The 105,025-nt window shown below is 70.3% G+C and carries 87 protein-coding genes, 4 tRNA genes and 1 pseudogene; 38 read left to right on the plus strand and 54 right to left on the minus strand.

Going from position 1 to position 105,025, the window contains the following annotated elements; all coding sequences use genetic code 11:
- Window positions 1-374: 374 nt before the first annotated feature.
- The 4 genes from AB0E90_RS44055 (at window position 375) to AB0E90_RS44070 (ending at window position 3,730) form a co-directional block, all read left to right on the plus strand.
- Window positions 375-1,163, plus strand: a complete 789-nt coding sequence (locus AB0E90_RS44055; protein ID WP_360418320.1) for a hypothetical protein — start codon at window positions 375-377, stop codon at window positions 1,161-1,163.
- A gap of 613 nt (window positions 1,164-1,776) precedes the next feature.
- Window positions 1,777-2,505 carry a cobalt-precorrin-6A reductase gene (locus tag AB0E90_RS44060; protein WP_360418321.1) on the plus strand — a complete coding sequence of 243 codons (729 nt, stop codon included), beginning with the start codon at window positions 1,777-1,779 and terminating at the stop codon, window positions 2,503-2,505.
- Window positions 2,506-2,540: 35 nt separating this feature from the next.
- Window positions 2,541-3,167: a hypothetical protein gene (locus tag AB0E90_RS44065; RefSeq protein WP_360418322.1), complete on the plus strand. Its 627-nt coding sequence runs from the start codon at window positions 2,541-2,543 to the stop codon at window positions 3,165-3,167.
- The gene (locus AB0E90_RS44070; RefSeq protein WP_360418324.1) at window positions 3,164-3,730 is read left to right on the plus strand and encodes a hypothetical protein; all 567 of its coding nucleotides are present in this window, start codon (window positions 3,164-3,166) and stop codon (window positions 3,728-3,730) included. The genes AB0E90_RS44065 and AB0E90_RS44070 overlap by 4 nt, the downstream gene beginning before the upstream one ends.
- Here AB0E90_RS44070 and AB0E90_RS44075 read toward each other — a convergent pair.
- The 5 genes from AB0E90_RS44075 to AB0E90_RS44095 form a co-directional block, all read right to left on the minus strand.
- Window positions 3,699-4,283, minus strand: a complete 585-nt coding sequence (locus AB0E90_RS44075) for an isochorismatase family protein (protein ID WP_360418325.1) — start codon at window positions 4,281-4,283, stop codon at window positions 3,699-3,701. The two genes, AB0E90_RS44070 and AB0E90_RS44075, sit on opposite strands and share 32 nt — an antisense overlap.
- Window positions 4,284-4,286: 3 nt before the next feature.
- Window positions 4,287-5,651 carry an MFS transporter gene (locus AB0E90_RS44080; protein WP_360418326.1) on the minus strand — a complete coding sequence of 455 codons (1,365 nt, stop codon included), beginning with the start codon at window positions 5,649-5,651 and terminating at the stop codon, window positions 4,287-4,289.
- Complete coding sequence (locus AB0E90_RS44085; RefSeq protein ID WP_360418327.1) at window positions 5,648-6,082, minus strand: MarR family transcriptional regulator; 435 nt, start codon at window positions 6,080-6,082, stop codon at window positions 5,648-5,650. Before AB0E90_RS44085 ends, AB0E90_RS44080 begins: the two co-directional genes overlap by 4 nt.
- Window positions 6,083-6,145: 63 nt before the next feature.
- The gene (locus AB0E90_RS44090) at window positions 6,146-7,528 is read right to left on the minus strand and encodes a glucose-6-phosphate dehydrogenase (NADP(+)) (RefSeq protein ID WP_360418328.1); all 1,383 of its coding nucleotides are present in this window, start codon (window positions 7,526-7,528) and stop codon (window positions 6,146-6,148) included.
- A 30-nt stretch (window positions 7,529-7,558) separates the two neighbouring features.
- Window positions 7,559-8,515, minus strand: coding sequence for a helix-turn-helix domain-containing protein (locus AB0E90_RS44095; RefSeq protein ID WP_360418329.1), 957 nt, complete (start codon window positions 8,513-8,515; stop codon window positions 7,559-7,561).
- A 93-nt stretch (window positions 8,516-8,608) separates the two neighbouring features.
- Between AB0E90_RS44095 and AB0E90_RS44100 the strand changes: the two genes are divergently transcribed.
- Window positions 8,609-8,731, plus strand: coding sequence for a hypothetical protein (locus tag AB0E90_RS44100; RefSeq protein WP_360418413.1), 123 nt, complete (start codon window positions 8,609-8,611; stop codon window positions 8,729-8,731).
- A gap of 39 nt (window positions 8,732-8,770) precedes the next feature.
- Here the strand turns inward: AB0E90_RS44100 and AB0E90_RS44105 are convergent, their stop codons facing one another.
- Both AB0E90_RS44105 and AB0E90_RS44110 read right to left on the minus strand, forming a co-directional pair.
- Complete coding sequence (locus tag AB0E90_RS44105; RefSeq protein WP_360418330.1) at window positions 8,771-10,426, minus strand: alpha/beta hydrolase; 1,656 nt, start codon at window positions 10,424-10,426, stop codon at window positions 8,771-8,773.
- Window positions 10,427-10,511: 85 nt separating this feature from the next.
- Window positions 10,512-11,213, minus strand: a complete 702-nt coding sequence (locus AB0E90_RS44110) for a SemiSWEET transporter (protein ID WP_360418331.1) — start codon at window positions 11,211-11,213, stop codon at window positions 10,512-10,514.
- Between the two features lie 122 nt (window positions 11,214-11,335).
- On the opposite strand from AB0E90_RS44110, the gene AB0E90_RS44115 reads away from it, so the two are divergent.
- Window positions 11,336-12,529, plus strand: coding sequence for a hypothetical protein (locus AB0E90_RS44115; protein WP_360418332.1), 1,194 nt, complete (start codon window positions 11,336-11,338; stop codon window positions 12,527-12,529).
- On the opposite strand, the gene ligD is transcribed toward AB0E90_RS44115, so the two are convergent.
- Genes ligD through AB0E90_RS44130 form a run of 3 tightly spaced genes read right to left on the minus strand, consistent with a single transcriptional unit; the run spans window position 12,509 to window position 17,013 of the window.
- Entirely contained in the window at window positions 12,509-13,450 is a 942-nt protein-coding gene (gene ligD, locus AB0E90_RS44120; protein WP_360418333.1) for a non-homologous end-joining DNA ligase, read from the minus strand. The two genes, AB0E90_RS44115 and ligD, sit on opposite strands and share 21 nt — an antisense overlap.
- Window positions 13,447-15,165 carry an acyl-CoA dehydrogenase gene (locus AB0E90_RS44125; RefSeq protein ID WP_360418334.1) on the minus strand — a complete coding sequence of 573 codons (1,719 nt, stop codon included), beginning with the start codon at window positions 15,163-15,165 and terminating at the stop codon, window positions 13,447-13,449. Before AB0E90_RS44125 ends, ligD begins: the two co-directional genes overlap by 4 nt.
- A 39-nt stretch (window positions 15,166-15,204) precedes the next feature.
- Window positions 15,205-17,013: a sensor domain-containing diguanylate cyclase gene (locus AB0E90_RS44130; RefSeq protein WP_360418335.1), complete on the minus strand. Its 1,809-nt coding sequence runs from the start codon at window positions 17,011-17,013 to the stop codon at window positions 15,205-15,207.
- Window positions 17,014-17,209: 196 nt separating this feature from the next.
- Here AB0E90_RS44130 and AB0E90_RS44135 point away from each other — a divergent pair, with 196 nt between their 5' ends.
- Window positions 17,210-18,919 (plus strand): alpha/beta-hydrolase family protein, encoded by a 1,710-nt coding sequence (locus AB0E90_RS44135; RefSeq protein ID WP_360418336.1) that lies wholly within the window; start codon window positions 17,210-17,212, stop codon window positions 18,917-18,919.
- A 15-nt stretch (window positions 18,920-18,934) separates the two neighbouring features.
- Entirely contained in the window at window positions 18,935-19,972 is a 1,038-nt protein-coding gene (locus AB0E90_RS44140; protein ID WP_360418337.1) for an oxidoreductase, read from the plus strand.
- Window positions 19,973-20,167: 195 nt separating this feature from the next.
- Here the strand turns inward: AB0E90_RS44140 and AB0E90_RS44145 are convergent, their stop codons facing one another.
- From AB0E90_RS44145 to AB0E90_RS44155, 3 genes are read right to left on the minus strand one after another with little or no spacing between them, the layout of a single operon-like run.
- Complete coding sequence (locus tag AB0E90_RS44145) at window positions 20,168-20,938, minus strand: ABC transporter ATP-binding protein (protein WP_360418338.1); 771 nt, start codon at window positions 20,936-20,938, stop codon at window positions 20,168-20,170.
- Window positions 20,939-20,953: 15 nt separating this feature from the next.
- Complete coding sequence (locus AB0E90_RS44150) at window positions 20,954-21,742, minus strand: ABC transporter permease (RefSeq protein WP_360418339.1); 789 nt, start codon at window positions 21,740-21,742, stop codon at window positions 20,954-20,956.
- 60 nt (window positions 21,743-21,802) lie between these two features.
- Window positions 21,803-22,834, minus strand: coding sequence for an ABC transporter substrate-binding protein (locus tag AB0E90_RS44155; RefSeq protein ID WP_360418340.1), 1,032 nt, complete (start codon window positions 22,832-22,834; stop codon window positions 21,803-21,805).
- Between the two features lie 305 nt (window positions 22,835-23,139).
- Between AB0E90_RS44155 and AB0E90_RS44160 the strand changes: the two genes are divergently transcribed.
- Together AB0E90_RS44160 and AB0E90_RS44165 are read left to right on the plus strand one after the other, a co-directional pair.
- A complete protein-coding gene (locus AB0E90_RS44160; RefSeq protein ID WP_360418341.1) occupies window positions 23,140-23,796 on the plus strand; it encodes a GntR family transcriptional regulator in 657 nt (218 codons plus the stop codon).
- Window positions 23,793-24,719: a DUF6282 family protein gene (locus tag AB0E90_RS44165; protein WP_360418342.1), complete on the plus strand. Its 927-nt coding sequence runs from the start codon at window positions 23,793-23,795 to the stop codon at window positions 24,717-24,719. Before AB0E90_RS44160 ends, AB0E90_RS44165 begins: the two co-directional genes overlap by 4 nt.
- Here the strand turns inward: AB0E90_RS44165 and AB0E90_RS44170 are convergent.
- A complete protein-coding gene (locus tag AB0E90_RS44170; RefSeq protein ID WP_360418343.1) occupies window positions 24,709-25,344 on the minus strand; it encodes a response regulator transcription factor in 636 nt (211 codons plus the stop codon). The genes AB0E90_RS44165 and AB0E90_RS44170 overlap by 11 nt on opposite strands.
- Window positions 25,296-26,582 carry a sensor histidine kinase gene (locus AB0E90_RS44175; RefSeq protein WP_360418344.1) on the minus strand — a complete coding sequence of 429 codons (1,287 nt, stop codon included), beginning with the start codon at window positions 26,580-26,582 and terminating at the stop codon, window positions 25,296-25,298. The genes AB0E90_RS44170 and AB0E90_RS44175 overlap by 49 nt, the downstream gene beginning before the upstream one ends.
- 109 nt (window positions 26,583-26,691) lie before the next feature.
- On the opposite strand from AB0E90_RS44175, the gene AB0E90_RS44180 reads away from it, so the two are divergent.
- Window positions 26,692-27,687, plus strand: a complete 996-nt coding sequence (locus tag AB0E90_RS44180) for an acyl-CoA desaturase (RefSeq protein WP_360418345.1) — start codon at window positions 26,692-26,694, stop codon at window positions 27,685-27,687.
- On the opposite strand, the gene AB0E90_RS44185 is transcribed toward AB0E90_RS44180, so the two are convergent.
- Window positions 27,684-29,417 (minus strand): pyruvate dehydrogenase, encoded by a 1,734-nt coding sequence (locus AB0E90_RS44185; RefSeq protein WP_360418346.1) that lies wholly within the window; start codon window positions 29,415-29,417, stop codon window positions 27,684-27,686. The two genes, AB0E90_RS44180 and AB0E90_RS44185, sit on opposite strands and share 4 nt — an antisense overlap.
- 71 nt (window positions 29,418-29,488) lie before the next feature.
- On the opposite strand from AB0E90_RS44185, the gene AB0E90_RS44190 reads away from it, so the two are divergent.
- The 3 genes from AB0E90_RS44190 to AB0E90_RS44200 are packed head-to-tail and all read left to right on the plus strand — an operon-like array spanning window position 29,489 to window position 32,040.
- Complete coding sequence (locus AB0E90_RS44190) at window positions 29,489-30,268, plus strand: SDR family oxidoreductase (protein ID WP_360418347.1); 780 nt, start codon at window positions 29,489-29,491, stop codon at window positions 30,266-30,268.
- Window positions 30,269-30,292: 24 nt separating this feature from the next.
- Window positions 30,293-31,093, plus strand: coding sequence for an MEDS domain-containing protein (locus tag AB0E90_RS44195; protein ID WP_360418348.1), 801 nt, complete (start codon window positions 30,293-30,295; stop codon window positions 31,091-31,093).
- The gene (locus AB0E90_RS44200) at window positions 31,090-32,040 is read left to right on the plus strand and encodes a sensor histidine kinase (RefSeq protein ID WP_360418349.1); all 951 of its coding nucleotides are present in this window, start codon (window positions 31,090-31,092) and stop codon (window positions 32,038-32,040) included. The genes AB0E90_RS44195 and AB0E90_RS44200 overlap by 4 nt, the downstream gene beginning before the upstream one ends.
- A gap of 70 nt (window positions 32,041-32,110) precedes the next feature.
- Here the strand turns inward: AB0E90_RS44200 and AB0E90_RS44205 are convergent, their stop codons facing one another.
- The 3 genes from AB0E90_RS44205 to AB0E90_RS44215 all read right to left on the minus strand — a co-directional run bounded on the left by AB0E90_RS44205 (window position 32,111) and on the right by AB0E90_RS44215 (window position 42,934).
- Window positions 32,111-32,329: a hypothetical protein gene (locus AB0E90_RS44205; RefSeq protein WP_360418350.1), complete on the minus strand. Its 219-nt coding sequence runs from the start codon at window positions 32,327-32,329 to the stop codon at window positions 32,111-32,113.
- 86 nt (window positions 32,330-32,415) lie between these two features.
- A complete protein-coding gene (locus AB0E90_RS44210; RefSeq protein WP_360418351.1) occupies window positions 32,416-33,453 on the minus strand; it encodes a hypothetical protein in 1,038 nt (345 codons plus the stop codon).
- Between the two features lie 61 nt (window positions 33,454-33,514).
- Complete coding sequence (locus AB0E90_RS44215) at window positions 33,515-42,934, minus strand: LamG-like jellyroll fold domain-containing protein (protein WP_360418352.1); 9,420 nt, start codon at window positions 42,932-42,934, stop codon at window positions 33,515-33,517.
- A gap of 178 nt (window positions 42,935-43,112) precedes the next feature.
- Between AB0E90_RS44215 and mycP the strand changes: the two genes are divergently transcribed.
- Together mycP and AB0E90_RS44225 are read left to right on the plus strand one after the other, a co-directional pair.
- The gene (mycP, locus tag AB0E90_RS44220) at window positions 43,113-44,243 is read left to right on the plus strand and encodes a type VII secretion-associated serine protease mycosin (RefSeq protein WP_360418353.1); all 1,131 of its coding nucleotides are present in this window, start codon (window positions 43,113-43,115) and stop codon (window positions 44,241-44,243) included.
- Between the two features lie 79 nt (window positions 44,244-44,322).
- Window positions 44,323-45,321 carry a 2-oxoglutarate and iron-dependent oxygenase domain-containing protein gene (locus tag AB0E90_RS44225; protein WP_360418354.1) on the plus strand — a complete coding sequence of 333 codons (999 nt, stop codon included), beginning with the start codon at window positions 44,323-44,325 and terminating at the stop codon, window positions 45,319-45,321.
- A 4-nt stretch (window positions 45,322-45,325) separates the two neighbouring features.
- Here AB0E90_RS44225 and AB0E90_RS44230 read toward each other — a convergent pair whose 3' ends face one another.
- From AB0E90_RS44230 to AB0E90_RS44275, 10 genes are all read right to left on the minus strand, one after another.
- Entirely contained in the window at window positions 45,326-46,150 is an 825-nt protein-coding gene (locus AB0E90_RS44230) for an alpha/beta hydrolase (RefSeq protein WP_360418355.1), read from the minus strand.
- A gap of 315 nt (window positions 46,151-46,465) precedes the next feature.
- Window positions 46,466-47,119 (minus strand): hypothetical protein, encoded by a 654-nt coding sequence (locus AB0E90_RS44235; protein WP_360418356.1) that lies wholly within the window; start codon window positions 47,117-47,119, stop codon window positions 46,466-46,468.
- Window positions 47,112-48,098 (minus strand): hypothetical protein, encoded by a 987-nt coding sequence (locus AB0E90_RS44240; protein WP_360418357.1) that lies wholly within the window; start codon window positions 48,096-48,098, stop codon window positions 47,112-47,114. Before AB0E90_RS44240 ends, AB0E90_RS44235 begins: the two co-directional genes overlap by 8 nt.
- A 20-nt stretch (window positions 48,099-48,118) precedes the next feature.
- Window positions 48,119-48,192: transfer RNA gene (locus AB0E90_RS44245), tRNA-Arg, on the minus strand.
- A 4-nt stretch (window positions 48,193-48,196) separates the two neighbouring features.
- Window positions 48,197-48,268, minus strand: a tRNA-Met gene (locus tag AB0E90_RS44250).
- A gap of 5 nt (window positions 48,269-48,273) precedes the next feature.
- Window positions 48,274-48,346: transfer RNA gene (locus AB0E90_RS44255), tRNA-Ala, on the minus strand.
- A gap of 121 nt (window positions 48,347-48,467) precedes the next feature.
- Window positions 48,468-48,540: transfer RNA gene (locus tag AB0E90_RS44260), tRNA-Trp, on the minus strand.
- 221 nt (window positions 48,541-48,761) lie between these two features.
- On the minus strand, window positions 48,762-49,571 hold the full coding sequence (locus tag AB0E90_RS44265) for a DUF6745 domain-containing protein (protein WP_360418358.1): 810 nt from the start codon (window positions 49,569-49,571) through the stop codon (window positions 48,762-48,764).
- Between the two features lie 115 nt (window positions 49,572-49,686).
- The gene (locus tag AB0E90_RS44270; protein WP_360418359.1) at window positions 49,687-50,685 is read right to left on the minus strand and encodes a TAXI family TRAP transporter solute-binding subunit; all 999 of its coding nucleotides are present in this window, start codon (window positions 50,683-50,685) and stop codon (window positions 49,687-49,689) included.
- 1 nt (window position 50,686) lies between these two features.
- Window positions 50,687-52,759, minus strand: a complete 2,073-nt coding sequence (locus tag AB0E90_RS44275; protein WP_360418360.1) for a TRAP transporter fused permease subunit — start codon at window positions 52,757-52,759, stop codon at window positions 50,687-50,689.
- 118 nt (window positions 52,760-52,877) lie between these two features.
- Here AB0E90_RS44275 and AB0E90_RS44280 point away from each other — a divergent pair, with 118 nt between their 5' ends.
- From AB0E90_RS44280 to AB0E90_RS44300, 5 genes are all read left to right on the plus strand, one after another.
- On the plus strand, window positions 52,878-53,747 hold the full coding sequence (locus AB0E90_RS44280) for a CDP-alcohol phosphatidyltransferase family protein (protein WP_360418361.1): 870 nt from the start codon (window positions 52,878-52,880) through the stop codon (window positions 53,745-53,747).
- A 49-nt stretch (window positions 53,748-53,796) separates the two neighbouring features.
- A complete protein-coding gene (locus AB0E90_RS44285; RefSeq protein WP_360418362.1) occupies window positions 53,797-54,438 on the plus strand; it encodes a hypothetical protein in 642 nt (213 codons plus the stop codon).
- A 62-nt stretch (window positions 54,439-54,500) separates the two neighbouring features.
- Window positions 54,501-56,168 carry an AMP-binding protein gene (locus AB0E90_RS44290; protein ID WP_360418363.1) on the plus strand — a complete coding sequence of 556 codons (1,668 nt, stop codon included), beginning with the start codon at window positions 54,501-54,503 and terminating at the stop codon, window positions 56,166-56,168.
- 9 nt (window positions 56,169-56,177) lie between these two features.
- On the plus strand, window positions 56,178-57,785 hold the full coding sequence (locus AB0E90_RS44295; RefSeq protein ID WP_360418365.1) for a glycosyltransferase family 39 protein: 1,608 nt from the start codon (window positions 56,178-56,180) through the stop codon (window positions 57,783-57,785).
- A 68-nt stretch (window positions 57,786-57,853) separates the two neighbouring features.
- Window positions 57,854-59,275, plus strand: a complete 1,422-nt coding sequence (locus tag AB0E90_RS44300; protein WP_360418366.1) for a hypothetical protein — start codon at window positions 57,854-57,856, stop codon at window positions 59,273-59,275.
- 179 nt (window positions 59,276-59,454) lie between these two features.
- On the opposite strand, the gene AB0E90_RS44305 is transcribed toward AB0E90_RS44300, so the two are convergent.
- Window positions 59,455-60,528 carry an erythromycin esterase family protein gene (locus AB0E90_RS44305; RefSeq protein WP_360418367.1) on the minus strand — a complete coding sequence of 358 codons (1,074 nt, stop codon included), beginning with the start codon at window positions 60,526-60,528 and terminating at the stop codon, window positions 59,455-59,457.
- 57 nt (window positions 60,529-60,585) lie between these two features.
- Between AB0E90_RS44305 and AB0E90_RS44310 the strand changes: the two genes are divergently transcribed.
- Window positions 60,586-61,296, plus strand: coding sequence for a TioE family transcriptional regulator (locus AB0E90_RS44310; protein WP_360418368.1), 711 nt, complete (start codon window positions 60,586-60,588; stop codon window positions 61,294-61,296).
- Here the strand turns inward: AB0E90_RS44310 and AB0E90_RS44315 are convergent.
- A complete protein-coding gene (locus tag AB0E90_RS44315; RefSeq protein ID WP_360418369.1) occupies window positions 61,246-62,862 on the minus strand; it encodes an AMP-binding protein in 1,617 nt (538 codons plus the stop codon). The two genes, AB0E90_RS44310 and AB0E90_RS44315, sit on opposite strands and share 51 nt — an antisense overlap.
- Window positions 62,863-62,949: 87 nt before the next feature.
- On the opposite strand from AB0E90_RS44315, the gene AB0E90_RS44320 reads away from it, so the two are divergent.
- From AB0E90_RS44320 to AB0E90_RS44330, 3 genes are all read left to right on the plus strand, one after another.
- The gene (locus AB0E90_RS44320) at window positions 62,950-63,783 is read left to right on the plus strand and encodes a LuxR C-terminal-related transcriptional regulator (protein WP_360418370.1); all 834 of its coding nucleotides are present in this window, start codon (window positions 62,950-62,952) and stop codon (window positions 63,781-63,783) included.
- Window positions 63,780-64,787: an alcohol dehydrogenase catalytic domain-containing protein gene (locus tag AB0E90_RS44325; protein ID WP_360418371.1), complete on the plus strand. Its 1,008-nt coding sequence runs from the start codon at window positions 63,780-63,782 to the stop codon at window positions 64,785-64,787. Before AB0E90_RS44320 ends, AB0E90_RS44325 begins: the two co-directional genes overlap by 4 nt.
- 71 nt (window positions 64,788-64,858) lie before the next feature.
- Window positions 64,859-66,493, plus strand: a complete 1,635-nt coding sequence (locus AB0E90_RS44330) for a GMC family oxidoreductase (RefSeq protein ID WP_360418372.1) — start codon at window positions 64,859-64,861, stop codon at window positions 66,491-66,493.
- A gap of 74 nt (window positions 66,494-66,567) precedes the next feature.
- On the opposite strand, the gene AB0E90_RS44335 is transcribed toward AB0E90_RS44330, so the two are convergent.
- Complete coding sequence (locus AB0E90_RS44335; protein ID WP_360418373.1) at window positions 66,568-67,716, minus strand: cellulose binding domain-containing protein; 1,149 nt, start codon at window positions 67,714-67,716, stop codon at window positions 66,568-66,570.
- A gap of 286 nt (window positions 67,717-68,002) precedes the next feature.
- Here AB0E90_RS44335 and AB0E90_RS44340 point away from each other — a divergent pair, with 286 nt between their 5' ends.
- Together AB0E90_RS44340 and AB0E90_RS44345 are read left to right on the plus strand one after the other, a co-directional pair.
- Window positions 68,003-68,347 (plus strand): Lsr2 family protein, encoded by a 345-nt coding sequence (locus AB0E90_RS44340; RefSeq protein WP_360418374.1) that lies wholly within the window; start codon window positions 68,003-68,005, stop codon window positions 68,345-68,347.
- A gap of 72 nt (window positions 68,348-68,419) precedes the next feature.
- On the plus strand, window positions 68,420-69,172 hold the full coding sequence (locus tag AB0E90_RS44345) for an SDR family oxidoreductase (RefSeq protein WP_360418375.1): 753 nt from the start codon (window positions 68,420-68,422) through the stop codon (window positions 69,170-69,172).
- On the opposite strand, the gene AB0E90_RS44350 is transcribed toward AB0E90_RS44345, so the two are convergent.
- On the minus strand, window positions 69,156-69,878 hold the full coding sequence (locus tag AB0E90_RS44350) for an SDR family NAD(P)-dependent oxidoreductase (protein ID WP_360418376.1): 723 nt from the start codon (window positions 69,876-69,878) through the stop codon (window positions 69,156-69,158). The genes AB0E90_RS44345 and AB0E90_RS44350 overlap by 17 nt on opposite strands.
- A gap of 82 nt (window positions 69,879-69,960) precedes the next feature.
- On the opposite strand from AB0E90_RS44350, the gene AB0E90_RS44355 reads away from it, so the two are divergent.
- Together AB0E90_RS44355 and AB0E90_RS44360 are read left to right on the plus strand one after the other, a co-directional pair.
- Window positions 69,961-70,647 (plus strand): helix-turn-helix domain-containing protein, encoded by a 687-nt coding sequence (locus AB0E90_RS44355; RefSeq protein WP_360418377.1) that lies wholly within the window; start codon window positions 69,961-69,963, stop codon window positions 70,645-70,647.
- On the plus strand, window positions 70,644-71,594 hold the full coding sequence (locus AB0E90_RS44360; protein WP_360418410.1) for an FAD-dependent oxidoreductase: 951 nt from the start codon (window positions 70,644-70,646) through the stop codon (window positions 71,592-71,594). Before AB0E90_RS44355 ends, AB0E90_RS44360 begins: the two co-directional genes overlap by 4 nt.
- Window positions 71,595-71,611: 17 nt before the next feature.
- On the opposite strand, the pseudogene AB0E90_RS44365 reads toward AB0E90_RS44360, so the two are convergent.
- The 3 genes and pseudogenes from AB0E90_RS44365 to AB0E90_RS44375 form a co-directional block, all read right to left on the minus strand.
- Window positions 71,612-71,776, minus strand: a pseudogene (locus tag AB0E90_RS44365) (winged helix-turn-helix transcriptional regulator); the annotation flags it as partial.
- A gap of 164 nt (window positions 71,777-71,940) precedes the next feature.
- Window positions 71,941-72,795, minus strand: coding sequence for an HAD family acid phosphatase (locus AB0E90_RS44370; protein WP_360418378.1), 855 nt, complete (start codon window positions 72,793-72,795; stop codon window positions 71,941-71,943).
- Between the two features lie 10 nt (window positions 72,796-72,805).
- On the minus strand, window positions 72,806-75,700 hold the full coding sequence (locus AB0E90_RS44375) for an EAL domain-containing protein (protein ID WP_360418380.1): 2,895 nt from the start codon (window positions 75,698-75,700) through the stop codon (window positions 72,806-72,808).
- A 56-nt stretch (window positions 75,701-75,756) separates the two neighbouring features.
- Between AB0E90_RS44375 and AB0E90_RS44380 the strand changes: the two genes are divergently transcribed.
- Window positions 75,757-76,383 carry a 50S ribosomal protein L11 methyltransferase gene (locus AB0E90_RS44380; protein WP_360418382.1) on the plus strand — a complete coding sequence of 209 codons (627 nt, stop codon included), beginning with the start codon at window positions 75,757-75,759 and terminating at the stop codon, window positions 76,381-76,383.
- Between the two features lie 167 nt (window positions 76,384-76,550).
- Here the strand turns inward: AB0E90_RS44380 and AB0E90_RS44385 are convergent, their stop codons facing one another.
- The 13 genes from AB0E90_RS44385 to AB0E90_RS44445 form a co-directional block, all read right to left on the minus strand.
- Complete coding sequence (locus AB0E90_RS44385; RefSeq protein ID WP_360418383.1) at window positions 76,551-77,282, minus strand: HAD family hydrolase; 732 nt, start codon at window positions 77,280-77,282, stop codon at window positions 76,551-76,553.
- Between the two features lies 1 nt (window position 77,283).
- Window positions 77,284-78,039 (minus strand): ROK family protein, encoded by a 756-nt coding sequence (locus AB0E90_RS44390; RefSeq protein WP_360418384.1) that lies wholly within the window; start codon window positions 78,037-78,039, stop codon window positions 77,284-77,286.
- A gap of 33 nt (window positions 78,040-78,072) precedes the next feature.
- On the minus strand, window positions 78,073-79,362 hold the full coding sequence (locus AB0E90_RS44395; protein WP_360418385.1) for a hemolysin family protein: 1,290 nt from the start codon (window positions 79,360-79,362) through the stop codon (window positions 78,073-78,075).
- A 68-nt stretch (window positions 79,363-79,430) separates the two neighbouring features.
- Entirely contained in the window at window positions 79,431-80,273 is an 843-nt protein-coding gene (locus AB0E90_RS44400; RefSeq protein ID WP_360418411.1) for a DNA-3-methyladenine glycosylase 2 family protein, read from the minus strand.
- Window positions 80,274-80,584: 311 nt separating this feature from the next.
- Window positions 80,585-81,775, minus strand: coding sequence for a Pecanex-like protein 1 (locus AB0E90_RS44405; RefSeq protein ID WP_360418386.1), 1,191 nt, complete (start codon window positions 81,773-81,775; stop codon window positions 80,585-80,587).
- Window positions 81,776-81,822: 47 nt separating this feature from the next.
- Entirely contained in the window at window positions 81,823-82,548 is a 726-nt protein-coding gene (locus AB0E90_RS44410; protein ID WP_360418387.1) for a DUF4142 domain-containing protein, read from the minus strand.
- Window positions 82,549-82,638: 90 nt separating this feature from the next.
- The gene (locus AB0E90_RS44415) at window positions 82,639-83,334 is read right to left on the minus strand and encodes a hypothetical protein (protein WP_360418388.1); all 696 of its coding nucleotides are present in this window, start codon (window positions 83,332-83,334) and stop codon (window positions 82,639-82,641) included.
- A gap of 212 nt (window positions 83,335-83,546) precedes the next feature.
- Window positions 83,547-84,326, minus strand: coding sequence for a zf-HC2 domain-containing protein (locus tag AB0E90_RS44420; RefSeq protein ID WP_360418389.1), 780 nt, complete (start codon window positions 84,324-84,326; stop codon window positions 83,547-83,549).
- Window positions 84,326-85,009: a sigma-70 family RNA polymerase sigma factor gene (locus tag AB0E90_RS44425; protein ID WP_360418390.1), complete on the minus strand. Its 684-nt coding sequence runs from the start codon at window positions 85,007-85,009 to the stop codon at window positions 84,326-84,328. Before AB0E90_RS44425 ends, AB0E90_RS44420 begins: the two co-directional genes overlap by 1 nt.
- Before the next feature lie 461 nt (window positions 85,010-85,470).
- Complete coding sequence (locus AB0E90_RS44430; RefSeq protein WP_360418392.1) at window positions 85,471-86,433, minus strand: hypothetical protein; 963 nt, start codon at window positions 86,431-86,433, stop codon at window positions 85,471-85,473.
- Window positions 86,430-88,919 (minus strand): SMC family ATPase, encoded by a 2,490-nt coding sequence (locus tag AB0E90_RS44435; protein ID WP_360418393.1) that lies wholly within the window; start codon window positions 88,917-88,919, stop codon window positions 86,430-86,432. The genes AB0E90_RS44430 and AB0E90_RS44435 overlap by 4 nt, the downstream gene beginning before the upstream one ends.
- Before the next feature lie 70 nt (window positions 88,920-88,989).
- Window positions 88,990-90,141, minus strand: a complete 1,152-nt coding sequence (locus tag AB0E90_RS44440; protein ID WP_360418394.1) for an exonuclease SbcCD subunit D — start codon at window positions 90,139-90,141, stop codon at window positions 88,990-88,992.
- A 9-nt stretch (window positions 90,142-90,150) separates the two neighbouring features.
- Window positions 90,151-91,896 (minus strand): ATP-binding protein, encoded by a 1,746-nt coding sequence (locus AB0E90_RS44445; RefSeq protein ID WP_360418395.1) that lies wholly within the window; start codon window positions 91,894-91,896, stop codon window positions 90,151-90,153.
- 205 nt (window positions 91,897-92,101) lie between these two features.
- On the opposite strand from AB0E90_RS44445, the gene AB0E90_RS44450 reads away from it, so the two are divergent.
- Both AB0E90_RS44450 and AB0E90_RS44455 read left to right on the plus strand, forming a co-directional pair.
- Window positions 92,102-92,671, plus strand: coding sequence for a sigma-70 family RNA polymerase sigma factor (locus AB0E90_RS44450; RefSeq protein ID WP_360418396.1), 570 nt, complete (start codon window positions 92,102-92,104; stop codon window positions 92,669-92,671).
- Entirely contained in the window at window positions 92,664-93,629 is a 966-nt protein-coding gene (locus AB0E90_RS44455; RefSeq protein WP_360418397.1) for a CU044_5270 family protein, read from the plus strand. The genes AB0E90_RS44450 and AB0E90_RS44455 overlap by 8 nt, the downstream gene beginning before the upstream one ends.
- On the opposite strand, the gene AB0E90_RS44460 is transcribed toward AB0E90_RS44455, so the two are convergent.
- Window positions 93,617-94,324 carry a pyrimidine reductase family protein gene (locus AB0E90_RS44460; protein WP_360418398.1) on the minus strand — a complete coding sequence of 236 codons (708 nt, stop codon included), beginning with the start codon at window positions 94,322-94,324 and terminating at the stop codon, window positions 93,617-93,619. The two genes, AB0E90_RS44455 and AB0E90_RS44460, sit on opposite strands and share 13 nt — an antisense overlap.
- A 228-nt stretch (window positions 94,325-94,552) precedes the next feature.
- Between AB0E90_RS44460 and AB0E90_RS44465 the strand changes: the two genes are divergently transcribed.
- Both AB0E90_RS44465 and AB0E90_RS44470 read left to right on the plus strand, forming a co-directional pair.
- Window positions 94,553-95,284 carry an amino acid-binding protein gene (locus AB0E90_RS44465; protein ID WP_360418399.1) on the plus strand — a complete coding sequence of 244 codons (732 nt, stop codon included), beginning with the start codon at window positions 94,553-94,555 and terminating at the stop codon, window positions 95,282-95,284.
- Window positions 95,285-95,376: 92 nt separating this feature from the next.
- Window positions 95,377-96,420, plus strand: a complete 1,044-nt coding sequence (locus AB0E90_RS44470) for a GNAT family N-acetyltransferase (protein ID WP_360418400.1) — start codon at window positions 95,377-95,379, stop codon at window positions 96,418-96,420.
- An 88-nt stretch (window positions 96,421-96,508) separates the two neighbouring features.
- Here the strand turns inward: AB0E90_RS44470 and AB0E90_RS44475 are convergent, their stop codons facing one another.
- Together AB0E90_RS44475 and bioB are read right to left on the minus strand one after the other, a co-directional pair.
- Entirely contained in the window at window positions 96,509-96,685 is a 177-nt protein-coding gene (locus AB0E90_RS44475) for a hypothetical protein (RefSeq protein ID WP_360418401.1), read from the minus strand.
- Complete coding sequence (gene bioB / locus AB0E90_RS44480) at window positions 96,685-97,680, minus strand: biotin synthase BioB (RefSeq protein WP_360418402.1); 996 nt, start codon at window positions 97,678-97,680, stop codon at window positions 96,685-96,687. Before bioB ends, AB0E90_RS44475 begins: the two co-directional genes overlap by 1 nt.
- An 84-nt stretch (window positions 97,681-97,764) precedes the next feature.
- Here bioB and AB0E90_RS44485 point away from each other — a divergent pair, with 84 nt between their 5' ends.
- From AB0E90_RS44485 to AB0E90_RS44500, 4 genes are all read left to right on the plus strand, one after another.
- A complete protein-coding gene (locus AB0E90_RS44485) occupies window positions 97,765-98,901 on the plus strand; it encodes an 8-amino-7-oxononanoate synthase (RefSeq protein ID WP_360418403.1) in 1,137 nt (378 codons plus the stop codon).
- Between the two features lie 1,022 nt (window positions 98,902-99,923).
- Window positions 99,924-100,643: a dethiobiotin synthase gene (bioD, locus tag AB0E90_RS44490; RefSeq protein ID WP_360418412.1), complete on the plus strand. Its 720-nt coding sequence runs from the start codon at window positions 99,924-99,926 to the stop codon at window positions 100,641-100,643.
- Window positions 100,644-100,645: 2 nt separating this feature from the next.
- Window positions 100,646-101,479, plus strand: coding sequence for a PHP domain-containing protein (locus AB0E90_RS44495; RefSeq protein WP_360418404.1), 834 nt, complete (start codon window positions 100,646-100,648; stop codon window positions 101,477-101,479).
- 114 nt (window positions 101,480-101,593) lie between these two features.
- Window positions 101,594-102,745, plus strand: coding sequence for a PepSY domain-containing protein (locus AB0E90_RS44500; protein ID WP_360418405.1), 1,152 nt, complete (start codon window positions 101,594-101,596; stop codon window positions 102,743-102,745).
- An 83-nt stretch (window positions 102,746-102,828) separates the two neighbouring features.
- Here AB0E90_RS44500 and AB0E90_RS44505 read toward each other — a convergent pair whose 3' ends face one another.
- Both AB0E90_RS44505 and AB0E90_RS44510 read right to left on the minus strand, forming a co-directional pair.
- A complete protein-coding gene (locus AB0E90_RS44505; RefSeq protein ID WP_360418407.1) occupies window positions 102,829-104,181 on the minus strand; it encodes a HAMP domain-containing sensor histidine kinase in 1,353 nt (450 codons plus the stop codon).
- Window positions 104,178-104,840: a response regulator transcription factor gene (locus tag AB0E90_RS44510; protein ID WP_360418408.1), complete on the minus strand. Its 663-nt coding sequence runs from the start codon at window positions 104,838-104,840 to the stop codon at window positions 104,178-104,180. Before AB0E90_RS44510 ends, AB0E90_RS44505 begins: the two co-directional genes overlap by 4 nt.
- Window positions 104,841-105,025 lie beyond the last annotated feature (185 nt).

Genomic DNA, 105,025 nt, shown 5'->3' on the forward strand with positions numbered 1-105,025 from the left:
GGTGACGCGACGCGGCCGGTGACGCGACGCGGCCGGTGACGCGACGCGGCCGGTGACGCGACGCGGCCGGTGACGCGACGCGGCCGGTGACGCGACGCGGCCGGTGACGCGACGCGGCCGGTGACGCGACGCGGCCGGTGACGCGACGCGGCCGGTGACGCGAACGTGACGCGTGTGCAGCGCGCGCTGTGGCGCGACGCCGGCGGCGGCCCGGCGGTCGCGGATCGAACGCCGACTTTGCGCCACAGCGCCGCCTGGCCGTTCGCGGCAGCGGGTGGCTGCCGGTCCGGGGAGCCTCGCCGGCCGCGGCCAGGCCCGGACTGAGCGGCGGCCCAAGGCAGTCGGCGCCATTCGCCAGAAACCGAAGATCCACGGTGGCCACCCAGCTCACCCTGGCGCGCCAACGCGGCCCGACCGGCCCCTTCCGCCCAGTCAGCGACTTGCGCCCGCCCGGCCACCTCCATCTGGCCAGCCACCTGCGCAAGGTCGACCGCCTTCACTCGGCCAACCACCCGCGCAAGGTCGATCGCCTCCACTCGATCGACTGCCTCCGCCCAATCAGTGACTTGCGCCCACCAGACCACCTCCACCTGGCCAACCACCTGCGCGAGGTCGACCTCCTGTGGCCGGCCAACCACCTGCGCATCGCCGGCTGCTTCCGGCCGGTCGACTACCTGCGCCTGAACGGCTGCCTCCGCCCGATCGACTACCTGCGCCTGAACGGCTGCCTGCGCTTGGCCTGCTGCCAACGACAGGTTGGCTGCTTCGGTCAGGCGAGTTGGACGGGCCTGCGCTGCTCTATCAGCCGGGCGGGCGATCGCTGCCTGATCGGCAAGAGTGAGGTGGCCGGGCGGTTGCTCACGAGCCTGCGGCACATCCCGAGCGACCCGGACCTCACCGCCCGGCACGCGCCGCGGTGGCCGCACGACAGTGGCCTCGCCGTCCCAGACCAACGGCGGAACCTCCTCGAAGACATCATGCAGACCCACCGCCCCGCACTCGGCCGAACAACCATGCGACCGGCACAGCTTCCGAGCATGCCGCCGTGCAAGACCCCAATGCCGATGACGCGCGTGCTCACGGCGAAACTCATCCGCAGCCGCCGAATAATTACGAGCCTTCGTTCGGTCACGCATAGCGGCGAGTTCAGAGTTGGTGAATAACTGAAGCTGCCGCTGTCGCATGAATACATTCTCCCGCCCCGCGGAGAGCCGCCGCCAATGATTGATCATGCCAATTCCAAAAATGCATTGCGGGCCAACCCGGGCAGTTGCATGACCAATCAAACAGCTAATAAACCCGGCCAGGTAAGGGCTTTGGTGTCCGCGGAAAGTAAGAAGTTGTGTGGCGTCGACGAGCAGAGGAAGGACGATGTCGACGAATGACCGGGCCTTCCGGATCGACCGCCGAGCGGACGCTTTCGACCGCTCGGCGGAACGCTTCCGACCGCTGGGCAGAACGCTTCGACCGCTGGGCGGAACGCCGCCCGCCGGCGGGCGGAGCCCCTCCGACCGCTGGGCGGAGCCCCTCCGACCGCTGGGCGGAACGCCTCCCGCCGCTGGGAGGAGCGCTTCCCCGTGGGCGAACCGTCTCCCACCGCCTGACGAAACGTCTCCCGCCCAAGGGCAAAGCGCCTCCCACCGCCGGGCGAAGCGCTTCCGACCGCCTAGCGGGCGCGGTGGTCCGGAGCGGGTGCGAGGTGGGGTGCTTCCGGGCCGGCTGCGGGGTGGGGTGGGGTGCTTCGGGGTTTCTCGGTTGGGGCGGGATCATCGTGGCGTGACCGTGCTGATTTTGGGAGGGACCGCTGAGGCCCGGGCCCTTGCTGGGGAGCTCGCCGACCGGCATGCGGTGATCAGTTCGCTTGCTGGGCGGACCTCGCGACCACTGCTGCCCGCCGGTGAGGTGCGGGTCGGGGGGTTCGGTGGGGTGGAGGGGTTGGTTGCGTTTCTTCGGGAGCGGCAGGTCGACGCCCTTGTTGATGCGACTCATCCCTTTGCGGCCCGGATCAGTGCCAACGCGGCGGTCGCGGCGGGGCGGGCCGGGGTTCCGGTGCTTCATCTTCGGCGGGCGGGGTGGGTCGCGGAGAAGGGGGACGTCTGGCATCGCGTACGCGATCTGGGGGATGCTGCCGGCCTTCTTCCCCGGCTTGGGCGGCGGGTTTTTCTGACTACCGGGCGGCAGGAGATCTCGGCGTTCGCCCATAACGACCAGTGGTTTCTGGCTCGGTCGGTGGAGCCGCCGGAGCCGCCGATGCCGGGGCGGCTGGTGGTGATTCTGGAGCGGGGGCCGTTCACGCTCGACGGGGAGCGGCGGCTGCTCGCCGAGCATGCTATCGATGTGCTGGTCAGCAAGGACAGTGGTGGGTCGGCGCACAAGCTGACGGCGGCCCGGGAGCGTGGCATTCCGGTTGTGCTCGTTGATCGGCCGGCGCTGCCGGGCGGCGAGATGGTCGCGACGGTGGAAGAAGCCGTCGATTGGGTCACCCGGAAGCGGGACTCAGCGTAATCGCGCTGTTGCGCGCCGGTGGCACCCTCGGGCTTATGGCGCGCCGTCAGCTTTATGGGGATCTGAACGATGTGCGCGGGCTGGTGGCGGACGGGCTGGTCCGGCTCGAGGAGCTGGCGGCCGGCGCCGAGGAGTTCTGGGTGGTGTCGGCGCTGGTGCGGGTGCGTGGGCTGGACGGGATGCTGGTGGCGGCGGCCGGTGGGCTGTCCGCGTGGAGCCGCACGCTGATCAGTTCGGTGTGCGCGTTTCCGTTGCTCTGGGCGGCGGCGTGGGCGGCCGGGGCGGTCGGGCTCGGCGCTGCGTGGGTGATCGTCCTGACCGTGCTGGTGCTGGGCCTGACCATGCCGGGTCTGTTGTGGTTGACCGGGCGGATCTCCCGGGTGGCTGACCGGCGGCGGATGGGTGCGGCGGTGCGTGGCGGCGAGATCGTCAAGGGGGATCTCGACGAGGTTGCCGAGGTGCTGGTGCGGGCCCGGGTGCGCCTCGTGTCGGCGGCTCTGCGGCAGGTGGGACAGCGGCGGTGGGATGCCGGGAGTCTCACCCGGCTCGCCCGTCAGGACCGCGTGGTCAGCCGCATCACGGACGTGGACCTGCTGCTCTGCCAGGCCATCGATTTCCTGGAGATCCACACGGCGGAGCAGCGGCTGGGGAGAGCAGCGTGAGCGATGACGACATCTTCGCCGGTGACGTGGAGGGCCGGTTGGAGAGGCTCGACCGCCGGGTGCGGGCCGTGGTGCTCGACGCGCAGTGCCGCGACTGGATCGCGGAGCGGCCCGATCGGGTGGGGTTCGCCCGGCTCGGGCAGGTGCACCACGAGCTGCGGTCGGCGATCCGGCGGTACAACGCGATGCGCAAGGCCGAGGACTGGGTCTGGCCGGTCCTGAGCACCGCGACCTGGCTGGTCACGACGATCGTGGTGCTGCTGGTCGCCGACGATCCGGTTGATCCGCTGACCCTGGCGTTCGCGCTGGTGGCAGGTCTGATCGCGGCTCAGGCGGCGATCTCCGCGGCCGGCCGCGTGCGGCGCCGGGTGAGGCCGGCGCCGATCGAGGACCCGGTGCTCTACGCCGACCTGACCCAGCGGATCGAGGCGTGCGCGGCGACGGCGCGGGCCGACTCCGACGAGCCGGGCCGCGCTGCCGCCGAGGATCTCGGGCGGGCGCTGGACTGGGTGTCCGCCACCCGCGACGAGATCATCCGTGGGTCTTCGCCAGCAGCTCGATGATCTCGTCGGTGGTGCCGGTCTCGCCGAGGCGGGGGAAGATCTTCTCGATGGTGTTGCGGTGCGTGTCGACGTCGAGGTCGGTCATCGCGTCGGTCGCGAGGGTCACGTGGTAGTTGTGCTCGTGCGCGGCCCGGGCCGTCGACTCGACGCCGATGCTGGTCGCGATGCCGGTCAGCACGATCTGGGTGACGCCGCGGCGGCGTAGCTGGGTGTCGAGGTCGGTGCCGTGGAACGCGCCCCAGTTGCGCTTGGTGACCACGATGTCGCCGGGGCCGGTGATCGCTTCGGCCAGTTCGTCCCAGCCCTCGGGGCGGGGCCGCGGCGGGCGCGGGCCGCCGTCGATGCGGCCGGTCACCGCATCGGCGCCGTCCGGTGCTGTGCTTACCCGGACCAGAACCACCGGCAGGTCGTGCGCACGGAAGGCGGCGGCCAGCGCGGCGGTGCGGGCGACCACCTCGGCGGCCGGGATCGGCACGGTGGGCGCGGCGACGATGCCGCCCTGCAGGTCGATGACGACCAGTGCGGTCTTGGGGTCGAGGGTGGTGACGGGCATGGATCAGGACCTTTCGGTTGCGGGGGCGCCGATCCGGTTCAGCGACCGGTCGGCGAGGACCACCACGAGCAGGATGGTGGCGACGACGATCAGGAAGATGGCGAGGTCGTGCAGGCCGGCGGTGTCAGCGCCGTGCTTGAAGAAGGTGCCGGTGGCGGCCGAGGAGACCATGGCGCCGAGGTACGCGAACGTGCGCAACAGCCCGGCCGAGGCGCCCATCCGTTCCGGGTCGGCCTGGAAGTAGACCGCGTTCTGGTTGGCCAGGCTGTTCAGGCCCTGCGGCAGGCCGCAGATGATCGAGATGAGCACCGGGATCCAGAGCGCGCTGCCGGAGTTGAGCACCAGCATCAGCGCGCACGCGACGACCTGGCTGATCGCGCCGACCAGCAGCTTGCCGCGGAACTCGGCGCGCCGGCCGGTGAGGGTCGAGACCCCGATGGCGACCAGCGACATCGGCAGCAGGATCAGGCCGGCATGCGAGGCGGACAGGCCACGGCCGGCTTCCAGCCACTGGGTGAAACCATAGAGATAGGCGTACGCCACGGTCTGCGCCAGCAGGGTCCGGACGTACGTGGTGATCAGCGGCGCGTTCCCGCCGAAGACCCGCACGTCGAGGAACGGATCGACGTAGCGGCGTTCGCGCCACACGAAGCCGGCGGCGAGCGCGACGGTGAGCGGCAGCAGCCAGAGGTGCCCGATCGAGGGGCTCATCAGGAACAGCATCAGCACGGTGAGCGTGCCGCCGAAGAGCCCGATGCCCAGGAAGTCGAGTTTCGCCAGGCCGGCCACCGGGACGGAACGGGGCAGGATGAGCGAGCCGAGGACGAGGCAGAGGACGGCCAGCGGAATGTTGACCGCGAACAGCGCCCGCCAGCCGGCCGCGCCGATGAGCAGGCCACCGACGGTCGGGCCGATCACCACGATGGTCTGGGCCGAGACGGAGAGCGTGGTGAGCAGGCCGCCCGGTTTCTCGACGCCGGAGCGGCGGATCAGGTACATCGCGGCCGGGTAGCCCGCGCAGGTGCCGAAGCCGAGCAGGACCCGGGCCACCACCAGCACCCAGAGCGAGGGAGCGAACGTGCCGATCAGGCCGGCGATGCCGACCAGCGCGGCGCCGGCCAGGTAGAGCTTGCGGGCGCCGTAGCGGTCGACGAGCCGGCCGACCACCGGCTGGCCGGTGGCGGTGGCCAGGTAGAGCCCGGCGACCAGCCAGGCGGTCTCGGCCGGCACCGCGTGGAAGGTGACCGCGATCGGGACCAGGGCCACGGCGAGCATCGACGAGTTGACCGGGTTGAGGATCGAGCCGAGCACGAGCGGCGTGATCAGCCGCCGGTCGAAGGTGCGGACCGGGGTCTCCAGGGCGGTCACGAGGCGAGCCGGTCGAGCAGCGCCATCGCCGAGATGATCGTCTGCCGCTCGGCCTCGGTGAAGTCGCGAGCCAGCTCGGCCGCCAGCCACTCCTCGCGCTCGCGCCGGGAGCCCTCGACGATCTGCCGGCCCTCGGCGCTCAGCGAGATCTGCTGGCGGCGGCCGTCGGTCGGATCGGGGGTGCGCTCGATCAGCCCGCGCTCGGCGAGGGCGGCGATCAGCGTGGCCATCGACTGGGGGCGGATGCGCTCGAGCGTGGCCAGCATGCTCGCGGTGGCCGGGCCGTCCTTGGAGAGCCGGCTCAGCACCGACGTCTGCGAGGGGGTCAGGTCACCCAGGTTGGCGACCTCGCGCAGCCGGCGACGCAGACGGCTGTAAACCGTGCGCACGTCGCTGGCCGCGGTGATCGCCGAAGCCGGGATCTCTGTCATGACCCAACCGTAAAACTCGTCAGTCCAGACTGACAAGTTTTAACTGCGCAGTTGAGACTTACGTCATTGGCCGAGCAGCCATCGGTGCGGCGCCGCCAGGGCGCGGGCCTTGGCCGGGCCCCACGAATCGACCGGGTAGGAGATCGGCCGCGGCGGGGAATCAAGCAGCGGCTGGACCGCCTTCCAGGCGGCCGACAGGCCATCCGGGCGGGTGAACAGGGCGCGGTCTCCCACGAGCACGTCGTGGATCAAGCGGGAGTACGGCGGAAGCGGGTCCGCGTCCGGCACCGAGGTCAGCGGGAGCGCGACCGTGACCGGCTCCAGCTCGTCGGCGATGCCCGGCTGCTTGGCGAGCAGGGTCAGGTCGACCTCGCCGTTGCCGGCCAGCGAGAACGACAGCGCGTTCGACTGCGGCGCCAGCTTCCGGAACGGCCCGTCCGGCGTCCGCAGCACCAGGCTCACCCGCTGCTCGCTCGCCGCCATCTTCTTGCCGGTGCGCAGCAGGAACGGCACCCCGCGCCAGCGTGGCGAGTCGATCCAGAGCTTGGCCGCCACGAAAGTGTCGGTGCGCGACCGCGCGGCCACCCCTTTTATGCTCTTATAGCCAGAATATTGGCCGAGGATTGCTTCGGCGGGATCGATCGGCCGGAACTTCGCGATCACCTTTTCCCGCGCGGCCTGCAGATCGGCGGCGTCGAGCCTGGCCGGCGGCTCCATCGCCACCTCGGCCGCCACCTGGAACAGGTGGGTGACCAGCATGTCCAGCGTGGCGCCGGTGGCGTCGTAGAACTCGGCCCGATTTTCCACGCCCAGCGTCTCCGGCACGTCGATCTGCACGCTCTCCACGTGCTCGCGGCTCCAGAGCGCGGCGAACGCGGTGTTCGCGAAGCGCATCGCGTGCAGCTGCTGGGTCGCCTCCTTGCCGAGGAAGTGGTCGATCCGGTAGACCTGCGACTCGTCCAGCACGCTGTGGACCTGCCGGTTGAGCTTGCGGAAGGCCTCCGGCGAGGTGCCGAACGGCTTCTCGTAGACGACCCGGGCGCCCTTGGCCAGCCCGTGCGTGCCGAGCGCCTTGGTCAGCTCCGGAAAGGCCACCGGCGGCACCGCGAAGTAGTGCACCAGCTGGGCGTCGCGGCCGGTCTCCTGCCGGGCCTCGGCGATCACGTCGAGCAGGCTGCCGGGCGAGCTGGTGTCGAAACCGCCGCCGGCGAAGCGCAGCCGCTTGGCGAACTCGTTCCACGGGCCCTTCGCCGGCTTCGGGCCGAACTCCTCGAGCGCCTCCTTGACCCGGCCCCGGAAGTCCTCGTGCGAGACGTCGCCGCGGCCGTTGCCGACCAGGATCCACTTCTCCGGGAGCAGGCCCTCGATGGCCAGGGTGTAGAACGCCGGGAGAACCATCCGCCGGGCCAGGTCACCGGTGGCGCCGAACAGCACGAAAACCGTCATGACCGGCAGCTTTCCCGCCGCCGGGGCGGCTCACACCGGCTGTGACCAGAACGTTCGGCGGTAGGCCTGCGGGGTCGTGCTCAGCCGCTGGGCGAAGTGGTGCCGCAGGGTCGCGGCGCTGCCGAACCCGGCGCGCACCGCGATCACGTCGACGCCGAGGTCGGAGTCTTCGAGCAGGCGGCGGGCGAGCAGCAGGCGCTGGCCGGTGAGCCAGTCGTGCGGGGTCGAGCCGGTCTCGCTGCGGAACTTGCGGGCGAACGTGCGCGGGGCCATGTGCGCCAGGTCGGCCAGGGTGTCGACGGTGTGCGGATGGTCGAGCGTGGCCAGCACGTGCGTGAGCACCGGCTGAAGCGTCTCGCACTCGACCGCCTGCAGCGGCGTCTCGATGAACTGCGCCTGGCCGCCCTCGCGGTGCGGCGGCACCACCATGCGCCGGGCCATCATGGTCGCCACCGTGGCGCCGTGCTCCTGGCGCACCAGGTGCAGGCCGGCGTCGACGCTCGCGGCCGTGCCCGCGCTGGTCAGGACCTTGCCGTCCTGCACGTAGAGCACGCCGGGGTCGATCCGGGCGGCCGGGTGGCGCTCGGCCAGCCGCTGGGTGTGCAGCCAGTGGGTGGTGCAGCGGCGGCCGTCGAGCAGGCCGGCGGCGCCGAGCGCGAACGCGCCGGTGCAGACGCTCATCACCCAGGCGCCGCGCTCGTGCGCTCGCCGCAGGGCGCCGATCACCTCGGCCGACGGTTCGTGGTCGCGGTATCCATACGGCCCGACGGCGACCAGGTCGGCCTCCTCCAGGCGGGACAGGTCGTGCCGGACCGCGACGTCGAAGCCGGCGTGGGTGGTGACCGGGCCACCGTCGACCGAGCAGACCGCGAAGTCGTAACCGGGCAGGCCCTCGGCCGTGCGGTCGTAACCGAAGAGCTCGCAGAGCACGCCGAGCTCGAAGACCGCCACGTCGGGAAGGGCGAGAACGGCCACGTTGCGAAGCATGTGACGGAGCATACGGCCGGTTGGCAGGATTTAGAAGATGTGTGGCATCTCTGCCACTGTCGACCTTGGTCAGTAGAGCGAATGCTCTATCTCATGCCACTCGGAATCGCAGTGTTCTTCCTGCTCATCACCCTCGCCTCGATGTTCGGCCGGACCGCTGACTCGCGTGACAGCGCCGACTGGAAACCCACCAAGGACGGCTTCCGACAACCCTGACCGAAAGGGGCGGCCGCGCGGGCCGCCCCTTTCACTACGTCACTTCAGGATTGAGTACGGGCGCAGCGACACCACCGGCGGCAGGTGCTTGCCGGTGGCCGCCAGGGTCGTCGCCGTGGCGCCGGTGAACGGCTGCGGCGCATCGGTGCAGACCGTGCCCCTGGCCGGCGGGTTGCCGGTCAGCAGGTACGCGTCGATCGCCGCGGTCACGCAGGGCCCGGTGCCGTAACCGGTGTGGCCCCAGTTGTTGCTGGACAGCAGGCGGGAATTGGGCAGCAGGCGGGACGACGCGACCGCGCTGTCGTAGTTCGTCGCCGGGTCCCAGAAGCTGCCGACCACCAGCACCGGCGCGGCGGTGCGGCGGTTGAACGGGCCGAGGTAGGCGTCCTCGTCGCGCACCGTCCACGTGTCGGTGGCGCACTGGCTGGGCAGCCAGCCCCAGTCCCGGCCGAAGTACGGCGCCTGCCGATCGCGGGCCGCGGTGGCGGCCGGCCAGGACCGGGCGTCGGCCGGCTCCCGGGTGTCGGTGCAGATGACCGAACTGGCCGCCTCGAACCCGTTCACGTAGGGATCCGCGACGGCCGCTTCCTGGATGTGACCGGCGAGCGCGGCGGTCGAGCCACCCTGCAACGCCGTCCAGATCGCGGCGAGAATGCCGGTGAGGTCGTCACCGGCGCTCGGACCGTAGAGGATGCCGAGCACGCCGTCGACGAACACCGGGTAGGTCAGCGTGATGGTCTCGCCGTCGATGACGACGTCGAGCGGCTTCTGCTTCAACGACTGGGCGATCTCGTCGAACCGGCGCACCGGATCGCCGGCCGCGAAGGCGCAGAGCTGCTCACCGGCCCGATCGCAGCGCAGCAGCACCTCGCGCAACGCCCGGAACGCCCCCTCGGCCGAATGCATCCGCGCGTCGAGGATCTCGTGGGTGTTGCCAACCCAGGCGCGCGGGTCGATCACGCCGTCCACCACCAGGGCACGGAACCGGTCGGGGAACATGTTGGCGTAGTACTGCCCGAGCGCGGTGCCGTAACTGAAGCCCAGGTAGTTGAGCTTCCGGTCGCCGACGGCGCGACGGATGACGTCCATGTCGCGGGCCACCTCGGCGGTGGACATGGCGCCGGAGATCGGCGCCCCGGTGGTGGAGCACGCCCGGCCGAAGGCCTGTGCGGCCGCGATGTGCGACTTCTCCTCCGCCTTGCCGTACGGGAACGGCAGGGCGAACCGGCTCATCACGGCGGTTTGCTCCTCGACCGAGCCGAAGCAGCGCACGTTGGTGCTGGCACCGATGCCGCGCGGGTCGACGCCGACGATGTCGAAACGCTGCAGGAGCGAGTCGCTCAGGAAGAACGGCGCGTCGAGCGCGAGCGCAGTGCCCGAGCCGCCGGGGCCGCCCGGGTTGACGAACAGGCTGCCGATCTTGTGTTGCTGATCTTTCGCCTTGACCCGCAGCACCGCGATGTCGATCGTCGCGCCCTGCGGCTGGTCGTAGTCGAGCGGCAGCGGCACGGTCGCGCACTCGGCGTACGCGTAGCAGGAGGCCCAGGCCAGTTTCGGGGTCGGCACCCGGTCGACCCGGCGACTCTCGGCCGAGCCGGTGCGGTCGGCGGCGGCAGCCGCGGGAACAGCAGCGACCCCGGCCGGCAGAAGAATGCCGACCAGGGCCGCGGTCAGAAGTCGGTACGCCTTTCGCATGCGGACGACCTTTCGGACGGGACACCGCGGCGTCCGTGCCGCGGGCCCCCGGCATAGTAGAAGGTCTATGCACGCAGAGTGATCATCACACTCCGGCCATCGCCAGGTTGCGAGTCGTGATCGAGTCGCGCCAGCGGCCCCCGCCGAACTCCGGGGCGGTCTTCGGCTCGGCGCGCAGGTAGAGGATCGTGCAGACGATCAGGGCGCTGGTCAGGCCGACCGAGGCGGACGCCCACACCGGCGCCTGGCCGGTGCCCAGGCCGTAGGCGAGCCAGGACGCGCATGCCCCGGCGCCCATCCGCCAGCGCAGCGGCGACAGGCCGGACAGGTCCTGGTGCCGGTCGCGCAGCAGGGCGAGCGGCTGCGGGATCGCCGAGCAGATCGACGTGCAGGCCAGCACCATGCCGAGAACCGGGGCCACCTCGGTACCGCGTACACCCGGAAGAGCCGCCGCCAGACCGCTCAGCGCGACCGCCGCCAGGACCACCCCGGCCGCGCCCGCGCTCAGCCGCAGGGCCCGCGCCGAGCGCAGTGACGGCTGCGTGGCCAGCAGGGCCACCATGATCAGCAGACCCGCCGTGCCGGTGACGGTGTTCGTGATGATCTGGATGCGCTCGCCGCCGAGCAGTCCGTAGGTGATCCAGCCGAGCGGCATCGCCACCCCGAGCGCGGTGGCGGTGGCCGAGAGGCCGCCGGTCCGGCGCTGCACGCAGGACTTGTAGACCTGGGGCCAGGACAGGGACATGGAAAGCGCGGCGCCGAGACAGCCGAGAGCGTGGGTAAGCATGATCCGTTTCCGGTCGGGTTCAGTGGGCCACGTGTCCCATCGCCCGCCGGTTGGATTGACTTACCTAGGTCAGGCCGTTACCACCGTCCTGCAACTTGCACCGGCCATGGCACAGTGGACGGATGCTGACCGACGTGGACCTTCCCGCGCCCGGATTGCTGTGGACCCGATGGGCGACGATTGCCGCCGCGCTTACCGGAATCGGGTACGCGGACGTGTGGTTCGTCGACGACCGTGGCGCACATCACGACGACCACGGCGGCAGTTGGGCCCGGCTCGCGCTGCTCGACGGCGCCCGGGCCGTGCTCTTCGGCTATGACCGCGATCACAGCGGCACCGCCGCCGCCGACCCGCCGATCGACCTGCTCACCGGCGCGCCCGACTGGCTGCCCTGGGCCGACCTGACCACGCCGGCCGAGGCGGACGAGCTCGGCTTCGTGGCCTGGCACGCCGAGGGCCGCTGGTCGCGGGTCCGCTACTCCGACGGGGTCAGCGACGGCCTGGTGCAGACCGTCGGCGCGGTGCTCAGCAACGAGAACACCCTTCGCGAGCTCGGCGACATCATCAGCGAGTGGGGCCGGCACGAGCTCAACACCCCGGCCGAGCGCGACGAGGTGCGCGACGCCTCGGAGAAGCTGCTGTCCGCGGCGGTGCGTGGCGAGGTCGCCACGGGCGCGTTCGAGCGGCTGCTGGGCCGGGTCGAGTCGCTCGACCTGCGGGCGGCGCTGTTCGCGGCCGGCCGGGGCGGCATCACGGCCGGCACCCGGCCGCCACGCATCGAGCCGGGCAAGCGGCCGCCGATGCGCCGGGTGCGGCAGCTCAGCGAGGGCGAGCACGACCGGCTGGTCTGGGCGGCCATGCACGAGGCGGACGAGTTGCGCCGGCCCGCTCCCCCGATCACCGACGAGCTGGACGCGCTGGCCGACTGGATGCGGTCGCGCAACCCCGATCACTGCACGGTTTTCGTCTATGCCGACGCGACCAGCGTCAGTGCGCAGCCGGGCGACGCACCCCCGGCGGAGCGGGCGGACGAAGAGCGCTGGCAGGCGTTCCGCGAGCTGACCGACCTGGTGCGGGCGCTGCGGCGGGCCGAGTCCGATCCACGGTACGGACGGTGGCTGTTCCTGCGGGTCGAGACGACCACGACCGGCGTGCAGGTGGAGCGGCGCTACGACTCGTGGCCGGACTGGTGGGAGGACGACGGCGTGTCCGGCCCGTGGCGCACCAACCTCCAGGAGGAGATGACCGCCCGGCTCTCCAACTGGCGCCCCACCTGGGTACGCCTGCTCGACCCGTCAGTCGCCTATCGGCGCTAGCTCCAGTCCGTCGCGGTCGGCCCACTCCAGCAGCGTGTCCAGGCTGAACGCGGTGTCGTCGATCTTCTCGTGGAGATCGCCGAGGCGGGCGAAGCGGGCCGGGACGGTTTTGATCGTGAAGTCGCGTGGGTCGGCGTCCGGGATCTCGGCCCAGTCGATCGGGGTGGAGACGGTCGCGGCCGGCACCCCGCGCACCGAGTAGGCGCTGGCGATGGTGTGGTCGCGGGCGTTCTGGTTGTAGTCGACGAACAGTTTCGCCGGGTCGCGGTCCTTGCGCCACCAGGTGGTGGTGACGTCGTCGGGTGCGCGGCGCTCGACCTCGTGGGCGAACGCGAGGGCGGCCCGGCGCACCTCGCCGAATTCCCACTCCGGCTTGATCCGCACGTAGATGTGCAGGCCACGCCCGCCGGACGTCTTCGGGTAGCCGACGATGCCGAGGTCGTCGAGCACCTCGTGGGCCACCTCGGCTCCCTGGCGCACCCGGTCGTAGGAGCAGTCCGGCATCGGGTCGAGGTCGATGCGCCATTCGTCCGGCTTCTCGGTGTCGGCCCGCCGCGAGTTCCACGGGTGGAACTCGACGGTCGACATCTGCACCGCCCAGATCACGTCGGCCGGCTTGGTCACGCACAGCTCGTCGGCGTGCCGGTTATAGCGCGGGAACGTCACCCGCACCGTCTCCAGCCAGGGCGGCGCGCCGTTCGGCACGCGTTTCTGGTGCACCTTGTCGCCGGCCAGGCCGGACGGGAAGCGGTGCAGCATGCACGGCCGCTCGCGTAGCGCCCGGACGATCCCGTCGCCGACCGCGAGGTAGTAGTTGACCAGGTCGAGCTTGGTCAGCCCGAGGTCCGGGAAGTAGATCCGGTCGGGGTTGGAGATGCGGACCTCGAAGTCGCCCGCCTGAACGGTGGTCGCGGTGCTCACAGGGCCGCCGGATCCAGGTCGGCCAGCAGGGTGTCCCTCGAGTCGAGCAGATCGAGCAGCGGGCCGGTGCGGGGCAGCTCGTGGGTGACGAAGTAGCGAGCCGCGAGCCGCTTGCCTTCGTAGAATTTGTCGGTTTTGTCAGCGGCGGCCTCGGCCTGGGAGAGCCACATCCAGGCGATCACCAGGTGGCCGACCGCCTCGAGATAGGCGGTCGAGTTGGCCAGCGCCACCGTCGGGTCTCCGCCGGCCCACACCTTGGCCGTGGTCGCGGCGACCCGGTCGGCGACCGCGATCACCGGCTCACCCAGCTCCTTCGAGGCGGAGGCGGTCGCCCGGATGCGGTCCAGCAGCAGCGTCAGCCCGGCGCCGTCGCGCATCAGGACCTTGCGGCCGAGCAGGTCGAGGCCCTGGATGCCGTCGGTGCCCTCGTGGATCGAGTTGAGCCGGTTGTCCCGATAGAACTGCTCGACCGGATATTCGCGGGTGTAGCCGTAGCCGCCGTGCACCTGGATCGCGTGGTCGTTGGCCAGCCGGCACCACTGCGACGGCCACGCCTTGACGATCGGCGTCAGCACGTCGAGGAGTAGGTCGTTCTCGGCCGACGGCTCGTCCAGCAGCTTCGCCGCATAGAGAACCAGGGCAAGACCGCCTTCGACGTACGTCTTGGAAGCGAGCAACAGCCGGCGCACGTCGGGGTGCTCGATGATCGCCACCGGCGGGGCGGCCGGGTCCTTGCCGGCCAGCGGGCGGCCCTGGAGCCGCTCCCGCGCGTAGTCGACGGCGTGCAGGTAACCGGTGTAGCCGAGCGCCACCGCGCTCGCGCCCACCCCGATCCGCGCCTCGTTCATCATGTGGAACATGTAGGCGAGGCCGTGCCCCTCCTGGCCCACCAGGTAACCGGTCGCGTCATCGAAGGACAGCACCGCGTTGGTCGTGCCGCGGTAGCCCATCTTGTGGTTGAGCCCGGCGAGCGAGACGCCGTTGCGCTCGCCGACCGTGCCGTCCGCGGCCACGTGGTGCTTGGGCACGATGAACAGCGACAGGCTCTTCACCCCGGGCGGGGCGCCGGCCACCCGGGCCAGCACCAGGTGCACGATCGTCTCGCTCAGCTCGTGGTCGCCGCCGGAGATCCACATCTTGCTGCCGGTGACCCGGTAGCTGCCGTCGTCCTGCTTCGCCGCACGGGTCGCCACATCGCTCAGCGACGAGCCGGCCTGCGGCTCGGACAGGCACATCGTGCCGGTGAAACGGCCCTCGAGGACCGGCTTCGCGTAGGTCTCGATCTGTTCCGGGGTGCCGTGCGCCAGCAGCAGGCTCGCGTTGCCGATCGACAGCATCGGATAGGACGAGGTCGCCACGTTCGCCGCCTGGAACCACATGAAGCAGGCCCGGGCCACCACGTGCGGCAACTGCAGGCCGCCCACCTCGGCGTCCATGATCGCGGACAGCAGGCCGGAGGAGTTGAACGCCTTCAGCGCCGCCGCGACCTCGGGGATGATCGTCACCCGCTCGCCGTCGAAGGTCGGCTCCTCCAGGTCGTTGCGCCGGTTGTGCGGGGCGAAATCCCGCTCGGCGATCCGGGCGGACACGTCGAGGAACGCGTCGAACGTCTCCCGCGAGTGCTCGGCGAAGCGCTCCCGGGATGTCAGCGCCTCGACGCCGAGCCATTCGTACAGCAGAAAGTCGAGGTCACGCCGAGAGAGGATCCGGGACACCGGGGGCACCGCCTTCCGTGAGACTCCCAGTGTGCCTTCTCACGGCTCGGCGCGGTGCCTCCCGTGGTTGCTGACCACGAAGGCGGGCTCCCGCTGAGCGCGGCTGCCGCCGGACTTCTTGATCGTGTACATGGCGTGGTCGGCGGCGCGCAGGGCCTCGTCCGGGTCGCAGGAGAGCGGGGCCATGTGCACGCCGACGCTCGCGCCGATCCGCACCTCGTTGCCGTCGATCGTGAACGGCGCCTCGATCGCCTGGCGGATCCGGGCGCTGGTCGCCTCGACCGCGGCCGGGTCGAACACGCCCGGCATCAGGACGACGAACTCGTCGCCGCCGACCCGGGAGAGCACGTCGTCCTCCCGTACACAAGCGCTCAGCCGGGTCGCCACCTGGCGCAACAGTTCGTCGCCGGCCTCGTGGCCGTGCGCGTCGTTGACCGGTTTGAAGCCGTCCAGGTCGACGAAGAGCACGGCGACCGCGTCGTAGCGCAGCGAGGCGCCGAGCACGTCCTGCATGCGGCGGCGGTTCGGCAGGCCGGTCAGCGCGTCGTGCTGCGCCTCGAACTCCAGCCGCTCCTGGAACGCCCGGTTCTCCGAGACGTCCCGGGCGTTGATCACCACGCCGGCCAGGGCCGGGTTGTCCATCTGGTTGGAGGCGGTGAACTCGAACCAGCGGTACTCGCCGTCGGCCGGCCGCACCCGGCACTGCAGCCGGAGCACGCCGTTCTTCTCCCCGATCAAGGTCCCGAACTGCTGGACCATGAACGGCCGGTCCTCCGGATGCACGATGTCGAAGACACTGGTGCCGACGAGAAGGCCGGTCTCGAAGCCGAGGATCGCGCCGGCGCTCGGGCTCGAGAAGGCGATCTTGCCGGTCGCGTCGAGCACCGACACCAGGTCGGGAGCGTGCTGGAACAGGGCCTGGAAGCGCTCGTCGGAGCGGCGGCGCTGGAGCATCGTGCGGTAGCCGAGCATCGACACCGCGGCCACGCCGATCAGCAGCATCGCGAGCAGCGTCATGTTCAGGGTCTGGCTCTTGGCGTGCACCGCGCCGTCGAACGACTCCCGGGTCTGCGTCCGGACGTAGGCGTAACCGCCCGGCAGTTGCCCGACCACCATCGCGACCATGGCGGTGCCGCCGCTGGTGTACTCCACGAACGTGCCGCCGGTTGGGGCGCCGGCGAGCGCCGCCTGGATCGCGCCGTCCACCTTCGTGCCGACGTTCGCCGCGGTGTCGGTGGCCGCGATCGTGCCGGCCGGATCCACCACCACGGTGGTGTGGGTGGCGTCCTTCAGCGTCTCCAGGTACTGCTGGAGCGAGGTGGAGGCGACCGGGTTCAGGCCGATGAGCAGCCCCGCCGCGGTCCCGCCGACGGTGATCGGCACCGCCACCGCCTCGAGGTAGGTGCCGTTCACGTTCATGATCGAGGAGAAGCCGGGCTGGCCGGCCGCGAGCGACGCCTTCAGCGGCTTCCAGGCCGCGTCGGCGGCCGACGGCAGGCCGGTGGCGCGGCTCGCGGACAGCACGTTGCCACTCAGGTCGGTGATCAGCGCGCCGTAAGTGAAGGTCGTGCTCTTCGCAACCAGCGTCGCGAGCGCCTGCTTGTCGGCCGCGCTGCCCTTACCCAGGTGCAGCACGTGGTCGGTGAGGAACGAGGCCAGCTCTTTCGCCGACAGCAGTTGAAGCTGACGGGTCAGCAGACCGTTGTTGACCGCGAGCGCCTGCGAGTCGGCCCGGTGCACCGCATCGGCCGCGCGCAGCGCGGACCGGTTCACCAGGATGCCGACCGTGCCGGCCGCAGCCAGCAGGAGCACCGAGATCACGACTCCGATCCAGTTGCGTAGCCGCATGGTGAGCACCTCCTCGCAGCGAGTGATCGGCAGGCAGCCGTCGACCTGAACCCTTTTCGCAACCGAATCCGTGATCTCGCGGCAACGGAACGCCATCTCAACCAGATGCTGCGAAATGTCGGTCGCACGGCTCTTGCCCCCACCGTCGCCGGCCTCGGTGAATGAAGATGGAGGCACGACGGATAGGGGGGCGCCTATGCGCAGGCTGGTGGTGACCGAGCCGCCGGGCACATCCGCGCCGCGGCGAAGCTGGATACCAGCGCCGCGGCGCAGCCCCGAGAACAACGTCGTCCCCCGCCGGATGGTCCGCTGCGGCATGAGCGTCACCGGCTTCGGCCTGTCCGCCCTCTTCTACTGCCTCTCCTTCACCCCGTCACTGCTCCCCCGCCCGTGGTTTCTGCAGGGTGTGGTGGCCGGGCTGACCGGAGCGATCGGCTATGCCGCCGGCACCGCCGTCGGCGCCCTGGTCCGCCTGCGCTGGTGGCCGTCCCGCCGGGCCGAGCGGATCGCCTGGCACCTGCTCTTCGCCCTGCTCCCGCTGCTCATCGTGGTGTTCCTCTGGCTCGGCACCCGGTGGCAGCGCGAGCTGCGCGTGCGCCTGGGCATGCAACCCCAGCAGGAGTACGACGCCCTGCGCACCGTCGGGATCAGCCTGCTCACGTTCGGGGTGCTGCTGCTGATCGCCCGGCTGCTGCGGCTCGCCGCACACGGCGTCGCCCGCCTCCTCGGCCGGCTCGTGCCCGAATACGCCGCCTACTGCGCGGGCTTCCTGGTCGTCACCATGGTCGGTTATGGGGCGTTCGACGGCCTGCTGGTCGGCAACCTCTACACCACCGCCGACCGGTCGGCCGCGCTCACCGACAGCGGCACCGGGCGGGGCGTCGTGCAGCCCGGCACGTCCCTGCGCTCCGGCGGGCCCGGGTCGCTGGTCAGCTGGGACTCGCTCGGCCGGCAGGGGCGCAACTTCGTCGCCAACGCGCCCGGCGTCGCCGACCTCACCGCGTTCGGCGGGCGGACGGCGCGCGAGCCGATCCGGCTCTACGCCGGGCTCGCCTCGGCCGAGGACGTCCGCGACCGAGCCGCGCTGCTGGTGCGCGAGATGGACCGCACCGGCGCGTTCGACCGGGCGGTCGTCGCGGTCTTCACCCCCACCGGCACCGGGTGGGTGGACAACGACGTGACCAGCTCACTCGAATACATGTACGGCGGAGACACCGCGCTCATCTCGATGCAGTATTCGTACCTGCCCAGCTCGATCTCGTTCGCGGTCGACCGGTCCAAGGTGATCGAGGCCGCGGCCGCGCTGATCACCGCCGTGCACGACCGGTGGGCCGCGATGCCGGTCACCGCCCGGCCCAAGCTGCTGATCTTCGGCGAGAGCCTGGGGACGTACGGGACGGAGAAGACGTTCGGCAGCGCGGAGGAGATGGTCGAGGGCGCCGACGGGATCCTGCTCGAGGGGCCGACCTTCGCCAACCCGATCCACCGGCGGCTCACCGACGATCGCGACCCGGGCAGCACGGTGTGGGACCCGGCCTACGCGGCGCTGCCGGTGGCGTTCGCGTCCCGCGCCGACGAGCTCCGCGATCTGGCCGACAATCGGCCCAAGGTCGTCTACATGCAGAACTCGTCCGACCCGGTGGTCTGGTGGAATCCGAGCCTGCTCTGGCACCGGCCCGGCTGGCTGCGCGGCGAACGCGGCCCGGACGTGACGCCCGACATGCACTGGTACCCGGTCGTCACGTTCTGGCAGACGACGGTGGACCTGATCTTCGCCAACAAGGTGCCGATCGGGCACGGCCATGTCTACAAGTCGAGCGCCGTCGACGGCTGGGCCGCGGTGGCCCCGCCGGTCGGCTGGACCGTCGGCGACACCATCCGGCTGCGTGCCCTTCTCGATCATTAGCGGTAGCTTGCGTTCATGACGTTGCAGCGAAAGTTGTCGATGGGGGTTGTCGCGCTGGCGGTGCTCGGTTCGGTCGCCGGCTTCACGCACGAGCAGCCGCGGTGGCAGCTGACCGATACCCAGACCACCGTGCGGTTCCGCGGGCTGGCGCCGGTCAGCGACCGGGTGGCGTGGGTGGCCGGCACCGAGGGCACGATCCTGCGCACGACCGACGGCGGGCGCGCCTGGCAGTCGGTCGGCCCGGCCGACGCGGCCGCCCTGCAGTTCCGCGACATCGAGGCGTTCGACGCACGCAGCGCCGTCGCGCTGACCATCGGAAACGGCCCGGACTCCCGGCTGTACGCCACCGCGGACGGCGGCCGCTCCTGGTCCGAGACGTTCCGCAACGACGACCCGAACGCGTTCTACGACTGCGTGACCTTCCTCGACCGCCGGCACGGACTGGCGCTGTCCGACCCGGTCGACGGCAAGTTCCGCATCCTCGCCACCAGCGACGGCGGCCGGACGTGGGCGGTGCGCTCCCCGGCCGGCATGCCGGCCGCACTGGACGGCGAGTTCGCCTTCGCCGCCAGCGGCACCTGCCTGGTGTCGGCGGCCGGCCAGGCGTGGTTCGCGACCGGCGGCGGCGCCTCGTCCCGCGTCTTCTCGTCGGCCGATGGCGGCCGCACCTGGTCGGTGACCGCGACCCCGATCCCGAGCGGCCCGAGCGCCGGCATCTACAGCCTGGCCTTCCGCGACCGCACCCACGGCCTGGCGGTCGGCGGCGACTACGCGGCCCCGACCGCGGCGCCGTCCGGCGCCGCTTACCTGCGTGGCCACACCTGGACGGTGGCCCGCACGGTCCCCGGCGAATACCGCTCCGGCGCGACCTGGATCGGCCACGGCCCGGCCGCACTGGCGGTAGGCCCCACGGGAAGCGACCTGACGCTGGACAGCGGCAAAACCTGGAAGCGTTTCGACACCGGCAGCTTCGACGCAGTTCTGTGCGCCGCGGACGGCGCCTGCTGGGCCTCCGGCGAACAGGGACGGGTAGCAACGCTCCGCTGGCACTGACCCCCGCGACACGGGCCGATCTTGGCGAGTTGGGGCGGAGCCCGAACACCAAATCTCCAAGATCGAGGCGAGATGGGGGCAACCGCCTCACGCGAAAGGCGCGCTGCGTGCCGTGACCCGGCGCTCGGGTCGCGGCGGCAGCCGCCGGAGGCGGGGTTCGCGCTGCGTGCGGTTGGGGGCCCCGACGCCGTATCCCTAATGGGTTGGTAGGTGGGTGTCGTTCAGCAGGAGGGAATGCAGTTCGGCGGAGACGCTCGCGACCTGGTCGAGGTGGGCGTTGTGGCCGAAAGAGCGGGGGCGCGGGATCGGGATCTCGACCAGGCGGCGCAGTTGGCCGGGCCGGGAGCTCAGGACCGCGACCCGGTCGGCGAGCAGGACCGCTTCCTGGATCGAGTGGGTCACGAAGATGATCGTGGTGCCCAGCTCCATGTGGATGCGCTGGAGTTCGACCGCCAACTCCTCGCGGGTCAGCGCGTCCAGCGCCGAGAACGGCTCGTCCATCAGCATGACCTTGGGGCTCTGGATCAGCGCGCGACAGAGCGAGACCCGCTGCTGCATGCCGCCGGAGAGCTCGTGCGGGAGCCGTTTGCGGAAGGCGGTCAGGCCGGTCATCTCCAGGAGGCGGCCGGCCTGAGCCCGGTAGTCGGCCTTGCGCCAGCCGAAGATCTCCACCGGCAGCAGCAGATTGTCCTCGACCGAGCGCCACGGCAGCAGGGCCGGCTTCTGGAAGACCATCGCCACGTCGCGGCGGGGCTCGCGGACCAGCTCGCCGGCCACCCGAACCTCGCCCCTCGTGGGCTTGAGCAGGCCGGCGACCATGCGCAGCAGGGTCGACTTGCCGCAGCCGGAACGGCCGATCACGGTGAGGAACTCGCCCTCGCCGACGCTCAGGTTGATGTCCCGGATCGCCTCGACCGGGCCGGAGCGACCCTTGAACGTCTGCGATACGCCGTCGATGGTGATCATCTGAGTCCTCATTCGTCAGGAGGAGATGGCCCGGGCCCACGGGATGAGCAGGCGCTCGACCCCGGCTACCAGGTAGAACAGGACGACGCCCATGATCGCGAGCAGGACCAGGGCGGCGAACGCGAGTGGGGTGTCGTTGGAGGCGCCCGAGCCGGCGATCACCGAGCCGAGGCCGTGGTCGGGGTTGACCACCTCGCCGATCACCGCGCCGATGATGGCCAGCGGGGTCGCGACCTTGAGGCCGACGAAGACCTGCGGCAGCGCCCAGGTGAGCCGCACCTTGACGAACGTCTGCCACCACGACGCCTTCAGCGAGCGGGCCAGTTCGAGCAGGTCGGCGGGGGTGGAGGTGAGCCCGGCCATGGTCGAGACGATCACCGGGAAGAAGCTGACCAGCACCACCATGACGATCTTCGGGCTGTCGCCGAAGCCCATCCAGACCAGCAGCAGCGGCGCGAGCGCCACTTTCGGCACCGCGTTGACCGCGGCGAGGACCGGCAGCGCCATCCGTTCGATGATGCGCGACGTGGCCAGGGTGACCGCGATCGCGAGGCCTCCGGCCACGGCGATCACGAAGCCGATCAGCACACGCTGCAGGGTGGTCCAGGTTTCCTGCAGAAGAAATTGCGGCGTACGCATGAACGAGTCGACCACGTCGACGGGCGACGGCACGTAGAACGAGTCGATGTGGAACGCCGCCGTGATCCCCCACCACACCGCGATCGTGATGACGACGCCGAGGATCGGAAGTATCGCGTTGGCCCACACTCGCGATGTCCGCGAGCCGGCCTCGAGGTCCGTCATGTTCGGGGCTCCTGTGTAGAGCGTGCGCGGGGCGGGATCTTACCCGCCCCGCGCAGTGGATCAGCTGGCCGGGATGAAGCTGAAGTCGACGATCTTGTCCGGCGTGAGACCGGCCGGCATCAGGCCGTTGCCCTGCAGGACCGCGATGCTGCGAGCCACCCGCTCCTGGTCGAGGTGGCCGAGCGGCGCGCCGTTCGGCGGCGAGACGTACGGCTTCATCGCGTTGATCTCACCGATGGCAGCCGGCACCGCGGCGGTCGGCTCGGCCTTGTTCAGGATGGCCGCGGCCTCGTCCGGGTGGTCGAGGGTGTACTGCAGGCCCTTCATGGCGGCGTCGGTGAACTTCTTCACCAGGTCCTTGTCGCTGGCGATCGTCTCCTCGCGGGCGATGATCGCGTTGCCGAACAGGTCGGACAGGTACTCGCTGTACGGCAGGACGGTGACCTCCTTCTTGGAGGCGGTCTCCAGGGCCTTCTTGCTGAGCAGGAAGGTCGACAGCGCGTCCACCTTGCGCTGCGCCATCAGGCCGTTGAGCGCGGTGGTCTGGGCGCCCTGGATCGTCACCGTCTTGGCGTCGAAGCCGGCCTGCTTCGCGTACGCCGGGAACAGCAGCTCGCTCACCGAGCCCTTGGCGGTGGCGATGGTCTTGCCGGTCAGGTCGGTCGGCTTGGTGATCTTGGTGTCCGCGGTGGTCATGATGGACACCAGCGTCTGCTGGTGGATCGCGGCGACCGCCCGCCAGTTGGTGAACTTGCCGAGGCCGGCCTGGATCTCGGCACCGGTGAAGTCGAGGGCGGCGAACTGCGCCCCGCCCGACTTGATCAGCGTGAGGTTCTGGACGTTGCCGGCGCCCTTCTGGATGTCGACGTCGATGCCGGCGTCCTTGAAGAAGCCCTTCTCCTTCGCCACCCATACGAAGGAGTCACGGCCCACGGCGCCGAACGCCGTCACGTAGGTGACCTTCTTGAGGTCGCCGCCCGACCCGGAAACGGTGCTGCCACCGCTGTTGCTGTCGTCTTTGGAGCAAGCACTGGCCGTCACGAGCACCGCGGCAAGCAGCGTAGCCGCCACCACGCGAGAGCGTCTGAACATCCTGAAAGCCTCCTGAGAATCCGCCGGTCCGATCGGCGGCGATGACTGTTCGTCTGACCTGCATGGACGGTGCGTCAAGTGACGTTCGTCCGTCCGGGTCGACGTCCGAGCGCGATCGTAGAGCAGGGTTGATCACCTGTCATGGCGCTCTTTTCGGGTAAAACGACCGCCATATACTGGCCACTGCCTTCCGAAATGGACATCGACGCAGGTCACGCGACGGTTGACAGTGATCGGGCCGCTTGTGATGCTGTGCACAAGATTGTTTGCAATTCGATGCCCAGCCCCGAGGGAGATCATCTTCCGTGACGTCGCCTGCCGTCGACGACACCTACGAGCGGCTGCGGTCCCTGATCTTCACCGGCGAACTGATGCCGAACGAACGCCTCGTCGAGACCGATCTGGCCGAGCGATTACAGGTCACCCGGGCGATCGTGCGCGTTGCGCTGGTCCGCCTCGGGCAGGACGGCGTGGTCGTGCTGACCCCGCACCGGGGCGCCCGGGTCCGGGTCGTCACCGACGCCGAGGCGGTGGAGATCCTGCAGACGCGGGCGGTGCTCGAAGCCCTGACCGCGCGGCAGGCCGCCGTGCACGCCACCGCCCGGGAGATCACCGCGATTCGCCGGATCCTGGCCGGGATGGCCGACAAGATCGCCGACGGCGACCTGCTCGGCTACTCGGAAGGGAACGCGTCGCTGCACGCCGCGATCATCTCGGCGGCCCGGCACGAGACCGCGGCCCGGCTGATCGCCGGCCTGCGCGCGCAGATGGTGCGGTTCCAGTTCCGGACGATCCTCGTGCCCGGCCGGTCCGCGCACTCACTGGCCGAGCACACCGCGATCGTGCAGGCCATCGCCGGCCGCGACCCGGACGCCGCCGAGGCGGCGATGCGGCATCACCTGAGTCATGTGGAGGCGGCGTTGTCCCACGTCGCCCGCCGACGTCCTACTGGAGAGTCATGAGCGAGCACCCTGTCCCGTCCGAAGCCGCCCGCGAGATCGTCGCCGGGGGTTACGACACCCACGTGCACATCGCCCCCGATGTGATGGAGCGACGGATCGACGACCTGTCCCTGGCCGCCCGCTTTCTTGAGGTCGGGCTGGCCGGGTTCGTGCTGAAGTCGCACTACGTCACCACCGCGGAGCGGGCGACGGTCGTGCGCACGGCCGTGCCCGGGGTCGACGTGCTCGGCGCGATCACGCTGAACGGTTCGATGGGCGGGATGAACCCCGCGGCCGTGGAGATCGCCGGCCGGCTCGGTGGCCGGATCGTCTGGATGCCCACCGTCGACTCGCGCAACCAGCGCGGCAGCACCGCCGCCGACCTGCCCGGCAGCAAGCCGGCCATGTGGGGCGCGCTCCAGGCCGACCTGCACGCGCAGGGCATCGTGCCGGACGTGGTCGAGGTCATCTCCCCCGACGGCGAGGTCCTCGAGCAGGTGCGCAAGGTGCTGCGGGTGATCGCCCGGCACGACATGGTGCTGGCCACCGGCCACCTTTCGGCTCCGGAGATCCTCGCGGTGGTCAAGGCGGCCAAGCAGGAGGGGGTACGCCGGGTGGTCGTCACCCACCCGGAATTCACCTCACAACGCCTCACCGTGCCGCAGCAGCAGGAGCTGGCGGCCGAGGGGGCGCTGCTGGAGCGGTGCTTCACGACGCCCTACACCGGCAAGGTCTCCTGGGAGGACCTGTTCGCCAACATCCGGGCGGTCGGGCCTTCGCACTCGGTGCTCTCCAGCGACCTCGGGCAGCCGTTCAACCCGCCGGTCGAGGACGGGCTGGCGCTGTTCGCGGATCGCCTGCTGGAAGCCGGCTTCACCGCCGAGGAGATCCGCGAGATGGCCGTGACGAACTCCCGCTTCCTCGCTTTGGAGCCTAAGCATTGAGATAGGCCAGGACCGCCAGCACGCGGCGGTTGTCGTCGTCGGACGGCGGCAGGCCGAGCTTGGTGAAGATGTTGTTGATGTGTTTGCTGACGGCTTTCTCCGTCACGAACAGCCGGGCCGCGATCGCCGCGTTCGAGCGCCCAGCCGCCATCTCGCCGAGCACCTCCCGCTCGCGTGCGGTGAGCACGTCGAGCGGGCGGCTGCGTTCGAGGAGCTGGGCCACGACCTCCGGGTCCATCACCGTGCCGCCGTCCGCGACCTGCCGCACCGCGTCGATGAACTGGGCGACGTCGGAGACCCGGTCCTTCAACAGGTAGCCGACGCCGCCGTTACGGTCGCCGAGCAGCTCACGCGCGTACAGCGGCTCGACGTGCTGCGACAGCACCAGGATCGGCAGGCCGGGCACGGCGGTGCGGGCCGCGATCGCCGCCTGCAGGCCCTCGTCGGTGTAGGTCGGCGGGAGCCGGACGTCGACGACCGCGACGTCCGGCTTGTGGTCGAGCAACGCCGGCAGCAGCGCGGGCCCGTTGTCGACGGTCGCGACGACCTCGAACTTGAACGCCTCCAGCAGGCGGGTCAGCCCGTCCCGGAGGAGAGCGTGGTCCTCGGCGATGACAACGTGCACGGCAGCTCCATGGTCACGATGGTCGGCCCGCCGGGCGGGCTGGACAGCGTCATCGTGCCATCGAACGCGCCGAGCCGGCGGGTGATGCCGGCCAGCCCGGTGCCGCGGCCGGGGTCGGCGCCGCCGTGGCCGTCGTCGCCCACCTCGAGACGCAGGGTGCCGTCGTCGCGGTGCATGCTCACGTAGGCGACGTTGGCCCCGCTGTGCACGGTCGCGTTGGTCAGCGCCTCGGCGACCGCGAAATAGGCCGCCGACTCGACCGGGGTGTCGAGCCGCCCGGTCACGTCGGAATCGACGCTGGTCGGCAGCCGCATCGTGAGCGCGAGCGCCCGGACCGCGCCGTCGAGACCGCGCTCGGCCAGCACCGGCGGGTGGATGCCGCGCACCAGGTGGCGCAGCTCGACCAGGGCGGTGGTGCTGTTTTCCCGGGCCTCGGCGAGCAGCCGGCGAGCGGCTTCCGGGTCGTGGCCGACGAGCTCCTCGGCCAGCCCGATGGTCATGCCCAGCGCGACCAGCCGGGCCTGGGCGCCGTCGTGCAGGTCGCGCTCGATGCGGCGCAGCTCGGCGGCCTGGGCGTCGACCGTGTCGGCCCGGCTGTAGGAGAGGTGGGCGACCCGGGCCCGCAGCCGGGCGTTGCTGGTCGGCGCGAGCAGCAGCCGGGCGAACAGCGCGTCGTAACGCCGCAGATAGGGCGCCACGGCCAGGCCGATCGCCAGGAACAGCGCGCCCTGCGGCAGCGAGAGCATGCCCTGGCTGACCGTCTCGAACGGCCAGATCACGCCGTAGCCAAATGACCCGGTGCCCAGCCAGATCCACAGTGGCAGGAGCGTGATGCCCTCCACCCCGTAGATCGGGATGGCCAGCGACGCGATGCCGAGAACGAGGCCGACGATCGCGCCGGGCAGCAGCCAGGCCAGATCACGCCAGGTGGCCGGGTCGGTGACGATCCACCGGTAGGCGCCCCAGCCGATCGGGCCCGCCGTTGCCGGGCGGGGCCGGTAGGGGCGCTCGATCGGCACGCCGTGCCACGCGGCGATGCGCCGGGTGGCGTCGGCTCGCAGCCGGAGCAGGTTGGTGACCAGGGGCAACTGGACCAGGCCGAGGCCCAGAACCGGGGTCATCACGAGCGCGACGAGGAAGAGGACGAGCAACGCGAGGTTGGCGATCGCGAGGGGGATCGAGAGCACTCCACCGGCCACCGCCCGCAACCCGTCGCGAATCCAGTCTCTCGATTCCATGGTTCCATCCTGGCGGCTCGGCGGCCGAAACTCAGTAGTGCTAGCACTACCAATGAAGTAGCACTGGCACTCCTGACTTCGGGGCGCGCAACGGGTTTGCTTTACCGGCATGACGACCACAACCGAACGGCCGCGCACCGACTTCGCGGAGCTGGCCCGCCGCATCAACGCGGCCGGGCTGCTGGACCGGCGGCCGGCCTATTACGCCGTGCGCCTCGGTGCGGTGGCCACCGCCCTGACCGCCGGCTGGGCGGCATTTTTCCTGATCGGCGCGTCCTGGTGGACCCTGGCCGTGGCCGTGTTCCTGGGGGTGGTGTTCGCCCAGCTCGCGCTGGTGGCTCACGACCTGGCCCACCGGCAGGTGTTCCGCACCAACGCGCCGAGCCGCCGGGCCGGCCTGATCGCCGGCAACCTGGCGATCGGCATGTCCTACGGCTACTGGATGGACAAGCACACCAAGCACCACGCCAACCCGAACCACGACGACCTCGACCCGGATGTCGGGCCGGGCGTGCTGGTGTGGAGCCGGGAGGCCGCGCGCGGCAAAGGGTTCCTCATCCGCTACCAGGCGTACTTCTTCTTTCCGCTGCTCACCCTGCTCGGCATCTCGCTGCGCCGGGACAGCATCAAGGCGCTGCGCACCGGCACGGTGAAGAAGCGCGGCGTCGAGAGCGTGCTGCTGGCGGCTCACCTGCTCCTCTATGTGTCGGCGCTGCTGCTGGTGCTGTCCCCGCTGCAGGCGCTCGCGTTCTTCGCGGTGCACCACGCGGTGTTCGGGGTCTACCTGGGCATGACGTTCGCGCCCAACCACAAGGGCATGCCGCACCCGGACGGCACCGAGGACTTCTTCCGCAAGCAGGTGCTGACCTCGCGCAACGTCCGCGGCGGCTGGCTGGTCGACACGGCGCTGGGCGGCCTCAACTACCAGATCGAGCACCACCTGTTCCCGGCCATGCCGACACCGAACCTGCGCCGGGCACAGCCGATCGTCCAGGGTCACTGCGCGGAGATCGGCGTGCCCTACGAGATCACGTCACTGACCGACTCGTACGCCCAAGCCTTACGGCACCTGCACGACGTGGGCGCCGAGCTGCGGCAGCGCTAGATGTTGCGCAGATTGGCCTTGGCGAGATGCGCCATCTGACCCACCCCGCCGGAGAGGACGGTCCGGCCCATCGCCAGGGCGAAACCGCCGGCCTCCTCCTTGGTGATGTGCGGCGGCAGCTCCAGCGCGTCCGGGTCGGTGACGACGTCGAGCAGGGCCGGCCCGTCGTGGTCCAGCACCCCGCGCAACGCGCTGCGCAGCTCGGTGGGCTTCTCCACGCGCACGGCGTGGAAGCCCATCGCGCGGGCGATCGCCGCGAAGTCGACGCTGTCGTGGTCGGTCTCGAAGGGCGGGTCGCCGGCCACCAGCATCTCCAGGCGCACCATGCCGAGGCTCGAGTTGTTGAAGACGACCACCTTGACCGGCAGCCCGTGGGTGCGGGCGGTGAGCAGCTCGCCGAGCAGCATGGCCAGCCCGCCGTCGCCCGACATCGACACCACCTGCCGGTCGCGGTCGAGCATCTGCGCGCCGAGAGCCTGCGGCAGGGCGTTCGCCATCGTGCCGTGCACCCACGAGCCGAGCAGCCGGCGGCGGCCGTTCGGGCTGATGTAACGCGCGATCCATGAGCAGCACATGCCGGTGTCGGCGGTGAAGATCGCGTCGGCGGCGGCCTCCTCGTCGAGCACCCGGGCGACGTACTCGGGGTGGATCGGCGTCATGTTCTCCACGTCGTGGGTGTAGGCGTCGACCACCCGGTCCAGCTCTTTCGAGTGCTTGTGCAGCATCTTGTCGAGGAAGTCGCGCTTCTTCGGCTCGAGTTTCGGCAGCAGCGCCCGGATCGTCGCGCCGACGTCGCCGGCCACGCCCATCTCGAGGGCGGTGCGCCGGCCCAGGCGGGACGGGTCGATGTCGATCTGCACGGTGTTCTTCTGCGGCAGAAACTGCCGGTAGGGGAAGTCGGTGCCGAGCAGCAGGAGCAGGTCGGCCTCGTGGCACGCCTCGTAACACGAGCCATAACCCAGCAAACCCGACATGCCCACGTCGTACGGGTTGTCGTACTGCAGCGACTCCTTGCCCCGCAGGCTGTGCCCGACCGGCGCGTTGACCCTCTCCGCCAGGGCCAGCACCTCCTCGCGGGCGCCCGCGCATCCGATCCCGCCGAAAATGGCCACGCTGGAAGCCGCGTTGATCCGCTCAGCGAGGGCGTCGATCACGTCGGCCGGCGGCGCGCCGAGCACCCGGCCGGCCATCGGATAGCCGGTCCCGGTCTCGTTGGCGGCGTCCGCCTCCAGCACGTCACCCGGCACGACCAGCACCGCCGCGCCCAGCTTGCCGACCGCGGCCTGGATGCCCACTCGCGCCATCCGCGGCATCTGCTCCGGCGTCGACAGCATCTCGGTCCAGTGGCTGGCCTGCTCGAAGAGCCGCTTCGGGTCGGTCTCCTGGAAGAAACCGGTGCCGATCTCGGTCGAGACGATGTGCGAGGCGATCGCCAGCACCGGCGCGCCGGACCGGTGCGCGTCGAAGACACCCTGGATGAGGTGGGTGTTGCCGGGGCCACAACTGCCGGCGCAGACCGCGAGCTTGCCGGTGAGCTGCGCCTCCGCCGACGCCGCGAAGGCCGCCGCCTCCTCGTTGTGCACGTGCACCCATTCGATCTCGTCGTTGCGGCGGATGGCGTCGCTCAGCGAGTTGAGGCTGTCCCCCACGATCCCGTAGATCCGGCGCACCCCCGACTGCACCAGCACCTCGACCAACTGATCGGCAACTGTCTGCTTTTTCCCGAACACCGCGAGCCTCCCGCCCATCATGTAACCGTTGTCGTCATACCCCCTTTCCCACCCGCGGAACGGAGAAGCTGATGGATCTGCGTCTCACCGGCAAGGTCGCGGTAATCACCGGCGGAAGCGCCGGCATCGGTCAGGCGATCGCCCACGGCCTGGCGGCCGAGGGCGTCAACCTGGCTCTGGTGGCACGCGACGAGGAGCGCTTGCGGTCGCTTGCTTTTCCGGGCGTACGCGTCCTGGCCGTCCCGGCCGATCTGACCGTCCCGGCCGACGCGGCCCGGGTGGCCGCGGCCGTGGAGGAGGAGTTCGGCGGCGCCGACATCCTGATCAACAACGCCGGCACCGGCAGCGAAGAGAAGATCATGACGGCGGCGGACGACCGCTGGCAGTGGTACTGGGACCTGCACGTGATGGCCGCGGTCCGGCTGGCCCGCGCGCTGGTGCCCGGCATGCGCACGCGCGGCGGCGGGGTGATCCTGCAGAACGCGTCGATCTGCGCGACCCAGCCGCTGGGCTACGAGCCGATCTACAACGTGACCAAGGCGGCTCTGGTCATGTTCTCGAAGTGCCTGGCCAACGAGTTGATCGGCGACAACATCCGGGTGAACGCGGTGAACCCCGGCCTGGTGCTGACCGGCGACTGGGTCAAGACCGCGAAGCTGCTCACCGAGGGCACCGAGCAGACCTGGGAGCAGTACCTGGAGAAGATCGCCACGGATAACGCGCCGATCGGCCGGTTCGGCACCCCGGAGGAGATTGCCGACCTGTTCGTCTTCCTCTGCTCGGAGCGCGCGTCCTACACCGTGGGCTCCACCTATTACGTCGACGGCGGCTGGTTGAACGTGACGACCTGATCGGGCGGGGTTTACTGTTGCCACATGACGACCAATCTCGCGCCCGATTTCGGGCACGCATGTTGGTCTTATGACGATTACTCCCCCTTCGACCGATATGCCGGCGAATTCCTGCACGCGGGCCTCGCCGCCGGGGAGCGGGTCTGGTATGTCACCGGCCGCTCCGCCGGCGCGACCGCCGAGTGGCTACGGGGTGTCGGCACGGCCGCGCGGGTCGTCTCCACCACCGACGCCTACGTCGGCACCGACGCGATCGACCCGGCCGAGCAGATGGCAACCTACACCGCGGTGACCGAGCAGGCCCTGGCCGAGGGCTTCACCGGCTTCCGGGTGGCGGCCGACGTCACCGCGATGGTGCGCACCGGCGAGCAGCGCGACGCGTTCGCCCGCTACGAATACTCCATCGGCCGATACATGAAGATCGCGCCGATGAGCGCCGTGTGCGCCTACGACCGGGTCGAGCTGGGCGACGAGGTGGTCGCCGAGCTGGCGTGCCTGCACGAGACGAGCCATGCGGCCGGCGTCACGTTCCAGTTGCACGCCGGCCCGACCCGCGCCTCGGCGGTGCTCTCCGGCGAGCTGGACATGGCAGCAGAAGACCTGTTCACCGCGGCCCTGCACCGCACCGACCTGGAACCGGTCGGCGGCGAGGTGCTCGTCGACGCCGACGATCTGCACTTCATCGACCACCGATCCCTGCAAACCCTGCAGCGGTTCGCCGAGACGAAGCGGATGACCGCCGTCCTGCGCACCCGCCTGGGCGTCGCGGCCCGTATCGCCGCCCTGCTCGACCTGCCCGGCGTCCGCGTGGAGATCACCCGATGAGGAGCGGCGCCGCCGCCGGGCTCCACGGTTACTTCCACGAGGCGCTCTGCTTCGATTCCGACGAAGACCTCCTCGCCAAGGCGGTTCCGTTCCTGACCGGCGGCGTCGCGGCCGGCGAACCCACGGTGGTGGCGCTGGCCGAGCACCACGAAGATGTGATCCGGGCCGCGCTGCCCGACCTCGACGTCACCTACATCTCCGAAGGCGCGGTCTACTCCCGCCCGGCCGCGACCATCCGGTCGTACCGGAAAATGCTGGCCGGCCACGTCGCCGGCGGCGCGGCCCAGATCCGGATCCTCGGCGAGCTGACGCCGGTCACGCTCGGCGTGACCTGGGACTGGTGGGCCCGCTACGAGTCGGCCATCAACCATGCCTACGACGACTTCCCGCTGTGGAGCATGTGCGCCTACGACACCCGCACCACCCCTACCGCTGCGATGGCCGACGTGCTGCGCACCCACCCGCGCACCGCCCAGCCCGGCGACCGGCATGACCCCAGCGACACCTTCGCCGACCCGATCCTGTTCCTGAGCGAGCCCCGGCACCCGGCCCTCGACCCGCTCGAGCACACCGCGCCGCTGGCCGACCTCGTCGATCCGGCCCTGTCCGACGCCCGCCGGGCCGTGCGCGACGCCGACCGCGGCCACCTGCCGCCCGACGAGGTCGACGACTTCATCGTGGCGGTCAGCGAGGCGGTGGCCAACGCCCACAAGCACGGCCGGGGCCCGGTCCGCATGCGGCTCTGGACCGGCCCCGACCGCATCGTCGTGTCGGTCACCGACGCCGGCGCCGGCCCGAAAGACCCGTTCACCGGCCTGATGCCGACCGGCGACGGCGCGAACGGCGGCCTGGGCCTGTGGATCGCCCACCAGTCCTGCAACCACGTGACCCTCGACCGGCACGCCGACGGCTTCACGATCCGCCTGACCGCCGGCACCCCACGCTGACCGAGAAGGAAAGCCGGGCAACGGTTACCGCCCGAAGTCGGAGGCCTGGCCGGCCGGTGACAGTGCTGGATCAGGGTTCGTGCGAGGCAAGCCGTTCCGGTAGCGGCCACAGGACATCGTATGCGGCCTCATAACCAGCAGGGGCCGCACGGGAAATATCGATAAATACGGCGCCATGTGGTGTTTCAACACGCCAATGCTCGAACTGATCTAGTTCCGAGGTGGCATACCGCGCCAAAAGCGTAGCAAGCTGACGGAACTCCTCCGGAGTCATCGAATCGAGTGCCATTTATTCATCCGCCCGCGTCCTCATGGAGGTCCGTCAAAGTGGAACGGTTTGAGTTATGGTCCGTTGCCGCCAATTCGCCGGCAGCGTCAGCGCGAGAGGGCGTTGCCGCGTAGTGCCACACCCTCCTCAGCGTCGGCGAGCACGGAACAAACGGCGGCGTCGTCACCGTCCCATGCGTCGATTATGGTGTTCAGCATGAAGACACAGGACGGATAGACATCCCGGTTAGTGATCCCGTCGAGTGGCAACTTCTCGCCGAAAATGGTGCGTGTCAGATATTCCGCCTTCATCAGGTTGAGCTCCGGCCAATGGTGCGCCTTCGTGGCGCAGGCGAGCGCCATGGTCTCGGCGAGGTCCGGGTCGGGGTAAAGGTAGTACGACCGCACCGCAACCGTGAACGCCAGGCGGGCTACCCGCAGCAGATCGACCTGCGGGACCTCACTCGCCTGCAGCCCGGTCCCGGACTCGCCGCGCAGCAGGTGGCGCAGATAACGGCCAGCCTTCGAGGCCGGTTCGGTGTACCGCCCCTTCTCGGCCGGGAACGGGCGAGGCGGGCGGGCCACCGGGTGGGCCCGCGGCACGAAGTCGTCACTGCTCAGATAGCGCTCAAAGGTTCGCCGCCACCGATCGCCGTCAGGCACCGCAGCCTTGTCAGCATCCGGGGGCTCCGCGACAGCGGCCACCGCAGCCGTCTCCCGCTCGGCCTCTACCAGCAGGACGTCGACTCCCTCGTCATCCAGCGCCAGTTCGTCGGCCAGCCCGAGCAGCGAGGCAAGGGTAATCTCGGCAAGCGCCTCACCCGGCACACCGGTGAGCAGCTCGGTCTCCCCCGTCATTCCGCGCAGGACCGACTCGACGTCCCGAGGCAACAGCCCAGCGGCCGCCGGGCTTCGATCGACCACGCGCTGAGCGAAGGTCGTGATCAACCGACGATCCCACTGCGGACCGAACAGCCGGCGGGCCGCCACCGCACACGCGATGGGAATCACCTGCAACGGCGGTCCACCGGGCAGCTCCTCGCGAGCGATCCGTCTGCGCTCCGGGCCGTCGCTCGTCAGGGCGGCGCGGATCCATCGCGCCTCCACCGAATTCGGGGGCACGGTGCCTCCCTCGCGTGAATCCATCCGCTGCTTTCCCTCCTCGGGTCGCGGTCCACGAAATCTGGAAGCCACGCTATCCGACCGGTCACCTCGTTTTTCGTGCCGCCTTGATCGCGGCCCACAGGATTGTGCCCATCAGGGCATAGGCGCTTCCGGCATCGATGCCGTCCGCCGCATTCGGCACCTGAGTGATACTCGGTACCGCGGGCGGTTTGACGGGGACGGATGCCTGACTTCTGGCCGTCGAGGCATCCTTGATGGAGCTGACGTAGTCGTTCATGTCGCCCATGTCCTCGAGACCGTCACCCAGGGCGTCTCCGATGTCGTCCTGCAGCTTCTTCCTGCGGTCCTCATCGGTCTCGGACGGCACGTTCCACGGCTCGCTGGGATCCACCTCGTCGCGTGGTGGCATGCTGAGCCCTTGCGTTGGTGCACTCGGTTCTCCGGAGTTGCTGCTGCAGTCCCAGGCCGTGGCTTTAGGTCCTTGGCCATCGCGTTTGAGGCCGGCAACGGTGCAGCCGTCCTCCTCCCAATAGACGTGCTGGGAATCGGGGGCTGTGTCGCTGTCCGGGCTTTCCTGCGGCGCCCGGGCCCCCTCGGGCAGATCGGGGTCGGCCTGGCTGGCGTTCTTGGCGCCGCTAGTCGGGTCGGCCGGGCCTCTGGTGCGCTTGGCTGCCTTGTCTCTCGGCTTGGTGGGGGCGTTGGTGGCGGTGCATCTGGTGCTGTCGGACGCCGCGAGAGTGTACGCGCTCGCGGCGACAATAGTGATCAAGCCCGCGGTGACGGCCATACCCGTGCCCCACACCGGTGCCGTGACTACTGCGCCGACCAGCAGGACACCGCCGGCGGCGTAGCCCCACGCCGATGAGGTGAGCCAACTGCTGCCTCCGCTGGAACCGCCGCCCCTGGACGAAGTCGAGTTCTGAAAGCGGTCGCGCTGATTGTCGTAGGCGTCCAAGCGTGAGTTGCCGGCGTAGGGGGAGGAGCCGTAGCCACCGCTCGTGCCTCCACTTCCGCCGCCGGCTTCACTTCCGCCACCGACTCCGCCGCCACCGCCAGGCGCCCCGTTGGGGACGAGGTGGCCCCAATCCCAGACCGGCTTGGTGTATTGAGCCGCTTTGAGTCGAGCGACTTCGCCCAGGTAGGTGGTGCAGGAGTCGTGGCCGGTCGGGTCGGTGTTGCCGAGCGGGTCGTCGTTGCCGTAGGCGTACGGGTTGGCGTTGACGGCCGGGTCGGGCGTGTTCTGCTGGGTGTCGGCGCTGGTGAAGTTGCCGTTTCCGGGGTTGTACCAGCGGGAGGCGGTGCTGACGAAGCCGGTGCCGGCGTCGGTCCAGCCGCCCTGATAGCCGAGGTCGCTGCGGGCGCCGGTCGTGGCGGTGACGGCGCCGTAGGGGTCGTAGCTGGTGGAGCCGGTCAGGCTGCTGCCGCTGGCGGTGAAGGTGCCGGTGACGTCGCCGTGGCGATCGACGTTGAGGAATGCGGCGGCGCCACCGATCGAGGTGGACAGCGGGGTGCCGTCGGCGGTGCGGGTGAAGGTCTGGCTGCCGTCGGAGACGACGTTGTTGCTCTGGTCGTCGTAGCTCAGGACACGGCTGCCGGCGCTGGCGAGGCGGCCGAGGGCGTCGTAGCTGTAGCCGGTCGATCCGTAGGTGAGCTGCTGGTCGAAGGCATCCGAGGCGATATTCGTGGTGGTACCGGCGGTGATCGCCGCGGTGGTGCCCCGGGGTGTGTAGCTGTAGCTGGTGGTCGACGAGCCACTGGTGGCGGTGGTGAGCTGCGAGCGGGCGTTGTAGGTGTACGTGGCGGGCCCGGCCCGGGTCCGGTTGCCGTCCGGATCGTAGGTGTACGGGGTGGTGACCGAGCCGGCGGTCCAGGACGACAACCGGCCGGCGTCGTCGTAGCTGTAGCTGTTGCTGCCGGCCCCGGTGACACCGGTCGTGTTCTTGGACGTGACGTGCCCGGCGAGGTCGTAGCTGTACGCGACCGACGCCTCGGTGGCACCGGACGGATTCTTCAGCACGTCCGAGGTGAGCTGGTGCAGGCTGTCGTAGCTGTAGGCGCGGGTAGCGCCGTCGGTGCCGTAGTTGACGGTGCTGGGCTGGTCGAGTTTGTTGTAGCCGACCGTGACGGTGGCCCCGGTGAGCGGGTCGTTCTGGCTGGTCTGCCGACCGGCGTCGTCGTAGCCGAAACCGGTCGTTCCGGTGGAGTCGGTCTGCGAGGTCATCCGGGACGCGGCGTCGTATCCGAAACTCGAGTTCCAGCCGGACATGCTCGAGGTCAGCAGCAGCCCGCGGTCGTCGTAGGTGTACCGGTCGGTGGTGGCGCCGCTGGTCGCGGTGAGGAGCCGGTCCGCGCCGTCGTAGGTGAAGGAGCGGGCGGCGGTGACGGCGTCGGCCCCGGCGCCGGACTGGGCGGTGAGCCGGCCGGCTTTGTCGTAGCCGGAGGTCACCGTGACGTTGCCCGGCCTCGTGGTCGTGGTGAGGCGTCCGTCGGCGTCGTACCCGAACGAGGTGGTGCGGTCGGCGGCCCCGGTCTGCCCGGCGACCGCCGGTACGACGGTGGATTCAGGCAGGCCGAGGACGTTGTAGGTGTAGGTGGTGACGTTGCCGTTGGGGTCGGTGTAGCGGGTCTTGTTTCTGTCGGCGTTGTAACCGAACCGGGTGGTGATGCTCTGCCCGCCGGTACCGGGCTGCGTCTGGCTGGTGACGCGGTCGAGGGCGTCGTAGACGGTCGTGGTCGTCTTGTTGAGAGGGTCGGTGACGCTTGTCGGGTTTCCGGCCTCGTCATAGGTGTAGCCGGCGGTGCGCAGCGTGGCGCCGGTGCTGTCCTGGTCGGCGAGCCCGGTCAGCCGGCCGGCAAGGTCGTAGGTGGCGACGCGGCCGGTGCCGTCGGCCGCGGTCTGCTTGGTGATCTGCCCGGCGAGGTTGTAGGCGTAGCTCGTCGTGTCGCCGACCGCGTCGGTGCTGCTGATCGCCCGGCCGAGGTGGTCGTACGTTCGGGTGGAGGCGTGTCCGAGCGGGTCGGTCACCTTCGTCACGTTGCCGGCCGGGTCGTACGAGAAGGTCGCGGTGTCGGCCGCGGGAGTGGCGCCACGGACGATCTGCGTTGCCGTGATCGCCAGGCCGAGCGCGTTGTAGGTTGCCTCGGTGCGGGCGCCGGTGGCGTCCGTGACGGACAGGACCTCCCCGTCGGCGTCATAGCCGGTGTGGGTGCTGCGGCCGTCCGGCAGGGTGGTGGCGACCTGGTTGCCGAGCTGGTCGTAGGTATACGTCTGGGCATTGCCGAGCGGGTCGGTGAGGGTCGTCAGCCGGCCCAGCGTGTCGTATGCGTACGCCACTCTCGGGTTGACGGCGGCGGTCGCACCGGGCGGGGTGTAGGCCGGCCATGCCGTCGCGGCCAGCTGGCCGGCGGTGTCGTAGGTGTTGGTCTGGATCGTGCCGGCGGCCGATTTCGTCTCCGCGACTTCGCCGAACGTGTTGATGCCGGTGAGCGCGGTGACGGCGGTCGTGGCCGCGGTGCCGCCGACGTTTTCGATGGAAGCCGGCGGGCTGGTCACGCCGACCTGCCGGCCGGCCTCGTCATAGCGGTACGTGGTGGGGTAACCGCGCGGGTCGGTCGCCGAAGTGACCAGGCCACGCTGGTCGTAGATCATCGTCGTGGTCAGGTTGGCGCTGCCGTTGTTCACTGCCTGGGACGTGAGCCGGCCGGCCGAGTCATAGCCGAACGTCGTGGTCCGCGTGACGCCGCCGCCGGTCTGGACTGCGGAGAGCACGTCATCGTTCGCGTTGAACGTCTCGGCGAGGGCGACATTCGCTCCGCTGGGGTCCTGGACGGTCCTGGTGACCCGGTTCGCGGCGTCGATCGTGTACTGGATCTGCACGGAGCAACCGGTCGCCGCGGTCCAGCCGTCGCACTCGCCGGTCCGATTGCCGGCGACGTCGTAGGTGAAGGTGGTGGCGACCGCGTCGTCGGTGCCGACCGCGTTGGTGACCGACTGCAGGTGGTTGTCGTCGAAGTAGGTGTAGCCGGTGGTGCGGCCCATGGCGTCGGTCACCGACGCGAGCCGGCCCGCCGGGTCGTAGGCGCGGGACTCGAGCACGAGGTCCGCCGGCGTGGTCGGCGCGGTGGGGTCGCCGGTCCAGCCCTTGAGGGTGGTGGTCAGCGGGTCACCGACCGACGAGTACCCGTAGGCGAGGGTCGTGCCGTCGGGCGAGGTGCTACCGGTGCGCCAGCCCATGCCGTTGTAGCTGAAGCTGGTCTTGCGCCCCTGCGGATCGGCAACCGAGGCAATCCGGTTCCCGGCGTTGTATGCATAGGTATTGGTGCGGGTCGTGTCCAGCCCCGACTGTCCTGCTACCGGAGTCTCCTTCTGCACGATGGCGTTGGGGTAGTCCGGGTCGACGGCCCAGTCGAATACCGTCTGGCCGAGGTCGGCGGTGGATCCGGTCAGCAGGTTGCCGTCGACGTCGTACGTGAGGGTGTGGTTGGCCGTGTGCTGGCGGCCGGTCACCGCTTCGGTGGTCGTGGGGTCCTGCTCGCCGGTCAGCCGGCCCTGACCGTCATGGGTGTACCAGGTGCTTTTCCCATCGGGGTAGGCATCCGAGGTGGTCGTGACTTCCCGGATCTGCGCGTACCGGCTGTACCCGTAACGGATGGTCTGGCCGGATGGTTCGGTGACCTTCCCGAGCTCTCCCCCGGACTCGTATTCATACGTCGTCGTCCGGCCGAGCGGGTCTTGAACGGATTGGAGCAGCCCGGCCGGCGCTGAGGAGTTACCTCCCACGCTCTTGGTGGTCGACGTGGTGTAGGTGTACGTCGTCTTGTGGCCGTTCGGGCTCTCGGTGGTCGGTGGCGTCGTGACCGACACGAGCTCACCGGTGGCGTTGTAGGCGTACGTAGTCCGGTACGCGGGATTCGCCGTGCCGACAGCTCCGGCCCGGGCGTCGACCGAGTCGAGCATCTTGCCGTTGTTGGGGTCGGACAGGTCGGCCGAGCGCCAGTAGTAGGAGTAGTAGCTGGACTGGCAGCTGCTGGCGGTCTGGCAGGTGGTTTGCTGGATGGCGTTGCTGTGGCTGTCGAAGATCGCGCTCCGGCTGTGCCCGTCCGGGTCGGTGATGCCGACCCGATTCCCGAGGGTGTCGTAGGTGTAGCGGGTGACCTGGCCCAGCGAGTTGGTGGTCGCGGTCGTCCGCATCCCGTTGCCCGGGTCCATGCTGATCGTCGAGGTGCCGCCGACCGGATCGGTGACGCTCACCGTCGTCGTCGGCATCGGCGACATCGACGAGCCCTTGGCCCGGTACAGGTACGTGGCGGTGCCGGTCGTGTACTGGTCCGGGTTCAGCGCGTAGAGGGCGGCCTCGGCGATCTGGCCGTTGAAGTAGCCCTGCGGGTTGCCCGCCTGCGGCACCGGCCAGGCGCCGCCGATGTAGCCGGCGCCGACGGTGACGGTGGTGGCCCCGATAGCGCTTGCGAGGCCGCTGATGGCTGCTCCGGTGCGGGTGGCCTGACTGATGCCGTCCAGCCACAGGGTCTGGGCGGTGCCGCCGGCGGTCATCAGGACCATGTGCCAGTTGCCGTCGTTGACCGCGGCTGTGGAGACCATCGGCTTGAGCGTGCCGTCCCAGAACTGCCCGCGCAGCTTTCCGTCGTTGCCCACGTAGAGAGCGGGAACGTAGCTTCCGGTCAGCGTCCCGCCGACCGGGCCGGATTGGTACGAGAAGAGCGTGCCGCCGGCGGTCGTGGTGCGGAACCACAGGCCGACGGCGGCGCTGCCGGTGCTGTCGTTGACGCTCCCGGACGGCATGGACAGGTACGACGAGGTGCCGTTGAACGTGCCCGCGCTGTCACCCGAGTCGCCGAAGATGCCGGGTGTGCCGAGCACGACGTCGTTGTAGACGCCGTCGGTAGACCCGTCCGTGGCCGGGTTCTGGCCCAGGAGGTTGCGCGCGATGGCGCCGGAGTCCTCGTTCAGCGGATAACCGTAGGTCGGCCGGGTGCTCAGAACGGCGCCGCGGTAGTAGTCGGTCGAGCCGGTCGTGACCGGGCCGCCGAACTGGTACGTGCCGCCGTCGCCGTTGGCCACCGATGTGACCCGGTCGGCGAGCGCGTCGTAGGTGAGCGCCGCCACGGTCTTGCCCGACGGCAGCTTGCTCGAGACCAGCTCCCGGGCGGCCACCGTCGCCGCGGAGTATTCCTGCTGCACGGCGGGCAGACCGAGCGGCTTGGTGAGGAAGAAGGCGTCCTGGATCTGCCCGGAGAACCAGCCGAGCGCGTTGCCCGACGGAATGTTCGGCCAGCTGCCGGCGATCTCGCCGGCGCCGACGGTCACGTACGGCATGCCGCTCGCCGCGATGGTGCTGCCGGTCAGGGTCGCGGCCTGGGCGCCGTCCACATAGAGGGTCTGGGTGCTGGCCGCGCCGGAGAGCACCACGAAATGCCACTTGCCGTCGTTGACCGCGGCGGCTGACGCCATCGGCTTGAGCGTGCCGTTCCAGAACTGCGCATGGACCTTGCCGTCGGTGCCCACGTAGATCGCCGGCACGTAGCTGGCGCTGGTCGCGGTGCCGGGCGCCACACCCTGATAGCTGAAGAGGGTCCCACCGGCCTGGGTGGTCTTGAACCACATGCCGACCGTCATGTTGCTGCCGGCCACCAGGTTGTTCGGCAGGGCCAGCTTGGCGCTCGTGCCGTTGAAGGCGGCCGACGTCGCCGGCGATCCGGCTACCGCACCGGGCTGGCCGAACGTGACGTTCGTGGGGGTCGCGTTGTAGGTGCCGACGTTGACCGCGACCTGATCCGCAGCCGTCGTCGCACCGCCGGCGTCACTCAGCCGCCAATAGGCCTGCGGGCCGGAGTCGAGGACCATGGACGAGAAGTGCGAGCCGGTCACGCTGCCGGAGTTGTACGCGTAGCTGGTGCAGGCGCCGGAGTTGGCGGGCGGGCACACCGACGTGAGGTCGTTCGACGTGTCGTAGTTGTAGGCCCACGTCCGGTCGGCGTTGGTGTAGTTCTGCATCTCAATTACTTGAGTGATGTGCGGAACGCCGATGGTCTTGCCGGTGGAGGTGGTTACCCGGCCACTGCCCCAGGTGAACTGCAGATTCAGCTGCGTGAAGTAAGGATCGGCCCCCCGGTTGAACGGGTCCATGTTCATTTCCGAGGGAAGCAGCTCGGTTATCGTCGAGCCGTCCGGCTGCGCAATGGGAAATTGAGCGTAGGCGATCCCGACGCCAAGGTTGTCGCCGTTGTAGACCTCCGACACCCGGTGGACGGTGCGGCCACTCACCGGGTCCGGCGACGGGTTCATGAACTTGTAGTTCAACCCGCTCGGCTCGATCAGCACGAAGAAGCTGGCCTGGACGGTGAGGATCTCCCGTGAACCGGGCGGCGACTTGTAGGTTCCGTCGGCGTTCTTGCCGAAACGTTCCTCGTGCCCGTCCGGCATCTCCACCACGACGCTGCCCGAGCCGTCGTTGTCCTCGACCAGACTGGTGTCCAGCAGCGACGACCATCCCGCGCCGAAGAACCCGCCACCGCGCGGATCCACGCTGTTGTAGGTCCGGCGCAACTCCCCCACCGGGCCTCGGCTCGGGCCGGGCAGCGTGATGTCCACGGCCGAGGTGCTGTAGTTGCCGGCAGCGGGGTTGACCCCGTCGAGCGTCGCGTCCGCCGCGGCCGCGCCGAGGTGGCTGGTGATCAGGGGCTGCGCCGGCGACGGCACGCTGAAATAGGCCGGCTGCGACCACGGCGTCGCCTTGTTTCCGTCGCTGACCTGCGCGGTCCAGTAGTAGCTGCTGCCCCAGGAGAGCTTTCCGGCCGGGACGATCCAGCTCGGTGTGGTGATCGCGCCGGAGGTGGCCAGGACCGTCGTGGACCCCACCGCATAGAGGTTGTACGTGTACGTCAGCCCGGTACCGGGATAGGCGTCGACGTCGTGCGCGGTCACGTAGATGTTCGGCGTCAGCGTGTACTGCGTCGAGTTGTTGTACGGATACAACGCATCCATGATCGGCGGATTGTTCACCACCGCGAGGCCGTAACAGGTCTGCGGAATTCCGAGGCCGGAGAAGTATTGGCTGCCGAAGACCATGTCCCAGCAGACCTGATACGTCGGTCCCGGGGTGAGCGCCGGCAGCGTGGCGGTAACCGTCACCGATTTGTTCGGCGCCACGTTGCCCGGCATCGTCGTGAGATAGTTCGAGGTCGAGTAGAGGGTTCGGGTGGTACCGGAGACGGTGTAGATCTCGTAGCCGAGCCGGTAGCCGTTGGTCGCCGTCCAGGTCGCCGAGCCCTCGTTCTGCACGGTGACCTTCGCCCAGCCGGTCTTGTTGTTCCAGGGCGACGCGTAGAGGGTCTCGGCATAGGAGGCGCCCGCGTTGTCGGCCGCGTACTCGATCGACAGGTAGGCGTCGTCCGGGTTGAACTCCTTGAACGACGCGTCGGTGTAGGGCGCCGTGACGGCCAGGCCGTTGTTGGCGGCCCAGCCGTGCGCCCAGTTCGTGAACGTCCGCGGGTTGAGCGGCACCGCTCCCCACACCCGGCCGTTCGCGCAGTTGACGCCGCCAGACCAGCTCGCGGTGCCGATCGACGCGCCGGTGGCCGGGCCGGGGAAGGTCTTGAGGGTGGTCGGGCTCCACGAGCCGGTCACCGGGGCGATGCTGACCGCGGTCGAGTCGCAGATGCCGGCGTTCAGTCCGGAGTACTCGGTGTCGAGGTAGAGCTTGGCGCTGATCACGTAGGCGTTCGTGAACTGCGACGCGAAGCTGTCGAACTTGAGGAACGAGTTGTATTTGTAGCCGCCCTGCGAGCCGACGTAGAGCGCGTTGTCACTGCTGAAGTTCTGCGTGACTCCGGACTTGACGTAGGTGCTGCCGGAGGTCGTCCGCTGCCCGATCGGGTTGGTGATAGCCGCCGCGGCATCGGCTGAGGCGGCCTTGGCTGATGCGGCCTTGGCTGATGCGGCCGGGCCGGACAGGGCGGGCAACGCAGGCGTGGCCGGATCGGCCACCCACGTCCCGTCCGCGGCCTGCTTGTTGATCGGCGCCTGGTGGATCTGCGCGGTGAAGGTGCCGTCGGTGTTCTCGAACACCGTGGTGGTGGCCGAGCTCAGGTCTCCACGACGGATACTGGTGCGCGCGTTGAACCCGGCGGACTTGCGGGCCGGTGCGGCTTTACCGGCCGGCGCGGAGTGCACTGTGGCACCCGACGAGGTCGGTTCGTGCTGTGGGGTGTGCGTCACGTACTTCGGCACGGCGCCCTTGGGCCGTACCAGCTTCGAGGCCTTGGCAGCCTTGGCGCCCTTGGCCGGCCCGGTCGCCGCGGCCTGTACCTGATGTGCCCGGCCGGCCGCGGTGCCGGCGGCCTGCTGCGGGGTGGCCGGGTTCGGCGCTCTACCGATTGGCGAAGGTGATGCCATCGCCTGCGCCGGTTCCAGTCCCGCGGTCACCGCGACCGCGAGGAGAACTCCCAGCCCGACACGTACCGAACGCACACTGATGATGCCCACGCGACTCACTCCCCCGCAGAACAAAGTCCAAATGAGACGCACGACGAAATCAGCGACAGACGGTCGCCACGTCTGTACGTGAAGGGACTCTTCCATTAGAAGATCTAAACGTCTGGATGGATGTTTGTGAGATGGATCACAGATGTGAAAGGGGTCTTCAAGGGCCTATCGTCCTGGCGTGCGACCACTGACAAGTCTGACGACGAGCACGATCGCCGCCATGATTGCGCTGCTCAGCTCGACTGGGCCGGCAGCAGCGCAGGAGGCGTCCACGCCACAGTGGTCACTCGATGCCGACCATTTCGACGCTTCTCGAATTTGGCAGCTCAGCACCGGTAAAGGCGTTGTCGTCGCCGTTGTCGATACCGGCGTGGACGCTCACCACCCCGATCTGGCCGGACGCATTCTGCCCGGTGCCGATTTCACCGGAACGGCCGCCGACGGACGGGTCGACACGTCATCCAACGGCCACGGAACCTCGGTTGCCGGGATCATCGCCGGCAACCCCGGCCGCGCTGACGGCGTCACCGGCCTCGCTCCGGGCGCGTCCATCATGCCCGTGCGCATCTCCATCGACCTTGCCGCCGACCCCGCCGTCCTCGCTCAGGGCATCGACTATGCCGCCACCCACGGCGCCAAGGTCATCAACATCTCGAGCGCCACGCCGATCCTCAACCCGCAGGTCCGCTCCGCCGTCGACGAAGCGTTCCGGAACGACATCGTCGTGGTCGCCGCCGCCGGCAACGACGGACAGCTGGGCAACCCGGCCGAATACCCCGCCGCGCTGCCCGGCGTCATCGCGGTCGCCGCCACCGACAACACCAACACCCGGTGGCCCAAGAGCGAGACCGGCCCTTACCTCGGCCTGAGCGCACCCGGCGTCGACATCTACACCACCAGCACTCAAGGCAGCCGCATCACGACCACCGGCACCAGCTTCGCGGCCCCACAGGTCGCCGCAACGGCCGCGCTACTCCGCGCGCGTTACCCCGACGAGAACGCCGCTCAGATCATCGCGCGCCTGACCACGACCGCGCATGGTGGCAGTACCGGCCGCGACGCCCAGCAGGGCTACGGCCTCATCGACCCCTTCCGAGCACTGACCGCACCGGAGCCGGCCGCCGCCGTCACCAATCCGCTTCTCCAGCCGATGGCCCCCGTCGAGAAGACCAGTGCCGCCGGTCAGCACCGGAGTCCCGCCTCTTCGATCATCATCGGCGGTGTGGCAGCGGTTGTCGCCGCGGCGATGGCGGCTGCCTTCATCATCCGGCGAAGAAACGCCGCCCGGCGCCCGCGCAAGGCGGCGTAACCACAGGCCGGCCGGATGCCCCGCGCCCGGCTGCCGGGCTCGAAGCACCGCGGTAACAATCGCCGCGCACACTGCGGGAATGACCGAGTTCGCCGTCCCGACCGTGGACATCAGCGCCTGGGTGGGCGGCGGTTCCGCCGCGGAGAAGGCGCGGGTGGTCGGAGAGCTCGACCGGGCCTGCCGCACGGTCGGGTTCATCCAGATCGTCGGGCACGGTGTGCCCGAGTCGGTCACCGGTGGTCTCGCCGGCGCCATCGACGACTTCTTCGCGCTGCCGCTGGAGGCGAAAAAGGGTTACCAAAGGCCGGCCGCCGAGAACCGGGGCTACAGCCCGCCCAAGAGTGAGTCGCTCAGCTACAGCCTCGGCGTCGACCCGGTCACCCGGATGAACGACTTCTTCGAGGCGTTCAACATCGGCGTCGACCAGAACGTGTGGCCGGCGACCGCTGAGTTCCACGAGCGGGTGCAGGCGCATTTCGATGAGGCGCGGCGGGTGGCGAACACGCTGACCGACATCTTCGCGGCCGCGCTCGGGGTCGAGCCGGACTACTTCGACCGGCTCGCCGGCGACTCGATCGACGTGCTGCGGATGAACAACTATGCCCTGCCGCCGGGCGAGATCGAGCTGGGCGCCGACCTCACCGGCATGGGCGAGCACACCGACTTCGGCATCGTCACGGTGCTCTGGGCCGATCAGATCGAGGGCCTGCAGGTGCTCGGCACCGACCAGGCCTGGCACGACGTGCAGCCCACGGACGGCGCGCTGCTGGTCAACCTGGGCGACGTCACGGCCCGGCTGACCAATGACGTGTGGATGTCGACGCTGCACCGGGTCAAGCCGCCGGTCGTCGACGGGACGATCAAGCGGCGCCGGTCGGCCGCGTTCTTCCACGACGGCAACGCCGACGCGGTCATCGAGACGCTGCCGCAGTTCGTCGCCGAGGGCGACGAGCCGCACTACGAGCCGGTGACGGTCCAGGAGCACATCACGGCCAAGCTCAACGGTTCGCGGGCCGGGGTCAAGAACACCACCGCCGTACGTGAAGCGGCTCGTGTCCTCACCGCCCGGCCCGCTTAGAACGTCAGGACTGCAGGAAGGCCAGCAGGTCGGCGTTGATGGTCGCGGCCTCCGTGGTCGGCATGCCGTGCGGGAAACCGGCGTACGTCTTCAGCGTGCCGTTCTTCACCAGCTTGGCGGAGAGCGGGCCCGAGTCCGCGTACGGCACGACCTGGTCGTCGTCGCCGTGCATGACCAGCACCGGAACCGTGATCTTCTGCAGGTCCGCGGTGAAGTCGGTCTGGCTGAACGCCACGACGCCGTCGTAGTGAGCCTTGGCGCCACCCATCATGCCCTGGCGCCACCAGTTCTGGATGATCGCCTCGGACGGCTCGACGCCGTCCCGGTTGAAGCCGTAGAACGCGGTGGCCGGCAGCTCCCGGTAGAACTCGGAGCGGCGGGTCGCGACCTGCTCCTGGATGCCGTCGAAGACCTCCTTGGGCAGGCCGCCGGGGTTCGACTCGGTCTTCACCATGATCGGCGGGACCGCGGAGATCAGCACCGCCTTGGCGACCCGGGACTCGCCGTGCCGGGCGATGTAGTGCGCCACCTCGCCACCACCGGTGGAGTGGCCCACGTGCACCGCGTCCTGCAGGTCGAGGTGCGCGACCACGGCGGCGAGGTCATCGGCGTAGTGGTCCATGTCGTGGCCGTCGGCGACCTGGGTCGAACGCCCGTGGCCGCGCCGGTCATGGGCGACGACCCGGTACCCGTGCTGGAGGAAGAACATCATCTGGGCGTCCCAGTCGTCGGACGACAGCGGCCAGCCGTGGCTGAACACGATCGGCTGGCCCGAGCCCCAGTCCTTGTAGAAGATCTCGACGCCATCGGGTGTGGTGATGTAAGCCACCGCTTGCCTCCAAGTTCCTGGGAGCGCGTCCACGCTCCCCCGCCCCGAACGTAACCGGCTCCGGGTTTCTACCAGGTGAACACCGGTGTGATGATCATCAAGAGCCGGAAGCCCGCACGCGGAACCCCCGAACCGTGCTAGGGCCGCCTTCTACCTGGTGACAGCCCCGGCCCGACCGAGTTCGGAAGCACGCCGCCGACACCCGGCCGTGGCGGACCACACAACTTAGACAACGACAAAATCAAAGGCCTGATGACCGGTTTGTACGAGTACGCCGTCCGAGCAGAATTGCCTGTGCCTCGGCTGCGAGCCGCCTCAGGCGATCCAGACGCGCAGCGGGCCGATCGGGTGGAAACCCGCAGCGAGCGCCGGCACGAGGTCGTCGCCCTGCTCGTAGCCCACCAGATCGAGGCCGGGGAACAACTCGCCGGCCGCCACGATCACGGCGGCCCACACGTCGTCGTCATCCCCGAAAAGATTGGAGACTCCGAGTACGCCGCCGGCCCGGTTCAGGATGGCCCCGCCCCGGATCGTGTCGCCGGCGTGCAGCGCGAGGACCGCGACGTCCGGGTCGTCGAGCAGCGCCGGGCGAAAGATGTCGCCACCGCCCCAGGCGGCATCCCAGTCACCGAGGGTGGCCGGGTCGGAGACCCGCGATGCGCGCGGCCCCGAGATGACCGGCGCCGCCGCCGCGCGGTGAATCCACTGCGCCTCGAAGAGCGGGCGGAACCCCTCCGGGTCGAGATCGAGCGTGGCGTAGCTGTCCTTCACCGAAGCCCCGGCCGGCCCGACGTCGGCCGCCGAGGCCGAGGGCGCCAGCGTGATCGCCGACGGGTAGAACGGCGGCGGCGGACCCAGCGCACGCCACACCCGTTCCTCGAAGCGCGACTCCACGCCGTGGGTCCGGCACACCAGCGCACACCACTCGGCGTTGTTCCGCACCGCCGCGGACAGCATGCCGTCACTCACCGTCGTCGATGGTGATCGTCGCGGCGACCGGTGCGCCGGCGGCATCCAGGTCGAGGTGCACGGGGAAGAAGCCGTCGCCGACCGATGTCATGGCCATCATGATCTCGGCGTCGCCGACCGTGATCGTCGCCGCCTCGTGCTCGGCGGCCCGCACGGCCGCCATCACCTGGAAATGGTGGGAATGGGGGCGGAAGTCGAAGGCGAATCGGGCGCGGGGCGCGGCGTTGCGCCGGTCATTCAGCGCGACGGCACGGTCGTACGCCTGCTGGATCGGCAGGTCGACCCAGCCGTAGTGATCTTCGCCGGGAGTCCCGGTGCGCTCGGCGCCGAACTCGGCGGCGATCAGGTCTTCGTCCCCGCCCCAGAAGGCCACGTCGGCGAGGCCGTCCAGGGAGTCCTCGTGCACCCACGACCCGAGTGCGTCCGCGTCGGCGAACACGAACCGGGCGGCGTCCACCCCGATGCGGCCCAGCGGGCGCGACCGCACGGCCGGGCTCGACGCGAACGCGATGCGGATCTGCCGCCAGCCCCATTCGCCGGGAAAGGCCGTGACCACGAGCGGCCGATCGGAGGGCACGCTGCCGATCGGGATAACCGGCACCCCGGTGATCAGGAAGTCGGGATCGCCGGCGGCCACCGCGCGCCGGAGGCGCTCCCGGTGCGGAACCTGGCGTGGATAGGGCTGCAACGACGCCGCGAAGCCGTGTTCGCGGCAGTGCGCGTCGAACATCGCGACGAACTCCGCGACGGCGTGCTCCGGGATGTCGTAGAGGTAGCGGCCGGACTGGCGGTCCAAGGACCGGGCGGCGGCCTCCGCGTCAGCGCCGACCACCTCGAAATCGACGGCCGGGACGCCCTCCGGATCGCGGACCTCGGCCGGGGACCGGTCGCCGGACCACAACCCGAGGTACCCACCGTCCATCAGGGCCAGCTGGCCGGACGGGCAGGTGATCTGGCCGAGCACGCAGGGATCTTCCACGGTCGCGCAGTCTAGTTAAGTGCCCCTGGAGAGATTCGAACTCCCGACCTCCGGATTCGTAATCCGGCGCTCTATCCAGCTGTGCCACAGGGGCTCCGTGTCGTCGGGTGGGGTCGAACCACCGGCCTCCGCCTTATGAGGGCGGCGCTCTCCCGCTGAGCTACAACGACGTGCGTGGACCCGGCCGGCTTCGAACCGGCCACCTCCTGTTTGCAAGACAGGCGCTCTGCCAAATGAGCTACGAGCCCTCGTCGGCGAGGAGCGGCGCACGCGTTGGATGGGTAGCGCAATTATTCCCGTCCAGCGAGCCCGGAAGCCGGCCCGCGTACGGCCGCTCCTCGCCCTATTTAATTGATGTCATAAAAGACGCACGGGCGGCAGGAATCGAACCCGCGACACATGGTTTTGGAGGCCATTGCTCTACCAATTGAGCTACGCCCGTAAGAGGTCCGGAGACGACGAAGCCGCCCGTCCCAGAGGTGGGAGGGCGGCGACGGAAACCGTTACGGCATCAGCCGTTTCGCCAGCTCACTCCCGGGGATCGCATCGCGGCTCGCCACATCATGTCGGTCCCCTTTCATGTGCTGTCCGGTGCGGATGCCTCAAACAGTAGAACACCGCCGCCGCCTCCACAACGCTATTTTCGGGCGAACAGAAAATGGGTCACAGGAGCCAGCCGTCGCGGTATTCCACGGCGGGGCCGGAAAGGTGCAGTTGTCGCTCGTCGTGCCATGCCCCGGGCACCGGCTCGGTGCGGATCGCGGTGGGCCGCTCCGCCACGACGCACTGCCGTTCGCCGGGCCACCACCAGCCGCCCGAGCGCGCGAGCGACACCCAGGTCTCGAAGGCGGCCCCGGCCGGGATCAGCCGCAGCCGGCGCAGGACGTCGAGGTGCGCGATCCACGCCGCGTCCTGGTGGCCGTACCAGCCGACCGGCAGCATGTCCCGGGCCTGAGCCGACGGGAGCAGGGTGGCGAGCGCTGTCCGGATCGGGTGGTAGACCCCGTCGGCCAGCGTGCGGAACAGTGCCTGCTCGACGCCCTGTCGGACCAGTTCGTGGAAGGGCAGACCGGCGTCGAGGGCCCGGTCGGGCGGCAACAGCGGCCAGGGTTTGCCCTTCTCCCGTTGCAACGGCCGGCGGTCGGGCGCCGGTTCCTGGTAGGCCGCCATCATCGACGAACGGAGCCGGGACAGCCCGGCGGCGATGTCGCTCGCGATCGGCGGCCGGCCGGGTGGCCGGCGGTCGGTCACCCAGGAGCGCAGCGTCTGGTGGGTGGGCAGGCCGGCGAGGTGTGGCAGCGCGCCGGCCGGCGACGACACCCAGACGAACGCGGGCCGGGCACGACCATGGCGGGCATAGATGGAGGAGATGGCCTCCTCGGTGGCCGGGCGGTCGGCGGGCGTCGTGCTCAACCCGATCTCGAGCCACTCCTGGCGGATCTCGGCGGCCCGAACCCACAGGTCCGGCCGCACGGTCGCGATCAAAGCGCGAGGGCGCGCACGCCCTTTCGAACGAAGTTACGCATGCCGCCAGGATGACCGCGTCCGCTCCGCCGGGCAAGCGATTTTCCGGCGGAGCGGACGAAGATCACTTCGGGGCGTGCAGGTCGTCGAGGGCCTTCTCGGCGCCGCGGTGCAACGGCACCGGGTCGGTTTTACGGGCGTTGTCGAGGGTGATTTCCTTGGCGGCGGCGTTCGCCTGTTCGAGCTGCGCCTTCCGGTCGAAGAGCACCTTGGTCAGCACGCACGCCACGTTCGGGTCGAGGTCGTTGCGCACCAGCAGAAGGTTCGGCACGACGACGGTCGGCACGTCGGCGGCGGTTTTGTAGGTCGCGGCGGCAATGCTTCCGGCCTCGTACACCGGATTGATTTTCTGCAGAGCCGGCAGCACGCCGGTGATGTCGAGGAATTCCACCTTGCCGGCCGAGGTGGTGAGCAGGTCGGTGATTCCGGGGGTGGGCAGGCCGCCCGACCAGAACAGCGCGTCGATCGAGCCGTCCTTCATGCCGTCGACGGTCTTGGTCAGATCGAGTTTCTGCGCGCTGATGTCTTTGGCCGGGTCCAGTCCGGCCGCGGTCAGCACCCGATTGGCAATCACCTCGGTGCCGGATTTCGGCGAGCCGGTGGAGACCCGTTTGCCGCGCATTCCCGCGACGTCCTTGATGCCGGCGGCCTTGCGCACGATGACCTGGGTGTAGTTGGTGTGAATCCGGGCGAGGGCCGCGATCGGCTGCTTGCCGGTGAAGCTCCCGGTCCCGTTGATCGCGTCCGCCGCGGTGTCGGCCAGGGAGAACGCCACGTTGTAGGTGCCGGCCACCACCTGCTGGATGTTCTGCACCGAGGCCCCGGTCTCGGCCGCCGTGGCCTTGACCTTTCCGCCCGATGCGCCGATCTGTTCGGCATAGGCGTTCCCGAGCGCAAAATACACCCCGGTGGCATTTCCGGTCGCTATCCCTACCCGGGTCTCGTTGGCGACGTCGCAGGTCACTTCCCCGCCGCTGTCGGTCGTTGCGGCATCCTGCCGGCCACCGCAGGCGGCGACCCCGACGAGCACGAGGCTGGCCACACCGATTGCCATTCGTCTCATGTCATCCCCGTTCCGTTGGCGATTCCTTCTTTCCATCAACACCATTCGATGAGTACGCGCTCTCATCGCTCTCGCCGGAATGGTCCGCCCCTGGCTCGCGGAAAATCGTGGCCGCCCGCTCCGGAGAACGGCGCAGAAAGGCCCACAGCCCGGCCGCCACCAGAGCCGCGATCCCGAGCCCGATCGTCACCGGCTCCAGATAGAGGAGCAGCAGCCCGGCCACACCGCCGAGCACCCGGCTCGGCACCCCGGCCCGGCCGATGCCGAGCACCCAGCCGCCGGTCGCCACCGCCAGCCCGAGCACCGCCAGCCCGGCGACGACCGTGGTCCAGAGGATGCCGACGAGGGAGCCGCGACCCAACAGGTCGGACCCGGAGTCGGTGAGCACGAACGCCACCGGGACCAGGAACGCGGGCAGCGCGTACTTGAGCGCCTGCCACATCGTCGGCACCGTGCGCCCGCCGGTGATGGCGCTCGCCCCGACCGCGGCCAGGGCGGTCGGCGGGGTCACCTCGGACAGCACCGAGTAGTAGAAGACGAACATCGCCGCCGCCGGGGCGGGCACCCCGAGCCCGAGCAGCGCCGGCCCGATGATGACCCAGCCGATGATGAAGCTGGCGGTGACCGGCACGGCCAGGCCGAGGATAGCCAGCGCCACCGCGGCCAGCACCACGGTCAGGGCGAGCACCGCGGTCGGGTTCGAGGTGACCGCCTGCGCGCCGGAGACCAGCAACGAGGCCAGCTGCGCGCCGAGCCCGGTCTTGGTGGTGATCGCCGTGATGATGCCGGCGGCGGCGCACACCGCGACCACCGGGAGAACGCCGCGCACCCCGGCGGACAGGGCGGTGAACAGTCGCGGCGGCGTCATCCGGTTGGCCGGGTCGAGAAAGGACAGCAGGAACGCGGCGAGGGTGGCGTAGACGACCGCGCGCGTGGCGCTGACGTCCAGCGCGAGCAGCACGACGATGAGGATCAGCGACGAGAAGTGGTAGCCGAAACGGAGAAGCAGCCGGCGAACGCTCGCGTCCGGGAGAGAAACCGGCCGGACCCGGAACCGCCGCACGTCGATCTCGACGGCCAGCAGGATGCCCAGGTAATAGAGCAGGGTGGGGATGGTGGCCCAGCCGAGGACGGTCAGGTAGGAGACGTCCAGGTACTCGGCGACGATGAATGCGGCCGCGCCCAGGGTCGGCGGGGAGAGGATCGCGCCGACGCCGGCCGCGGCCAGCATGCCGCCGGCCTGCTCGGGCGGGTAACCGGCGCGGCGCAGCAGTGGCCAGGTCACCGCGCCGACGCTGACCGCGGTGGCGGTGCCCGAGCCGGAGACGGTGCCGAGCAGGAAGCCGGCGGCCACCGCGGTGCGGCCGGCGGCGCTGCGCGACCGGCGGAAGGCGGCCACCGACAGGTCGACGAAGAACCGGCTGGCGCCGCTGAGGTCGAGTACGGCGCCGTAGATGGTGAACAGCACGATGTACGTGGCGGCGACGTCCAGCGGGGTGCCGTAGAAGCCGCTGCCCGAGTTGTAGAGCGCGTCGACGATCTGCGAGAAGTCGAGCCCGGCGTGCGCGATCGGCCAGTTCTGCGGAAGCAGGCCGCCGTAGTAGCCGTACGCCAGGAAAGCGAGACAGACGATCGGCAGCGCGAGTCCCGTCGTTCTTCGGCAGGCCTCGACCACCAGGACCAGCAGGGCCGCGCCGAAGACGATGTCGATCGGTTCGAGCAGGCCCTGCCGGTCGAGAAAGCCGTCGTAACCGCCGCGCAGCGGACTGATCGGGTAGACGCAGGCGATCAGCGCGAGCCCGGCCAGGATCCAGTCCGGCAGCGTCGGCCGCTCCCGGCTGCTCCGGCCGAGCCGGGCCCGGTACGCCAGGAAGACCAGCGGCAACGTGCCCGCCAGAAAGATGATCAAGTAGAACTGGCTGCCCCGGGCGAGCGGCCGGAACACCTGCCAGAGGACGAGCACCGCGACCGCGAACGCGACGACCGCGACGCCGAGACCGATGCGCCCAGTGAGGTTGCGGGCGGGCAGTTCCTCGTCGTCATAGTGAATGGCGGGCGGGTCCGCAGTCCCCACTAAAGATCGATCCCCGCCCATGTGACGGAGAGTACTACGTCAAGTGTGCTTAGTAAGAATGCATTTCGTAACGGAAGACATAGCGTTTTCCTAGAGATCATTACTAAAGTGCGCCCTCGTGAACGTGACCTTGGAAGAGATCCGCGAGCGCACCTACAAGCCACGAGATGCCTGGTGGACCGTGCTGCTGGTGGACCCGGTCGCGTCCCGGCTCGTCCGGCTGGTTGCCCCGCACCGCCGCATCACCCCGAACATGCTGACCCTGCTCGCCACCGTGATCGGTCTGGCCGCCGCGGGCTGCTTCGCGATGCAGACCCGATGGTGGCTGGTGGCGGGCGCGCTGCTGTTCCACGTGAGCTTCATCGTCGACTGCATGGACGGGAAGATCGCCCGCCTCAACGGCACCGGCTCGATCTTCGGCGCCTGGTTCGACTTCGTGTTCGACCGGATCCGGGTCTTCATCTGCGCGCTGGCCCTGTTCGGCGGCCAGTACGTGCAGTCCGAGCGGATCATCTACCTCTGGCTGCTCGCCGTGGTGGTCTTCCTCGACCTGTTCCGCTACCTCAACGGCAGCCAGATCGCGAAGGTCCGGGTCGAGATGAAGGCCAAGCTCGACGAGCTGCGCCCGCCCCGCGAGACGGAGGCCGAGGCCGACGCGGAGGCTGACGCCGAAGCCGAGGAGGACGACGCGCAGCCGGCTCAGGTGTCGCGCAAACGGCAGGTCGGCAACTTCCTGCGCAGCCACCGCATCCGGACCCACCTGTTCAGCGGCATCGAGTACGAGATGACCGTCTTCATCATCGCCCCGCTCACCGGCTGGCTGATCCCGGTCACGGTCGCCGCCGGCGCGCTGCTGCTGATCTTCGAGGCCTGGCTGGTGGCGAAGCTGTGGAAGCAGACCCAGGCGTTCCCGGCCAAGCTGCGCGCGGCCGAGGCGGAAGCGGCGGAGTTCAGCGAGCTCACGGCGTACGCGAAGCACCCGAACTGAAACCGTGACCGGCGCGCCTCCGCAACCGATCGCCGGTGAAATAAGCGGCATGATCGAGCTGGAGACGCTGCCGGACCATGGACTCGCCCGCGACTTCCCGCTGGTGCGCCGGCGCCGCATGACCGGCCTGGCCGGCGGCACCACGGTGGCGGCGGTCGCGTCCGGCCGTCAGATGACGCCGCTGGTCCGCTCGGGCATCGTGCGCGGCGACCTCCGCCGCAGCTTCGGCACCGCGACCGGGGTGGCCCGGGGCGTGCCGCTGGACATCCGGCTGCGCCTCACCAGCGCCAACTCCGGCCGCCCGCTGACCGGTTACGCCGTGTACCTGTGGCACTGCGACCGCGACGGCAACTACTCCCTGTACGGCGAGGGGCTCGAACGGGAGAACTACCTGCGTGGCGTGCAGGCCGCCGACACGGCCGGCTGGGTGCGCTTCAGCAGTATCTTCCCGGGCGCCCACCAGGGCCGCTGGCCGCACCTGAACATCGAGGTCTACCCGAGCCTGACCGGCCGCGACCTGCTGCACCGCAGCCGGCTCGCACTCCCCGGCGACGCGGCCGAGAAGGTCTTCGCGACCGATGGATACCGCGGGCCTCTTGACCCGGCGACGATGCGGATGCCACTGGAGATGGCTTGTGTGACCGGTGATGTGCGCCGGGGAATGGTGGCCACCCGCACGCTGGGTATTTGAGATCATTGCCACCCCCATTCGGGGGTACCGGTCAACGCCCGGCCCGGCGCAGCATGTCACCCATGACGGGCACGGCGGCATTTCGGCAGGCACGGGACTTTCTGGTCGAGCACGCGGAGCAGTACGCCGCGGCGCTGGCCGGTTTCCGCTGGCCGGAGCTGGGCGAGTTCAACTGGGCGCTCGACTGGTTCGACGTGATAGCCGAGGGCAACGACGCGCCCGCCCTGTGGATCGTCGAGGAGGACGGCTCCGAGCAGCGTTTCTCGTTCGCCGAGATGTCCCGCCGCTCCAACCGGGTGGCCAACTGGCTGCGCGCGCAGGGCGTCGGGCGCGGCGATCGGATCGTGGTCATGCTCGGCAACCAGACCGAGCTGTGGGAGACGATCCTCGCCGCGATGAAGCTGGGCGCCGTGCTGATCCCGGCGACCCCGCTGCTGGGCGCGGCCGACTCGGCCGGCCGGGTGGCCCGGGGCGGCGCCAAGCACGTGATCGTCGGATCGTCGTCGGCGCCGAAGTTCGCCGAGCTCGACGTCACCAGGATCGCTGTCGGCGAGCCGGTGGACGGCTGGCGTCGCTATGCCGATGCCTACGAGGCGGATGACCGATTCGTCCCGGACGGGCCGACCGAAGCCACCGACACCCTGCTGCTCTATTTCACCTCGGGGACGACCGCGCGGCCCAAGCTCGTCGAGCACACCCACCAGTCCTACCCGGTCGGGCACCTCTCGACGATGTACTGGATCGGCCTGCGGCCCGGCGACGTGCACCTCAACATCTCCTCGCCGGGCTGGGCCAAGCACGCGTGGAGCAACGTCTTCGCCCCGTGGAACGCACAGGCCTGCGTCTTCATCTACAACTACACGCGCTTCGACGCCGGCCGCCTCCTGGGCGAGATGCAGCGATGCGGCGTGACCAGCTTCTGCGCGCCGCCGACCGTGTGGCGCATGCTCATCCAGTCCGACCTCTCCGCGCTGCGCACCCCGCCGCGGCTGGTGGTAGGCGCCGGCGAACCGCTCAACCCCGAGGTCATCGACCAGGTGCGGAAGGCGTGGGGGGTGACGATCCGGGACGGCTTCGGGCAGACCGAGACCACCGTGCAGATCGCCAACACTCCCGGCCAGCCGGTCAAGCCGGGCTCGATGGGCCGCCCGGTCCCCGGCTACCGGATCGAGCTGATCGACCCCAGCACCGGCGCCGTGTCGCAAGAGGGCGAGATCTGCGTGGCCCTCGACCCGCCGCCGCTCGGGCTGATGGTCGGCTACCACGGCGACGCCGAGCTCACCGCGGAGCGGATGGCCGGCGGTTATTACCACACCGGCGACGTGGCCAGCCGCGACGACGACGGCTACATCACCTATGTCGGGCGCACCGACGACGTGTTCAAGGCGTCCGACTACCGGATCTCGCCGTTCGAGCTGGAGAGCGTGCTGATCGAGCACGAGGCGGTGGTCGAGGCCGCGGTGGTGCCGTCGCCCGACCCGGTGCGGCTGGCGGTGCCCAAGGCCTACGTCGTGCTTGCGGAAGGCTGGGACGCTTCGGCGGAGACGGCAACGGCCATTTTCGCGTACGCGAAGGAACACATGCCGCCGTACGCGCGGATCCGCCGCCTGGAGTTCGCCGACCTCCCGAAGACGATCTCCGGCAAGATTCGCCGAGTCGAACTGCGCGAGGCTGAGCTGGTCAAGCACGCCGACTCGACGGCGAAACCAGAGGGCGAATACACCGGGTAAGTTAGCGCGGTGCCGCGCCGAAGCATCGCTTATCTCCTCGTAGTCGTCGCGTTGCTGGGCGGCATGGCGTTCGCGATGGTGACCACGGCGTTGCAGCAGTCGCCGACCATCGACGAGCCGGTCTACGTGGCCACCGCCGAGGTGCTCACCCAGCAGCACAGCGTGCGCTACAACCCGGAGCACCCACCGCTCGGCAAGCTCGTGATGGCGGCCGGGCTGGCGTTCGGCGACGCCGAGCTCGACCCGGCGTACACCGGCAACCAGACGCAGCTCGGGCGCCATCTGCTCTACGAGACCGGCAACAACCCGTTCCGGCTGATGCTGCTCGCCCGCCTCCCGATGATCGTGCTGACCATCCTGATCGGGCTGGTCGTGCTCGGGTTCGCACGCGATCTGGCCGGGCCGTGGGCGGGGCTGGTGGCGCTCGCGCTCTACGCCTTCTCGCCCGACGTGATCGCGCACGGTTCGCTCGCCACGCTGGACGTGCCGGCGGCCGGCATGCTGCTCACCTGTTTCTGGATGCTGTGGCGGTCGCGCGACCGGCCCCGCCTCTATCTGCCGCTCGCCGGCCTGGCACTGGGCGCGGCACTCGCGACCCGGATGAGCACGCTCCCCGCCGTACCCATAGTTGTCGCTCTTGCCCTGTTGTCTCCGGCCGTGGCCGGGCGTTCGTCGAAGTGGTGGCGCGAGCTGTTGATGCGGGCGCTCGGCGCGATCGGCGTGGGACTGATCGCCGTCGCCGTCGTCTGGCTGGTCTACCTGGCCGTCGATCCGCGGCTGCGCTGGACCACACCGGTCGGCGTGACCAACCCGGGCGGGCTCAAGGGGCTCGCGGTCGACCTGTTGCCGCTGCCGAAGGCGTACCGGGACGGGGTGTTGATCCAGTTCCGGTTCGAGGCGCGCAACTTCAACGGGTTCCTGCTCGGGCGGGCCTACCGCGGATCGCTCTGGTACTACCTGCCGGTCGCTCTGCTGATCAAGACGCCGCTCGGGATGCTCGCGATGTGGCTGGCCGGCGTGGTGACCATGCTGGTCAGGCCGGCGCTGCGCATCGCGACGCTCTATCTGCTGCTGCCGGCGGCCGCGCTGATGCTGATCGCGATGACCGGGGCGCGCGACTACGGAACCCGCTACGTGATCTTCATGCCGATCTTCCTGGCGGTGGTCTCCGGAACCGTCGTGCTGATCCGATGGAGGTTTGCCCGGGTCGGGGTGGCGGCTCTGGTGGCCTTCGTCGCGGTCAGTTCGATGCTGACGTTCCCCTATTACCTGCCGTATTCCAACGAGGCGTTCGGCGGGACCGCGAAGACGCACCTCAACCTGCACGACGCCAACGTCGACTGGGGGCAGGACCTGGGGCGGCTCGGCAACCGGCTGCGGGAGAAATATCCGAACGAGACGGTGTGGCTGGTCTACAAGGGCAGCGGGGCGCCGGGCTATTACGGGATCCAGGGGCGCAATCCGCTCGCGACGACGGTGGCGCTCGGCGACGTGCACGGGCTGCTCGTGGTGTCGGACTCGCGGGTGGCGCTCGCGAAGGGGAAGCTCAAGCAGCTGATCGACTCGAGCACGGAGATCGACAACGTGGGGTACTCGATCCGGATCTACCGCCGCTGAAGGCTTAAGACTCTCCAAAGATCTTCAGCATGACGGCTTGGGAGCGTTCCCAGTAAAGTCCCGCGCTGATGAGTACGAATGACGCCCCGCAGAGGCATCGCAAGCCCTGGTCGCCGGCCCGCCGCTTCGCCGTGATCGGTGTGGCCGCCGGGGTGATCGCCGCTACCGCCGCCGCGGCTTTTGTCCTGCCCGCCGGGGCCGATGGCCTGCTGTCCTCATCGTCGCCCTCTGCTTTGACTACAACTACCGCGCCGACCAGTGCGGCCGCTCCGTCGATCTCCGTGCCGCCCTCGGTGTCGGCGGCGGCGTCGTCCAAGCCTGCTGCGCCGAAGGTCGCCGGCCCCTGCGCCCGCCCGGTCGGCTCGGCCCCCACCACCAAGGTCACCCAGGTCAGCACCGGCTCGGGCGTCAAGGGCTACGGCGGCGAGGGCGACACCGATCCGCTGCCGATGGCGATCGCGGCCACCCCCGGCGGCGGCTCCTGGCTGGCCTGGCTCGGCACCGACGCCAAGGTCCACCTGGGCAAGCTCGACTGCAACGACAAGCTGGTCGGCAGCCCCACCAGCTTCACCGGCATCGACCTGCAGGACGTGCAGGCCGACGCGACCGGCGGCGTGCTGCTGCTGACCCGCAAGGGCGACTGCCACACCGGCCCGCTGTGCGGCGGCGAGTCCAGCCCGTGCAACCAGATGGTGATGGTCCGCTTCGACAACAACGGAAAGACGGTGTGGGAGCGCCAGGTCACCAACCTGACGTCGGCGCGCGGCGGCTACGACGACGGCGCCCGGTTCGTCTGGTGGTACCAGCACCACGGCCGGCTGGCCTTCGACGGCAGCAACTACGCGGCCTACTTCGGCGTGGCGATCACCGTCAAGAACGGCAGTTGCGTGGACATCCACGAGGGCGACCGGATGCAGGTGGTGAGCAAGTCGGGTTCGCTGCTGAGCGGGCACAACAGCTTCGAGGTCGGCTGCAGCCACGCCTGGACGTCGCGCATCGTGTGGGATCCGCGGGCGAAGAAGTTCGCGATGGTCTGCGCCACCGACAACGACTGCCGGATAGCGCAGCCCGACCCGTACCGGACGGTGGCCGCCGGCACCTGCGACGGCACCCTGTTCGGCGGCGATCTGGTGCTGGCCAAGTCATCCGGTTACTGGACGGCGTGGAGCCAGGGCGGCACGATCCGCCTGTCGCACTTCAGCGGCAGTTCGGCGGCGAGCAAGACGATCAAGACGGCCGCCAGTTCGAGCCATCCCCACCTGGTCGCCTACGGCTCTTCCAAGATGCTGCTGACGTGGCAGTCCGGCTCGTCGATGAAGGCCCAGGTCTACGACTCCGGCACGGCTGCCGCGATCGGCAAGCAGTTCACGATCGCCGCAAAGGACCACAATTACCAGGCCTTCAAGTCGTACGCCGATGGCAGCGCCGCCTACCCGGCGGCCGGCTCGACCTCCAGCTCCATCAAGATCGCCCGAGTGCTGCCGAGTTAGGGGCAGCGCTCCCTGGTCCTTCTCCGGCGTGCGGGAGTGGTCGGCAAAACACCCGACGCTGGACGCCTTGCTGTAAATTCCCGCGTTGCCGTGGTGGGCAGCCGCGCTGATCGCGATCGCCGCCGGTCTCGTTTTCGTGCCGCTCGCCACCCACCTCCGGCGGCGCAGGCTCGCCTCGGCTAACCGACGATGTGCAGGATGGCGTCTGCGCCCGCGATCGTTTGCTGGTCCAGCGGGAAATAGCCCTGCTGCGGAATCGTGTCCGTGCGGGTGCGCGCCGGGGCCACCTCGGCCGCCGGGATCAGGCCCCAGCCGGTGACGCGGCGTTGCAGCGTGCCCTCGTAGGTGTCCGGGTCGGGCTCGGCCAGCCCGAGCACCTCGCTGCGACCGAGGCTGGACGCGATGAGGAAGTAGCGGCCGATCCCCACCGCGTCGGCGATCGCGCCGGCCCACGGACCGCTCCGCTGCAGGTGCAGGTTGTGGGCGAAGAGCATGGTCGGGCCGCGCTCCGCCTCGGCGCCGCGGATGTCGAACAGGTTGCGCGCCATCATCGTGTCCCGGGTGGCCATCAGCAGCGCGATCCGATCGTTCTGCGCCAGCGGCCGGGACGCCTGCCAGTGGTAATGCAGCAGGCTCAGACCGGCATCCAGGTGGGTCCGGGCCCGGCGCCACTCGGCGCGTGACGTCGTCGCGATCAGCTCGGCCGCGCGCGCGTAGAGCCGGGTCCGCAGATCCTCGCCGGTCGCCCGCAACCGCTCGGCTTCGGGCGTGGCACCCATCGACTGGCGGTAGTCGAGGATCGCCTCCTCCCGGCTCCAGCGATCGTCGTCGCCGGCCGCTATCTCGAGATCCTCGATGCCGAGGTAGTCGCGGGCGTGCTCGAAATAGCTCCGCGGGCTCGGTGCGCTGGTGTTCTCGGTCGGCGCGTCGAAACCGTGGAAGGTCAGGCGGTCCGGCTCCGGCCGGCCGCGGTTGTACTCCCGCATCCAGGCGACCAGCCGCTGGTTGGGTTCGAGGGCGCCGAAGTTGTGGCTGAAGCCGCCGGGGTTTCCGCTCCCGTCCCGCACGTAGTCGTCGACGGCGAGAGCAGCCACCCGATCGGTCTCGAGGGCGATCGAGCGGAAGCCGAGCTCCACGAGCTGGGCGAAGAGCTCGTTGCGCACCGCCCCGAACGCGGGCTCCTTGTGGGTCGGCTCGCCAAGGGCAAGAACATCACACGGCTGGGGTACGAGGTCACGAATGTCCAGGCTCATGTAGTTGAACCGTACCGTTGAAACTTCGGTGGAGACTTTCGCCGGTAGGGTCCTCCCGTGCGGCCATCCGACCTCGCCCGCGAGCACGGCCTCTCGACCCAGGCGGTCCGCAACTACGAGCAGGACGGGTTCCTTCCGGCCGCCGGGCGCACGCCCACCGGTTACCGGGTCTACACCGAGGTGCACGCCGCTGCGCTGCGCGCTTTCCTGGCGCTCGTCGCCGGCTACGGCCACGCGACCGCCGGCCAGATCATGAACGCGCTGCACCACGACGCCCTCGACGACGCCCTGAGCGCCGTCGACCACGGCCACGAGCAGCTCCTGCGCGACCGGCAAACCCTCAACGCGGTGCGCGAGGCGATCGGCGAGCTGCCCACCGGCCCGGCCCCGGGCGCCGGCGTGTGGACCATCGGCGAGCTGGCCCGCCGCCTGCGGGTCACCCCGGCCACCCTGCGCAAGTGGGAGGCGGCCGGCATCCTCGCCCCGGCCCGGGCCTCGGGTTACCGGGTCTTCCGCGCGGCCGACGTCCGCGACGCGGAGCTGGCCCACCTGCTGCGGCGCGGCCGTTATCCGCTGGCCCACATCGCCACCGTCGTCCAGCAGATCCGCACGGCCGGCGGCACCGAACCGCTGGCCCGCGCCCTCGACGACTGGCGCCGCCGGCTGACCGCCCGGGGCGTGGCCATGCTCGACGCCGCCGCCGAGCTCAGCCGCTACCTACGCGTTGCGGATGGCGGCGGCGCCGGCCAGGCCGAGGATGTCGACTGACTGCTCGCGCATCTCGACCTTGCGAACCTTGCCCGTCACCGTCATCGGGAAGCCGTCGACCACGTGCACGTAGCGCGGGATCTTGTAGTGGGTCAGCCGGCCGGAGCAGTACTCGCGGACGGCGGCGGCGGTCAGCGGGGTGGCGCCGGGACGCATCACCACCCAGGCCATCAGCTCCTCGCCGTACTTCGCGTCCGGGACGCCGATCACCTGCGCGTCGGCGATGTCCGGGTGGCTGTAGAGGAACTCCTCGACCTCGCGGGGATAGACGTTCTCGCCGCCGCGGATCACCAGGTCCTTGATCCGGCCGACGATGTTGACGTAACCGTCGGCGTCCATCGTGGCCAGATCGCCGGTGTGCATCCAGCGGGCCGCGTCGATCGCCTCCGCGGTGGCGTCGGCCTGCTCCCAGTAGCCGAGCATCACCGAATAGCCGCGCGTGCACAGCTCTCCCGGCTCGCCGTGCTCGACGACCAGGCCGGTCGCCGGGTCGACGACCTTGGACTCCAGGTGCGGCATCACCCGGCCGACCGTCTCGGTGCGGCGGGCCAGGGTGTCGTCGGGGCGGGTCATGGTGGAGACCGGGGAGGTCTCGGTCATGCCGTAACAGATCGCCACCTCGGCCATGTTCATCTCGGCGACGACCCGCTTCATCACCTCGACCGGGCACGGCGAGCCGGCCATGATGCCGGTGCGCAGGGTCGACAGATCGTAGTTCTTGAACCCGTCGAGCCCGAGCTCGGCGATGAACATGGTCGGCACGCCGTACAGCGAGGTGATCCGCTCGGCACCCACCGCCGCCAGCGTCAGCGCCGGGTCGAAGCCGGGCGCGGGCAGCACGACGCAGGCGCCGTGCGAGGTCGCGGCCAGGTTGCCCATCACCATGCCGAAGCAGTGGTAGAGCGGCACCGGCAGGCACACCCGGTCCTGCTCGGTGTAGTTGATCAGCTCACCGACGAAGTAACCGTTGTTGAGGATGTTGTGGTGCGAGAGCGTCGCGCCCTTCGGGAAACCGGTGGTCCCGGACGTGTACTGAATGTTGATCGGGTCATCGAACGCCAGCGTCGCCCCGCGAGCCGCGATCCCGCCCTGGTCACCGTCCAGCAAAAGATCTTCAAAGCTTGCTTCGCCGATGTACGCCACGTCAGCGAACCCGATCGACTCGATCATGCCGCGGTAGTCGCTGGACTTGAACGCGACCGCGCTGATCAGCAGGGCCAGACCGGACTGCTTGACCACGTACTCCAGCTCGTGTGTCCGGTAGGCCGGGTTGACGTTCACCAGGATCGCGCCGATCTTGGCCGTCGCATACTGCGTGATGACCCATTCGGCGCAGTTCGGCGCCCAGATGCCGATCCGGTCGCCCTTGTCGATCCCGCGCGCCAGCAGGCCCCGGGCCAGCCGATTGACGTCCGCATCGAGCTGCGAATACGTCCATCGGCGGCCGCTCGCCACATCGACCAGCGCCTCCCGGTCGCCGAAACGGGCCGCGGTGCGCTCGAAGTTGGCCCCGATCGTCTCGCCGAGCAGGGGCGTGGTGCTGATTGCGGAGGCATAGGACAGCATTCGCGCAGCATGAGCCGCTGGTCGCGGGTCCGGCTACCCCCGTTCGGGGGTGGCTCCGATCGGTGTGACGCGTGACATGCTGTTGACGTGCTCGAAACAGCCGACCTGCCCGCCGCGCTCGGCCGGATCCGCCGGGTCACCGGCCTTCCGGTCGCGTTCGGTGGCGTGGTCGCGGCCGACGCGCGCCACATGCGGCTCACCGATTTCGCCGGCACCAGCACGCTCGCCCTGCACGGCCTCGTGGTCAGCGCCGGCAACGGGCTGGGCGGCCGGGTGGTGACGTCGGCCCGGCCGGGCCGGGTCGAGGATTACGCGGCCGACCCGCGGATCAGCCACGAATACGACGGCCCGGTGACCGCCGAGGGGCTGCGCGGAATCGCGGCCGTCCCGGTGGCGATGGGCGGCTCGGTGCTGGCCGTGCTCTACGCCGGCACCCGGGAGCCGATCGCGGTCGGTGGCCGGGCCCTCGACGCGATGGGGCGGGTCGCGCTGCGGCTGGGCACCGAGGTGACGGTGCGCCGCGAGGTCGCCCGCCGGATGGCCGAGCTGGAAACCGCCGCCGCGCGCAACGCCCTCGACGCCACCGCGCGCGAGTGGGAGGAGGTACGGTTGGCGCACGCCGACCTGCGTACCCTCGCGGCCGAAGCCTCGGACCCCACCCTGCGTGGGCGATTGCAGCAGATCTCCGATCGCCTGGTCGGCGCCCGCCCGGGCGCCGCGGCGGCCAATCCGCTCTCCCCGCGCGAGCTCGACGTGCTCGCGATGGTCGCGGTGGGCTGCGGAAACGCGGAGGCGGCGCGACGTCTGGGGCTTTTGCCGGAGACGGTGAAGAGCTATCTGCGCAATGCGATGCGCAAGCTGGGCACGCACGGCCGGATGGAGACGGTGGTGGCCGCGCGCCGCCTAGGATTCCTGCCGTGAGGCGAGTGATCGTGACCCCCGGTGGGGTCGAGGTGGCCGAGACCGACGCGCCCGTGGCCGGGGCGGGCGAGGTGCTGGTGCGCACGGTCCTGGCCGGCATCTGCGGCTCCGACGTGCACGCGGTGCAGGGCCGTCATCCGAACATCGCGCTCCCCTACCGGCCCGGTCACGAGGTGGCCGGCACGGTCGAGGCGGTCGGCGCCGGCGTCACCCGGGTGACCGTCGGGCAGCGGGTCGTGCTCGAACCGTTCCTGCCCTGCTGGGAGTGCAAGCAGTGCCGGGCCGGCCGGGAAAACCTGTGCGAGCGGCTCGGCTTCTTCGGCTGCGGGCACGACCAGGGCGCGATGGCCGACCTGTTCACGGTCGACCAGCGACGGCTGCACCCGGTGCCCGACTCGCTCGACTGGACGCAGGCCGCCTTCATCGAGCCGCTTGGCACCCCCGTGCACGCGGCCCGGCTGGCCGGCGGCCTGACCGGCCGCACCGTGGCGATCCTCGGCGCCGGCACGATCGGCCTGCTCACCCTGCAGGTGGCCCGGCAGCAGGGCGCCGCGCGGGTGGTGCTGACGGCGCGTTCGCAGCGATCGCGCGACCGAGCGGCGAAGTTCGGGCCGGACGCGGTGGTCGACGCCACCGCCCCCGACGCGGTCGAACAGGTGCGCCGCCATCTGGGCGAGAGCGCCGACGTCGTCTTCGACTGCGTGGCCGAGCAGTCCACCATGGACCAGGCACTGGCAATTGCCGACAAGGGCGGCACGGTCGTGGTGGTCGGCGTGCCACCCGCGCCCGTCACGGTCCCGCTGCCCCTGCTCCAGGACAGCCAGCTGCGCATCCAGGGCAGCGCCACCTACCTGCCGGAAGACTTCGCCGAGGCGATCGCGCTGCTGGCCGCCGGTTCGGTGACGGTGTCGGAACTGGCCACCGTGCGGCCACTGGGCGAGGCCGCAGCCGCCTTCGCCGACGCGGCGAGCGGCGCGCACGTCAAAGTGCTCCTGAGCGCCTGACCAACCCCCGCTCACCTAAAAGCTGCTTGCGGACCCCTGGCGGTTACCGGCCGGTAATGCAAAGGTGGGGCGTGGCGGATTACGACGTCGTGATCGTGGGCAGCGGCTTCGGCGGCAGCGTCAGCGCGCTGCGCCTGACCGAAAAGGGCTACCGGGTCGGCGTGCTCGAGGCGGGCCGGCGCTTCACCCCCGAGACACTCCCGAAGACCTCCTGGGACCTGCGGAACTTCCTGTGGGCGCCGAAGTTCGGAATGCGTGGCATTCAGCGCATCACGCTTCTCAAGGACATCGTGGTGCTGTCGGCCGCCGGGGTCGGCGGCGGCTCTTTGGTGTATGCGAACACTCTCTACCGCCCTCCGGCGACGTTCTTCGACGACCCGCACTGGTCCGGGATCACCGACTGGGCGGCGGAGCTGGCGCCGTTCTACGACCAGGCGTCGCGCATGCTCGGCGTCACCGACCAGCCCACGATGACGCCGTCCGACGTGGTCATCAAGGCGGTGGCGGAGGACATGGGGGTGGGTGCGACCTTCCGGCGTACACCCGTGGGGGTGTTCTTCGGAGAGCCGGGAAAGACGGTGCCCGACCCCTTCTTCGGCGGCGCCGGACCGGCCCGGACCGGCTGCACCGAGTGCGGCAACTGCATGATCGGCTGCAAGGTCGGCGCCAAGAACCGGCTCGACGTCAACTACCTCTACCTGGCCGAGAAGGCCGGCGCGACGGTGCACCCGGACACCGAGGTGACCGCGGTGCGGCCGCTCGACGACGGCTGGCTGGTTTCCGTCAAGGGCGGGCAATTCACCGCCGACCAGGTGATTCTCTCGGCGGGAGCGCTCGGCACCCAGCGGCTGCTGCACGCCATGCGCGACACCGGGGTGCTGCCGAACGTGTCGGCCCGGCTCGGCTCACTGACCCGCACCAACTCCGAGGCGCTGCTGGGGGCGCAGGCCGGCTCGGTGCCGGCCGAGCCCTATTCGAAGGGCGTGGCGATCACGTCCTCGTTCCACCCCGACTCGACCACTCACATCGAGCCGGTCCGCTACGGGCCGGGCAGCAACGCGATGGGCCTGCTGACCGCGCTGCTGGTCGACGGCGGCGGCCGGATTCCGCGGCCGATCAAATACCTCGGCCACGCGCTGCGCCACCCGTGGGTGCTGATGCGCTCGTTCTCGGTGCGCCGATGGAGCGAGCGCACGATCATCGCGCTGGTGATGCAGACCCTCGACAATTCGCTCACCGTGCGGCGCACCAAGCGCGGGCGGCTCACCACCGGCCCCGGACACGGCGAGGCCAATCCGACCTGGATTCCGCAGGGACACGAGGCGGTCCGCCGGATCGCCGAGAAGATCGGCGGATACCCGGGCGGGACCGTCGGCGACATCTTCGACATTCCGATGACCGCGCACATTCTCGGCGGCGCCACCATCGGCGAATCCCCGGCGGCCGGCGTGCTCGACGCCTATCACCGCGTTTACGGGTACGGCGGATTGCATGTCGTCGACGGCTCGGCCGTTCCGGCGAATCTGGGCGTGAATCCGTCGCTGACGATCACCGCGATGGCCGAGCGCGCGATGTCACTGTGGCCGAACAAGGGGGACGCCGATGCGCGCCCATCCCTCGGGTCCGAATATGAACAGTTGGATCCGATCGTGCCTCGTTCGCCCGCGGTTCCGGCGCACGCTCCGGCAGCTCTGCGGTTGACCTAATGAGGGCTCGGCCCTGAATTGGACGAACCGCCCCGGCACCGGAGAATCGGCGACGAGGCGGCTCGGGTCTCGGGTTAAGCGGTGGTGCAGGTCGATCCGTTCAAGGTGAATGCCGGCGGACTGGTGAAGGTGCCGGAGTACGTTCCCTGGAATCCGAAGCTGGTGTTGGCGCCGGCCGCCACGCCGCCGTTCCAGGTCACATTGCGGGCGGTGATCGCGCCGCTCGAACCGGTGAGGTTCGCGTTCCAGGAACTGGTGATCGCCTGGCCGGACGGCAACGTGAATCCGAGCGCCCAGCCGTTGATCGCGCTGCTTCCGGTATTGGCAACCGTCACGTTGGCGGTGAATCCGCCACTCCAGACATTGGTGCCGTAGGTGACCCGGCAAGCCGCGGTCCCACCGGTCGTCGGGGAGGTGGTCGGCGCAGTGGTCGGGCTGGTGGTCGGGCTGGTCGTGGCTTGGCCCCCACTGTTGACCGCGGCCGAGAAGTCGGTCACGGCCAGGCCGGCGCCGCCGATCCACGGCTCGAAGCCGGCCTGGATGCTGGTCAAATACCACGAACTGGTGATAGCGCCACGGTTCTTCACGTCGTTGATGAAATCGAGGACGCTGAAGCTCCAACTGGCGATGGCGGCCGGCGCGACGTAGGAGATCACCGCGTTCGAACCGTTGCTGCCGCGCCAGACCTCCCAGCTCCGGCCGCCGATCGTGGTGGTTCCGACGACCGAGCCGATCGGCTGGATCGAGCCCTGCCGGTTGAACCAGATCATGATCTCCTGCTGGTTGACGCCGTCGGTCTTCGGCGACGGGTCGAGCCAGATGTCGTACGCCGCGTCGTAGGTGGCGCCCGAGACGTACTGGTAGGAGATGCTGCTGGTCGCGCTGGAGATGGCGCTGACCTGCATCGGCAGGTTCGTGCCCGGGGAGCACTTGGTGTAGTGGCAGCCGAGATAGACGGCCGGATAGGAAACCGGAGCGCCACTCGTATTGCCGACGCCCTGCTGACTGGTGATCGAGAACCCGGTGCCGGTCACGTTGATGCATTGCTCGGCGGAGGTGCCCCACCGATTGTTCATCACGATGTACCGGCCGCCGATGGTGGTGGAGCCGTACTGATCGCAGATCTGCGTGTCGGCCGCCGCTGGTCCGGCGACGGCGAAGGCCGTCACAGCACTGCCGGCCAGAAGGCCGAGTGCCGCGATGGCGCGGATGGCACGTCTCATTGCGAAGCTCCTTGGGGAGGGGATTCCCGCGGGGACGGGTCTGTGGGAGCGCTCCCATCGCACGTTACAGGACATTCACGAACCTGAAAAGTAGGTGGTACCGGCCGGATCTGAAGTCCGCTCCCCGGTCCGCGCGGTCACGTGTACATAATTGCGACATGCAGTGTGGGCAATTTGCACTGAGAACTATCGGCAGACAGAATGATTGCGTATCGACATTCGCGGCGCCCACGCCGCGTGCGCATAGTCGTCACTCAAATGACATCGCTGTAGGAGCAGGCACACCATGGCCAAGCAGGTAATAACCCTTCTGACCGACGACATCGACGGCGGAGAGGCCGACCGCACCGTCGAGTTCGGACTCGACGGTGTGAACTACACGATCGACCTCTCGGAGAAGAACGCCGGAAAGTTGCGTAAGGCGCTCGACCCGTTCCTGAACTCGGCCACCCGGGTCGGCCGCAGCGGCGTGGTCGCGCCTTCCCGGCGCAGCGCACCGGCCAGCACCGGCCGGGCCAGCCGCGATCAGAATCAGGCGATTCGCGAGTGGGCCAACAAGAACGGGTACGAGGTGTCCGAGCGCGGCCGTATCCCGAGCCACATCGTCGAGGCGTACCACAGCAAGCGATAGGTTGAACCCGTCGTCGGATAAACGGCGTCCCCGCGCTCGCGGGGGCGCCGTTTTCTTCGGAAAGAGGCAGACATGCGGGTCGTAATCGTCACCGGCGCGTCGAGCGGAATCGGCCGGGCCACCGCCGCGCGAATCGGCCGGGCGGGAACGACCGTGGTGCTCGCTGCCCGCCGCGCCGACGAACTGGAATCGGCGGCGGTTTCGATCCGCGATAAAGGCGGCGAGGCTGTCGTCGTGCCCACCGACGTCCGCGAGCCGGCCCAGATCACCGCGCTGATCGAGCGAGCCGCGGCGATCACCGGCCGGATCGACGGCCTGGTCAACAACGCCGGGGTGGGCGGGGTGGCGTCGATCCTGGCCGACGACGAGCTGGTCGCCAAACTGATCGACGTGAACCTGATGGCGCCGATCCGGCTGATGCGGGCGGTCGTCCCGCTGATGAAGGAGCAGCGCTCCGGCGCGATCGTGAACATCGGCTCGGTGGCCGGCGAGATCGGCATCAGCGGCACCTACTCGGCGACCAAGTTCGCGCTGCGCGGCATGACCGACTCGGTGCGCCGCGAACTGGCCGGCACCGGCATCGGCGTGACGCTGGTCGAGCCCGGCTTCATCGCCACCGACCTGACCAAGGTCCGGCCCGGCCTCCCCGGCCCGGAGATCGTCGCGGCCGCCGTCGAGCGGGCCCTCCTGCGCCCCCGGCGCCGGATCGTCGTGCCGTTCAAATACCGCCCCGCGATCACCCTGGCCAACGCGGTGCCGGCGCTGACCGACCGGATCTTCGCCGGCCGCGCCGCTTCCCGCCGCGAGGTCAAGGGCCGGCCGTAGGGACCACGTCCTCGGCCCGGTCGCGTTTGGTCAGCATTTCCCAGAGCGTCTCGGCCAGGTCAGCCGGCTCGACCACCGGGATTCGGCTGAAGTCGACGCCCACCGACAACTCGCCGGAGGTCGCGACGCGGTGGCCGGCGCTGCCGCGAATCATCGCCGCGATGTGCAGCACACCGGCGTAGACGCCCTGGGCGGCGATCTCGCCGTTCAACGAGAGGACGTAATTGCGCGCCGCGGCCATCGCCGGGCCCAGGCCGCTCAGATTCGGCATCGGGCGGACCGCGGAGACACCCTGGCCGATCAGGATGCCGCCCTCGCCGCGCGCCAGCATCTCCGGCAGCACCTCGCGGACGATCGCGATCGGGGTCAGCAGGTAGAGATTGACGTAGTGCTGCGCGGTCGCGACGTCCAGGTCGGTGGCACGGACGAAGAGGTCGGTGGTGATCGGGGCGTACTCGATCACGTCGATTCGCTCGAAGCGCTCGCGGATCCGGCCGATCAGGCCGGGGATCTCGGCCGTGCGAGTCAGGTCGGCCGCAAAGGCCGCCGCCTCGACACCCTCCGCCGCCAGCTCCGCCACGAGGCCGTTGAGCCGGCGCTCATCGCGGGCGACCAGCGCGACCCGATAACCGGCGAGGCCGAAACGGCGGGCCACCGCGGCGCCGAGACCGACCCCGGCGCCGAAGACCACCACGGTTCTGGGCATGAGCACTCCCTAAGTTGAGGTGGGTGTCAACTTAATTCGAAGTTGAGGGTGCCGTCAACTTAATGCGTGGGAGACTGGGCGGATGGAACAGCCGATGCGCCGTGATGCGCGGCGCAACGCCGAGCGCCTCACCGCCGCCGCCGGGCAGGTCTTCCGGGAGCGCGGTCTGGACGCGCCGCTCGAGGAGATCGCCCGGGCCGCCGGGGTCAGCGCCGGCACGCTCTACAACCGGTTCGGCGGGCGGGACGCGCTCATCGACGCGGTGATGCCCGACGTGGTCGAGACAAAGGTGCGCGAGGCGATGGTCCGCGCCGAGGCCGAGGCCGACCCGTGGGACGGCTTCGCGCTCTACGTGACGCTGCTGTGCGAGCTGCAGGCCACCGATCTGGCGGTGAGCGACGCGGTGAGCCGGCGCTACGCCGACGCGAAGCGGCTCAACGAGATCTGCGAGGCCCAGATGGACGGGGTGCGCGGGCTGATCGCCACCGCGCACGCGGCCGGCCGGCTGCGCGCCGACTTCACCGCCGAGGACCTGCCGTACCTGCTGTGGACCACCTCGACCGTGGTGCGGGCCACCGCCGGCGTGGCGCCGGACGCCTGGCGGCGGGCGCTCGCCTTCACGCTGGACGGCCTGCGGCCGGCCGCGGCCCGGGCGCCGCTGCCGGCCGGGCCGCTGACCTCCGAGCAGGTGCACGCGGTGATGCTGACGCTCGGCAGCCGGCCTAACAGTCGGGCTCGGGCATCCAGTGCCACCGCGGATCCCACCTGAGCCACTCCTCGGCGGCGGAGAGCTCCAGCAGCGCCCGGCACAGCTCGCTCAACGTCGCGGCCGCCGAGGTCGCCGAGCAGTTCCCGGGCACGAACGTCACGGTGCTGAGCCGGGACCGGCCGGGCTGGATGATGTCCGAGCCCGCCCGCGCCTATCTGGACCGGGCGCTGGAGCGGCTGGGCGTGCGGGTCCGCTCGGGTGTGGAGATCACCAAGGTGCTGCCGGACGGGGTCGAGCCGGCCGGCGGCGAGATCGTGCCGGCCGCCTCGGTGGTCTGGACGACCGGCTTCCACGTGCCGCCGCTGGCCGCGGACGCCGGCCTGGCGGTCGACGAGCGCGGCCGGATCCGGGTCGACGCGACGCTGCGGTCGGTGTCGCACCCCGAGGTCTACGCCGTCGGCGTCGCGGCCGCGATCCGGCAGTCCTGGGGCATGATCCACGGGACGTGCCAGAGCGGCATCCCGACCGGCGCCTACGCCGCCGACGCCATCGACGCGCGGCTGCGCGGGCGGACGCCCAAGCCGTTCCGTTTCGGCTGCATCCACCAGCCGGTGTCGCTGGGCCGCCGGGACGCGGTCATCCAGTTCACCCGGGCGGACGACACGCCGCGGCGGTTCTATCTGACCGGGCGCCTCCCCATCCTCTACAAGCAGACGGTCAGCAGCGGGCCGCCGCACTTCTTCCGGATGTCCAAGCGGGTCAACCTGCCGCCGGCCGTGCTGTCGGCGCGCGGTGGCCGGGCCAACCGCAACGGCGGCGCGCAAGGCGGTCATCGCGCCGCGCGGACTTCCAGGCGCCAGCGCATCGTCTCGTCGGCGCCCGGACCGGCGGCGAGCGCGGTGTCCTCGGGCTCGACGATCTCGCCGGTGGACGGATCGACCACCCGGGCCTCCAGCGGGCGGCCGGTGCGCCGATGCACCAGCTCGAGCGGCTGCCCGTCGGGGTAGAGCCCCCAGCGGTCGCCCCAGTCACGCAGGGCGGTGAAGGCGATCCACAGGTCGCCGCCGCGGCCGGTCACCACATAACGGTCGCGGTGCGGCCGCTCCTGGTAGGGCCGGCGCTCGATCAGGCCGGACTCCTTCAGGTGCCGCAGCCGGGCGGCCAGCGTCTGGGCCGGGATGCCGGTGGACCGGCGGAGCTCCTCTTAACGCGACAGTCCGAGCAGCACGTCGCGAAGCACGAGGAAGCCCCACCGGTCCCCGATCGCCTCGACCGCACCGGCGATCGAGCAGGTCATGCCGGCAAACGAAGTCGTCCTCATCGGACGACTCCAATGATGAGAGTGACCTCGGATCAAGGCAGGTAGTAGTTGGGGTTGGGCAGCTTGAACGTCTTGTCGGCGTACCCGCCCTTGAGGTCGGAGTACTGATCGCCGAAGTTGGCCACGATGTCGTAGCCGAGCGACTCGATGTGCGCCCGGGTCGCCGACTTGTAGTGGATGGTCGTGCACTTGCCGCCGGTGTCCGCGGCGCAGGCCGTCTTCAGGTAGTCCGGGTAAGCGGTCACGTCCGGCTTGGTGAACAGGCCGTCCTCGCCGTTGCTCAGGGTGGTCGGCTTCGGGTAACCGGCGTCGATGCCGATCCCGTCGGCGGTCAGGTTGCCCAGGGTCGCCTCCTCCTGCGCCGAGCCACGCCCGGTCAGGTAGAAGATCGCGTAGCCCTCGCGCTCGGCCGCCGTCACCGTCGCCACCATGCCGGGCACGGCCGGGAACTTCTGCCCGAGCACGTAGTCGGCGTTGGCGGTGGCGTTGTACGCCCAGTTGCTGACCAGCTCGTAGTTCCAGGTGGCGAGCGTGGTGTCGTCAACGTCCAGGATGATCGCCTTGGTGGCGTGGCCGTGCTTCTTGTAAGAAGAAGCGAGGTAGTGGGAGCCCGACGCCGCGACCCGGCTCGCCTCCTTGGCGTAGTTGCCGTCGGCCGCGAACGTGCCGGTGCCCAGCGGGTCGCCGTAATAGTTACGCAGCTGCTGACGAAGCACGTCGATGTTGGTGACGTCCTTCTCGGAGCGCGGGGTGCTCGTCTTGATCGCGGGCTCAGCGGTGGCTGTGGCGGCCGCCCAGCCGATGCCGGCGCCGCCGAGGCCCACCGTCGCGACGGCCGTCAACGTGACGGCCATCCGGCGGGAACCCCGCAGGAAAGAGATGTTCATGATCGGCAATTTAGACCTGAACGATCGTTGACACCATCTGACTCAGCGCTTCAGTTCCATCAACCGGGGTCGACCACAGGTAGCCCTGACCGAGTGGACATCCCAGCGAAACAAGCAGGTCACGATGGACCGATGATTCGATGCCCTCGGCGATGACGGTCAGGTTCATCGACTGGGCCAGGTTGACGATGCCGGCGACCAGGGCGGTCTCCTGCGGGCCGGCCGCCATGTCATCGATGAACATCTTGTCGATCTTCACCACGTCGACCGGGCGCTGCCGCAGGTAGCCGAGCGACGAGTAGCCGGTGCCGAAGTCGTCGATCGCCACCCGGACGCCATGGGTGCGCAACTCGGCCAGGTCCCGCCAGACCGTCTCGTGCTCGCCGGCCAGCAGCGTCTCGGTGAGCTCCAGCATCAGCGCCTGGGGCGGCACCCCGGCGTTCGCGAGCGCGCCGAGGATCTCGTCGACGAAGCCGCTCTCCCGGAACTGCCGGACCGAGACGTTGACGCTCACGTACGGCTGCCGGTCGCCCGGCAGGATCTGCCGCCACTGGGCGACCGTGTGCAGCGCCTGCTGGAGCACCCAGCGACCGATCGGCACGATCAGGCCGCTCTCCTCGGCGACCGCGATGAACGCGGCCGGTGACACCACGCCGTTGGTCGGGTGGTACCACCGGACCAACGCCTCGAAGCCGAGCGGCTGCTCGGTCGCGAGGTCGACGATGGGCTGGTAGTTGAGCAGGAAGTGGCCCTCGTGGACGGCGTGCTCGAGCGCCGACCGCAGTTCGAGGCGCTCCACCATCGCGCCGTGCAGGTGGGACTGGTAGCGCCGCCACTGGTTCTTGCCGGCGCCCTTGGCCACGTACAGCGCCAGGTCGGCCTGCCGCAGCAGCTCGTCGGCGTCGGACGCCTCCGGGGTGGTGGTGATGCCGATGCTGGCCACCGCGATCACCGAGATCTCGCCGTCGATGACGATCGGCTCGGCCAGGGCGGCCAGGATGCGGGTGGCGGTCTCCTCGACCACGGCCGGGTCGCGCACGTTCTCGATCAGGGCGGCGAACTCGTCGCCGCCGAGCCGGGCCGCGGTGTCGTCGGCGCGCAGGGCGCCGGCGATCCGCTTCGCCACCGTGGTCAGCAGGGCGTCGCCGGCCGCGTGGCCGTAGGTGTCGTTGACCAGCTTGAAGTCGTCCAGGTCGATGAAGAGCACGCCGACCAGCGAGCCGTCCCGGGCGCCGCGAGCGAGCGCGTGCTCCAGCCGGTCGTTGAACAGCACCCGGTTGGCGAGCCCGGTCATCGCGTCGTGAAACGCCTGGTGAGTGAGCTTGTCCTGCAGCCGGCGCTGCTCGGTCACGTCCCGCAGGGTGTAGACGAAACCGGCCACTGCGGGGTCGTCGCGCAGATCGTCGCGGTGCACCTCGAGCACGATCCCGTCCGGTTCGAGCACCGCGGACAGCGGTTCTTTCAACGGATCAAAACCCAGCACGCGTACGGCGGACGGGCTGGCGTACCGGATGCTCTCGTCCTCGTCGACGATCAGGATGACGTCGGCGGCGTTCTGCACCAGCGCCCGGAAGTAGTTCTCGCTGTCCCGGCGGGCCACCTCGCGGCCCAGCTCGATCCGTTCGAGGGCGAGCGCGGCCTGCCCGGCGAGCACCTCGATGGCCCGCTGCAGGCCAGGCAGCTCGCCGTCCGGCGCGCCCACGTGCAGCACGCCGACGAGCGACTCGGCGCTGGTCGGCCGGTCGCGCAGCACCATCGGGCAGCGCAGCGTGCCGCTGAAGTGGGTGAGCCGCACTCCGACCGCCCAGTCGACGTCGCGGGTGGCGACGATCCGGGCCACGGTGCCGGCCGCGCGGTCGACGGCGGCCTGCGCGGCCGCCTCGGCCGGCAGCGGTCCCTCCTGGGTGAACGGCATGGCCAGCACGACGCCGTGCGGGATGCCGGCCGGGAGCAGGTCGGCCACGGCGGTGCGGACGGCGTCGGCGACCGCCTCCACGTCGGCCGCCGACACCAGGGCCGCCGAGGCCGCCCGCAACGCCCGTTCCCGGGCCAGCGCCCGCCGGTGGTTCGCCATGATCCCGGCCATCCGCGCCAGGACCAGCACGAACATCAGCGCGCCGAGCACCGCGCCGGCGGTCAGGTCGCCGCCGAGCAGGACCGCCGGCGCGACCAGCCCGAGCAGCGCGATCCGCCGCCGGCTCGCCTCGCCGGAGATCCGCTCGGCCGGCCGGCTCAGCGTGGTCATCGAGGGGTGCAGGGCGGCCAGACCGGCCCCGGCATAGAGCCCGAACCGTCCCAGTCCGGACACCTCGCCGCTCAGCCAGGACAGCTCGGCGCCGACGTCGGCCGTCAGCATCAGCAGCACGCCCGCGCCCAGCAGATAGGTGGCCGGCACCTTGCGGCCGGCGGCGGTCAGCAGCCGCAGCAGCATGCCCAGGCAGAGCAGGTCGCCGGCCGGATACGCGAAGGTCAGCCAGTCGCCCTCGTGCGCGCTCGGGCCGAGCAGGAAGGTCCAGCCCAGCACGGCGCCGCCGGCGGTCAGGATCAGGGCGTCGAGCAGCGCGGCGCGGTCACCCACGCCACCGGTCCGGCGGCGAATGAAGATCCAGAAAACCCCGGCCAGGGCCGGATAGGCCGCGATGATCAGTCCGGCGCCGAGGTGGTGCAGGCGAGGACTGCTTTCGGCGTACGCCGTGACGCCGAGCGCCGAGGAGGCGAGCGCCGCCGCGAGCAGGCTCCACGGGTCCTTGTCCGTGGCCCGGTTGCGGCGCACCCCGTAGGCAATCGCCGCGATCGCGGAGAAGCCGGCCGCCAACTGCACGATCGGCTGTCCCGAGGGCAGCAGGCAGAAGGCGGCCGCGAGCGCCACCATCCACCCACCGAAGATCGCGCCGGCCGGAGTCACGCCGGGTTGATCGGCCCGCCGCGGCCCTGGATGAGCTGAAGCGGCACAATCGACACGTGCTTCTCGAGTTCATTCGCAGCAACACCACGCCCGCGCCGACCCCGTTCGTCCCGGAGGTCACGCTGTTCCAGGCGGACGAGCCGATCGCGCTGTGGGAGAAGACCGAGGAGCTCGGCGCCGAGCAGCCGCCGCCGTTCTGGGCGTTCGCCTGGGCCGGCGGGCAGGCCCTCGCCCGGCACCTTCTCGACCATCCCGATCTGATCGCCGGGCGCAGCGTGCTCGACCTGGCCACCGGGTCGGGGCTGGTCGCGGTGGCGGCGGCGCTGGCCGGCGGCCGGCCGGTGGTCGCCAACGACATCGACCCCTATTCGCTGGCGGCGGCGTCGGCGAACGCGCTCGCGAACGGCGTCGTGGTCGACACCGTCGAGGACGATCTGCTCGACACCCTCCCGGAGCAGCAGGTGGTGCTGGCCGGCGACGTGTTCTACAGCCGGGAGATGGCCGGGCGGGTGCTGCCGTTCCTGCGCCGGGCCGCCTCGCGGGGGTCGCTGGTGCTGGTCGGCGATCCGGGGCGGGCCTATCTGCCGGCCGGCTTCATCAAGCAGGCGACCTATGAGATCCCGGTGATCGAGTCACTGGAGAGCGTCAAGATCCGGAGCACGTCGATCTGGCAGGTCGTCTGATCCCGGCGGGCTGCTCCCGGCCGGCCACGGTCGTGGCCGGCCACGACCGGCGATCTGGGCCGGCCGATCTTGGCCGGCCGATCTTGGCCGGCTGGGCCGCAGCGGGCGCACGGCCCGGTGTTGCAGCCAGGTCCGACTGCTTGGCGGGACCTGTCCGCGGCGTACCGTCAAAGGGCCTTTGCTATGAGATCGCAGAGTTCGTGGCCGTCGCAGATGGTGTGGTCGGGGGTTGGCCAGTCCGCTTCGCGCTCTTTGTCGGTGCGCGGGGAGCGCATCAGGATGGCTTGGGCGACGTCGGCGCGGCGGGCGCAGGCGACGTCGCGGCGGCGGGAGTCGCCGATGAACCAGCACGATTCCGGGGGCACGCCGAGCTCGTCGGTGGCGTTCCAGATCATCTGCGGGTTGGGTTTGCGGACGCCGGCCTCGTTGCTGTAGATCTGCACCGCAAAATATGGGTGCAGACCCACCTTTTTCAGGAAATCCCGGTGTGCGGCGCCGGAAAGGGTATTGCTCACGATTGCCAGCTGAATCCCGGCGGCGTACGCGGTGTGCACCGCCTCCGGGATGCCGGGCCGAAGCTCCCAGTTGTCGCGCCAGGCCCACTCGTAACTCAGCTTCTTGACCGCGCCCCGCACCGGGACCTGCGCGGCCGGCGGCCAGCCCGACATCACGAACCGCTCCCAGACCTCGGCCTGCGACAACTCGTCCGGCCAGTCCTCGTCGCGCCAGCTCGCCCACGCGTCCGCGCCGTCGGTCAGCGATCGCTGGATCTGGCCGGGGGTCAGCGCACCCCGGGACAGGTTGTAGATCCGCAGCACCAGGGCGTGCGGTGCGGGACGCTGCGGCGGAGCATCGGCGACGGTGCCGCCGAAGTCGAACAGAATCGCGTCCGGACGCATGTCAGCGAGACGTTCCCAGGCTCCAGGCGCGCACGCCCCCGACGATACCGGCCGTGTTCGGCACCACGACCACGTCGTCGCCCATCCGCGCCAGCTGGGCGGGGGTGATCAGGCGCGAGTTGCCGCCGCCGAGATAGAGGCGGTCCCAGAGGAAGACCGGGCGCAGCCCTTCGACGACGTTGCGCACCCGGCGCGACCAGAGGGCGTCGCCGAGCCGGCGGCGCTCGTGCTCACCGATGTACGTGTCGTAGGACATGCCCCAGCGCACCGGCGCCTGCGACATCTCCAGGTGCGGGGCGAGCACGCCACCGTCGAAGAGGGCGCAGCCCAGGCCGGTGCCGAGGGTCAGCATGAGCTCGCACCCGGTGCCGGCCACCACTCCGGCCCCGTGCACCTCGGCGTCGTTGAGCACCAGCGTGGGCAGGCCGAACGCCTCGGCCAGGGCGGTGCGGGCGTCGAATCCATACCACGCGTCGACCAGCTCGAGGTCGATCTTGGTGCGCGGGCCGCTGCGGGTCACGTAGTGCGGGGTGGCCACGACCACGCCGTGCCGCAGCATGCCGGGCATACCGACGGTGACCCGGTCGGCGGTGGGCAGGCGCTCGCCCAGCTGCACCAGCGTCTTGACAAAGAGGTCGGGCGGCAACGGATAGGGCGTGGGCACGCGCAACGGTTGTGCGCGCATGGTGCCCGCCTCGTCCAGCACCGAGCCCTTGATGCCGCCGCCGCCGCAGTCGATAGTCAGGGTGAAAGCCACGCCTCCAGTCTGCATGGAGGTCACCTCCCCGCCCTATTCTTCCTCGGTTGCCACCTGGAGAGGGCGCAGGCGCACCCGGGTGATGGCGCGGCCGGTCACCTCGACCACCTCGGCGGTGAAGCCGGGCAGGTCGACCACCTCGCCGGGGCCGGTCGGAATGTGCCCGAGCGCAGCCAGAACCATCCCGGCCACGGTCGTGTAGTCGCCGTCCTCGTGCGCGTTCGACTCGTCGTGCAGGCCGATGTCGGGCAGGTCGTGGATGGGGAACGCGCCCGGCATGAGCAGCGCCCCGTCGGGCTCCCGGACCACGGCGGCCACATCGCGGTCGGTCTCGTCGTAGATCTCCCCGACGATCTCCTCGACCAGGTCCTCCATCGTGATGATGCCGTCGATCGCGCCACGCTCGTCGACCACCAGCGCCAGCTGGACCCGCTCGCCGCGCATCTGCCGCAGCGCGTCGGACACCCGCAGCGTCTCCGGCAGGAAAAGCCCGGGCCGGCTCAGCGCGTCCACCGGACCCTCGGCGTCGATCAGGTCGCGCAGGTGGACGACCCCGATCACGTCGTCGAGGCCGGCCGGGCCGACCACCGGCGCCCGGGAGTGCCCGCCGTCGATGAGCGCGCGCAGCGCCTCGTTGGCGGGGCAGCCGGTGGCCAGGCTCAGCACATCGCGGCGGGGCACCAGGATCTCGCGCAGGATCCGGTCGGCGATCTCGAAGGCGCCGCTGATGATGGTGCGCTGCTCGGCCGAGAAGTCCTGCTGGGCGGCGACCATGTCGCGGATCTCCTCGGTGGTCACCTCCTCGCGCTGGGCGGTCGGGTCGCCACCGGCCAGCCGCACGATCCCGTTGGTGGAGACGCCGAGCAGCCACACCGCCGGGCGGGAGATCATCGAGAGGATGTCGAGCGGGCGGGCCACCAGCAGCGCCCAGCCCTCGGTGCGCTGCATGGCGATGCGTTTCGGGGCCAGCTCGCCGATCACCAGGGTGACGAAGGTCAGCGCGATCGTGACGATCACGATGGCCGCCGGCTGGGCCGCGTCGCCGAGGAAGCTGAGCGGCTCGAGCAGCGGCTTCGACAGCGACACCGCGGCGGCCGCGGAGGCTAGGAAGCCGGCCAGGGTGATGCCGATCTGGATGGTGGCCAGGAACCGGTTGGGGTCACGGGTCAGCCGGCCGAGCACCTTTCCGCTGCGTGACTGCCGTTCGAGCCGTTGAATCTGGCTCTCGCGCAGCGACACCAGCGCCATCTCGCTTCCCGAGAAGGCGGCATTCACCAGCACCAGCACCAGGACGAGAACAATCTCTCCGCCGGTTCCACCCATTGTCAGCTCTCCCGGCCCAAAGCGATCACGAGGGGAACAACTTACCCAGAGTGGCGGCGATACGCGCGTCAGAACTTCGCGAAGGACCGGATCGGCATCCTCGGGCCGAATTTCGGCGCCCGGATGCCTCCGTGCGCGAGCAGATCACAGACCCGGCCCCGATGCCCGCGGAACGGCTCCAGCAGCTCCAGCATCCGCTCGTCGGTGCCGCGCGCTTCGCCGGCCAGCCCGAACGCCACCGTGTTCGGCACGTGGAAGTCGCCGACGCTCACCGCGTCGGCGTCGCCGTAGGCGATCCGCACCACCTCGGCGGCGGTCCAGGGGCCGATGCCCGGTAGCGCTTTCAGCCGCCTGGTCGCCGCGTCGCTGTCCGCGCACTCCTCGAGGCGGGCGGCGACCTGGGCGGCGCGCAGCAGGGTCTGGGTGCGGCGCTGTTCCACCCCGAACGGGTGGAAAACCCAATAGGGGGTGGCCGCTATCGCGGCGGGATCGGGCGGGAGCAGGAGATCTCCGGGGCCCGGCGCCGGCTCACCGAATTTTTGGACGATCTTGCGGTACGCGCGGAACGCTTCGATGCCGGTGACCTTCTGCTCCAGAATCGCCCGGAGTACGCGGTGGAAGATCATCCCGGTCCGCGGCATCCGCAGGCCGGCAAAAGTGCGGGCCAGTTGATGCACCACCGGGTGCTTGGCGGCCAGGCCGGGGAAGTCGTCGACGTCGTCCCGCAGGCCGGCGATCGCGTCCGCGTGGTCGGCGAGCCAGCTTTCGCCCGGGCCGTGGCAGGTGACCGCGATCTCACCCGATTTCTCGCGGCTCAAGTGGATGCTGCCCGGTCCGTCGGGGGTGCGCGCGGCCAGCCGGAAGTCATCGGCGGTCAGCCGGCCGATCGGGTCGAACTGGGGCGCGAGCAGCGGGGCCAGGGTGCGGGCGAAGTGGTACCGCTCGGGCGGGGCCAGCCGGCGGGTCACGGTCACCGCGCCACCTTAGCTTTTGGTCAGGAGCTTTTGGTCAGGCCGATGGCCCTGACCGCGCTCCCGGTCAGGGCCATCGGAGGCGTCCGAACACCCGAGTGGTTCGGAACGCCGTGAACCATCCGCTTCGGCCATCCGTCAGGGGGAAGGACGACCACCAGGTCTCGACGGGGGGTCCTGGCCCGGGGCGGGGCCGTGTCGGCGGCCCTGCCCCGACCAGGTTCGATACCCGGTTCGCGGCGGCTCTTGGATCAGTTGCCGTTGCCGCCGTTGTTCTGGCCGCCACCGTTGTTGCCGCCGCCACCACCGTTGACGACCCGGATCTTCACCGCGTCGAAGGCGGGAGTCTCGTTCGCCCGCTCCATCATCGGGATGCGGTGCGAACCATCACCGGCCCACGAGGCGCACTGGGCGGTGCCCGAGGTCGGCAGGCCCGGCACCTGGATGGTCACCGTGTCGGGGGCCTGGCCACCCTTCTTGTCCTCGGTGGCCACGAAGAACGCGGGAACCGGCGACGGGTCGGGGGCCTCGGTGAGCGAGGCGAGCATGCGGCACGCGGTGTGGAAGTGGCCACGCTCGATGCCGCCCGCCAGGACGGAGCTCTCCACGTAGTAACCACCGGCGCCGGCCGCCAGGAACCGGTCACGGATCAGGTTCCGGGTGCTCACCTGGAGGGTGAACGGCGTGTTGACCGTCACCACCGGCGGGGACTTCGTGATCAGCAGCGACGAGTTGTTGGCGGCGCTGGAGACCTCACCGAACTCGGTGGAGACGCAGCGGTCGCCCTTCTGGAAACCGTCGTGCGGGAGGAGCTGGCTGGTGTCACAGCTGTTGGTCAGGACACCGAGACCGGCGCCGGGAGGCGGGGTCGTCTGGCCGCCGTTGTTCCCACCGTTGTTGCCGCCGGTGTCCGCGGGCGCGGTCGTGGCCGGCGCGGTCGTGGCCTGGCCACCACCGTTGTTGCCGTTCCCGTTGTTGCCGTTGCCGTTCTGACCGTTGCCGTTCTGACCGTTACCGTTGCCGGCGTTCGTGTCGGCGGACGTCGCGGCCGCGGTCGGGGCCGTGGTGGCCGCGTTCCCGCCACCGTTGCCGCCGTTGTTCCCGACGTTGTTCATCACCCACTGGCGGCAGCGGGCCCGCAGCTGAGCGGTGGTCACGGTGTCACCGGCGCCGTCGTCCGCGTGCTGGACGATCGTGCCGTTCTTCTCCGTCCACGTGCCCTTGCGGGTCTGGGTGGACAGCTTCGAAGCCGCCGGCGCCTGGACGCTGTCACAGGAGGACAGAGCCTTGCGCTGGGTCTTGTTCGTGCTCGCGTTCGACACCTGGGTAACGGTGACGATGCCGCCGAACGCCACGAGCGTGGCGGCCACCGCGATGATCCGCCGTCGGCCGCTGAACCAACCGGACTTCGTGGAGGCGCGCCGGTACTTGGACCTTCGCATTGGTGACACCTTTCTCTGTCGCTTGCCTGGACGTGGTTTTGGGGGAATTACCGCGCCCGGAAGATGCGCATGGTCGTAATGACGCCGGCCACAAGTGCGGCGGCGAGGACTAGGAGGATCACGGAGGTGCTGGCGCCCGGGATTCCGCTACGACCGGCGCTGGCGGCGGCGACCATGTTCGCGTCCACCGGAACCGGACCACCGCCGGGCTGGGTGGGCGCGGCCGCCGTGGGCAGTGCGCCGTAGTCGACGATCCCGCTCGACTCCAGCAGCGTCATGTGCGTCATGACGAACTGGTTGGCCTGCTGGGCCAGTTGCCGGACGGAGTCGTTGCGAGTGGTCGCCCGGATCGAGGCGATGGCCGGGAAGATCTTGCCGTGCGCCGCCCGGAGCCGATCGATGTAGATCTGGTCGAACGTCGCCGCGTTCGCCGCCTTCATCTCACCGAGCCAGCCCTGCTGGTCGGCGTTCGGCTCGGCGGGCAGATCGATGTTGAGCTTCTTGGCCACCTCGCGGTCGAACTTGTCGAGCACCACGTGCTGGACGGAGATCGACTTGCCGATGTTGACGACCTTCGGGTCGTCCGACTTCTCCTGGGCCATGTTGCTCGCCGGAATCTCCCAGAGCCCGGCGAGCCGCACCTTGATCACGAAGTCTTTGTCGGCGGCGCTCACCGAGCCCGCGCCCTTGGCGGCGAACGAGCTGGCCGGGACCGGGACGTCCCCCGCGGCGTGAGCCGGCGACACCGGCGCCAGAAGGAACGCCAGCACCATTGCCGAAGAGCCCACCAACCAGCGCTTGAGCCGGCGAGACGAGCGAGCGGCAACCATTACGACCTCCGGATTTCTCGATTAGCGCTTAAGTCAGTAGCTGATGTCGCCGCCGGCTGAGCCGGAATCGGACGACTCGCTGGCAGGCGGCGCTACCGGCTTGGAAACAGCGGGGAGACAGGTGAGGTTCTTGGCGCCGTCCGGCTTGATCACGAACCATTTACCGGAGACGTTCTGGCCCTTCCACTGACCCGGCGTCTTGTCGCCGATGTAGTGGTAGATCGGCCAGCCCTTGATGGTCAGCTGCTTGGTGCCGTCTGCCCGGGTCACCGTGCCCACGACGCTCGCCGAGACACCCTTGAGGGTCGGCTTGCCGTCGTTCGTGAGCGCGGGCTCCCACACCTTGGCGCAGTCACCGTTGCAGTTGGACTTGGCGGGGTTGTTGGTGTCGCCGTCGAAGCGGTAGAGAACCCAGCCGTCCTCGTCCTCGACAACCTCACCCATCCGCTTGACGGCGGTGCCGGTCAGCTTGTTGGTGACCTGGTCGTCGGGAAGCTCGGTGGTCGCGTCCGAACCGGCCGGAGCGGTCGCGTCCGGGTCGGCCTCGGCCGCCGGGTCGCTGGTGGCCGAAGGGTCGGCGCCGGCCGCCGGGTCCGCGGTCGCTCCCGGGCTCGCCGCCACATCGTTCGAGGCGGGTTCGGCAGCGTTGCCGTAGTCCGCGGCGTTGTATCCGGCCGGAGCACAGCCGGCCACTGCCAAAGCCGCGGCGATGGCAGCTCCCGCAACCATCAACTTGCGCTTCTCCGGTACCACGTGCCCTCCAGGGATTGCTTCATCTGGCGTTTCCGGGCTGTAGTACGCGGGGCGGGCGGGGTTTGGTTGAACACTCGGCCCAATCAATTCCTTAATTTCCCGTGAAGTGCTCGGGCACGACAAAGGGCCCAGCCATTCAGGCTGGGCCCTTCGCTTTGTGCTACGCGATTATCACGGTGCGCTGCTTATTACGGCACGCGAACCAATGTGTCACCGGCGCCGGTCGCGGTCACTTCCTGAACCGTGATGTGCGCGATCTCGTCACGTGGCGTAGCGGTTATCGCCTGCAGCATGAGCGGCGCCGGGTTGACAGCCGTGCCCCAGCCCTTCTCCCCCACGCTCCACGAGATGAGTGGCTCGGTGGTGCCGTCGGTGTGCACGGCGAGCAGCCGGCACGTCTTCGGGCCCTTGATGTTGGAGATCGCGAAGGAGATCTGGGTGCCCCAGTCCTTCGTCTCCAGCGCCACGTCGGCGTGCACGCCGGTGCGGGAGTCGCTGCCGCTGTACTGCTGGCCGGTCAGCTCGGGGCCACCGATGCCAGGACCGTCCTGTGTGTTCGGCAACGGGTCGAGCTGGCTGCTGCCGCGCTCGGCCGTGTTGGTCGTCGCCGACTTGGTGTCGGGGGCGAACAGCTTGCCGCCCGCGAACAGCGCGCCGATCGACAACATCGCGAAGACGACCACGGCGGCAGCCAGCGAATAGAGCCGGCGGCTGTTGGCCTTCCGCCGCTCCTGGCCGACCTGGCCGATCATCTTGGTCAGCACGAGGCCGTCCCGCTGGGACTCCTCGGCCGCGATCACGGCGCCCGCGTCGACGTCGGCGAGCAGGTCGGCGACCTGCACGAACGACTCGAGCTCGAACGCGCAGCGTGGGCACTCGATGAGATGGTCCTCGAAGCGGGCAGCATCCCGCTCGTCCAGCACACCGAGCGCATACGACGCAACGTCGTAGTGCTCTTCCTGCGTCATTACTCCGTCACCCCCCGCTGCTGCAGCGCCGTGCGAAGCGCACGCAGAGCGTAATACACACGCGACTTAGCGGTACCCAGCGGAAGGTTGAGCTTCTCCGCCGCCTCGGGCACCGTCCGCCCCCGGAAATAGGTCTCGATCAGAATTTCGCGGTGCGACTGGCTCAGCTCACGCAGCGCGTCGGAGACAGTCATCGACTGGAGAACCCGGTCGGTGTCGTCCGACTGACTCGGGAAGCTCTCCAACTCGCGGTCGTAGGTCTCGGCCGGGCGAGCGCTGGCGCTGCGGTGGTCGTCGATGGCGATCCGCCGGGCGACGGTCACCAGCCACGGACGCAGCGACTGCTGGCCCTGCGCGCCGAGCCGGTGCGCGTTACGCCACGCACGCAGCAGGGTCTCCTGCACGATGTCCTCGGCGCGCTGCCGGTCTCCACCGGTCAGGCGCAGCACGAACATCAGCAGAGGGCCGGCGTGCTCCTCGTAGAGCATCTTGACGAGGGTGTCCTCGTGACTCGGCGCGCTCGATTCCGGGGCGCCGTGCCGCGGCGCCTGGCGCGGAATCACCGAGCCACTGTCCCCGACACCGCTACCGCCGTCGAGAGACTGCCACCGACCACCGGATCGCTGCTGTGTCATCAGGCACATCCCGTCCGGTGCGAGTCGATCCTCGACCACCGCATGCATTGATACCTCCGCCCGGAGCTTTCCCCGTCGCCTGAGATACGGCTGGGGCGCCCGGCCGGGATCAACGTTGGCGGGAAAATTTCCGGGACGATGGTTCTCAACTGTCCTCCGGTGTCGTGTGGGGGCGGCACGAGGCGTATCGGGCCCAAAGCAAATTCATCCATCTGCACCGATATGCCTACCAGGGCAGCCGAATAATACTCAGCCACAGGCGTCTCAGGAAACGCCCTTCTGAACAGGGCGGACGCACAGAGCGTGTGGTTCTTACCAGTGCGTAGGCAAACGCTCTCGGAGCGTCTTGATGAGAGCGCTCCCATACGCGGTGGCGGTCCGTTCGGGGGACCCGCGGTGCCTGGTCGGACCTTTCGGACCGGGCAGCCGCTATGTCCGGCTTCGTGCCATCAGGTTCGGCCTCTGGCCGTCAGGTTCGGCCTCTGGCCGTCAGGTTCGGCCTCTGGCCGTCAGGTTCGGCCCCTGGCCGTCGCGAAGGTCAGTGCGCGGTGCAGCACCCGAGCGTCGCCGAGCATGCCGCGCAACCGGCGCTCCAGCCCGGCGATCGGCACGAGATTTTGCGGGGCCCGCGGATCTTTGTAGGCCGAGGACGCGAACCGAGGCAGCGTCGCGCTGGAGATCTCGGCCAGCTCGATCGCCTGTTCCGGGGTGAGATCGGGCGAACACTCGATCCGGACGATGCCGGACCACGGGGCGCCCGAGCCACCGGGAAGACGCAAATACCACGACCATCCACCCCAGACCGTGCCCAGATGGAAGACCGGGGTGCGCTGGGTCGGCCGCAGCGAGGTGACCACGACGTTCAGCGCCGCCGAAAGGTAGAGCTTCTGCTGGGTCTTCACGTAACCGATCGTGTTCACGAGGTGGCGCCGGTTACGCAGCGGGCCGTCGACCACGAGCAGATCGTCGGTGCCACCGCGGGCCACCGCCGAGATCTCCAGCTCCAGCTCGGTCAGCCTCGGCTGGACCGCCGACGGCAGCTTGCTCGCCTCGCCCGGCCCCTCCAGCCGGCGCACCTCGTAGCGGATCATGCCGGTCTCCAGGGTCTCCGCGGACGGACTGGCCGTGAACAGCCCTCGCCGCACCTCGGCGCCGGCCAGCTCGGCGGAACCCCGTGCCAGGTCACAGCGCACCACCCCGGCGGCGTACGACGCGGCCAGGCCGGCATAGGAGGTGCCGTCCTCCTCGGCCGTCCACAGTCCGGCGTCGTTGCGGCGCACACCGTCCACCAGGAACACCACGTCCGGCTGCCGGGTCGAGGGGGAGGCGTCGATCGGCGCCCACTGCGCCGCCGGCACCTCCACGTCCGTGTCGACCTGGGCGCTGCTCGACGACGCCGGGCCGTCCTCGCCGCCGCCCTCGAAGGACGACCCGTACGACGGGTCCCAAGCGTCGACGAACATCCTTGTCACAGGCCGACCCTCTCCACGTGCGCGGAGCGCGCGTCCTTGTGCACCTCGAACCGCACCGGCACCCGCTCGGCCAGCGACGGCACGTGGGTGACCAGGCCGACCATCCGGTCGCCGCGGGCCGCCAGGTTTTCCAGCGTCGCGGCCACCACGTCCAGAGTCGCCGCGTCGAGGGTGCCGAACCCCTCGTCCAGCACGATCGACTCCAGGCTCGCGGCGGTCGTCGACATGCCGGCCAGCTGCTCGGACAGGGCCAGCGCGAGCGACAGCGACGCCTGGAACGTCTCGCCGCCGGAGAGCGTGCGCACCCCGCGCCGCAGCCCGGCGTCGTGGTGGTCGATCACGTAGAACTCGCCCTTGTCGTGCATCAGTTCGTATTGACCGCCGGTCAGCTCGCGCAGGATCCGCGAAGCGCCGTCGACCAGCAGATCGAGGGCCTCCTCGAGCAGCCAGCGCTCGAAGTTGTTGGCCCGCAGATGACCGGCGAGCGACTTGGCCACCCGGCCCTGCAACTGCAGTGTCATCCGCTGCTCGTTCAGCTCGTACGCCTGCTCACGGCGGTCGGCCAGCCGTTTCCAGGCCGCCTCGGCCCGTTCGGCGGCCACCGCGGCCGAGCGGATCAGGTCGGACTCGTCGCCCCGGGCGGGCGAGGTCACCCCCGCCTCGGTGAACAGCGCGCCGACCGTGGCGAACGCGTGAATGGTGGCCTCGTGCGCCGCGCTCACCGCCGCCTGCGCCGCGCTGCGGGCCGTCTCTCGCGTGCGGTGCTCGCCGGCCGCCCACTCGACCAGCGTCGTCCACGCGCCGGACAGGTCGTCCCGCTCGGCGGGCGGCGGCCCGAACCGGGCCACCTGGTCGCGCACCGCGTCGAACGCGCGCCACGCCGCCCGCTCCCGGTCCTCGGCCGCGTGCGCCGTGCGCTGCGCCGCACGCAACGCCTCGCGGGCGGTGCGGACCGCGGTGCCGGCCTGATCGAGCTTGCGCTGCAGCAGATCGAGCTCGGCGAGCTGCCGTTCCAGGGCCGGGACGCCGGGGAACGCGGCCACCACGCCGCGCACCTCGGCCAGGCGTGACAGATGATGATCGTGCTGGGCGCGCTTGCGCTCCAGATTTCCCTCGAGCTTGCGGGCCACCGCGTCGCGCTGCTTCCACCCCGACTCGGCCACCTCGGCAGCGGCGCGGGCCGCCTTGCCGGTGGCCTCGGCCGCCTGCACCGCCGACCCGGCCGGCATGGCGGGCACGCTGGTCACCGTCTGCTCGCAGACCGGGCAGGGACCGCCGCTGGTCAGGTGGGCGCGCAGCGCGGCCGCCTTGTCCAGCCGCTGCGCCTCGGTGTAATCGAGGCGGGCCTGCTCGAGGAGTTGGGTGGCGCCGAGATGCGCGCCGTGCGCGAGCTCGGCCGCGGCCTGCGCGTCCTTGAACTCCACCTCGGCCACCTGCAGCTCGCCCGCGAACCACTCCTCCTGCCCGTGGAGCCGTTCGAGCTCCGCGTGCCGGTCGAGCATCAGCTTCAGCGAGCCGGCGTCGCCGGCCGCGGCGAGCTCGCCGCGAACCTTCTCCTCGCGCTCCTCGGCGGTGCGGACCGCCTCCGCGGCCTGCTCGGCACTCGCCCGGGCGGCCGCGGTCACGCCGGAGATCTCCGCGCTCCCCGCGGGTGTACGGACCGAACCGAGCGCCCGCAGCTCCGCGTCCAGCGCGTCCCGCGCCGTGGCCGCCTCGGACTCCTGGTGCCGGGCCGCGCGCAGCCCCGGCATCGCCGACTCGACCGCGGCGGTCAGCTCACGCATCCGGGTGAGCACGCCCTCGGCCGCCTCGACCGCCTCGTCGGAGGCGTCGGACAGGCCGGCCAACTGCTGGTCGACCACGGCGAGCTTGGCCTCGGCGGTGCTGGCCCGGCCGGTGGCGCGGGTCTGCACCTCCTCGTAGACGTGCAGGCCGAGCAGGTTGACCAGGATCTGCTGGCGGGTGGCCGGCTTGGCGTGCAGGAAGTCGGCGAACTGCCCCTGCGGCAGCAGCACGCAGCTGGTGAACTGCTCGTACGGCAGGCCGACCGCCTCCTGCACCGCCCCGTCCATCTCGGCGGGGGTGCCGGCCAGCACCTCGCCGAGGTCGTCGAGGTCCATGCCGGTGTCGAGCTTGGTCACGTCGAAGCCGCGCGGCATCAGCTGCAGGCCGGCCCCGGCGGTCTTGACGTTGCCCCGGCCGTCGCGGCGGACCACCCGGGTCGCCACATAACGCTCGCCGGCCGATTCGAAGACCAGCCGGACGCGCGCCTCGGCAGCGCTCGGCGAGAGCGCGTTGCCGATGCCGCGGGTGCCGCCCCAGCGCGGGACCTGGCCGTAGAGGGCGAACGTGATCGCGTCGAGCACGGTCGACTTGCCCGAGCCGGTCGGGCCGACCAGTGCGAAATAGTCGGCGTCGGTGAAGTCCACGGTGGTCTCGTCCCGAAACACCGTGAAACCGGCCATGTCCAGACGTATGGGCCTCATGATCCGTCCTCGCTACGCTCGGTCGGATCAGAGGCCAGGGCGCTGAGCCACCCGCGTTCGCTGCGCTCACTCATGAAGTGCTACTCACCTCGTCGTACAGCTCGTCGAACAGTTCGCGGACGCCCTCCTCGGCGTTGCCGCGGCTGTCCAGGTAGTCGCCGAAGAGCTCGCGCGGGGACCGGCCGGCCCGCTGTGCCATCCGCTCCCCCGCTTTGTTCGGCAACATCTCCGGGTCGATCCGGACCTCGAGCGCGTTGGGCAACATCTCCTGCACGTCCTCGCGCAGACCGACCCGCGGCGTCTCGCGCACCAGGACACGGAGCCAGGCATCCGGAAGGTTCACCGTTGCGAGCTGTTCGAGCGTTCCCCGGACCGTCCGCAGGGGTCGCGCCACCGCGATCGGCACGTCCCGCACCCGGGCCGCCTTGTCGGTGCCGACGTCGACGATCGCCACCGACGGGACGTTTTCCTCCTCGCCGAAGTCGACCGCGAGCGGGCTGCCGGAATAGCGCGTCGGGCAGGGCGAGATCACCGACTGGGAGCGGTGCAGGTGGCCGAGGGCGACGTAGTGGCAGTTGCGCGGGAAGACGGTGGCCGGCACCGCGTAACCCATGATGGTGTGCGCTTCACGCTCGCCGCCGCCGGTCGACGCCCCGACGATCGTCAGGTGCGCGGTAAGCAGGTTGATCACGCCGGGCTGGTCGAATCGCTCGCTCAGCTTGGCGATCAGACGGGCCATGTGATCGGCGTAGGTCTGGTTGGCCTCGGCGCCGGACAACTCGTACATCTCGGCGGCGCGGATCGCATAACGCTGCGAGAGGAACGGCAGTGCGACCAACTGCCAGCGCTCGCCCGACTCGGTCTCGCCGGAGATGAGCAACTCGTCGGCGTCGTCCCGGACCGCGCCACGCAGCACGATGCCGGCCGCCTCGGCCCACGGGCGCAGCGCGTCGAGCGCCGGCCCGTTGTCGTGGTTGCCGCCGATCGCCACCACCGTCGCGCCGGTGCGCCGCAGCGCCGACAGCGCCCGCGTCACCACCCTGGTCGCGTCGGCCGTCGGGGCGGCCGTGTCGTAGAGGTCGCCGGCGACGATCACCAGGTCAGGACGCTCGGCCTTGGCGATCTCGACGACCGCGGCCAGCACCTTGATGTGCTCGTCGACCCGGTTACGGCCCTTGAGGACCTTGCCGACGTGCCAGTCGGAGGTGTGCAGGATGCGCATCGGCGAACCTTAGAACGGAATGTCGTCGTCGACCGCACCGCGGCCACCGACGACGGCGAACGGGTCGGCGCCCTGGACGATCGAGCGCATGGTCGACGACGGCGGCGGCCCGGACTCGGACTTGCGGGTGGCCCAGGCCGGGAACGGGAACTCGACGCAGAGCGGGACCGGGATGTCGGGTTGGTTGACGAACATCGTGCCGGGCCGGGCGAGCAGCGCCCGCTGGCGCATGGCCGGCGGGAGGAAGCCGTATTCCGGCCGGGCGGCCTCGGCCGGGTCGAGGCGGCCGACCACCCGGATCGCCGAGTTGGTCACGATGCGGCGTTCCACCTCGCTCGCGGTCTGCTGGGCGCCGATCAGGATCACGCCGAGCGAGCGGCCCCGCTCGGCGATGTCGAGCAGCACCTCCTTGATCGGCGAGGTGCCCTCCCGCGGGGCGTATTTGTTCAGCTCGTCGAGCACCACGAAGAGCAGGGGGCGGCCGGTGCCGGCCTTTTCCTTCTCCTCGAACTCGGTCTTCAGCGTCACGCCGACCACGAACCGCTGGGCGCGATCGGGCAGGTTGTGCAGGTCGACGACGGTGACCTGGGCCGACTCGGCGGTCTTGATCTGGTGCGGGCGACGGGAGGCGAGGTCACCGCGGATCAGCCGGGACAGGTCTCGTTTGCTGCCGATCATCCGGCGCGCGAACGCGTTGACCGTGCCCATGTTGATCGCGCTGCCCGCCCAGGTGGAGCGGGTCTCGTCGTCGGTGAGCTGCTCGACGACGTGGTCGACCAGGTCGCCGTAGGAGGAGATGCGGCGGCCGTCGATGCTGATGCCGCCCTCGGCCGGCACCGCATAGCGGTTGAGGTGGGCGGTCACCGAGTGGACCACCATCGTGTATTGCTGGCGCTCGTCGTCGGCGTCGGCGAACACGTAGGGCAGGAGCTTCTTCTCGCAGAACTCCTCGAGCGTCCAGTAGAACGCGTCGACGCCGGTGAGCCGGCTGCTCACGTCGGGGGCGCCGGACGAGTCGCCGGCGCGGGGCGGGGCATAGACCCGGACGTCGGAGAACGGGGTCGCCGGCAGCTCGAGCAGCTTGTAGGCGGCGGTCGTCTGCTCGTCGAGCTTGATGTTCGGGTGGTCGAGGAAGAGCAGGTCCTCGCCCTTGACGTTGAAGATCAGCGCGCGGGCGTTGGCGCCGTCGGCCCCCAACTGGCCGGAGCGGAACACCGAGTAGAGCAGGAACGTCGCGAAACTCGTCTTGGTCGCCACGCCGGAGATGCCGGAGATGGAGACGTGCGCGCCGCGGGTGCCGTCGAGGAAGTCGGCGTTGAGGAAGACCGGCACGCCGTCGCGGCCGGTGCCCATCGGGATGCGCCGCTCCATCCGGTCGAAGTGCAGCGCCGCGTCGCGCGCCGCGCCGGTGGCCCGGTGCACCACCGCGCCGGGGGCGGGTGGCACGTAGAGCTCGGGGTCGACCCGGGTGGTGGTGATCTCGGCCGCCTCCTGCACCAGGGCCGGCAGGGTGCCCTCGGCGATGGCGAAGACGTCGGAGTCGAACTGCGCGCCCTCGTGCCGGGCCCGCACCTGGGTGACCACGCCGGCGATCGTCACCGGCTCGCGGTCCGGCAGCTCACGCTTGGTCACCACGACGTCGTCGAGTTGGAGGTAGCTGCCCGGGGTCACGGCCGTCCAGAACTGGAGCGGCGTCGCATCCGCGGTACCCAGGACCCGGCCGACGGGGGAAGTTTCGTCAGACACGCCGATCATGTTGCACCAGAGGTACGACAGAACCCGCACTCAGTGTCGGTTGGCACTCGTTGTCCACAACTTCTGGTGGCCATCCACAGATTTATCCACAAGATCTTGCCCGGGTTGTGGAGGCGCGCCCCACAATCGAACCGATCCCGGCCGATCGGCCAATGACGGGGTGACTACTTCTTCAGGAGGAAGCCCCCATGAGACCGTGCGCCCGGTGACCCCCACCGAGGTCGTGGCCGATGACGACCTGATCCGGAGCTCCCTCGCCGAGCCGGAGGCCTTCGGCCGGATCTTCGACCGGCACGCGGCGACCATCCACCGCTACGTGGCCCGGCGAGTTGGCCACACGCTGGCCGACGACCTGACCGCCGAGACGTTCCTGATCGCGTTCCGCTGCCGGGAAAAATATGATTTGTCAAAGAATGACAGCCGCCCCTGGCTCTACGGCATTGCCGCCAACCTGCTCCGCGGCCACCAGCGGGCGGAAATCCGGCAGTACCGGGCGCTCGCCCGTACCGGCATCGATCCGGTCTTCTCTCCCCATGATCAGGTTCTTGCCCGGGTCGACGCGGCCGGCGAGGTACGCGCCCTGGCCGGTGTCCTGGCCGCGCTGCCGGCCGGGGAACGCGACGTGCTCACCCTGATCAGCCAGGCCCAGCTCAGCTACCCGGAGGTGGCCCGGGCTCTGGGCATCCCGGTCGGGACCGTTCGCTCCCGGCTGCACAGCGCCCGCAAACGACTCCGCAAAGCCCTCCCCGACCTCGAAGGACTCGACGATGAATGACCTCGAGCTGGTCGAGCGGTTCCGCGCCGACCTGCCGCCGGCCGACCCCGCGGCGCTGGCCCGGGCCCGCGCCCGGATGTTCCGCACCCCGCCGCCGTCGGCGCCACGGCGGCGCTGGGTCTGGGGCCTGGTCCCGGCCGGGGCGCTGGCCGCGGTGGGTGCCGCCGTCCTGGCCGGCGCGCTGTTCTCCCGCCCGCAGGCGCCGACCGCGACACCCCCGGCAGCCCACCCGGCCACCTCGACCGGCGCGCCACTGGTGGCCACCGACGCGGCCGGGGTGCTCCGGCTGGCCGCCGCCGGCGCGCGCACCGAGAAAGCCCTCGTCGCCAAGCCCGGCCAGCTGGTCTACGTCGAGTCGATCGACGCCACCGACAACGTCGAGAACCTCGAGACGAAGCCGACGTGGGTGCCGCCCAAGGAGATGAAGCGGCAGATCTGGCTGCCGGTGGACAAGTCGTCCAAGAAGGGCCTGCTCCGCCAGACGATCGTCAAGACCGGCGAGGTCTTCAACGTGCCGATCGACGACGGCACGCCGGCCTACGTGACGAAGCTGCCCACCGACCCGAAAGCCATGCGGGACTGGCTCTACTCCTACGACGCCGGCACCGCCCGGAACGAGCCGGACGCCGACGCCTGGGGCAAGATCGGCGACACCCTGCGTGAGCAGTACCTCCCGCCGGACGCGCAGGCCGCGATGTTTGAGGCGGCCGCGACCATCCCCGGCACCAGTCTGGTCAAGCAGGCCGACCTGGCCGGGCGCAAGGGCATCGCGGTGACCCGGCTCTCCACCAGCGGTCAGGTCCGCTTCGACTACATCTTCGACGCGAAGACCTACAACTTCCTGGGCGAACGCGTCGTGGTCGTGGGCGACCTGAAGCCGTACCCCAAGGGGGTGGTCTCGCGGTGGACGGCCCGGCTGCAGGTCGCCATCGTGGACCGGGTCGGTCAGCTGCCGTGACGCGCGTAGCGCAGGAAAAGCATGTCCTGCAGCGAGAGGATGTGCCGCAGCGACATCTCTCGCGGTGAGCCCGGCGCCCCGGTCGCGATGCGGCCGGGGCCGCCGCCGACCAGCAGCGGCGAGACCGTCAGGCAGAGCTCGGTGACCAGGTCTTTCGCGATCATCGAACCGAGCAGGCTGGGGCCGCCCTCACAGAGCAGTTGGGTGGCGCCGCGGGCGTGCAGCGCTTCGATGCCGCCGGCCAGATCGATCTCGCCGTCGCCGACCGCGATCACCTCGGCGTGCCTCTTCGCCTCCCCCTCCGGCGCACCCGCATGGGTCAGGATGATCGGCCGTCGGGGCGCGTCGGCGAAGACCAGCTGGTCGTAGTCGAGGTTCAGGCTGCCCGAGACGATGACCATGAGCGGGAACTCGGGAAGCCCCTGCTGCCGCCGCCACGCCCGGCCTTCTTCGGTCAGCCGCAGCCCGTCGTATTTTTCCGCTTTTATGGTGCCGGAGCCGACGATCAGCGCATCGCACACCGTGCGGAGGGAATCGAAGACTTCCTTGTCGCCGGGGCCGTGCAGACCGCCGGAAAGTCCGTCGACCGACACCGCACCGTCGGCGCTGGAGATGAAGTTGACCCGGAGCGTCGGCTCGGGATTGCGCGGGTACAACGTGGTCAGGTCGGCCGGCCACTCCCGGTAGACGCTCATGGGCCGGGTGCCTCGCAGATCACAGGGTGATCCTAGGCCGGATTCGCACCTTCTGCTCGAGGAGTCGCGTAGTCTGCCGCGCCCGTCCTACGCTGGCCTGACACGGGGCAATGCCGCTGTGTCTTGACGGCGGAGACACGCCCAGGCAACCCGGGCGAAACGGCGATTTGGCAGGCTAGCCACCACGGAGACGGCATCACCGAGCCGTCAACCGACGGGAGGAGTTGCATGTTGCTGCGGGTTCGAGTCACCCTGCCGGACCGTCCCGGTGCCCTCGGCCAGGTGGCCCGCACGCTCGGCGTCGCCGGTGCCGACATCGTCCAGGTGGTTGTCCTGGAACGACTCGGCGGCCGGGCGGTGGACGACTTCTCCGTCGTCTGGCCGGGCGCGTCCCGCGTGGAACGGCTCCTTGCCGGCCTCGCCGCCATTCCCGGCGTGCAGGTCGACGGCGTGTGGAAGGCGATCGGCGCCCCCGTCAACGGCGGGCACGACGCCGAGCTGCTCGCCCAGGTCGCGGCGAACCCGTCCGACGGCCTCGCCACCCTCGTCGACGCGATGCCCGGGTTGCTGGCCGCCGACTGGGCCGCCGCCGCCGTGGTGCCGGCCGACTGGGCCGCCCGTTCCGGCGTGCCCCGGCCGATGCCCACCGAGCCGATGCTCGGCCTGAACGACGACGCCACCGTGGTCTACGCGAGCTGGCGTGCGCCCGCCCCACTGCAGCTTCCTGAGATCACCCCGCTGCGGGCCCGCCCGATCACCGGCTCCGAGGGCACGCGCTACGCGGTGGCCCCGTTCGGCCGCGCCGGGCTGGTTCTCGTGCTCGCCCGCGAGGACAACGCCGAGCTCCCCGCGGCCGCGTTCCACATCACCGAGGTCGACCGGGTGGCGCAGCTCGTCCGGGCCGCCGCGGTGATCCTCGGCGACCGGCTCGACACCGCCGGTGTGCCCGCCGTCATGTGACCGGACTCTCCGGGAAATAGCAGCTCAAGCAATGTCTGCTTAACACCGTCGGGAGAGAATTAAGGCCGGGAGAAGCTGGAAGGAGTGCCGACATGGCGCTATGGCGGATCCGGGCAACGGTAGACGACCGGCCGGGTTATCTGTCCGTTCTGACCGCAAGCCTCGCGCTGCGGTCGGTCAACATCCTCGCCGTCCAGGTGCACACCACCGAGGCCGGCGTGGTCGACGAGTTCCTCGTCGACGCACCCGACGCACTGACCGAGGCCGACCTGCACGGGGCGGTCGCCCGCGGCCGCGGCCGCGACGCATTCGTGGCCCGCGCCGAGGCGGAAGCCCTGGCCGATCAGCCGACCCGGGCGCTCGCCCTGGCCGGCCGCCTGGTCCACGACCTGGACGCGTTGGGTGAGGCGCTGGTCGCCCTGCTCGACGCGGCCGAGGTCCGCTGGCGGCCCGAGCCGCTGACCGGCCGGCCCGGCTACGACGAATCCCGGATGACTCTGGCCGACCCGGCCGGCGGTTCCTACGAGGTGCTGCGCTCGCGGCCCGCGTTCACGCCCGCCGAGTTCGCGCGGGCGCAGGCGCTGGTCGAGCTGTCCGGCACGATGCTGCGCCACCACCAGGAACAAACCACGCTGCTGCTGCCGGACGGCGCCGAGCTGATCGTGCGGCCGGCGGCCGCCGAAGACACCGATGCCGTACGCGATCTGCACGCGCGCTGCTCCGCGACCACCATCGCCAGCCGTTATCTCGGTGGCGTCGCCCCCACCGACGCCCGGATGGCCCGCCTGCTGCAACCGACGGGCGGCCGCACCCTGGTGGTGACGTCGGGTTCGACCATCGTGGCCACGGCCAGCCTGCTCGCCGAGGGCGACCTCGGCGAGATCGCGATCCTGGTCGAAGACAGCTGGCAGCGGCGGGGCATCGGCACCGCGCTGCTGCGGCGCCTGATGGCGTACGCCGAGCGGAGCCGCTTCGCGGCGCTGGTCGCGCACACCGCCGCCGACAACGTCGCGATGCTGCGCACCCTGAAACGGCTCGGCGCCGGCTCGACCGACCGGGACGGTTCGCTGGTCACCGTGACCCTGCCGGTCCCCGGCCGCGACTCGGTCGGCGACGAGGCTCCAGCTAACTTTTAGGGCCTGTCCTGCCGCTCACGTGGCAGCGAGGCGAGGTCCAGGTGTCGGCTGGGTCACGCCGCAGCCCGCGTGAGCGGCAGGACAGGCCCTAACCCTCACGGGTGCCGTGCTCGACACAGGTGGCGGTCCAGCCGGTCGGCACGACCTGCACCTTCATCCGGCGGCGGCACTGCGGGCAGAAACGCGGCGGCTCCAACTCGCGGGCCGCCGCGCACGCCGCGTGATCGCCCTCGGCGGCGTTCTCGCCGCAGCGGTCACAAAACATCAGAGCGTCGCCGACAGCGCCTTGACCGGCATCTTCAGGTCTTCCAGCAGCGCGAGGTCGTCGGTGGCCGGCCGGCCGAGCGTGGTCAGGTAGTTGCCGACGATCACCGCGTTGATGCCACCGAGCAGGCCGTCGCGTGTGCCCAGATCGCCGAGCGTGATCTCGCGGCCCCCGGCGTACCGAAGAATGGTTCTCGGCATGGCCAGCCGGAAGGCGGCGATCGCGCGCAGCGCGTCCTTCCCCTCCACCACCGGCTGATCTCCCAGCGGCGTGCCCGGGCGCGGGTTGAGGAAGTTCATCGGGACCTCGTGCGGGTCGAGCTCGGCCAGCTGAGCCGCGAACTCGGCTCGCTGCTCGATCGTCTCGCCCAGCCCGAGAATGCCGCCGCAGCAGACCTCCATGCCGGAGTCGCGCACCATCTTCAGCGTGCCCCAGCGCTCCTCCCACGAGTGCGTGGTGACCACGTTGGGGAAGAAGGACTGGCAGGTCTCGAGATTGTGGTTGTACCGATGCACGCCCATCTCGACCAGCTCGTCGACCTGCTCCTGACTGAGCATGCCGAGGCTGGCCGCGACCTGGATGTCGACGGCGGCCTTGATCGCCTTGACGCCCTCACGCATCTGGTCCATCAGCCGCTTGTCGGGCCCGCGCACCGCGGCCACGATGCAGAACTCGGTCGCACCGGTCGCCGCGGTCTGCCGGGCCGCCTCGACCAGCGACGGGATGTCCAGCCACACCGACCGCACCGGCGACGCGAACAGCCCCGACTGCGAGCAGAAGTGGCAATCCTCCGGGCAGCCGCCGGTCTTCAGGGACACGATGCCCTCGACCTCGACCTCCGGACCACACCACTTCATCCGCACGTCGTGGGCCAGTTGCAGCAGCTCGGGAAGGTCTTCGTCGGGCGTTTTCAGGACCTCGAGGATCGACGCCTCATCGAGGCCGACACCGTCCGACAGCACCTGGGCACGCGCCCGCTCGAGGATCTCTGGCATGCCCGTACCCTACAGACCGTCGGAGCCGGTAGGACTGTCGGTGGTGAGTGATAGTTTCCCTTTCACGTGATCGTTGGGGGTGCCTTGACGGGCTGGTTGGAAGCGCTGGAGCGCCTCGCCGGGAGCAGGGCCAAGGCCGGGCTCACCCGTCAACTGCGCCCACGTCCGGCCGACGACGTCGTCGTCGATCTGGCCGGCAACGATTACCTCGGCCTGAGCGCCCACCCCGCGGTGGTCGCTGCGTCCGCTGCCGCCCTTGACGCGTACGGGCTGGGCGCCACCGGATCCCGCCTGGTCCGCGGTTCCACCGACGCCCACGCCGCCCTCGAGTCCGGCTTGGCCGAGTTCCTGGGCACCGAGTCCGCCCTGGTCTTCTCCTCGGGTTACCTGGCCAACCTGGCCGCCGTCCGCGGCGCCACGGCGGTCTGCGACCTGATCGTCTCGGACGCCTACAACCACGCCTCCCTCATCGACGGCTGCAAGATCTCCGGCCGCCGCACCATCGTCGCCCCGCACAACGACCCGGCCGCGGTCGCCACGATCCTCGACGCCCACCCCGGCCAGCCCGCCGTGGTGGTAACGGAATCGGTGTTCTCGGTGGACGGCGACCTGGCCCCCCTCGCCCAGTTGCACGAGGTCACCGCCGCCCGGGGCGCCCTGCTCCTGGTCGACGACGCCCACGCCCTGGGCATCCTCGGCCCCGGCGGCGCCGGCGGAGTGGCCGCCGCCGGCCTGACCGGCAAGCCCGACGTGCTCGTCACCGCCACCCTCTCCAAGTCGCTGGGCGGCGCCGGCGGCGTCGTGGCCGCCCCCGCCCCGTTCATCCGCCACCTGATCGACACCGGCCGCACCTTCATCTACGACACCGCCCTCCCACCCGCGGTGGTCGCCGGCGTCCACGAGGCACTCCGCCTGACCCGCCAGGCCGACGACCGCCGAGCCACCCTGACGGCCCGCGCCACACAGACCGTGACCCGCCTGACCGCCGCCGGCTTTCCGGTCGCCCATCCCGCCGCGGCCGTCCTGTCAGTCCTGGCCCCCGGCCCGGAAGCCGCCGTCACCTGGGCCGCCGACTGCCGCGACCGCGGCGTGGCGGTCGGCTGCTTCCGCCCGCCGTCCACCCCCGACGGCACGTCCCGCCTGCGCCTGACCCTGAACGCCGGCGTCCCCGACAACGCCTTCGCCCGAGCCTTGGACGTGATCGTGGAGTGCGCCCCATGACCCAGTCCCCCACCTCCCTCGACCTCACCGCGGTGACCACCCGCCTCCCCACCGCCAACGCCGTCTTCACCCCCGACGCCAACGGCTTCCCCCTCCCCCCGTTCCTCGCCACCGAACCAACCGTCTCGGCCGCCGCCCTGACCGCCGCGCTTCCACCGCCCACCACGGCCAGCCCCGCCACTTCGGGCGGCGTAGCGCTCGCCGAGGCACCCCCGCTGACCGTCCAGCGCCCCAGCCCAACCGCACCTCCGCCGCCCGCCCCGGCCCGCGACCACGACTCCCCGCCCACCGACCCGGGAACCGCACCACACAGCGCGGCCACCGCACCACACAGCGCGGCCACCGCACCACACAGCGCGGCCACCGCACCACACAGCGCGGCCACCGCACCACACAGCGTGGCCACCGCACCGCTCGGCGCGCCCATCGCTCCGCCCGCCATGCCTGGCAAAGCCGCAGCCAAGCCGCTTGGCGTAGCCACCCCTCCGTCCATCACGCGCGTCGAGCCCGAAGCCGCGGCGCTCAGCGCAGCGGCCTCCCCGTCGGCCATGCCCGGCAAGGCCGAGGCCAAGCCGTTCAGCGTGGCTACCGCTCCGTCTCGCGCGCCCGCCGAATCGGACCCTCGCGAGCGCGGTGAGTCGGACCCTCGCGAGCGCGGTGAGTCGGACCCGCGCGAGCGCGGTGAGTCGGAAGCCGAATCGCCCGGCGCGGTCCCCGCCGCAACTCGCGTGCCCGGCGAACCGGCAGCCGGACAGCCTGGCGTGGCTGCCGCACCGGCCGCGGTTGGCGAAGCGGAGACCGGACCGATCACGGCACCGCCGCCCGCCGGGCCCGGTGAGCCGGCGACCGAGCCCCTCGGCGTGCCCGTCTCGCCGGCGCCGGTCGGTCCGGATCTTGGTGCGGAGGATCTGCCCAGCGGAGAGGCGCTCAGCGCGGAGATCTCCGCCGAACTGGCGGCGCAGGCGCCCGAGCCGGAGGCGCAGGCCACGCCACGGCACTCGGACAGCAGCGAGTGGCGCGGGATCGTGCTGGTCACCGGCACCGACACCGACGTCGGCAAGACCATCGTCACGGCCGCCGTGGCGGCGGCCGCGCAGGCGTCCGGTCTGCGCGTCGCGGTCATCAAGCCCGGCCAGACCGGCATCGCCACCGCTGCACCCACCGACATCGACGTCGTCAACCGCCTGGCAGCGCCGGAGACCACCCGCGTGCTCGCCGAATATCCGGAACCGCTGGCGCCGCTGACCGCCGCCACGGTCGCGTCGTTGCCGCCGCTCGAGCTCTACGAGGTCGTCGACGCCATCCGCGCCGAGGCCGAGAAGCACGACCTCGTGCTGGTCGAAGGCGCCGGCGGCCTGCTGGTGCCGATGGGTGTGCGGCCGTCCGGCGAGGCCTGGACCGTCGCCGACCTGGCCACCACCCTCGGCGTGAAGACGATCGTGGTGGCCCGCGCCGGACTCGGCACGCTGAACCACACCGCCCTCACCCTGGAGGCGCTGAGCCGCCGTGGTGTCCCCGCCGGGGTGGTGATCGGCGCCTGGCCGGCCGACCCGGAACTGGTCCACTGGGCCAACCTCAGCGAGATGCTCCCGCACCTGATCGGCGCGCTGCCGGACGGCGCCGGCCGGATGGACCCGGGGGTGTTCCGCCGCTCCGCGCCGGGTTGGCTCACCGCGCCGCTCTACGGCGTCATCGACAACTGGCGGGTCTGGGCCGAAGAAACCGGCGAAGGCCACCACTGAGGATGCTGCCGACCGATGGTCACGTGCACAGCGAGTGGTCATGGGACGCACCGCTCGGCTCGATGGAGCGCACCTGCGCCCGAGCCGTCGAGATCGGGCTCCCGGCGGTCGCCTTCACCGAACACGTTGATCACACCGTGTGGTCGGCGGTCGAGGACAACCTGGACGACCACCCGCACCTGAAGGCGCTCCGGACCCCGGCGCTGACGATCACGCCACCGCGCCTGGACGTCGATGGATACCTCGAATGCGTGCAACGTTGCCGCGACCGCTTCCCCGGTCTGCGCATCATCACCGGCATCGAGGTGGGTGAGCCGCACTGGCACCCGGAAGCGGTCGCCGCCGTGCTCGCCGCCGGGCAGTTCGACCGGGTGCTGGGTTCGCTGCACTGCATGCCGCTCGACGACGGCTTCGCCGAGCCACCGGGCCAGTTCCGCCAGCACGCCCCCGCCGACGTGGTGCGGAACTATCTGGCCGAGCTGCCCCGCCTGATCGCCGGCTCCGATGTCTTCGGCGTGCTCGCCCACATCGATTACGTGGCCCGTTACTGGCCGGACGAAGAAGGCCCCTTCGACCCGCACGCCTTCGAGGACGAATTCCGGGTGGCTCTGCGCGCGCTGGCGGACAGCGGCCGGGTGCTCGAGGTCAACACCCGCAGATCGCCGCGGCCCGAACTGGTGCGCTGGTGGCGGGAGGAGGGCGGCGATGCGGTCTCCTTCGGCAGCGACGCGCACCTCCCCGAGCGTCTCGCGCAGAACTTCACCGAGGCGGTGGCGATGGTCGAGGCGCACGGCTTCCGCGCCGGACGGCATCCCTACGACCGCTGGATCCGCTAGGACAGGCCCTAAATACAGGAAACGTCCAGGAGGCGTCGAGGGTCTGGTTGGTGGGGATCCGCCGGCACCCCGGGAAGCGTGGACTTCTCCGTAGCGACTTTCGCGGAGGTGGACATGCACGACACATCGGCCCGGGACACGACGCCCTTCGCCGGCCGGGGCGCGCCCGGTGCGCAGATCGGCGCCGACCAGGCGGCGGACTTCGCGCTCCGGGAGGCCGGCGGTGGCCGGCTCGCCGGGGTACGGGTAGCCCGCGAATTCGGCCGGGTGTCCTATCTGGTGCAGTTCGCTCGCGGGACGTGGCTGTGCACGGCAACCGTGGACGCCCGCACCGGCGAGATCACCTCGATCCTGGATGACGGCGCGCGGCTGCCGACCGCCGTGGACGACGGCCGCCCGGCGCCCGGAGTGGGTGGCCGCGCCATCCTGCGAGCAGACCTGCGGACGGTGTGGGACCTCCGTGGCAGCCGCGACGACCCGGCGGTGTCGTATGTCGCCACCGATTCCGGGGTCGCCGTCGTGGTGCTCCGGCCGGGCATCGCGCGGGCCCTGTCGCTCGAAGCGCACCACACGACCGGTTTCGGCGCGACCCGCCAGGTGTCGCCGCTGCCGGGCGGTGTCGCCGGGGCGACCGCCGACGGCCGGGTGTTCCGCCTCGACCGCGACGGACGGCTGCGATGGCAGACCCGGATGCCGGCGCCGCCTTTCACCATCGGGGCGGACCAGGCCGGGTCGCGCCTGCTCATCGCGACCAACGCCGGCGCGGTCGAGGTGGATGCCGAATGCGGCGAGACCTTGAGTGTCGGGGGCGGACCGGTGCGGGCGGCCGATTATCTGCCGGATGGTTCCCGGCTGCTGGCCCGGCACCGCGGGGACCTGATGGTGGTGTGCCCGGATGCGGAGCCGATCTGGGCGTGGGAACAGGGCGAATATCCGGAACGCCTGTGGCTGCAGGACGGCCGTGCCTATCTGAGCGGGGTGGGTGGCCTGAAGGAGGTCGTGATCGGCGAGGGCGTGGTGGCCCGCTGGTCGGAGCCGGCCACCGAGACCGTGGAGAGCGCGGCGGTGGCCGACGGGCGGGTCTTCACCTGCGCGCCCGGCTCGCACGTGAGCCGGCACGGCTATGCCACCGCGGGTTACGACGGGCCGGTCGCCGGGGTGCCGGACCACCCGGAGGTGCTGACTGTGGTGCGCCCGGACGGCGACGACCCCTGGCTGCTGGTCGGCCACCGGGACGGCCTGATCTCGGCCCATGTCGTCAACTGATCGCGGTGTCATGGGGAGGAGCTTGGACCTTCCCATGGGGGGAAACTCAAGGCCCATGGGGGGAAACTCAAGGCCGAATTTCCTCAGGCGGACGGGAGGCAGACGACGGCGTCGGTGCCCCGGTCGCCCACCGGGCGGAGCTCGGCCTGACCGCCGGCGGCCTCGGCGAGCCGGCGGACCAGCGCGAGGCCGAGGCCGGTCCCACCCTTGGGCGCGTCCGGCGCCCGCCAGAACGGATCCATCGCGCGGGTGCGCTCGTCCGGGGTCAGCCCGGCGCCCTCGTCGGTGACGTGCAGTTCCCACCCGTCTTCTCGAGGCCGCCAGCTGATCGTCACCTTGCTGCCCGGCGGCGCCGCCCGTACCGCGTTGGACAGCAGGTTGTCGAGGATCTGCTCGACCCCGCCCGGCAGCGACCGCACGCGTGCCGACGGATCGCCGCTGACGCACAGCTCGACCTCGTCGGCCACGGCGACCGGTTGCCAGTGCTGGACCCGCCCGGCCGCGACGAGGGCCACCCCGGCCGGTTCGGTGCGCAGTCCGTCCTGGTCGTAGCGGGCCATGTTCAGCAGCGTGTCGACCAGCCGGGTGAGCCGATCGGTTTCGGCCAGTGCCGCCCGCAGATCACGGCCCGGCCCCTCCGCGGCGTCGTGCTCGAGGTTCTCCAGCCTTAGCCGCAGCGCCGCGAGCGGCGTCTTGAGCTGGTGCGACGCGTGCCCGATGAACGCGCGCTGGGTGGCGATGAGAGTGTGCAGCCGATGCGCGGTGGCCGCGAACGTGGTCGCCAGCCGCCGCAGTTCGGGTGGTCCGGTCGACGTCGGCAAAAAGCTGACCGCGGTGCCCTGGGCCGCCTGGCCGGTGGCCCGTTCCAGCGCCCGGACCGGCCGGCTGATCCAGCGGGCCAGGGCTACCGCGGTCAGCGCCGCGGCGGCCAGCACGATCACCCCGACCGCCGCGAGCAGCAGCCAGAAACGATGGATCCGGCCGGTCAGCGAGTCGGCCGGCACGCTGATCCGGATCGCGCCCTGAGCGATCACACCCGGGTGCACGGACACGGTCACGACGATCGCCCGGCCACTGCCCGCGCCGGTGATCCGGGCCCGTACCCGCCCCTGTCCGTGCAGCACCGCGCCGATGTCCGCGGCCGCGTCCGGAAGTGGTCCCCCAGGTCGCGTGCTCGTCATTGTCCGGCCCCGGCCGTCCACGACGTCCACCTGTCCGCCGAGGCGTTGCGCGGTCTCGGCGGCGAGCACGTCGATCGGCCCGCCGTCGCCGAGGGCCGCATCGACGAAGACGGCGAGGACCTCGGCGTCGTGCTCGAGTTGTTCGAGCGCGTGCTGCTGCTCGTTGCGCTGCTGCATCCAGCCCAGCGGTATCTCGAGCGCGGCCAGGATGAGCAGGCCGAACGTGAGGTAGGTGAGCAGCAGGCGCCGGGTCATGCGGCGTCCGCGGGCGGGACGCTCAGCCGGAAGCCGACACCCCGGCGGTTCTCGATCCACCGCGGGTCGCCGAGCTTGCGGCGCAACGCGGCGACGTGGAAGTCCAGCGTCTTGCCACTGCCGAAGAAATTCGGCTCCCACACGGTGTGGAGGATCCGCCGCCGGTCGACGACCGCGCCCGCATCCTCGGCCAGCACGGCCAGCAGTTGGTACTCCTTGGCGGTCAGCCGCAGTGGCGTCCCGTGCAGGGTTGCCTCGCGCAGCCGCGGATCGATCCGGAGCGGGCCGAGCGGGTCCGGCTCCGGTGGGGCGGCGACGCGACGGCCGATCGCCCGCATGCGAGCGACCAGCTCACGCGTGCTGAACGGCTTCGCCACGTAGTCGTCGGCGCCGATCTCCAGGCCGAGCACCCGGTCGGCCTCGTCGCCGCGGGCAGTGAGCATGATGATCGGCACGTCGCCCGCCTCGCGCAGGCGACGACAGACGTCGATGCCGTCGATGTCCGGCAGACCCAGATCGAGCAGCACGAAGTCGCCGACGGGAGCGCTCAGGGCGGCCGCTCCGGTGGCGACGTGCCGGGTGCGCATGCCGTACCGGGCCAGCCCGTCCATCAACGGCTCGGCGATCGACTCATCATCCTCGACCAGCAGAACCTCCACGGCACTCTCCTCACCGCGCGCCGCGGCCGGGCGCTCATCAGGAGGTACGTCCGATCTTCCCGCCCGGTTGAAAGAAGGGCTTTACCTTCCCCCTAGCGGGAGTTTCGCGGCTAGTTTGATCTTGGTTGTGTTTTCGCTGGTGGTGGGTGGGTTCGGACGCTGGTGGTGTATTACCCACCGGGGGT

Origin of the sequence: Actinoplanes sp. NPDC026619 (assembly GCF_040638295.1) — a bacterium.
In the GTDB taxonomy this organism is placed as follows: domain Bacteria; phylum Actinomycetota; class Actinomycetes; order Mycobacteriales; family Micromonosporaceae; genus Actinoplanes.

Coding starts and splice junctions, on each gene's coding strand:
- AB0E90_RS44500 (WP_360418405.1), top strand. CDS start 101,594: ATGCACGACACATCGGCCCGGGACACGACGCCCTTCGCCGGCCGGGGC.
- AB0E90_RS44350 (WP_360418376.1), bottom strand. CDS start 69,878: ATGCCCAGAACCGTGGTGGTCTTCGGCGCCGGGGTCGGTCTCGGCGCC.
- AB0E90_RS44435 (WP_360418393.1), bottom strand. CDS start 88,919: ATGAGGCCCATACGTCTGGACATGGCCGGTTTCACGGTGTTTCGGGAC.
- AB0E90_RS44190 (WP_360418347.1), top strand. CDS start 29,489: ATGGATCTGCGTCTCACCGGCAAGGTCGCGGTAATCACCGGCGGAAGC.
- AB0E90_RS44470 (WP_360418400.1), top strand. CDS start 95,377: ATGGCGCTATGGCGGATCCGGGCAACGGTAGACGACCGGCCGGGTTAT.
- AB0E90_RS44175 (WP_360418344.1), bottom strand. CDS start 26,582: ATGGAATCGAGAGACTGGATTCGCGACGGGTTGCGGGCGGTGGCCGGT.
- AB0E90_RS44100 (WP_360418413.1), top strand. CDS start 8,609: ATGCCACTCGGAATCGCAGTGTTCTTCCTGCTCATCACCCTCGCCTCG.
- AB0E90_RS44085 (WP_360418327.1), bottom strand. CDS start 6,082: ATGACAGAGATCCCGGCTTCGGCGATCACCGCGGCCAGCGACGTGCGC.
- AB0E90_RS44405 (WP_360418386.1), bottom strand. CDS start 81,775: ATGCGAAGGTCCAAGTACCGGCGCGCCTCCACGAAGTCCGGTTGGTTC.
- AB0E90_RS44385 (WP_360418383.1), bottom strand. CDS start 77,282: ATGCGTCCGGACGCGATTCTGTTCGACTTCGGCGGCACCGTCGCCGAT.
- AB0E90_RS44065 (WP_360418322.1), top strand. CDS start 2,541: ATGGCGCGCCGTCAGCTTTATGGGGATCTGAACGATGTGCGCGGGCTG.
- AB0E90_RS44090 (WP_360418328.1), bottom strand. CDS start 7,528: ATGACGGTTTTCGTGCTGTTCGGCGCCACCGGTGACCTGGCCCGGCGG.
- AB0E90_RS44095 (WP_360418329.1), bottom strand. CDS start 8,515: ATGCTTCGCAACGTGGCCGTTCTCGCCCTTCCCGACGTGGCGGTCTTC.
- AB0E90_RS44105 (WP_360418330.1), bottom strand. CDS start 10,426: ATGCGAAAGGCGTACCGACTTCTGACCGCGGCCCTGGTCGGCATTCTT.
- AB0E90_RS44130 (WP_360418335.1), bottom strand. CDS start 17,013: ATGCGGCTACGCAACTGGATCGGAGTCGTGATCTCGGTGCTCCTGCTG.
- AB0E90_RS44290 (WP_360418363.1), top strand. CDS start 54,501: ATGACGGGCACGGCGGCATTTCGGCAGGCACGGGACTTTCTGGTCGAG.
- AB0E90_RS44455 (WP_360418397.1), top strand. CDS start 92,664: ATGAATGACCTCGAGCTGGTCGAGCGGTTCCGCGCCGACCTGCCGCCG.
- AB0E90_RS44210 (WP_360418351.1), bottom strand. CDS start 33,453: ATGGATTCACGCGAGGGAGGCACCGTGCCCCCGAATTCGGTGGAGGCG.
- AB0E90_RS44445 (WP_360418395.1), bottom strand. CDS start 91,896: ATGATCGGCGTGTCTGACGAAACTTCCCCCGTCGGCCGGGTCCTGGGT.
- AB0E90_RS44200 (WP_360418349.1), top strand. CDS start 31,090: ATGAGGAGCGGCGCCGCCGCCGGGCTCCACGGTTACTTCCACGAGGCG.
- AB0E90_RS44205 (WP_360418350.1), bottom strand. CDS start 32,329: ATGGCACTCGATTCGATGACTCCGGAGGAGTTCCGTCAGCTTGCTACG.
- AB0E90_RS44150 (WP_360418339.1), bottom strand. CDS start 21,742: ATGACGGACCTCGAGGCCGGCTCGCGGACATCGCGAGTGTGGGCCAAC.
- AB0E90_RS44270 (WP_360418359.1), bottom strand. CDS start 50,685: ATGAGACGAATGGCAATCGGTGTGGCCAGCCTCGTGCTCGTCGGGGTC.
- AB0E90_RS44140 (WP_360418337.1), top strand. CDS start 18,935: ATGACGTTGCAGCGAAAGTTGTCGATGGGGGTTGTCGCGCTGGCGGTG.
- AB0E90_RS44420 (WP_360418389.1), bottom strand. CDS start 84,326: ATGACGCAGGAAGAGCACTACGACGTTGCGTCGTATGCGCTCGGTGTG.
- AB0E90_RS44415 (WP_360418388.1), bottom strand. CDS start 83,334: ATGGTTGCGGGAGCTGCCATCGCCGCGGCTTTGGCAGTGGCCGGCTGT.
- AB0E90_RS44440 (WP_360418394.1), bottom strand. CDS start 90,141: ATGCGCATCCTGCACACCTCCGACTGGCACGTCGGCAAGGTCCTCAAG.
- AB0E90_RS44135 (WP_360418336.1), top strand. CDS start 17,210: ATGCGCAGGCTGGTGGTGACCGAGCCGCCGGGCACATCCGCGCCGCGG.
- AB0E90_RS44225 (WP_360418354.1), top strand. CDS start 44,323: ATGACCGAGTTCGCCGTCCCGACCGTGGACATCAGCGCCTGGGTGGGC.
- AB0E90_RS44395 (WP_360418385.1), bottom strand. CDS start 79,362: ATGGGTGGAACCGGCGGAGAGATTGTTCTCGTCCTGGTGCTGGTGCTG.
- AB0E90_RS44155 (WP_360418340.1), bottom strand. CDS start 22,834: ATGTTCAGACGCTCTCGCGTGGTGGCGGCTACGCTGCTTGCCGCGGTG.
- AB0E90_RS44370 (WP_360418378.1), bottom strand. CDS start 72,795: ATGAACATCTCTTTCCTGCGGGGTTCCCGCCGGATGGCCGTCACGTTG.
- AB0E90_RS44505 (WP_360418407.1), bottom strand. CDS start 104,181: ATGACCCGGCGCCTGCTGCTCACCTACCTCACGTTCGGCCTGCTCATC.
- AB0E90_RS44340 (WP_360418374.1), top strand. CDS start 68,003: ATGGCCAAGCAGGTAATAACCCTTCTGACCGACGACATCGACGGCGGA.
- AB0E90_RS44460 (WP_360418398.1), bottom strand. CDS start 94,324: ATGAGCGTCTACCGGGAGTGGCCGGCCGACCTGACCACGTTGTACCCG.
- AB0E90_RS44285 (WP_360418362.1), top strand. CDS start 53,797: ATGATCGAGCTGGAGACGCTGCCGGACCATGGACTCGCCCGCGACTTC.
- AB0E90_RS44195 (WP_360418348.1), top strand. CDS start 30,293: ATGACGACCAATCTCGCGCCCGATTTCGGGCACGCATGTTGGTCTTAT.
- AB0E90_RS44075 (WP_360418325.1), bottom strand. CDS start 4,283: ATGCCCGTCACCACCCTCGACCCCAAGACCGCACTGGTCGTCATCGAC.
- AB0E90_RS44495 (WP_360418404.1), top strand. CDS start 100,646: ATGCTGCCGACCGATGGTCACGTGCACAGCGAGTGGTCATGGGACGCA.
- AB0E90_RS44110 (WP_360418331.1), bottom strand. CDS start 11,213: ATGCTTACCCACGCTCTCGGCTGTCTCGGCGCCGCGCTTTCCATGTCC.
- AB0E90_RS44425 (WP_360418390.1), bottom strand. CDS start 85,009: ATGCATGCGGTGGTCGAGGATCGACTCGCACCGGACGGGATGTGCCTG.
- AB0E90_RS44345 (WP_360418375.1), top strand. CDS start 68,420: ATGCGGGTCGTAATCGTCACCGGCGCGTCGAGCGGAATCGGCCGGGCC.
- AB0E90_RS44475 (WP_360418401.1), bottom strand. CDS start 96,685: ATGTTTTGTGACCGCTGCGGCGAGAACGCCGCCGAGGGCGATCACGCG.
- AB0E90_RS44335 (WP_360418373.1), bottom strand. CDS start 67,716: ATGAGACGTGCCATCCGCGCCATCGCGGCACTCGGCCTTCTGGCCGGC.
- AB0E90_RS44180 (WP_360418345.1), top strand. CDS start 26,692: ATGACGACCACAACCGAACGGCCGCGCACCGACTTCGCGGAGCTGGCC.
- AB0E90_RS44305 (WP_360418367.1), bottom strand. CDS start 60,528: ATGAGCCTGGACATTCGTGACCTCGTACCCCAGCCGTGTGATGTTCTT.
- AB0E90_RS44315 (WP_360418369.1), bottom strand. CDS start 62,862: ATGCTGTCCTATGCCTCCGCAATCAGCACCACGCCCCTGCTCGGCGAG.
- AB0E90_RS44145 (WP_360418338.1), bottom strand. CDS start 20,938: ATGATCACCATCGACGGCGTATCGCAGACGTTCAAGGGTCGCTCCGGC.
- bioB (WP_360418402.1), bottom strand. CDS start 97,680: ATGCCAGAGATCCTCGAGCGGGCGCGTGCCCAGGTGCTGTCGGACGGT.
- AB0E90_RS44115 (WP_360418332.1), top strand. CDS start 11,336: ATGCTGACCGACGTGGACCTTCCCGCGCCCGGATTGCTGTGGACCCGA.
- AB0E90_RS44355 (WP_360418377.1), top strand. CDS start 69,961: ATGGAACAGCCGATGCGCCGTGATGCGCGGCGCAACGCCGAGCGCCTC.
- AB0E90_RS44165 (WP_360418342.1), top strand. CDS start 23,793: ATGAGCGAGCACCCTGTCCCGTCCGAAGCCGCCCGCGAGATCGTCGCC.
- AB0E90_RS44300 (WP_360418366.1), top strand. CDS start 57,854: ATGAGTACGAATGACGCCCCGCAGAGGCATCGCAAGCCCTGGTCGCCG.
- AB0E90_RS44465 (WP_360418399.1), top strand. CDS start 94,553: ATGTTGCTGCGGGTTCGAGTCACCCTGCCGGACCGTCCCGGTGCCCTC.
- AB0E90_RS44410 (WP_360418387.1), bottom strand. CDS start 82,548: ATGGTGCTGGCGTTCCTTCTGGCGCCGGTGTCGCCGGCTCACGCCGCG.